The sequence below is a fragment of the Streptomyces sp. NPDC017202 genome (assembly GCF_044331705.1).
In the GTDB taxonomy this organism is placed as follows: domain Bacteria; phylum Actinomycetota; class Actinomycetes; order Streptomycetales; family Streptomycetaceae; genus Streptomyces.
Genome location: NZ_JBIRNP010000002.1, coordinates 517,118 through 630,230, shown reverse-complemented (window position 1 = coordinate 630,230; position 113,113 = coordinate 517,118). Strand labels below are relative to the sequence as shown.

Sequence of the window (113,113 nt, the reverse complement as noted above, 5' to 3'; positions counted from 1 at the left end):
CCGTCCGGCGAGGTGAGGGAGGTCAGCGGACCGAGGAGGACGGCGCCGAACAGCACGGTGGCGAGCACCCGGACCGCGAAGACGATCGCGACCGCGAACGCCACGCCCCGGTAGCCGCCGCCGAACGCGCCCTCGGCGATGGCCGCTTGGAGGGCGAGGAGGACGAGCACGAGGAGGGCGAGGGCGTCACCGACGCCGCTCACCAACTGCGCGCTCCACAGCCGCCTGAGCTGCGGCTCACGCAACAGTGCGCGTACGGCGCGCTCTCGGGAGTCCGCCACCAGGGCGTCGTCCGGGGCCGGCGGGTGGGCCGTTGGCTGCTCGGCTCGCGTCATGCTTTCAGCCTATCGGCAGTGACTGACGGCCCGGAGAGCCCGTCCGCACGCGCGTCCGCCCCGACACCAAAGTGATGCCGGGGCGTGCGTTTTGTGAACGGCTTCCGGGGAACCGTGGCGCGGCTCAGTCCTCCGAAGCCGCCGTCGAGGCCGTCTTGGAGACGGTCGCCTTCTTCGTCGCGGCCTTGGTCGCGGTCTTCTTCGCGGCCGTGGTCGTCTTCGCGGCGGTCTTCTTGGCCGGCGCGGCCTTCTTCGCCGTCGCCTTCTTCGCGGGCGCCTTCTTCACCGTCTTCTTGGCGGGCCCCTTCGCCCGCTTCTCGGCGAGCAGCTCGTAGCCGCGCTCCGGGGTGATCTCCTCGACGCTGTCGCCGGAGCGCAGGGTCGCGTTGGTCTCCCCGTCGGTGACGTACGGCCCGAAGCGGCCGTCCTTGACGACGACCGGCCTCTGGCTGACCGGGTCCTGGCCCAGCTCCTTCAGCGGCGGCTTGGCCGCGGCCCGGCCGCGCTGCTTGGGCTGGGAGTAGATCTCCAGCGCCTCTTCGAGCGTGATCGTGAAGAGCTGGTCCTCGCTCTGGAGCGACCGCGAGTCCGTGCCCTTCTTGAGGTACGGGCCGTAGCGGCCGTTCTGCGCGGTGATCTCCACGCCCTCGGCGTCCGTGCCGACCACGCGCGGCAGCGACATCAGCCTGAGGGCGTCCTCCAGCGTGACGGTGTCCAGCGACATCGTCTTGAACAGCGAGGCCGTGCGCGGCTTGACGGCGTTCTTGCCGGTCTTCGGGGTGCCCTCGGGGAGCACCTCCGTGACGTACGGGCCGTAGCGGCCCGCCCGGGCGATGATCTGACGGCCCGTCTCCGGATCGGCGCCCAGTTCGAAGTCACCGCTCGGCTTGGCGAGCAGTTCCTCCGCGTACTCGACGCTCAGCTCGTCCGGGGCGAGGTCCTCGGGGACGTCGGCCCGCTGGTGGTTCTCGGAGTCCTTCTCGCCGCGCTCGATGTAGGGGCCGTAGCGGCCGACGCGCAGCACGATGCCGCTGCCCACGGGGAACGACGACACCTCGCGCGCGTCGATCGCGCCCAGGTCGGTCACCAGTTCCTTGAGGCCGCCGAGGTGGTCCCCGTCGCCGTTGCCCGCCTCGGCCGCTCCGCCGGTGCCCGCGCCCTCGCCGAAGTAGAACCGCTTCAGCCACGGCACGGCCCGCGCCTCACCGCGGGCGATGCGGTCGAGGTCGTCCTCCATCCTGGCGGTGAAGTCGTAGTCGACGAGCCGCCCGAAGTGCTTCTCCAGGAGGTTGACCACGGCGAAGGAGAGGAACGACGGGACGAGCGCCGTGCCCTTCTTGAAGACGTAACCGCGGTCGAGGATAGTGCCGATGATCGACGCGTACGTCGACGGGCGGCCGATCTCGCGCTCTTCCAGCTCCTTGACCAGCGAGGCCTCGGTGTAGCGGGCCGGGGGCTTGGTGGCGTGCCCGTCGACCGTGATCTCCTCGGCGGTGAGCGCGTCGCCCTCGCCGACCTGGGGGAGGCGGCGCTCGCGGTCGTCCAGCTCGGCGTTCGGGTCGTCGGCGCCTTCGACGTAGGCCTTCAGGAAGCCGTGGAAGGTGATCGTCTTGCCGGAGGCGCCGAACTCGACGTCCCGGCCGTCGGCGGCGGTGCCACCGATCTTCACCGAGACGCTGTTGCCCGTCGCGTCCTTCATCTGGGAGGCGACGGTCCGCTTCCAGATCAGCTCGTACAGCTTGAACTGGTCGCCGGTCAGGCCGGTCTCGGCAGGCGTACGGAAACGATCACCCGAAGGGCGGATCGCCTCGTGCGCCTCCTGCGCGTTCTTGACCTTCCCGGCGTACGTCCGCGGCTGCGCCGGCAGGTAGTCGGCGCCGTACAGCTGCGTGACCTGGGCGCGGGCGGCGTTGACCGCCGTGTCCGACAGGGTCGTGGAGTCGGTACGCATGTAGGTGATGAAGCCGTTCTCGTACAGCTTCTGGGCCACCTGCATGGTCGCCTTCGCTCCGAAGCCCAGCTTTCGCGAGGCCTCCTGCTGGAGCGTCGTCGTACGGAACGGCGCGTACGGCGAGCGCCGGTACGGCTTCGACTCGACGGACCGCACCGAGAACCGGGTGCTCTCCAGGGCGGCGGCCAGCGCGCGGGCACCCGCCTCGTCGAGGTGGAGGGTGTTCGCGCTCTTGATCTGTCCCAGGGAGTCGAAGTCGCGGCCCTGCGCGACCCGCCTGCCGTCGACGGTCTGGAGGCGGGCGACCAGCGACGACGGGTCCGACGAGTCTCCCGCGCGGCCGGTCAGGAAGGTGCCCGTCAGGTCCCAGTACTCAGCGGAACGGAAGGCGATGCGCTCGCGTTCCCGCTCCACGACGAGTCGGGTGGCGACGGACTGCACCCGGCCCGCCGACAGCTTCGGCATGACCTTCTTCCACAGCACCGGCGAGACCTCGTAGCCGTAGAGACGGTCGAGGATGCGGCGGGTCTCCTGGGCGTCGACCAGCTTCTGGTTCAGCTCGCGCGGGTTGGCGACGGCGGCCTGGATCGCGGCCTTGGTGATCTCGTGGAAGACCATCCGCTTGACCGGGACCTTGGGCTTCAGCACCTCCTGGAGGTGCCAGGCGATCGCCTCGCCCTCGCGGTCCTCATCGGTGGCGAGGAACAGCTCGTCGGAGTCCTTCAGCAGGTCCTTGAGCTTCTTGACCTGGGCCCTCTTGTCGGCATTGACCACGTAGACGGGCTGGAAGTCGTGATCGACGTCCACGCCGAGGCGGCGGACCTCGCCGGTGTACTTCTCCGGCACCTCCGCGGCGCCGTTGGGGAGGTCGCGGATGTGCCCGACGCTCGCCTCGACAACGTATCCGGGGCCGAGATAGCCCTTGATCGTCTTCGCCTTGGCAGGCGACTCGACGATGACGAGTCGGCGGCCGCCCTTCGCGGTCTCGCTGGTCGGGGACAACTTCGCTCTTCTCTCCGGTCGACGCTGGGGCCTCCCCAGGCCTTGCTCCCGGGGTCGGGTCATGGTGACGCTGCGGAGTGTGACGGTACATCCCGCCCCCGTGTCAAACGGGAAAAGCCCGCAACGGCCACTCGAACGGTAACCCGACTACCGCCATTCCTGCCGCCCGGAGTGTCCACCGGCTCTTTTTCCGCGCACCGGAGCGACGTCCGCCGGTTGTCCGCCGCCGATCCCTTGCGCGGATCCCACCAGGGCATCTCACCAGGGCACGGACACGCTCCGCGGAAGCCGTTCAGACGCGGGCGAGGCACCATGCGCCGACGGCGAGCGCGACGATCGCGGCGAGCGTCGCGACGGTCGCCGATGCGACGGGGCTCACACCCTGGGCGACGGGCTGCCGCTGTCGCACGCGCACCGCGGTCCACACGAGCAGACCGCCTCCGAACAGCGCGAACACCATCCCGGTGAAGATCGCCGGTCCACTCTCCATGATCGCCCGCGCTCCTTCTCTCCCACCCGCGCGTGTCCCGTCGCCCGGAGACTGGCACGCACGGGCGGCGCCCGGACGAACCCGAGGTGAACGCCGGGCCCACGGACGGGGGCGACGGGCCACCGGCGGGTGGTACGGCGGCAGGGGCGGCCGGCGGGGACGAGCCGTGGGTGCGAGATGCGCGGATGCGAGGAGCAGGCCGAGGGCGCGAGCGACACATGCGACGGTCCTCACATCCGTCCAGGACGCGGGGCCCTCGCCGACCGGACGTCCGGGCAGCGAGGCGGCCGGACGTCCCGGCGGCGAGGCGGCCGGACGACGAGGGCCCCGTGATCGGGCGACCCTCGTCGCCCTCCGTGCCGGGTGAGCACGCGTGACACTTCGAATACGGTGCCGCGGGTCCCGGTCTTCCCGGCGCCGCCGTTCTCCCCTGCCGTTCTCGTCACACCGTTTTTCCGCAATCCGTGGGCGCGGTTCGGTCGCCTGTGATCGCGAAGTGCCGGTGAGGGAAAGATGTTGGCCTGTTTCGCTCCCGGGCGGCTCAGGCCGGCTCGAGGAACCCCTGTTCCACCAGCAATCTGATCTGCGCGGGCGTACGGTCGCGCAGCAGGACGGGGTCCTCGCCGACCAGCTGCGCGATGGCGTCCAGGATCCGGCCCGCGCTCAGCGAGCCGTCGCACACGCCGGCGAACCCGGCGCCCACCGTGTCCACCTTGGTGGCGCGGCGCATGCCGCGGTGCTGGCGCAGCACCACGTGCTCCGGGTCCTCGGCGCCGGGCAGCCCGACCTGCTCCTGCACGACCTCCGCGGCGAGCCGGAAGTTCCCCGCCAGCAGGGCCGCGTCGTCGTGCCCGCGCAGATAGTCGACCCGTTCGAAGTGGGCCCTGACCGTGTCGCCGAGCGGCTGCTCGATGGAGTGCGGCCACTCCTCCACGGTGACGGTGGGCTCGTCGGACGCCGTCCTGCGCAGGGTGATCCAGCCGAAGCCGACAGCCTTCACCTTGCGCGCCTCGAACTCCTCGAGCCACGCGTCGTACCGCGCGCGGTACTCCGCCGGGTCGCCCTGGTGGTCCCCGGCGTCCCTGAGCCACAGCTCGGCGTACTGCGTGACGTCCTGCACCTCGCGCTGCACGATCCACGCGTCGCATCCGCGCGGCACCCACGACCTGAGTCTGTCCTGCCAGTCCTCCCCTTCGACGTGCTGCCAGTTGGCGAGGAACTGCGCGAACCCGCCCACGTTCAGCCGTTCCCCCGCTCCCTGAACGAGCGAGCGGCACAGATCGTCCCCGCCCATCCCGCCGTCGCGGTACGTCAGCCGGGCCCCCGGAGAGATGACGAACGGCGGGTTGGACACGATCAGGTCAAACGTCTCGTCGTCCCGGACCGGTTCGAACAGCGAGCCCTCGCGCAGATCGGCGGCGGGTGCGCCGGACAGGGCCAGGGTGAGCGCGGTGATGTGCAACGCGCGCGGGTTGAGGTCCGTCGCCGTCACGCGCGTGGCGTGCCGGGCGGCGTGCAGGGCCTGGATCCCGGAGCCGGTGCCCAGGTCCAGCGCGGCGGAGACCGGGGTGCGGACGGTGATCCCGGCGAGCGTCGTGGACGCCCCGCCGACGCCCAGGACGACGCCCTCGGCACGGCTGCCGACGCCGCCGGCCCCGCCGACGGCGCAGCCAAGGTCGGACACGATGAACCAGTCCTCGCCGTCCGGTCCGCCGTAGGGGCGTACGTCCACGGTCGCGGCGACGTCGTCCGCGCCCGCGCGCGTCAGCCAGCCGGTCTCCACGCACGCGTGCACGGGCAGCACGTCCTCCACGCGCGCGTACGGCACCGGCTGCTGGAGCAGGAAGAGACGGACGAGCGTCTCCAGTGGCGTGTCCCCGCGGGTCGCGCGCAGCGCGGGCACGGTCTCGCTGCGGGCGAGGGCCGCGTACGCGGGAGCGCCGAGCAGGTCGAGGAGGCCGTCGGCGGTGAAGGAGGCCGCGAGCAGGGCCTCGCGCAGCCGGGCGGCGACGTCGGGGTGGCCGGCGGAGGGCAGGGGGGACAGGGTGGCGTTACTCACGCCCCCATTGTGTCCCGCGGGCGGGCCGCACGCCCCGCCCCGGTCGGCCGACCGGCCCCCGCCGTCAGCTGGTCGTGGCCCGGGCCGACGACGAGGCCGCCACCTTCTTGCAGCTGTCCTGCTGGGCCATGGCGGACTTGACGTCGCCCTCCTCGAGGTTCTTCAGCGCGGTGTTGCCGCTCTTGCTGAGCTTGCCGAGTTCGGTGGCGATGTCCTGGAGTCCGTCGGCGAACTTCCCCTGGTCCTTCGTGTCGAGCGCGTCGACCTGCTTCTTCAGGCCGGCGTAGGAGGTGGACAGGCCGTTCAGGGCGGTCACGGCGTCCTGCTTCTTCTTCTCGCCGCCCTCGACACCGGGCGGCGTCCCCGCCTTCTGGATGGCCTGCGCGAGCGCCTTGTAGGCATCGGACATGTCCTGGAAGGCCTGGGAGTCGGTCTTCTGGACATTCACCGGGGCGTTGTTGTCGGTGGCGGCGCTCTTGATCGCGGCGTTGGCCGCGTCGACCTTCGCGTCCTGGGCGGGCAGCGCGTCGCAGACCTGCTTGGCCCAGGCGTCGAGTTCCTTGTTGCCGTCGTCGCTGCTGCTGCATCCCGACAACGCCAGTACGAGTACCGCACTGCCGGACAGTGCGGCCGCGAGCTTCTTGTTCACCGGATCGGTCCCTTCCATGGCTCTCGGCCCCGGAACATACACGCCGACCGGGCGACAACCCCAGGACGAATGTCCGATATGAAAATAAATGAAGCCATTTACACCAAGAGAGAGAAGGCTCACGACCCGGGTCCGCGCACGGCGGGGCGGGCGGACGACGCGTCAGCACGTGCCGTCCGCCCGCCCTTTGGGCTGCGGGCCGTTCCCGGACCCTACGAAACCACCGCCGGATCGGTGGACTTGGCCGGCTCGTCGGCGTTGTCTTCGTCACCCATGGCGATGCCGCGCCGCTTGGAGACGTAGACCGCGCCGACGATCACCACGAGCGCGAGGACCGCGATCGCGACCCGTACACCGAGGTTCTCGTCGCCGCCGTAGCTGAACTTGATCACCGCGGGCGCGATGAGCAGCGCCACCAGGTTCATGACCTTCAGCAGCGGGTTGATCGCGGGTCCCGCGGTGTCCTTGAAGGGGTCGCCGACGGTGTCGCCGATGACGGTCGCCGCGTGGGCCTCGCTGCCCTTGCCGCCGTAGTGACCGTCCTCGACGAGCTTCTTGGCGTTGTCCCAGGCACCGCCGGAGTTGGCGAGGAACACCGCCATCAGCGTGCCCGCGCCGATCGCGCCCGCGAGGAACGCGCCGAGGGCGCCGACGCCGAGCGTGAACCCGACGAAGATCGGCGCCAGCACCGCGAGCAGTCCGGGCGTGGCGAGTTCCCGCAGGGCGTCCCTGGTGCAGATGTCGACGACCTTGCCGTACTCGGGCTTCTCGCTGTAGTCCATGATCCCGGGCTTCTCCCGGAACTGCCGCCGCACCTCGTAGACCACGGAACCCGCCGAACGCGACACCGCGTTGATCGCCAGCCCCGAGAAGAGGAAGACGACCGCCGCGCCCGCGATCAGGCCGACCAGGTTGTTGGGCTGCGAGATGTCCATCATGAGGGTCATCGGCGCGCCGTCCCCGGAGAGCTTCTCGCCGACGTCCCGCGCGCCGGTGGTGATGGCGTCGCGGTACGACCCGAAGAGCGCCGACGCGGCCAGCACGGCCGTGGCGATGGCGATGCCCTTGGTGATGGCCTTGGTGGTGTTGCCGACGGCGTCGAGGTTGGTGAGCACCTGCGCTCCCGCCCCCTCCACGTCGCCGGACATCTCGGCGATGCCCTGCGCGTTGTCGGAGACCGGTCCGAAGGTGTCCATCGCGACGATCACACCGACCGTGGTGAGCAGGCCGGTGCCGGCCAGCGCCACCGCGAACAGCGCCAGCATGATCGACGTGCCGCCGAGCAGGAACGCCCCGTACACGCCCAGGCCGATCAGCAGGGCGGTGTACACGGCCGATTCGAGGCCCACGGAGATCCCGGCGAGGACGACGGTGGCCGGACCGGTCAGCGAGCTCTTGCCGATGTCGCGCACCGGGCGGCGCGTGGTCTCGGTGAAGTAACCGGTCAGCTGCTGGATGACGGCGGCCAGGAGGATGCCGATCGCCACGGCGACGACGGCCAGGACGCGCGGGTCGCCGTCCTTGCCCAGGATCGCCGCGTCGGTGACGCCGTCCAGGTCGGCGTACGTGCCGGGGAGGTAGACGAACACGGCCACGGCGACCAGCACGAGCGAGATCACCGCGGAGACGAAGAAGCCCCGGTTGATCGCGGACATGCCACTGCGGTCGGAGCGGCGCGGCGCGACCGCGAAGATGCCGATCATGGCCGTGATCACCCCGATCGCGGGCACGAGCAGCGGAAAGGCGAGGCCGGCGTCGCCGAAGGCCACCTTGCCGAGGATCAGCGCGGCGACCAGCGTCACGGCGTACGACTCGAACAGGTCGGCCGCCATGCCCGCGCAGTCGCCGACGTTGTCGCCCACGTTGTCGGCGATGGTCGCGGCGTTGCGCGGATCGTCCTCCGGGATGCCCTTCTCGACCTTGCCGACCAGGTCGGCACCGACGTCGGCGGCCTTGGTGAAGATGCCGCCGCCGACCCTCATGAACATCGCGATGAGCGCCGCGCCGAGACCGAAGCCCTCCAGTACCTTCGGCGCGTCGGCCGCGTACACCAGCACCACGCACGAGGCGCCGAGCAGACCGAGCCCGACCGTGAACATGCCGACCACGCCGCCCGTGCGAAATGCGATCTTCATCGCTTTGTGCGAAACGGCGGTGAGATCCTTTTCCGGTTCCCCTTCCGCCGGAGTCGCTTCCCGGGCCGCGGCGGCTACACGCACGTTGCTGCGCACGGCGAGCCACATGCCGATATAGCCGGTGCCCGCCGAGAACACCGCGCCGACCAGGAAGAAGATCGATCGTCCGGCGCGTTGATTCCAGTCGTCCGCGGGCAGCAGCATGAGCAGGAAGAACACCACGACGGCGAATACGCCGAGTGTGCGCAGTTGCCGGGTCAGGTAGGCGTTGGCGCCCTCCTGGATCGCCGCCGCGATCTTCTTCATGCTCTCGGTGCCCTCGCCCGCCGCGAGCACCTGGCGCAGCAGCACGCCCGCGACCACGAGCGCGGCCAGCGCGACGACCGCGATGACCACCACGAGGAGTCGGTTGCCGTCGGTCAGCACGGCGGCCGCGAAGGTTGTGGAGTGGTCCAACCGATGAGGGAGAGAAAGCCCCGCCATTCGTCCTCCTTGACGCTTGGGCTGAGCTCAAGATGTGGACGGATTCTAGGTACCGGAACCAGATCAAAACAGTGTGCGGCAAACGGAATTCACCTTCGCTCGAAAATCCGTCACGGTAATGCCCTCAAGGCATTGTCCTTCGTGAATGGATTCACGAAACTCCGGCAAGATTCACTTGTCCGTCCGGCAAGATTCACTTTTTCAAGATTCACTTGCTGGCACCACTGTAAGCGCGCCGTCGCACCTGCGCACATGCCGAAGGGCCCCACCTCGTGGGGCCCTTCGGGTACGTGTGCGTCCGGCTGGGCCGAACGGGAAGCGCCGGGGTCAGCCGAGCGTCGCGGCCGACGGTGTGGTCGGCCACGTCATACGGATCAGCCCGCCGTGTTCGCCGGCGGTGACCTCCACGTCGTCGACGAGGCCGCTGATGACCGCGAGGCCCATCTCGTCCTCCTCGGCGTCCGCGTCGATGTCACCGGAACCCGGCGCCCGGTCGCCGGGCGCGACCCGCGGAGCCTCGTCGCCCACCTCGATGGAGAACTGCTTCTCCTCCTCGATGAGCGACACCTTCACCGGGGCGGTGATGCCACCGCTCTGATGGAGTCCGACGGCACGGGAGCAGGCTTCGCCGACGGCGAGCCTGACCTCGTCGAGAACGGCCTCGTCCACTCCGGACCTGCGCGCCACCGCTGCCGCCACCAGTCGGGCGGTCCTGACGTGCTCGGGCAGCGCGCTGAAGCGGAGTTCAACGGTGGCCATGCATCCCCCTCGGAACTACGGGCGTGCTGTCGGGGGGCCGGGCTGCCGAAAGCCCGGTACCCCGGTGTGTTCAACTGGGCCGTCCGGGCCACACGGACCCGGACGGGGTGGTCAGTCGGTGGCCGCGACCGCTTCGTCGACCGAGGTGTGAATCGGGAACACCTTGGTCAGACCGGTGATGCGGAAGATCTTCAGAATGCGCTCCTGGTTGCAGACCAGGCGCAGCGAGCCCTCATGGGCACGCACGCGCTTCAAGCCACCGACCAGCACGCCGAGCCCGGTGGAGTCGAGGAAGTCCACGCCCTCCATGTCGACGACAAGGTGGAAATTGCCGTCGTTCACCAGCTCGACCAGCTGCTCGCGCAACTTGGGCGCGGTATATACGTCGATTTCGCCACCGACCTCGACGACCGTACGATCGCCGACGGTACGGGTCGACAGGGACAGGTCCACGGATCCTCCAGCACCTTGCTATCGAGCGGTCGTCCCTCGGAACACCTGAGCAGGAGCCCCCGGGACGGTACGCCAGCCGCGATGGCATTCAATCACTTACCGGCAGGCGTGCACGACGCCTTGGCTCCATTGTCCGTCACGCCAGTGACACACTCGGTGCCGATGGCCAAGAATCACCGATCCGATCGACCCCCGGCACAGCCCGCGCCCCGCCTGTCGCCGGGCCGGATCCTGGACCGGCTCGCCCCGGGACCGAACCGGGCGTCGCGCATCACTCATACGGAGCATGTGCCCCCGCGCGCGGGCCGCCATGCCGTCTGGCCTGACCGGATTCGTCCGGAGGTCATCGCGGCCCTGCAGGCCTGCGGCATCGAGCACCCCTGGGCACACCAGGCCGCCGCCGCGGAGCACGCCCTGGACGGCGAGTCGGTGGTCGTCGCGACCGGAACCGCCTCCGGCAAGTCTTTGGCGTATCTCGTACCGGTCCTGTCCAGCCTCCTGGACGGCTCGCAGGCGCCGAACGGACGTGGCGCCACGGCGCTGTACCTGGCACCGACCAAGGCGCTGGCGGCCGACCAGTGCCGATCCGTGAAGGAACTTTCACAACCGCTGGGCACCGCGGTACGCCCTGCGGTGTACGACGGCGACACGCCGGTCGAGGAACGCGAGTGGATCCGCCAGTACGCCAACTACGTCCTCACCAACCCGGACATGCTGCACCGCGGCATCCTGCCGTCCCACCCCCGCTGGTCCTCCTTCCTGAAATCGCTGAAGTACGTCGTCATCGACGAGTGCCACACCTACCGCGGCGTGTTCGGCTCCCACGTGGCCCAGGTGCTGCGCCGCCTGCGCCGTCTGTGCGCCCGCTACGGCGCCTCCCCCGTCTTCCTGCTGGCCTCCGCCACGGCAGCCGAGCCCTCGGTGGCCGCCGGCCGCCTGACCGGCCTCCCGGTGGTCGAGGTGGCCGACGACGCCTCACCACGCGGCGAACTGGTGTTCGCGCTCTGGGAGCCGCCGCTCACCGAGATGCAGGGCGAGAAGGGCGCCCCCGTCCGTCGCACCGCCATCGCCGAGACCGCCGACCTCCTCACCGACCTGGCCGTCCAGGGCATCCGCACCGTGGCTTTCGTCCGCTCCCGGCGCGGCGCCGAGCTGATCTCCCTCATCGCCCAGGAACGCCTCGCCGAGGTGGACCGTTCGCTGTCCGGGCGTGTCGCGGCCTACCGCGGCGGCTACCTCCCCGAGGAACGCCGCGCCCTGGAGCAGGCCCTGCACTCGGGTGAACTCCTCGGCCTGGCCGCCACGACCGCCCTCGAACTCGGGATCGACGTCTCGGGTCTGGACGCCGTCCTCATCGCCGGGTATCCCGGTACCCGGGCCTCGCTGTGGCAGCAGGCAGGACGGGCGGGGCGATCGGGTCAGGGGGCGCTGGCCGTGCTGGTCGCCCGGGACGACCCGCTGGACACCTTCCTCGTCCACCACCCGGAAGCCCTGTTCGACCGACCGGTGGAATCGACCGTCCTGGACCCCGACAACCCCTACGTCCTCGCCCCGCACCTGTGCGCGGCCGCCGCCGAACTCCCCCTCACCGAGGAGGATCTGGCGCTGTTCGGTCCCGAGACCGAGGCTCTGCTGCCCCAGTTGGAGGCCGCGAGGCTGCTGCGCCGCCGGACGAAGGCCTGGCACTGGACCCGCCGCGAGCGGGCCGCCGACCTCACGGACATCCGGGGCGGAGGCGGCCGGCCGGTCCAGATCGTCGAGTCCGGCACGGGCCGTCTGCTCGGCACGGTCGACGAGGGCGCCGCCCACTCTGCCGTCCACGAGGGAGCGGTCCATCTGCACCAGGGCCGCACCTACCTGGTGCGCTCCCTGGATCTGGAGGACTCGGTGGCCCTGGTCGAAGAGGCGAATCCGCCGTACACGACGGTCGCCCGCGACACGACGGCGATCTCCGTGCTGGAGACGGACGTCGAGATCCCCTGGGGTGAGGGCCGGTTGTGCTACGGCTCCGTCGAAGTCACCAACCAGGTGGTCTCCTTCCTGCGCCGGCGCGTCATCACCGGTGAAGTGCTGGGCGAGTCGAAGCTCGACCTCCCTCCTCGTACGCTGCGCACGAGAGCCGTGTGGTGGACGGTCACCGAGGACCAACTGGACGCCGCCCGCATCGACCCCGAGATCCTCGGTGGAGCCCTGCACGCCGCCGAGCACGCGTCCATCGGCATGCTGCCCCTCTTCGCGACCTGCGACCGCTGGGACATCGGCGGCGTCTCGATCCCCCTGCACCCCGACACCCTCCTCCCCACGGTCTTCGTCTACGACGGCCATCCCGGCGGCGCGGGCTTCGCCGAGCGTGCCTTCCACACGGCCCGCTCCTGGCTCACAGCCACCCGCCAGGCCATCGCCTCCTGCGAGTGCGAGGCAGGCTGCCCGTCCTGCATCCAGTCCCCCAAGTGCGGCAACGGCAACGACCCCCTGCACAAGAGAGGCGCGGTCAGGCTCCTGACGGAACTGCTGCGGGGCGCGCCGGCGGAGGACGGCGGGCCGGCCGACGACGGCAGGACGGCGGAGGGCTCCAAAACGGTGCAGGACGACAGGACGATGGAGAACGGCGGGACGCTGGAGGAGAGGGGGCCGGGAGAGCGGATGGAGTAGGAGGTGCGGCGCGGGGCCGCTCAGGGGCGGGACAGGGAGGCCACCGTCGCCTCCTCCGGCAGCGGCGGCCCCGCGGGCCCCGCCCGGGCCCGCACCTCCACCGTGAACGGCCCCCGTCCCGCCGCCGCTGTCACGTCCGACACCTCCCCCACCACCACGCATCGCACCAACCGTGCGCCCTGGGTCCGAGCCAACCGGTCCGCGCGGGCGCAGGCCGCCCCGGTGCCGTCCGTCCAGCGCTCCGCGGCCGCGAGTGCCGCGAGGTCGGCACCCCCGGCGGCGCGGTGCCGGGCCAGGACAGCCTGCCCGAGCGCGAGTACGACGCCGAAGACCACACACAGCACGGCGAGCACAGCGAGAGTCCATACGGTCGCGGACCCACGATCGGTCCGGCCTCGACTCCGTGCCACGAGAGCGTCCCTCCAGCCGCGGGGCCCTTCCACTCCCCAGGGCGTCCCACGGGCAGGAGCGCCGACACCGCCTCCCCTCCGGCGCCGATGTCCGGCAGCACTCCAGCCCGCCCGGAAACGCGCCCCGCCTCTCCCCCGCTCCCTCACGGTCCCGCCTCCGATCCGGCCCCGGCCCCGCCGCCGTCCACTGTGATCCCCCCGTCCTCCGCCGCCGCCACGGCTTCCTCCCGTACCTCGAACGGCAACCCGCGCAGCACCGGCGGCTTCGCCACGACCACCACCCGGACCTGGTCGCCCTCCCGGGTGACCGACACCCGCGCCCCACGCGGTGCCGTCGCCCGCGTCACTTCCACGACCGCGTCGGCCGGGTCCTGCCGGGCGGCGGCCCGGGCGCCGGTCCTGGCCGCGTCCACGCACTGGATCTGGGCGGCCATGACCAGCAACCCCCAGACCAGCGCCATGGCGAACGCCACCAGCACCGGCAGCACCACGGCCGCCTCCGCCGTCACGAACCCCCGGTCCCCGCCTCGCGGCCGGTTCCGCTCACGTGCCCGCACTGAGTGCCCGCTTCACGATGTCCTGCAACTCCGCCGCGACCGCCCCGCTCGTCACGACCTGGTAGAGGGCCACGGCGAACGCCACCGCCGCAACGATTCCCATCGCGTACTCGGACGTCACCATCCCCGCGTCCCTCCGCGCCGCACGCGCCCGGCACACCATGCGCACCAGGAAACGCAGCCTCGCTCGTACCGTCTTGCTCATTTCGACCCCCGTGAGTCTCGATCCCACTCATCGATGACCGGTCCTCGTGGACCAGCCGACCTGCTCGACCTGCTCGACCTGCTTCAGCCGCCTCCCTTGCCGTGCTTCTCCAACCGCTCGAACTCACAGGACGGACCCGCCGACCGCCTTGCCCGGCCCGGACCGACCGGCACGGCCGCCCCTCAGATCCCCCTCACGGCCCACCCCCTCCCAGCACCCCGCCCGCCAGGCCGATCACCACGGGCACGATGCCCACGACGATGAAGGCGGGCAGGAAGCACAGCCCTACCGGTGCGGTGACCATGACGGCGGCTCGTCGGGCCCGGGCTGTGCCGGCGCGGGCCCAGTCGGCTCGGGCGTCGGCCGCGATCCGGGCAACCGGCATCGCCGCCGGGAGACCGGACACGGCGGCCCGCTCCAACAGCCGGGCCAACGCCTCCGCTCCGGGCGCCGCCGCCAACCTCTTCCAGGCGCCGGCGGGTTCGCCTCCCAGACGCACCTCGGCGGCACCACGTGCCAACGCCCCTCCGACAGGTCCGTCGAGTGCTTCCCCCACGGCTTGCGCCGCGATCACCGGCCCCGCCCCCGCCGCGATGCACGCGGCCAGCAGGTCGGCCGCGAGCGGCAGCTGCCGGGCCGCGGCCCGCGCGTCGGCCTCACTCATCGACTCCGTCGCCTGCCGCCTGCGGCGCCACCACCACAGCACCGCCGCCCCGGTCAGCCCCAGGCCGAGACCGATGCCCCCGCCGCCCACCATCCACCCGGCGCCCACCACCGCCGCCTCCGGCAGCCACCGGCGTACGGCCTCCCGCATCCCGGGCCGCGGGATCTCCGGCTTCGCCGAGCGGGCCAGCACCTCGGCGAGCCGCTGCCTCGCCCGCCGCCGACGCCGCAGGGTGTCCGCGCACCGCACGGCCCATCCGAGGGCCATGAGGATCCCCACGGCCACCCCCAGCCTGTGGACGACTTCCGCACTCATCCCGCCTCCCTCCCACTCGCTCGTTCTCCGGTCGCCTCACCCGGCCGACCTGCGCAAACCCGCCTCGCACTACCTCTTCCGCCCGCCTCACGCCCCCTCCGCACCCCGCATGATCCGCAGCGCCCACCACATCCCCAGCCCCTCCAGCACCCCGCCGACGAACAGGCACCCGAGGCCGGCCCCGGTGTGCAGCAGGACCTGCAACGGGTCCGCGCCGAGTGCCGTGCCCAGGAGGAGGCCCAGGACCGGCAGGCCGGCGAGCATCACCGCGGTGGAGCGAGCCCCCGCCAACTGAGCTTTCAGGTCGGCGCGTTGGTCGCGTTCGGCGCGCAACGCCCCTTCGAGGCGGTCGAGTCCGGCTGCGAGCCCCGCTCCCTGGTCCACGGCGACCCGCCAGCACGCAGCGAGCCCCAACAGACCGTCGGCTCCGGGCTGCCGTGCCGCACCGGTCAGTGCGCCGGGCACATCCCCGCCGAACCGGGCGGCCGCCAGCACGGCCGCCTGGGCCTCGCCGAGCCCTCCCGAGTCGCGGGCGGCGCGCTGCAAGGCCTCACCGGGTTGCCTCCCGGAGCGCACCTCCCCGGCGAGCGCCGCGCACAGCGCGATCACCGCGTCAGCCCGGCGTTCGCCCGCCCGCCGCGCCGACCGGGCCCGCCGCGCACGGCGCAGCAGGGGCACTCCTGCCGCCCCCGCGGCGACCGGCAGTACCGAGCCGCCGAGCACGGCCACGAGCAGTCCGACGACCGGTGACCACCACTCGGGCCGCCAGCGTCCGCGCACACGCCGCAGGCGGTGCGCCAGGTCCTGCCATGACGGTGGCCCGCTGCCGGCCGCCTCGTCCCCGGCCAGCAGCAACTGTGCCCGCCGAAGCGCCGAGTACGGTCCGCCCCACAGCAGAACCGCCACCCCGGCACAGGCAACGGCCGCGCTCATCGGCACCTCACCCATCCCGCCTGTCACGCTCATGGCTCCCCTCGCTCCTCTCGCTTCGCAGCAGTTCCCTCAGCCGCTCCCAGCCGCGCTCGTACGCGAACGCATCCGACTGCCACCGCAGCGCCGGCACGGTCCGCACCAGCCCCGAGGGGTCCCGCTCCAGCACATGCACCTCGGCGATCCGTCGTCGCCCGGCCGGGTCGCGCACAAGGTGCAGCACCACGGACAGCGCGGCCGCCAACTGACTGTGCAGAGCCGCCCGGTCGAGCCCGGCCGCCGTGCCCAGCGCCTCGAGCCGGGCGGGGACATCGGCGGCGGCATTGGCGTGGACCGTCCCGCACCCGCCCTCGTGGCCGGTGTTGAGCGCGGCCAGCAGGTGGACGACCTCCGCTCCGCGCACCTCGCCCACGACCAGCCGATCCGGCCGCATCCGCAGCGCCTGCCGCACCAGGTCCTCGAGCGTGACCAGCCCGGCGCCCTCCTGGTTGGCCGGCCTGGTCTCCAGCCGGACGACGTGCGGGTGGTCCGGTCGCAGCTCCGCCGAGTCCTCCGCCAGCACGATCCGCTCTCCCGGCCCGACCAGCCCCAACAACGCGCTGAGCAGAGTCGTCTTCCCGGTGCCGGTGCCTCCGCTGACCAGAAAGGACAGCCGGGCCCGCAGCAGTGCCCGCAGCACCTCGTCCCCACCCGGCGGCACCGTGCCCGCGGCCACGAGTTCGTCCAGGGTGAACGCCCGCGGCCGTACCACTCGCAGCGCCAGGCAGGTACAGCCGACGGCCACCGGGGGCAGTACGGCGTGCAGCCTGGTTCCGTCGGGCAGCCGCGCGTCGGCCCAGGGCCGGGCGTCGTCCAGGCGGCGTCCGGCCACCGCGGCCAGACGCTGCGCGAGGCGCCGTACGGCGGCCGCATCCGGGAAGGAGACGGTGGTCAGCTCCAGGCCGCCGCCCCGGTCGACCCAGACCCGGTCGGGGGCCGACACCAGGACGTCGGTCACCGACGGGTCGGCGAGCAGTGGCTCCAGCGGGCCGCTGCCGACCAGCTCGGACCGCAGTTGTTCGGCCGCCCCGAGCACTTCCGCGTCCCCGAGGACACGCCCCTGTTCACGCAGCGCCTGCGCGACGCGTGCGGGGGTCGGTTCGGCTCCGCTCTCGGCGAGCCATTGCCGTACGCCGTCGAGGAGGGCGCCGGATCCTCGCGGGCGGTCGAGCCGGGGCGCAGTGCTCATACGGCGCCCGCCTCGGTCAGTGCCCGCTCCCAGAACTCCTTGCAGAAACGGGCGAGCGGTCCGCGCGCGGACCCGCCGGGCGGTGCCTTGCCGCCGTCCGGGCGCAGCAGGCCGGATTCGACGGGCACCTCGCCGGCCAACGGCAGTCCGAGGAGGCGGGACACTTCACGGTCGTCGAGTCCGGGGGCGTACGGACCGCGTACCGCCACCCTCAGGTCGCGCAGGACCATGCCGACGGCGGACGCGACTCGTCCGGCCGCCGCGACGGCGCGCAGTTCGGCGGGGACCACGAGGAGGCCGACGTCGAGCTGGGCGAGGACCTCGGCGACCCCGTCATCGATGCGCCGCGGCAGGTCGACGACGACCGTGCCGCCGCGGCGGCGGGCGGCGGCGAGCACTGCCCGCACGGCCTGTGGCGGGATGGCGACACAGTCGCCGCGGTCCCAGCTGAGCACGCGCAGCTGATGCAGCGCGGGCAGCGACTCCTCCAGGGCTCCGCCGCCGACGCGCCCGCGCGAGGCGGCGAATGCCGGCCAGCGCAGGCCTTCGACGGTCTCGCCGCCGAGCAGTACGTCGAGTCCGCCGCCCAGTGGATCCGCGTCCACCAGGAGGGTGCGCAGTCCCTCACGCGCGGAGGTGACGGCGAGAGCGCAGGCGAGCGTGGACGCACCGGCCCCGCCGCGCCCGCCGACGACTCCCACGGTGAGGGCGGGCCGCCCGACGCCCTCGGCGACGTCGGCGATCCGGTCGACGAGCCACTGCTCGCCGTCGGGCAGCACCAGGACGTGGTCGGCGCCGATCTCGACGGCCCTGCGCCACACCCCTGAGTCGTCCTGATCGTGCCCCACGAGGACCACTCCGCGGCGGCGGGCGGCGCCGCGCACGCGGCGCACTGCGTCGTCGCCGACCAGGACGAGCGGTGCGGACTCCCAGCCGCCCCGCTGTGCGGGCACCGAATGGTGCACCTCAGGGGTGGCGCCGGCCGCGGCGCACAGCCGCAGCAGGTCGTCGAGGAGTGCCGCGTCCTCGGTGACGATCAGTGGCCTGCCCTGCCGCCCTCCGGCGGCGGGCGGCGGGTCGTGTGTGACGGCTCCGGTCACGGTTTTCCTCCCCCTTCGCCGCGTGGCGCGCAGTCCTCTGCGGCCCCGCGAATCCCGTACGTGTGGAGAACCGGCACCCGGTCTCCCTATGAAGGTCCGCCGGAAACCGGCTCGGGCGACCGGCAAACGGAACCGGCCCGGAACTCGGTGCGAGCGAACGTGTGGGATTCACGGTGCAACGAAGCCGGAAATCGTGTGGATCTTGGTGGATAACTGTGGACCGGTGGGGAGTTGTGAATATCACCGTCACCCGTACCGGTGAGCGCCGTCCGCCCTGTGCACGACGCCCGCAGAGCAGCCCGTACGCTACGGAGAGTGACAGGTCGCGGGCGCGCCGAAGAGGCGACCTCTGTCGCGTCGGTACGGGAGCAGGTCCGCGCAAGGAGGGGAAAACCCGTCCGGACATGCGACGACCCCCGCCGGGGGGGAGAGCGGGGGTCGTCTCCACGGCCGACTCGGGGGGGGGAGGAGTCGGACCGGGTTAGCACGGTCGCGAACGATCCGTGACTTCCATGGTGTACCCGAGAGCCTTCTCAGGCAAACCCACACGCCGACCTTACGCCGAATGAGCTGCCCCTATGCTCAAGGGTGTGGAAAACCACTCCTTGCCCCGCACAGCGGCCTTCTTTGACCTGGACAAGACGGTCATTGCGAAGTCGAGCACACTCACCTTCAGCAAGTCCTTCTACCAAGGCGGGCTGATCAACCGCAGGGCGGCCTTGCGTACCGCATATGCGCAGTTCGTCTTCCTCGTCGGCGGTATGGACCACGACCAGATGGAGCGGACTCGCGAGTACCTCTCCGCGATGGTCCGCGGCTGGAACGTCCGACAGGTGAAGGAGATCGTCGCCGAGACCCTTCACGATCTGATCGACCCACTCATCTATGACGAGGCGGCCTCCCTGATCGAGCAGCACCACACCGCCGGCCGCGACGTCGTGATCGTGTCCACATCGGGCGCCGAAGTGGTCGAGCCGATCGGCGAGCTGCTCGGCGCGGACCGCGTGGTGGCCACCCGGATGGTCGTGGGCGAGGACGGCTGCTTCACCGGGGAGGTGGAGTACTACGCGTACGGTCCGACCAAGGCCGAGGCCGTCAGGGAACTGGCGGAGTCCGAGGGCTACGACCTCGCGCGTTGTTATGCCTACAGCGACTCGGCGACCGACCTGCCGATGCTGGAGGCGGTCGGCCACCCGCACGCCGTGAATCCGGACCGCGCGCTGCGCCGTGAGGCCGTCGCGCGCGAGTGGCCGATCCTGGACTTCCACCGGCCGGTGCGGCTCAAGCAGCGGATTCCGGGGTTCTCCGTCCCGCCCCGTCCGGCGCTCGTCGCGGTGGCGGCGATAGGAGCCGCGGCGGCCACGGCGGGGCTGGTCTGGTACGTCAGCCGGCGGCGGGCGGCGGCGACCGCCTGAGCTGCGCTCACGCCCCCCGCCCGATTACTACCTATTTGAGAGTAAAAGTAAAGAACGGACGCCAGCACTTCCGCTTGCCGGGGTCCTGGAGTACAAAGGAGTCAACGGCCCGCGAGACCAAGGACATCCGAGAGGATCACCTTAATACCGCATTTGGCCCCACGGACCGAAGCATGAACACCGAGCACCCACGCGACGTCGACCCGTCGATTACGGGCCAGCCGCACCAGGTGACGGGCGAAGTTCCCGACCTGATGGGCATATATCGAGGACGCTTGGTAACCCGGTGAACATGCCAGCGGCGGTACGAGACCTCGTACCGCCGCAACTCTTTTCCGGCTTCTTCCGGGTTTCCCGGCCCCCTCGGGGACGCCTTTTCCGTCACGCCGCCCCGCGCTGAAGCGCCTCGCACACCGCTGTCGACTCGCGGGCCCCCAGTTCCACCGCCCTGCCGCAGTGGGTGATCCAGGCCGCCATGCCTTCCGGGGTGCCGGAGACATAGCCGTCGAGGGCCGCGAGGTAGGCCGCCCGGCCCAGTTCCGCATGGCCCACCTCGGCGGGGCAGACCGACTTGGGGTCGAGGCCGCTGCCGATCAGCACGATGCGCTCGGCGGCGCGCGCCACCAGGCCGTTGTGCGAGGCGAAGGGCCGGAGGGCGAGGAGCTCGCCGTGGACGACGGCGGCGGTGACCAGAGCAGGCGCGGAACTCCCCGCGAGGATCAGCTCGGACAGCCCCTCCAGCCGGCCGGAGACCTCGTCCGCACCCGGCAGGGGCAGCTCGATCAGCGGCTCGTCGATCGCCTCGCCCGACCGCCTCGGCCGTCCCACCTCGTCAGCGCCGGTCGCCGCGGCGACCAGGTGCAGCCGCGCCAGCACCCGCAAGGGGGATTGCCGCCAGATGGACAGCAACTGGCCCGCCTCGGCGGTCAGCCGCAGCGCCGCGCCGACGACCCGTGCCTCGTCGTCGGCTCCGAAGTCGCTGCGCCGACGCACCTCCTCCAGGGCCCAGTCCGCCCCGGACAGCGCCGCCGAGCCGCGGGAGCCGCGCAGGGCGGCCTCGGAGGTGATCGCCGTGCTGCGTCGTCGCATGACGCGGTGCCCGTAGACGCGGTCCACGGCTTTGCGCACGGTCTCGACGGAGTCGGCCACCCCGGGCAGCGACCCCAGGGCTGCGAGCGGATCGGCGGTAGCGCCTGTCGTACTCATGAGTACGACACTACGCAACGGAGGCGCGGACCCCACGAAGGAGTGGTCTTCTTCACGTGGAAGCGCGACGCAGTGCATACACGGCACTACTCTTGGTGAACATGAAAATTGCTTTCGTCGGGAAGGGCGGTAGCGGCAAGACCACGCTGTCCTCCCTCTTCGTCCGCCATCTCGCGGCCGGTGGCGCGCCGGTGATCGCGGTCGACGCGGACATCAACCAGCACCTGGGCACCGCACTCGGGCTCGACGAGGCAGCGGCCGCGGCGCTGCCCGCGATGGGGGACCTGCTGCCGCTGATCAAGGACTATCTGCGCGGCTCCAACCCCCGCATCGCCTCCAGCGAGACGATGATCAAGACGACCCCGCCGGGCGAGGGTTCGCGGCTGCTGCGGGTGTCGGAGGACAACCCGGTGTACGACGCGTGCGCCCGGCCGGTGGAACTCGACGGCGGTGCCGTCCGTCTGATGGTCACGGGCCCCTTCACGGACGCCGACCTGGGGGTCGCCTGCTACCACTCCAAGACGGGAGCGGTGGAGCTGTGCCTGAACCACCTGGTGGACGGCCGCGACGAGTACGTGGTCGTCGACATGACGGCGGGTTCGGACTCCTTCGCCTCCGGCATGTTCACCCGTTTCGACATCACGTTCCTCGTCGCCGAGCCGACCCGGAAGGGGGTCTCCGTCTATCGCCAGTACAAGGAGTACGCCCGTGACTTCGGCGTCGAACTGAGAGTGGTGGGCAACAAGGTCCAGGGCCAGGACGACCTCGACTTCCTCCGCGCCGAGGTCGGGGACGACCTGCTCGTGACGGTCGGCCACTCGGACTGGGTGCGCGCCATGGAGAAGGGCCGCCCGCCTCGGTTCGACACCCTGGAGGACGCCAACCGCCGCGCGCTGGATCTGCTGCGGACGACCGCCGACTCGGCGTACGAGCGGCGCGACTGGGGGCGCTACACGCGGCAGATGGTGCACTTCCACCTGAAGAACGCCCAGTCGTGGGGGAACGAACGGACGGGGGCCGACCTGGCTGCGCAGATCGACCCCGGTTTCGTCCTCGGCGAGAGCCTGACCGCCTCGGTGTGACGGTCGCGCGCGACCCCCGCCGCCCACGGCCGACCGCTACCGCTTGACCGTCGGCGCCCCGGGCACGCCCTTCGGGGCCGGGGCGGAACTGCCGGAGAGGAAAGACGCCCAGCCCTGCTTCGGGGCCTCGCCGACCCCGAGGCCGCGCAGCTTGGCCAGGGTCTGCGGGTCCTGGGCGTCCAGCCAGTCCGCGAGCTGCCGGAAGGAGACGCAGCGCACCTCCTCCTTGGTGCACACGTTCTCCACGACCTCCTCGACGGCGCGCATGTACGTGCCGCCGTTCCAGGACTCGAAGTGGTTGCCGATGATCAGCGGCGCACGGTTGCCGTCGTAGGCCCTCTGGAAACCCCTGAGCAGACCGTCACGCATCTGGTCGCCCCAGTACTCGTGCTGGGCGGGGTCGCCCTGGGTGACGGTGCCGGACTGGTTGACCATGAAGTTGTAGTCCATGGTGAGCTGCTCGAAGGAGTGACCGGGGAAGGGCACGAGCTGCATGGACAGATCCCACAGACCCTCCTTCTTACCGGGCCAGACCTGGTTGTTGACGCCGCTGGTGTCGTAGCGGAAGCCCAGTTCCCGGCCGGCCCTGCGGAAGTTCTCCTGCCCTTCGAGGCAGGGGGTGCGGGCGCCGATGAGTTCCTTGTCGTAGTCGAAGGGCAGCGGGGCCTCCTTCGCCATGCCGGTGTTGGTCTTCCAGGTCTTCACGAACTGCTTGGCCTGGGCGATCTCCTCCTTCCACTCCTCGACCGACCATTCGCCGACGCCGCCGCCCTTGCCGCAGAAGTGGCCGTTGAAGTGGGTGCCGATCTCGTTGCCCTCCAGCCACGCCAGGCGGAGCTGCTTCACGGTGTCGGCGATGCCCTGCTCGTCGTTGAAGCCGATGTCGGAGCGGCCCGGCGAGTGCTGGGGCGGCCTGTAGAGGTCGCGCTTGTGCTCCGGCAGCAGGTACACGCCACTGAGGAAATAGGTCATGGTGGCGTTGTTCTCCTTGGCCACCTTGCGGAAGTGGGAGAACAGCCGCTGACTGTCCTCGCCCGCGCCGTCCCACGAGAAGACGACGAACTGCGGTGGCTTCTGCCCCGGCTTGAGGCGCTCCGGTCTGGGCAGATGGGGCTGGGCCCCGGTGAACGCGGTGGAGCCGTCGCCGATGAGGCGAACGGCGTTCCCGGGTGCGGGGGCCGCCGGCTTCGCCTTCTGGGGCCCCGACATCCCTCCTTCAGAACCGTGGGAACCGCTGGTTCCCGTAGCGCAGCCAGCGAGCGACGCGACCGCCGCGGCGATCACGGCGCCCGCGGCGATCCTCTGGGTGGCGGCCATCTTCCGCCCACCTTCTTCCTTCTCCAGGGCCAACAACGGCGCCGTCAACGTCGCACGAGGCCCGAAAAGGAATTAATACGACAAGCCGACCAAATGCTTAGTTCGCTCACCCGAGTGATTGATTGACCCATTTGCACGAAAAATCCATGCTTGGCCTTTACTCTGCATTACGATTCGTTTACCGATAGTTGATCCATCCCGCCGCTGTATGCCGTGACCCACGGCCGCAAATGCGACCGCGCAGCCCCGGAGGAGACGGGAAACATGTCAGCCTGCGTCCCCACTCGTACGCCGGACTCGCCACAGACCGAGCGCGTCCACCCACCCCACAGCCCCCCGCCCGCACCGCACCGCCGCTTCCACGTGGCGGGCGCCGACGTGTCCGCCGCGATCGCGGTCTTCCTCATCGCCCTGCCCCTGTCCCTGGGCATCGCCCTGGCCACCGGCGCCCCCCTCCAGGCGGGCCTGGTCGCCGCAGCCGTCGGCGGGCTCGTCGCCGGACGGTTCGGCGGCTCGCCTCTCCAGGTCAGCGGGCCCGCCGCCGGCCTGACCGTCGTCACCGCCGACCTCATCCACCGCTACGGCTGGCGGACCACCTGCGCCATCACCGTCCTGGCCGGACTCGCCCAACTCGGCCTCGGCTGCCTGCGCGTGGCCCGCAGCGCGCTCGCCGTCAGCCCCGCCATCGTGCACGGCATGCTCGCGGGCATCGGTGTCACCATCGCCGTCGCCCAGCTGCACATCGTCCTCGGCGGCAGGCCGCAGAGCTCCGTACTCGACAATCTGCGTTCTCTGCCCGCCCAGTTGCTCGACCTGCACCCGGCCGCGGTGGCGGTCAGCGTTCTCACGCTGACCCTGCTGCTGCTCTGGCCGCGCCTGCCCGGCCGCCTGGGCGGTCTGCTGCGCAAGGTGCCCGCCGCGCTGGTCGCCGTCACCGGGGCCACCGCGACCGCCGTGTCCGCCGGGCTCACCCAGCCCCGGGTCGAGCTGCCGTCCTGGAGCAGCCATGCCCTGGCGGGGCTGCCGGAAGGGCCGGTGCTCGGACTCGTCGCCGCCGTCCTCACCATCACGCTGGTGTGCAGCGTGCAGTCGCTGCTCGGCGCGGTCGCCGTGGACAAGCTGATCGCCGCCCGCCCCGGTCTGCCCGCCCGGGTCGGCCGCTCCGATCTCGACCGCGAACTGCTCGGCCAGGGTGCCGCCAACCTGGTCTCCGGCGCACTGGGCGGGCTGCCCGTCGCGGGCGTGGCGGTACGCAGTTCCGCGAATGTGCACGCCGGTGCCGTCAGCCGGAACTCCACCATGCTGCACGGCGTTCTCGTAGTAGTCGCCGCGCTGCTGATGGTCCCGGTCCTGGAGCTGATCCCGCTCGCCTCGCTCGCAGCCCTGGTCATGGCCGTCGGCATCCAGATGGTGTCCCTGCACCACATCCGCACGGTGACCCGCCACCGAGAGGTGCCGGTGTACGCCATCACCACCCTGAGCGTGGTGTTCCTCGGCGTCCTGCAGGGCGTCACTCTGGGGATCGCCGTAGCCGTCGCCGTCTCCATGCACCGCCTCGCCCGCACCCGCATCACCCACGACGAGGAGGAAGGAACCCATCACGTACACGTAAGAGGACAGCTGACGTTCCTGGCAGTGCCACGCCTCAGCCGCGCTCTGCACCACGTGCCCCAAAGCGCCCGTGTGATCGTCGAGTTGGACGGTTCCTTCATGGATCACGCGGCGTACGAGACACTGCAGGACTGGCAGAGAACGCACACCGCGCAGGGCGGCTTCGTCGAACTGACCGGCCGCCGCTCCGGCGGGGGGACCGTCCACTCCGGTTCCGGCAGCGAGGACGACGAACCTGCCGTCCCGCCCGTCGGAGTCGCCGTCTCCGCCGGCACGGCGGACAGTCCGCTCACCGGCTGTCGCTGCCGTCCCTGGACACCCTGGCGCAACCACCAGTGCGACGGGCCGATGTCGGCTCCGCCGCCCGGTGCCCGCGCCACGGAGCACCAGGAGGGCCTGCCGGAGGAGCCGTCCGGCGAAGAACCGGACGGACGGACCGGCGCACTCCCCGCGGAGTTCGCGGAGTCCGGCCGGTCGGCCGCCGCGAACGGGTCCGCCACGCCACCGGCACTCACCGAGCCGACCGGACAGGCCGAACAGAACCCCCACACCCAGCGGGTCGAACAGGCCGGCCCCACCGAGCAGACCGAGCGTGCCGAAGCCCCCGGTGCCGCCGGCTCCCGGCCCAGTGCGCGTCAGCTGCTCCGCGGGATCAGCGCGTTCCAGCGGAACACCGCACCGCTGGTGCGGGGTGAGCTGGCGCGGCTGGCTCGGGAAGGGCAGCAGCCGTCCCAGCTGTTCCTCACCTGCGCCGATTCACGGCTGGTCACGTCGATGATCACCTCCAGTGGTCCCGGCGACCTGTTCGTGGTGCGCAATGTGGGCAACCTCGTGCCACCACCCGGCCAGGAGAGCGGCGACGACTCGGTGGCGGCCGCGATCGAGTACGCGGTGGACGTGCTGAAGGTGCGGTCCATCACGGTCTGCGGGCACTCCGGTTGCGGGGCCATGCAAGCGCTGCTCAACGCCGAACCGGGTGATGCGCAGACGCCGTTGCAGCGGTGGCTGCGGCACGGGCTGCCCAGCCTGGAGCGGATGGCCGACGCCGGCCGGCCCCGGGCACGGCTGGCCGGGCGGGCGGCCGCCGACGCGGTCGAGCAGCTGTGCCTGACCAACGTGGTCGAGCAGCTGGACCATCTGCGGGGTCACGAGTCGGTGGCGCGGTCGCTGCGGGCCGGTGAGCTCGAGCTGCACGGCATGTACTTCCACGTGGGCGAAGCACAGGCGTACCTGCTCGGTGAGGACAGCACGGGCGAGGGCGAGCCCGAGGTGTTCGACCATGTGGGGGTGGTGGACCTGAGCGCGTGAACGACCGGGGCGGGGCGACTGCGCCGCACGCCGGCCGGCCCGCCCCGCCCGCTCCTCGCAAGCCCGCCCCGCACCGCCCGGCTCACGCTCCCCCGGCTCACGCTCCCCCGGTGCCCGCGCATCGGCGGGCACCGCCTTGTCGCCTCACCCCGCCGCCCGTCTCCCTTCTCGGCCCGCCCCCGCCCCCGCCTCCCGCCTCCCGCCTCCCGCGAGTGTGAAAGCAGTTACACCCCATGAACTCCGTCCGGCCGGGGTCCGTGGGTAGGGATGACGCGGAGCGACGGAAGAGGCGCCGCACCACACGGCCCCGACAGGTCTAAACCAATTTTCTGTCGACCCTTGTCACCGGCCCCCGGGTCTGATGAGCTGTGGCCTGGGACACAACGGACACCCTTGGAAAGGGAGATGTCGTGAGCAACGAAAGCCTGGCCAACCTGCTCAAGGAAGAGCGCAGGTTCGAGCCGCCCGCCGACCTGGCCGCCGGCGCCAATGTCACGGCGGAGGCGTACGAGCAGGCCAGGGCTGACCGGCTCGGTTTCTGGGCCGAGCAGGCGCGTCGGCTGGCCTGGGCCAAGGAGCCGACCGAGACGCTGGACTGGTCGAACCCGCCGTTCGCCAAGTGGTTCAAGGACGGCGAGCTGAACGTGGCGTACAACTGCGTCGACCGGCACGTGGAGGCCGGGCACGGCGACCGGGTGGCGATCCACTTCGAGGGCGAGCCGGGCGACAGCCGCGCCCTCACCTACGCCCAGCTCAAGGACGAGGTCTCCAAGGCCGCCAACGCCCTGCTGGAACTCGGGGTGCGTACGGGCGATCGGGTCGCGGTCTACATGCCGATGATCCCCGAGACCGCGATCGCGATGCTGGCGTGCGCCCGGATCGGTGCCGCGCACTCGGTGGTCTTCGGCGGCTTCTCCGCCGACGCGCTCGCCACCCGCATCCAGGACGCCGACGCCCGGGTCGTCATCACCGCCGACGGCGGCTACCGGCGCGGCAAGCCCTCCGCGCTGAAGCCGGCCGTCGACGAGGCCGTCGCCAAGGCCGGCACCGTCGAGCACGTCCTGGTGGTGCGGCGCACCGGCCAGGAGGTCGCCTTCGACGAGGGCCGCGACGTGTGGTGGCACGACCTGGTGGAGCGGCAGTCGGCCGAGCACACCCCGCAGGCGTTCGGGGCCGAGCATCCGCTGTTCATCCTGTACACCTCCGGCACGACGGGGAAGCCGAAGGGCATCCTGCACACCTCCGGCGGCTACCTCACCCAGACCGCCTACACCCACCACGCCGTCTTCGACCTCAAGCCGGAGACGGACGTGTACTGGTGCACCGCCGACGTCGGCTGGGTCACCGGCCACTCCTACATCGTGTACGGGCCGCTCGCCAACGGCGCCACCCAGGTGATGTACGAGGGCACCCCGGACACCCCGCACCAGGGCCGGTTCTGGGAGATCGTGCAGAAGTACGGCGTGACCATCCTCTACACCGCGCCGACCGCGATCCGCACGTTCATGAAGTGGGGCGACGACATCCCCGCGAAGTTCGACCTCTCCTCCCTGCGGGTCCTGGGGTCGGTGGGCGAGCCGATCAACCCCGAGGCCTGGATCTGGTACCGCAAGCACATCGGCGCCGACCGCACCCCGATCGTGGACACCTGGTGGCAGACCGAGACCGGCGCCATGATGATCTCCCCGCTGCCCGGCGTCACCGCCACCAAGCCCGGCTCCGCCCAGACGCCGCTGCCCGGCATCTCGGCGACCGTCGTCGACGACGAGGCCAACGAGGTGCCCGACGGCGGCGGCGGCTACCTCGTCCTCACCGAGCCCTGGCCGTCGATGCTGCGCACCATCTGGGGCGACGACCAGCGCTTCCTCGACACCTACTGGTCGCGCTTCGAAGGCAAGTACTTCGCGGGCGACGGCGCCAAGAAGGACGACGACGGCGACATCTGGCTGCTCGGCCGGGTCGACGACGTCATGCTCGTCTCCGGCCACAACATCTCCACCACCGAGGTCGAGTCCGCCCTCGTCTCCCACCCCGCCGTCGCCGAGGCCGCCGTGGTCGGCGCCGCCGACGAGACCACCGGCCAGGCCATCGTCGCCTTCGTCATCCTGCGCGGCACCGCGAACGCCGAGGACGAGAACCTCGTCGCCGAACTGCGAGGCCACGTCGGCGCCGCCCTCGGCCCGATCGCCAAACCGAAGCGCATCCTGCCGGTCGCCGAACTGCCCAAGACCCGCTCCGGCAAGATCATGCGCCGCCTGCTGCGCGACGTGGCGGAGAACCGGCAGCTCGGCGATGTCACCACCCTCACCGACTCCACCGTCATGGACCTCATCCAGACCAACCTGCCGACCGCGAGCAGCGAGGACTGAGCACGGCTGTCCAGGGCACCCGACGCCGGGTGCCCTGAACGCGCCTACCGTGGGAGACACCGGAACACTCCGGACTCACCTTAGGTAAACTAAACAAAGGTGAGCCGGGAAGTCTGGTCGGCACGAGTTCCGTGCTGTCCACCCACCGGAGGCCCACCGTGACCGCGCCCCGCGCCGACACCCCCCGCACCACACCTCCCCGCAAGGTCTTCGGACGCCTGTCCCTGCCCGAGCGGAACTACGTCGCGGACGCGCTGCGCACCGAGACCGTCGGCGGCGTGCTGTTGCTGGTGGCCGCCGTCGCGGCGCTGGTCTGGGCGAACATACCCGCGCTGCACGACAGCTACGAGAGCGTCAGTCACTTCCACCTCGGCCCCGGGGCGCTCGGGCTGAACCTGTCGATCGAGCACTGGGCGGCCGACGGGCTGCTCGCCGTCTTCTTCTTCGTCGCCGGCATCGAGCTCAAGCGCGAACTCGTCGCCGGTGACCTCAAGGACCCGAAGGCCGCGGCGCTGCCCGTCGTCGCCGCCCTGTGCGGGATGGCCGTACCGGCGCTGGTCTACGTACTGACCAACCTCACCGGCGGTGGTGGCCTGAACGGCTGGGCCGTACCCACCGCCACCGACATCGCCTTCGCGCTCGCCGTGCTGGCCGTCATCGGCACCTCCCTGCCCAGTGCCCTGCGGGCCTTCCTGCTCACGCTCGCCGTCGTCGACGACCTGTTCGCGATCCTGATCATCGCCGTCTTCTTCACCGACGGCATCGACTTCGCCGCGCTCGGCGGCGCGGTCGTCGGCCTGGGCCTGTTCTGGCTGCTGCTGCGCAAGGGCGTACGCGGCTGGTACGTGTACGTGCCGCTCGCGCTGGTGATCTGGGCGCTGATGTACAACAGCGGCGTCCACGCCACCATCGCGGGCGTCGCGATGGGCCTGATGCTGCGCTGCACCACCCGTGAGGGCGAGGAGCACTCCCCCGGCGAGCACATCGAACACCTCGTACGCCCGCTGTCGGCCGGCCTGGCGGTCCCGCTGTTCGCCCTGTTCAGCGCGGGGGTGTCGATCTCGGGCGGCGCGCTCGGAGACGTGTTCACCAAGCCGGAGACGCTGGGCGTCGTCCTGGGGCTCGTCGTGGGCAAGACGGTCGGCATCTTCGGCGGTACCTGGCTGACCGTCCGCTTCACGCGGGCCTCGCTCAGCGAGGACCTCGCCTGGGCGGACGTCTTCGCCGTGGCCTCGCTCGCCGGCATCGGCTTCACCGTCTCGCTGCTGATCGGGGAGCTGGCCTTCGAGGGCGACGCCGTCCTGACGGACGAGGTCAAGGCGGCCGTCCTGACGGGTTCGCTGATCGCGGCGGTCCTGGCGACCGTGCTGCTGAAGGTGCGCAACGCCAAGTACCGCCGGATGTGCCAGGACGAGGAGCGCGACGACGACCTCGACGGCATCCCGGACATCTACGAGGAGGACGAACCGGCGTACCACGCGCGCATGGCGGAGATCTACGACCGCAAGGCCGCCGAGCACCGCCGGCTCGCCGCGGAGAAGGCCGCGGAGAAGGCCGCCGCGCGCCACGGGCTTGCCGAAGTGGCGGGCGGGGCGGGCGAGGAGGACGACCGTCCGGCATGATCTGACGGGACGGTACAAAAGACGGGGCCGCACGCAGTCAGGCAGAAGACGGCGGAACCGTACAAGACGAGGGAGACCGCGATGAGCGCACCCGACGGCAGCCCGGTCGGCGCCGAACGCAGCATCGGTCAGCTGTTCGCCTCCGCGACGACCGAGATGTCGGCGCTGGTGCACGACGAGATCGCGCTGGCGAAAGCCCAGCTCAAGCAGGACGTGAAGCGGGGCGCGACGAGCGGCGGCGCGTTCACGGTGGCAGGCGCGATCCTGCTGTTCTCGCTGCCCATGCTGAACTTCGCCCTCGCGTACGGCATCCGTACCTGGAGCGACTGGAATCTCGCGATCTGCTTCCTGCTGTCCTTCGCGGCGAACGTCCTCGTCGCCGTGGTCCTGGCGCTGATCGGCGTCGCCTTCGCCAAGAAGGCCAAGAAGGGCAAGGGCGCGCAGAAGGTCGCCGCCTCGGTGAAGGAGTCGGCGGGCGTCCTGCAGAACGCCAAGCCGCACCCGCGGCCCGAGCTGGCGCAGGACGCCGGCCGGAAAGCCCTCGAGCCTGTGGCACGCTCGTCGTCATGACGGACCCCGCCACCCCTTCGGCTCAGCCCGCCTCGGTCGTACGGCCCGAGTTCGTCGGCGAGACCAAGGTGACCCACCGGGAGGTCGCCGCCAACGGCGCGCGCTTCCACATCGCCGAGCTGGGCGACGGCCCGCTCGTGATGCTCGTGCACGGCTTCCCCCAGTTCTGGTGGACGTGGCGGCACCAGTTGACCGCGCTGGCCGACGCCGGCTTCCGGGCCGTCGCCATGGACCTGCGGGGCGTGGGCGGCAGCGACCGTACGCCCCGCGGCTACGACCCGGCCAACCTCGCCCTCGACATCACCGGCGTGATCCGCTCCCTCGGCGAGCCGGACGCCGCGCTGGTCGGCCACGACCTGGGCGGCTATCTGGCGTGGACCGCGGCGGTCATGCGCCCCAAGCTCGTACGACGGCTCGCGGTCGCCTCGATGCCGCACCCGAGGCGCTGGCGCTCCGCGATGCTCGCCGACGTCCGGCAGACCACGGCCGGCTCCCACATCTGGGGGTTCCAGCGGCCCTGGATCCCGGAGCGGCAGCTCACCGCCGACGACGGCGAGCTGGTCGGCCGGCTGATCCGGGAGTGGTCCGGGCCCCGGCAGCCGGAGGACGAGGCGATCGAGACGTACCGGCGGGCGATGTGCATCCCCTCCACCGCGCACTGCTCGGTGGAGCCCTACCGGTGGCTGGTGCGGTCGCTGGCCCGGCCGGACGGGATCCAGTTCTACCGGCGCATGAAGCGGCCGGTGCGCGTACCGACGCTGCATCTGCACGGTTCCCTGGACCCGGTGATGCGTACCCGCAGCGCGGCCGGTTCGGGCGAGTACGTCGAAGCGCCGTACCGCTGGCGGCTGTTCGACGGGCTCGGGCACTTCCCGCACGAAGAGGATCCGGTCGCCTTCTCCACCGAACTGGTCAACTGGCTGAAGGATCCCGAACCCGATCGGTGACCGGATTGCCGCGCCCGGTATCCGGAACTGAACGCATGTCCTACGAACGGCCAATTGCCCGGCGCATAGGCCAATTGGCGGGCCACCGGGCGGTTATCGACCTTGGGGTCCGGGCAGACGTCGGTGTATGGGCTGGACGCACGACTACAGTGACGCAGTACGCGACCGCCGCTCGGCCGGTGGTCTTGACTCCCACCGACGAGGCAGCGGTCCGCAGTCGCAGAGCAACGATCTCCGGGTGGGCATTCCCCGTATCCTCCGCCGCCGGGCCCGCTGGGTCTCGGTACGCCTGCGTCATCCGCGCGACTGACACTCTCGCGCGGTCCTCCCCGGGGGCTGGTCCCCCGGGGACGAATCCCTTTCCCGCAGTTCCGAACCACGGTTTCCGACAGGGCGTGGTGCCGGTCGCCCGCCAACCGGCACCGCGTCAGAGGGCGCAGTTGTCGCTGTCCACCTGCTGGTTGGCGGCGCGTCCACGGGTGATGTCCTGCCGGATCTCGTCCGCGGTGAGCGCGTAGCCGGTGTCGGCGTCGTCGAGGGACTTGGCGAAGACCACGCCGTAGACCTTGCCTTCGGGCGTGAGCAGCGGGCCGCCGGAGTTTCCCTGACGGACCGTCGCGTACAGCGAGTAGACGTCGCGGCGGACGGTGCCGCGGTGGTAGATGTCCGGGCCGTTGGCCGTGATACGGCCCCGCACGCGCGCCGCGCGGACGTCGTACGAGCCGTTCTCCGGGAAGCCGGCGACGATCGCGCCGTCCCCGCTCGCCGCGTCCCCGGTGGTGAACTGCAGTACGGGCGCGTCGAGATCGGGTACGTCGAGGACGGCGATGTCGCGCTTCCAGTCGTACAGCACGACCGTGGCGTCGTGCTTGCGGCCCTCGCCGCCTATCTGGACGGTCGGCTCGTCGACGCCGCCCACGACGTGCGCGTTGGTCATGACGCGACGCTCACCGAAGACGAAGCCGGTGCCCTCCAGGACCTTGCCGCAGCTCTCCGCGGTGCCCATGACCTTGACGATGGAGCGCTGCGCGCGGACCGCCACGGCACTGTTCGCCAGGGCGGGGTCGGGCGGCTGGACGTCGGTGATCGGCTCGTTGGCGAACGGGCTGAAGACCTGCGGGAAGCCGTTCTGGGCGAGGACGGAGGAGAAGTCGGCGAACCAGGTGTCGGCCTGGGCGGGCAGCGCCTCGGACACGCCGTGCAGCACCGTGGAGCTGCGGACCTCCTTGCCCAGCGTGGGCAGCGTCGTACCGGCGAGGGCGGACCCGATCAGCCAGGCCACCAGCAGCATTGCGACGACGTTGACCAGGGCGCCGCCGGTCGCGTCCAGCGCGCGGGCCGGGGACCAGGTGATGTAACGGCGCAGCTTGTTGCCCAGGTGGGTGGTCAGGGCCTGCCCCACGGAGGCGCAGACGATGACGACGATCACGGCGACGACGGCGGCCGTCGTGCTCACCTCGGAGTTGTCGGTCAGCCAGTCCCAGATGACCGGCAGCAGGTAGACGGCGACGAGACCGCCGCCCAGGAAACCGATCACCGACAGGATTCCGACGACGAAGCCCTGGCGGTAGCCGACGACCGCGAACCAGACGGCAGCGACCAGCAACAGGATGTCCAGCACGTTCACCGTTCAGGCCTCGCCTCTTTCTGCCCGGCCGCGGCAGGCCGGCGGGGGTCCGGAGGGTCCTCCCCCGGGTACACACAGCACGGACGACACCCTGTCATGACCGCCAGTCGAGTGGCACCAGCTTCTCGCGGTCCCAGGGGCGCTCCCAGCCCGCGTAGTGCAGGAGGCGGTCGATCACGCCGGCGGTGAAGCCCCACACAAGGGCGGATTCGACCAGGAATGCCGGGCCTCGGTGGCCGCTGGGGTGGTACGTCGTGGCGCGGTTGGCGGGATCCGTGAGATCCGCCACGGGGACCGTGAACACGCGGGCGGTCTCGTTCGGATCGACCGCTCCGACCGGGCTCGGCTCGCGCCACCAGCCCAGCACGGGAGTCACGACGAACTCGCTGACCGGGATGTACAGCTTGGGCAGCACACCGAACAGCTGGACGCCCGCCGGGTCGAGGCCGGTCTCCTCCTCGGCCTCGCGCAGGGCGGCCCGCAGCGGGCCGTCGCCGTGCGGATCGCCGTCCTGCGGGTCGAGGGCGCCGCCGGGGAAGGACGGCTGCCCGGCGTGCGCGCGCAGCGAGCTGGCCCGCTCCATGAGCAGCAGTTCGGGGCCGCGTTCGCCGTCACCGAAGAGGATGAGGACCGCCGACTGCCGCCCGCCTCCGTCCTCCGGGGGCAGGAAGCGGCTCAGCTGGAGCGGCTGCACCGTCTCCATGGCCTCCGCCACCGGCCCCAGCCAGGTCGGCAGTCCCTTCTTGCTGAGGGTCACCGACCCGCCCTGCGTGTCACTCGCGCGCGCCATCACCGCACCACCCCCCGGTTCTGCCCGGTCCAACGCCCGGGGGGACGCGGATCGTTCCGGTTCGGCGGGGTCGTACCCAGCCTCATCCGGCCCCCAGCGGGGGAGCGGGGCGGCCGCCCGCGTCCAGGTAGGCCTGGGGCGGGTTCAGCCGTTGGCCGGGGAAGCCGCCCTTCTCGTACTTCAGGAGCTTCTTCGCCCGCTCCGGGTCCGTCTCCCCCTCGCCGTACGCCGGGCAGAGCGGCGCGATGGGGCAGGCACCGCAGGCGGGCTTGCGGGCGTGGCAGATGCGGCGGCCGTGGAAGATCACGTGGTGCGAGAGCATCGTCCACTCGCTCTTGGGGAAGAGCGAGCCGACGGCGATCTCGATCTTGTCCGGCTCGGTCTCCTCGGTCCACCGCCAGCGCCGTACCAGCCGCTGGAAGTGTGTGTCCACGGTGATTCCCGGCCGGCCGAACGCGTTGCCCAACACCACGAAGGCGGTCTTGCGGCCGACGCCGGGCAGCTTCACCAGGTCCTCCAGACGGCCGGGGACCTCTCCGTCGAACTGCTCGACCAGGGCCTTGGAGAGCCCCATCACCGACCTGGTCTTGGCGCGGAAGAAGCCGGTCGGACGCAGGATCTCCTCGACGTCCTCCGGGTCGGCGGCGGCCAGGTCCTCGGGGGTGGGGTACTTCGCGAAGAGGCCGGGGGTGGTCTGGTTGACCCGGAGGTCGGTGGTCTGGGCCGACAGGACGGTGGCGACCACGAGTTGGAAGGGGTTCTCGAAGTCCAGCTCGGGGTGGGCGTAGGGGTAGACCTCGGCGAGCTCGCGGTTGATGCGGCGGGCGCGGCGGACCAGGGCGGTGCGGGACTCGCTCCGGGAAGGCTTCGACGACTTCGACGACTTGGGCGACTTCGACGATGCCGGGGCGGTCGCGGCGGTCCCCGCGGCCCCTGCCGTTCTGGCGGCGGTCGTCTTCTTCGCGATCGTCTTCTCCGCAGTCGTCTTCTTCTTCGCGGCTGTCTCCTTCGCCGCTGCGGACGTCGAGGCGGCAGTCCTCTTCGCAGCCGCCTTCTTCACGGTTTCCGCCCTCTTCTCGTCACCACCGGAGCCCTGTTCGCCCACAGCGGAATCGCGTCGGTCAACCACCCGCCCAGCCCCCTTGGCCTGTGTTCTCACCGGCTGTTCGGACACCCGGCCAGCCTAAAGCCCGACACCGACATCTGCCCCGGACCCTGAAGATCAGCCCCCAATTGGACCCCTGACGCTTACCCCAGGACACCTGTGCGGCATCCTTGTGACAGATCACACTGTTTGGACCGCCCGGCAAAATGGGGAACACGGACCCCTGGCACACGGGGGAGCAAGATCCCCTGAGCAGGTCGACAAGGAGAGAACTCGTGGACGACGTCCTCCGGCGCAACCCGCTCTTCGCGGCACTCGACGACGAGCAGGCCGCGGAGCTCCGCGCCTCCATGAGCGAGGTGACGCTCGCCCGTGGCGACTCCCTGTTCCACGAGGGAGACCCCGGCGACCGGCTCTACGTCGTCACCGAGGGCAAGGTCAAGCTCCACCGCACGTCGCCGGACGGCCGCGAGAACATGCTGGCCGTGGTCGGCCCCAGCGAGCTGATCGGCGAGCTGTCGCTCTTCGACCCGGGCCCGCGGACGGCGACCGCCACCGCACTGACCGAGGTCAAGCTGCTCGGCCTCGGCCACGGCGACCTCCAGCCCTGGCTGAACGCCCGCCCCGAGGTGGCCACCGCGCTTCTGCGCGCCGTCGCCCGGCGCCTGCGCAAGACCAACGACGCCATGTCCGACCTGGTCTTCTCCGATGTTCCCGGCCGCGTCGCGCGCGCCCTGCTGGACCTGTCCCGCCGCTTCGGCGTGCAGTCCGAGGAGGGCATCCACGTCGTCCACGACCTCACGCAGGAGGAGCTGGCCCAGCTGGTCGGCGCGTCCCGCGAGACCGTGAACAAGGCGCTGGCCGACTTCGCGCAGCGCGGGTGGCTCCGCCTGGAGGCGCGGGCGGTCATCCTGCTGGACGTGGAGCGACTGGCCAAGCGGTCCCGCTGACCGCCGGGTCCGGCCGGCGGCGGGTTCGCGCGGGCGACCGTCGGCGGGCCCGGGCTGTCGCTGGGGGCGTTGCCGGGAGGGCCGTCCCCCGGCCCCCTGCGCCTGACGGCCCCGGTTCCGTGCGCCGGGCGGGCCCGCCCTCGGCACGGGTGAAAAAGGTGAGGCCTGTCGTCGCCTCCCGCAGCACAGTGGCCCCATGAGCGACATCCGTCCAGGCCTGGACGCCCAGGGGTTCATCGCACGCGAAGGATCCCTCGCGCGCGTGCCGCACGTCTTCCGTCCCGTCGTCGCCGCGGCACGGGACCGGTTGCCGCACCTGTTCGGGGAGCGGCTGCACAGCGCGTATCTGTACGGGTCGGTTCCCCGTGGCACCGCGCGCGTGGGGCGCAGCGACCTCGACCTCCTGGTCGCGCTGCACGAGGAGCCCACCGCGGCGGACCGGGCGGGCGTCCGCTCCCTCGGCGAGGCCCTCGACCGGGAGTACCCACAGATCGACGGGGTCGGCACGCTGCTCCATGGCCGCGCCCGGCTGCTGGGCGACGCCGAGCGGTACGACCTGGGCTGGTTCGTGGCGTGCCTGTGCACGCCGCTGCTGGGCGAGGACCTGGCCGGGCACCTGCCCCGCTACCGGCCCACGTCCCTGCTCGCGCGGGAGACCAACGGCGACCTCGCGCTGCTCCTCCCGCGCTGGCGCGCGCGCATCGCCGAGGCGGACGACACCGACACGGCCCGGCTGCCGCTGGTCCGGTTCATGTCCCGGCACCTCGTGCGCACCGCCTTCACCCTGGTCATGCCCCGCTGGAACGGCTGGACCAGCGACCTGCACGAGATGGCGGAGGCCTTCGCCGCGTACCACCCCGCGCGCGCGGAACAGCTCCGCGCGGCGGCCGTACGCGGATACGAGCCGACCGGGGACGCCGACGTGCTGCAGGGGTACGTCGAGGATCTCGGGCCCTGGCTGGCGGACACGTACGCGCGCGTGCACGGCGTGAAGACACCGAGGCCGGACTGATCCAGAGGACGAAAGGCCCTAGATGAGGCCGTGCTCCCGGAGGTACTCCAGCTGGGCCCGTACCGACAGCTCCGCCGCCGGCCACAGGGAGCGGTCCACGTCCGCGTAGACGTGGCCCACGACCTCGGCGGGGCCGCGGAGGCCGTCCTCCACGGCCGTCTCCACCTGGGCGAGGCGGTGGGCACGGTGGGCGAGGTAGAACTCGACGGCGCCCTGGGCGTCCTCCAGGACGGGTCCGTGGCCCGGCAGGACGGTGCGGACGCCGTCGTCGACCGTGAGGGACCTGAGCCGGCGCAGGGAGTCCAGGTAGTCGCCCAGACGGCCGTCGGGGTGCGCCACGACCGTCGTGCCGCGGCCGAGGACCGTGTCGCCGGTCAGGACGGCGCGGTCGGCGGGCAGGTGGAAGCAGAGGGAGTCGGCGGTGTGACCCGGCGTCGGGACGACCCGCAGCTCCAGGCCGCCGGTCGTGACCACGTCACCGGCGGCCAGGCCCTCGTCGCCCAGCCGCAGCGCCGGGTCCAGGGCGCGCACCTTCGTGCCGGTCAGCTCGGCGAAGCGGCCGGCGCCCTCGGCGTGGTCGGGGTGGCCGTGGGTGAGCAGGGTCAGGGCGACGCGCTTGCCGGCCTTCCGGGCGGTGTCGACGACCGCGCGCAGGTGCCCCTCGTCCAGCGGGCCCGGGTCGATCACGACGGCCAGGTCCGAGTCGGGCTCGGAGACGAGCCAGGTGTTCGTGCCGTCCAGGGTCATCGCGGAGGCGTTCGGGGCGAGGACGTTGACCGCGCGCGGGGTGGCGGGGCCCGAGAGGACCTGGCCGCGGGGCCGGCCGGGCAGGGCGGCTGCGTCGGTCATGCGGGGCCTCCACCGGCCGGGACGTGCTGGGTGAACTCGTCGTGGCCCGGCCAGGACAGCACGACCTCGCCGTCCTCGAGGCGGGCCCGTGCCAGAACGGGGGTGAGGTCGCGTGCGGGCGCGGCGGCCAGCGCCTCGGCGGCCGTGCCGTACGGCAGCAGCTGGCGCAGGGTCGCGATCGTGGGCGGCATCATCAGCAGCTCGCCCTCGTCGTACGAGGCGGCGGCGTCGGCGGGGCGGATCCAGACCGTGCGGTCGGCCTCCGTGGAGGCGTTGCGGGTGCGCTGGCCCTCGGGGAGCGCGGCGACGAAGAACCAGGTGTCGTAGCGGCGGGGCTCGAACTCCGGGGTGATCCAGCGCGTCCAGGCGCCCAGCAGGTCGGAGCGCAGCACCAGCCCGCGCCGGTCGAGGAACTCCGCGAAGGACGTCTCGCGGGCGACGAGGGCGGCCCGGTCGGCCTCCCAGTCGTCGCCGGTGGTGTCGCCGACGACGGAGTCGGGGTCCGGGCCGGCGAGCAGTACACCGGCCTCCTCGTACGTCTCCCGTACGGCCGCGCACACGATGGCCTGGGCCGCCGTCCCGTCGACGCCGAGCCGCTCGGCCCACCACGCGCGCGGGGGGCCCGCCCAGCGCACGTGCCGGTCGTCGTCGCGCGGGTCGACTCCGCCGCCCGGATACGCGTACGCGCCTCCGGCGAAGGCCATGGAGGCGCGTCTGCGCAGCATGTGGACGACGGGGCCGCTGCCGGCGTCCTTCAGGAGCATCACCGTGGCCGCGCGTTTCGGGGCGACCGGGGTGAGTGTGCCGTCCGCGAGCGCACGGATGCGCTGCGGCCAGTCCGGGGGGAACCACTGCCCATTCGCCATGGCCGGAGGCTATCCCGTGCCACGCGAATGTTCGAGAGGTGCCCGAGGTCAGGCGGTACGCCGGTGGCACGGCCCCGGCCGGCCGGCGTCCACCGGACGGGCCGGCCGGCTACTGCGCCAGCTCGACCTGGATCTCCACCTCGACGGGCGCGTCCAGGGGCAGGACCGCGACGCCGACCGCGCTGCGCGCGTGCACGCCCTTGTCGCCGAGGACCTCGCCCAGCAGCTCGCTCGCGCCGTTGAGGACGGCGGGCTGGCCGGTGAAGTCGGCGGCCGACGCCACGAAGCCCACGACCTTCACCACGCGCGCGACGCGGTCCAGGTCACCGGCGACCGACTTGACGGCGGCCAGGGCGTTCAGGGCGCAGGTGCGGGCCAGGTCCTTGGCCTCCTCGGGGGTGACCTCCGCGCCGACCTTGCCGGTGACCGGGAGCTTGCCGTCCACCATCGGCAGCTGGCCCGACGTGTACACGTACGGGCCGGACTGCACGGCCGGCTGGTAGGCCGCGAGGGGCGGCACGACCGCGGGCAGGGTCAGGCCCAGCTCGGCGAGCCTCGCCTCGACGGCGCTCACGCCTTCTCCCGCTTCAGGTAGGCCACGAGCTGCTCGGGGTTGTTCGGGCCGGGCACGACCTGGACGAGCTCCCAGCCGTCCTCGCCCCAGGTGTCCAGAATCTGCTTCGTGGCATGGACGAGCAGCGGCACGGTTGCGTATTCCCACTTGGTCATGGGCCGACTTTATCCGCTGCGGCGGCGGGGCCCGCTCCCCGGCCATGTGGCCGATCGGACACCGGTTGTCCACAGCCTCCCGATTGACTCGCGCGCCGACTGGTTACGCTCGAAGACGTGAGCAGGCTCCAGGTCGTCAGCGGCAAGGGCGGGACCGGAAAGACCACGGTCGCCGCCGCTCTCGCGTTGGCTCTCGCGACCGAGGGGAAGCGGACGCTTCTCGTCGAGGTCGAGGGCCGCCAGGGCATCGCGCAGCTCTTCGAAACGGAGGCGCTGCCTTATGAGGAGCGGAAGATCGCCGTCGCTCCCGGGGGCGGGGAGGTGTACGCCCTGGCCATAGACCCCGAACTGGCCCTTCTGGACTACCTCCAGATGTTCTACAAACTGGGCGGCGCGGGCCGCGCCCTGAAGAAGCTGGGCGCGATCGACTTCGCCACCACCATCGCGCCGGGCCTGAGGGACGTGCTCCTGACCGGCAAGGCGTGCGAGGCCGTGCGCAGGAAGGACAGGAGCGGGCGGTTCGTGTACGACCACATCGTCATGGACGCCCCTCCCACGGGCCGCGTCACCCGCTTCCTGAACGTGAACGACGAGGTCGCGGGCCTCGCCAGGATCGGCCCGATACACAACCAGGCGCAGGCCGTGATGCGGGTGCTGAAGTCCCCGGAGACGGCCGTGCACCTGGTGACGCTGCTGGAGGAGATGCCGGTCCAGGAGACCGCCGACGGCATCGCCGAACTGCGGGCCGCGAAGCTTCCGGTGGGGCGGGTCATCGTCAACATGGTCCGGCCGGAGGTGTTGGACGCGGACGGGCTGGAACTCGTCAGGACGGTGGCGCGTTCCTCTGTCGCGCGGTCGCTGTCCGCCGCGGGACTGGGCGGAGCGCGCCGGGGCGGGCACGCCGAGCGGCTGGTGGACCCGCTCCTGACCCAGGCCGACGAGTACGCCGAGCGGTATGCGCTGGAGCACGAGCAGCGTGCCGTACTGGGCGAGCTGGGTCTGCCGATGCACGAACTGCCGATGCTCGCCGAGGGCGTGGACCTGGCGGGCCTGTACGAACTCGCCGGCGAGCTGCGGAAGCAGGGGATGTCATGAGTGCGGACCAGCCTCGGGCCCAGGAGGGCTCTCGCCGTCTCTCCCCCTCGCGCACCCTGGACGTCGACCCCCTGATCGACGATCCGGGGACCCGCATCGTGGTGTGCTGCGGTGCGGGCGGGGTCGGCAAGACGACGACCGCGGCGGCGCTGGGCCTGAGGGCGGCCGAGCGGGGCCGCAAGGTGGTCGTCCTCACCATCGACCCGGCGCGCCGGCTCGCGCAGTCCATGGGCATCGACTCGCTCGACAACACGCCCCGCCGTGTGAAGGGCGTCGAGGGGGACGGCGAGCTGCACGCGATGATGCTCGACATGAAGCGCACCTTCGACGAGGTCGTCGAGGCGCACGCGGACGCCGAGCGGGCGGCCTCGATCCTGTCGAACCCCTTCTACCAGTCGCTCTCCGCGGGCTTCGCCGGCACGCAGGAGTACATGGCGATGGAGAAGCTGGGGCAGCTGCGGGCGCGGGACGAGTGGGACCTGATCGTCGTCGACACGCCGCCGTCCCGCTCCGCGCTGGACTTCCTGGACGCGCCCAAGCGGCTCGGGTCGTTCCTGGACGGGCGGCTGATCCGGCTGCTGACGGCCCCGGCCAAGCTGGGCGGCCGCGCGGGGATGAAGTTCCTCAACGTCGGGATGTCGATGATGACCGGCACCCTCGGCAAGCTCCTCGGCGGCCAACTGCTCAAGGACGTCCAGACGTTCGTGTCCGCGATGGACACGACCTTCGGCGGTTTCCGTACGCGTGCCGACGCCACGTACAAGCTTCTCCAGGCGCCCGGGACGGCGTTCCTGGTGGTGGCGGCGCCCGAGCGGGACGCGCTGCGGGAGGCGGCGTACTTCGTGGAGCGGCTGGCCACCGAGGAGATGCCGCTGGCCGGACTGGTGCTCAACCGGGTCCATGGCAGCGGCGCCGCCCAGCTGTCCGCCGAGCGGGCGCTCGCCGCTGCGGAAAATCTTGAGGAACCCCGCATTGTGGATCAGGACGGCGGGAAAGCTGGACTTCGTAACTCTCCCGACACGTACGGCAGTTCAGAAGCAACCGCTCCAGGGACACCGGCCGCCGACAGTGACACCGCCGGCGGCTCCCCCACCGGCCCCGACCCGGAGCGGTCCACCGACCAGCTCACCGCGGGCCTGCTGAGGCTGCACGCCGATCGTATGCACCTGCTCTCCCGGGAGCAGCACACGTGGGACCGCTTCGCCTCGCTGCACCCCGAGGTCGCGGTCGCCGAGGTGGCCGCGCTGGCCGGTGACGTACACGACCTGGCGGGGTTGCGGGACATCGGGGACCGGCTCGCGGCCAATCGGCCGGAGCTGCCCGAGACGGAGGTCTGAGGGGACCCACTGGGGGACGGACCCCCTCAGCGGGGACCTACCGGGGGACGGAACCCTCAGCCCACCGCCGCGTAGTTCTCGTACACCTGGTCGTCGTCGAGCGGCACGATGCCCGCTCCGCGCTCGTACTCCGAGCGCGCGGTCTCCAGGAGCCGGCGCCAGGAGGTCACGGTCGGCCGCCTGCGCAGCAGTGCGCGGCGCTCGCGCTCCGTCATGCCTCCCCACACGCCGAACTCGACGCGATTGTCGAGCGCGTCCGCCAGGCACTCGGTGCGCACCGGGCATCCGGTGCACACCGCCTTGGCCCTGTTCTGCGCTGCTCCCTGAACGAACAATTCATCCGGATCAGTAGTGCGGCAGGCGGCCTGCGCACTCCAGTCGGTTACCCAGCCCATACCGGCGCCGTCCTCTCCCGAATCGAGGCTCCCCCACGGCGGCAGCGGCATATTCACCGCCGCCAGTTGAGGACGTTACGGAAGGTGGGCACAGCGCAACACCCCCTTCGGGCCCAATCTTGAATGGTCCGAACGGACTATGCGTAAGCGGCAGATCACCCGGGGGAGTGAGCCTGCGACATATGCGGCCATCCCGGCGAATCGGGACGGTTTGCTTGAGTCACAACGGACGGCGATCGACACACAAGGCGGATTCGGACACGCCCCCATCAGAAACCGAGGAACCTCCGGAACGATTCGGGGTCGCCGGACGTATTGATACGTAGGCCCTGCTGCTGTGACAGTTGAGAGCAGCTTAGGCCAAGGCATTGACGCGTGTCCGGCGAATGAGAACGTAGGCTGCCCTCATGCCAAAGAAGAGCTCGGGCGGTGGTCTGACGGCGACCCAGCAGGCCGCCAAGTTCCTCGGTGTCAGTGTGCTCGCGGGAGCCGTGCTGGCCGGCATCGCGCTGCCCGCGGTCGGGGCGCTGGGACTGGCCGCGAAGGGGTCGGTGGAGTCCTTCGACGAACTCCCCGCGAACCTCAAGACGCCGCCGCTGAGCCAGCGCACCACGATCCTCGACGCCGAGGGCGACCAGATCGCCACGGTCTACTCCCGGGACCGCACGGTCGTCGACCTGAAGAACATCTCGCCGTATCTGCAGAAGGCGATCGTCGCGATCGAGGACTCCCGCTTCTACCAGCACGGCGCGGTGGACCTGAAGGGCGTCCTGCGCGCCCTCAACAAGAACGCGCAGAGCGGCGGTGTCTCCGAGGGAGCCTCGACGCTCACGCAGCAGTACGTGAAGAACGTCTTCGTCGAGGAGGCCGGCGACGACCCGACGAAGGTCGCGCAGGCCACCCAGCAGACCATCGGCCGGAAGATCCGCGAGCTGAAGTACGCGATCCAGGTCGAGGAGGAGCTGGGCAAGAAGAAGATCCTCGAGAACTACCTGAACATCACCTTCTTCGGCCAGCAGGCCTACGGCGTCGAGGCCGCCTCCCAGCGGTACTTCTCCAAGCACGCCAAGGACCTGACCCTCGCCGAGTCGGCCATGCTGGCCGGCATCGTCCAGTCGCCCAGCCGCTACGACCCCGTCAACGACGAGGCCGAGGCCGTCAAGCGACGCAACGTCGTGCTGGAGCGCATGGCCGAGGTCGGGGACGTCTCGCGGACCGAGGCCGACAAGGCGAAGCAGGCACCTCTGGGCCTGAAGGTCACCCAGCCGAAGAACGGCTGCATCACGGCGGTGCAGGGCGCCAGCTTCTTCTGCAAGTACGTCGAGCGGGTCTTCCTCAGCGACCCGGTCTTCGGCAAGACGAAGGAGGAGCGCGCCAAGGTCTGGAACCAGGGCGGCCTCACCATCCGGACGACGCTCGAACCACAGGCCCAGGCGTCCGTGCAGGACTCGCTGAAGGACCACGTCTACAAGTCGGACAAGGTGGCCGCGGCCGCCACGCTCGTCGAGCCCGGTACCGGCAAGATCCTCGCGATGGGCCAGTCGAAGCCGTACGGCTACGGCAAGAACGAGACCGAGTACAACTTCTCGGTCAACGCCGCGATGGGCGGGTCGAACTTCGGCTTCCCGACCGGCTCGACGTTCAAGCCGTTCGTGGCCGCGGCCGCCCTGGAGCAGGGCAAGCCGCCGACGCAGTCGTACCCGGCGCCGTACCAGATGCCGTACCCCCAGCAGGTCCAGACGTGCAGCGGGAAGCCCTGGGTCAACACCAACAACGAGACCCTGGAGAACGAGTCGGAGTCCGAGACCGGACCGTACGCGCTGAAGGAGGCCATGGAGCTGTCGGTCAACACCTACTTCGTGGAGATGCTCGGCGACATCGGCATGTGCCCCGTGGTGAAGATGACCGACGCCCTCGGCGTCGTCCAGGGCAACGGCGACAAGGTGCCCGAGGTGCCGTCCTCGATGACCCTCGGTTCGACCGGCCTCTCGCCGCTGACCATGGCGAGCGCGTACGCCGCCTTCGCCAGCCGCGGGATGTACTGCACGCCGGTCGCCATCGAGTCGATCACCCAGACCGTGGGCGGCGTGAAGAAGTCGCTGGAGGTCCCGAAGTCGACCTGCTCACGCGCGATGAGCGAGAAGACCGCGGACAGCGTCAACACGCTGCTGAGCGGTGTGACCGACTCCGGCACGGGCAAGCAGGCCGGTCTGTCCGGCCGCGCGAACGCCGGCAAGACGGGTACGACGGACGAGCGCAAGAACGCCTGGTTCGTCGGCTACACGCCGAACCTCTCGGGCGCCGTCTGGGTCGGCAGCGCCTCCCAGAAGGTCAAGATGACCAACATCTCCATCGGCGGCACCTACCACGCCCAGGTCTACGGCGGTGACACCCCCGGCCCGATCTGGCGGGACGCCATGACCGGCGCGCTGGAGGGCAAGGAGGCCCCCTCCTTCAACCTCATCAGCATCCCGAGCGGCGAGAAGGACCCCAAGGAGAACGACCGCGGCGACAACGGCCGCGGCAACGACGACGGGAACAACGGCGACTCGGGCTTCATCGGCGGTCTCATCGACGGCGGCACGACGGACGGCACCTCCGGCGGCATCAGCCTCCCGGACAACCTGTTCCAGGGACAGGGCAACGGGAGCGGCGGAGGCAGGGGGCGGGGCTGAGGCCCCGGGCACCTCTTCCACGGCTACGGCCCCTGCCCCCCTTCCGAGGGGGCAGGGGCCGTAGCCGTCACTGCTGGGCGCAGGGTCCAGGTGTCCTGCGACGGGTCAGGTCAGCCCGCGAGGGCCTTCTTGACCACGGCGGCGACGCGGCCGCCCTCCGCCAGACCGGCCACCTTGGGGTTCACGATCTTCATGACGGCGCCCATCGCCCGCGGCCCCTCGGCACCGGCCGCCCTGGCCTCCGCGACGGCCTGGGTGACGATGACCTCCAGCTCGTCGTCGCTGAGCTGCTTGGGCAGGTACGCGGCGAGGATCTCGCCCTCCGCCCGCTCCCGCTCGGCCGACTCCGCGCGACCACCCTGCGCGAAGGCGTCCGCGGCCTCGCGGCGCTTCTTCGCCTCGCGGCCGATCACCTTCTGCACCTCGTCGTCGGAGAGCTCGCGCTTGGTGGTGCCCGCGACCTCTTCCTTCGTGATGGCGGTGAGGGTCAGCCGGAGCGTCGAGGAGCGGAGCTCGTCGCGCTCCTTGATCGCAGCGTTGAGGTCTTCCTTGAGCTTCGACTTGAGCGTGGTCATGAGGGTGATTGTCGCAGGTGCGGACGGAACGCCGCCCCTTCATTTACACCCGCACGGGCGGCGTTCCCTCCAGGAGCGGCACGTGCGGGACATCAGGGACAACTGAGGGTCGTCTCAGGGAGGTTCCGGGGACGGTGGCGTCCTGGCCGCAGAACGGGTCTGACACGATGGTCGTATGCGCGCGCGATACGGAGTACCTCTGTCCATCGCGGCGGCTGGCGCCGCCGGTCTGGTGTACGCGGCGGGTTTCGAGGCCCGCTCCTTCCGCCTCCGGAGGGTGACGGTCCCCGTCCTGCCCGCCGGGATGCGCCCCCTGCGCGTGTTGCAGGTCTCCGACATCCACATGGTGAGCGGCCAGCGCAAGAAGCAGCGCTGGCTGCGCTCGCTGGCCGGCCTGCGCCCCGACTTCGTGATCAACACCGGCGACAACCTGTCCGACCCGGAGGGCGTCCCCGAGGTCCTCGACGCGCTCGGCCCGCTGATGGAGTTCCCGGGGGCGTACGTCTTCGGCTCCAACGACTACTACGGCCCCAAGCTGCGCAATCCCGCCCGCTACCTGTTCGAGAAGGCCCAGGGCCGGCACGGACTGAACGGCAACGCTCCCGCGGTCGACGTCGTCCACAATCCGTGGGAGGACCTGCGCGACGGATTCGACGGCGCGGGCTGGCTCAACCTCACCAACACCCGCGGCACCCTGAAGGTCGAGGGCGTGTCGGTCGAGCTGACGGGACTGGACGACCCGCACATCAAGCGGGACCGGTACGCGCAGGTGGCCGGCGGCCCCTCGGAGACGGCGGACTTCTCGATGGGCGTCGTGCACGCGCCGTACCTCCGCGTCCTGGACTCGTACACGGCGGACGGCTACCCCCTGGTCCTGGCCGGCCACACGCACGGCGGCCAGCTCTGCATCCCCTTCTACGGCGCCCTCGTCACCAACTGCGACCTGGACACGGACCGGGTGAAGGGCCTGTCCACCCACACGGCGGAGAGCCGGACGGCCTACCTGCACGTGTCGGCCGGCTGCGGCACCAACCGCTACACACCCGTGCGGTTCGCGTGCCCGCCGGAGGTGACGTTGTTGACGCTGGTGGGGAGGGAGTAGCGGGAGGGGTTCGAAGGCCTGGGGCGCCAGGGGCCGACGGGTGGGCAGGGAGAAGCGCTCTCCCCCGAACGGACCACCCGCATCGCCCCCTTTGCCCCTTCTTCCTAGCGTGAGGGCATGACCGCCCCGATACCCAGGGACATGCCGGACCTGCCGGCGATCCCGCGGACGCACGCGCTCCTGCCCTCCTTCGTCCCCGCCTCCGCGGTGGTGGCCCCGGCACGCCGCCCGTCGGCGGGCGTCCTCCGGCTGCTCATCGCGGGGACGGCGACCGGCGCCGTGACCCTCGCACTGCTGCTCGGCAGCCCACTGCGGGTGCTGAGCCACTTCTCGGTCCAGAGCACGATCCTGCTGGCCCTGGTCACCCTGGTGTCGGCCCGCCGCGCCTGGACGGCACGCCGCCCCCTCCCCTCCACCCTGACGGGTGCGGCACTGCTCTACGCCGTGGCCAACGGGCTGGTGTACCACCTGCTGCTGGCGGACGCGGCGAGTCCGTACTCGGTGACGGGCGCGACCGGCGCCCCGACGGGCTGGCACGCGGTCGCCCACCACCTCCTGCACACGGTGGTCCCGGCGGCGGCCGTCCTGGACTGGCTGCTGCTGACGGCCCCGGCCCACCTGCACCTGCGCCAGGCGGCGACCTGGCTGGTCTACCCGCTGGTCTACCTGGGCTTCTCCCTGGCCCGCGCCGCGCTGATCACCGTCGGCGCCCCTGACCGCTACCTCTACCCCTTCCTGGACGTCGCGGCCCACGGCTACAGGCACACCCTGGCCAACGCGCTCCTCCTCGGCCTCTCCCTCTACGCCCTGGCCGTCCTCCTGGTCGCCCTCGACCACGCCCGCCCTAACCCCGTCCGCCACCGCGGCAAAACCGGATTTCGTCTCCGGCCACCGGTGGGCTAAAGTAAACGACGTCGCCGCGACAAGCAGTAGAGCAGCGACATCGGGGTGTAGCGCAGCTTGGTAGCGCGCTTCGTTCGGGACGAAGAGGTCGTGGGTTCAAATCCCGCCACCCCGACAGTGAAGTACCAGGTCAGGGGCCTGATCCGCAACGCGGGTCGGGCCCCTGAGTGGTTCCGGGGCCCTTTGGGGAGTCAGGCGATGACGTCAGCCGGGACGCGTCGAGGTGAACTGCTCACCAGAGAGGGCGCCTCCCTCTTGCAGGGGTTCATCGAGGGGATGGAGCGTCGGTCTCGTCGCTTCTGCCGTGTCGCGCGGACGAAGGCGAAATCATCGGCTCCCCGGACCCGCCGACGAGCCGCTAATGGGAGGCTCCCGTCACGATGCCCAGAAGCGTGAGCACGAAGAAGGCCGTGCCCCAGGCCAGTGCGTGGCGTATGCAGCGGTATTTGGTCCAGACGATCTGGGACAGGATCACCAGCTGACTCAGGTCCCGGGACACGGGATCGGTACGACGCACCGTCCGCTCCAGGTGTGCGACGGACACCGCCAGCCGCGCGTCGCCGAAGTAGTGGGTACGGTAGTGGTGCGGGTTTCCGAGTCGTGGGGTCATGGCCAGGCCCAGCAGGACGAGTGCCGGCACACAGGCGGCGCAGCCGACCCAGAGAAGGAGTTGTGGGACGAGCGGGTAGTGCCGCGGGGCGACGACACCGCTGCCGATCGCACCGAGCAGGGCGGTCAGGGTCGCTCCCAAGGATGCCAGGACGAGACCGGCCTTGTTGTCGGCCCTCGCGAGCTCCTCACGTGCCTCGGACAGCAGGACCCTGGCGAGTGCTGCGCCCCGGTCGGGTGTGGTGCCGGTGTCGTTGTCGGGATCTGTGCCGGCGCCGCCTCCGGGTGTGGTCATGCCTCTCCCTCCTTTCCATCCGTGTCAGACGGCCGCCCCGGCGTGTGGGGCGGCCGTGGTGCCGTGTTCTCGGTGCGGGCAGGTGTCAGACCGTCGAGGAGCGGCGGATCTCGTCCTCCAGCGTGTTCACCGCTTGACGAACCCGGATGTTCATCGTTGCCGTGTGCTCCCGGAGCGCCGCCTCCGACTCGACGCGATGGCGTCGGACCTTCTGTTCGAGGGCGTCCTGAGCGATCTCGAGGTTCGCCATGGCTCGGCGCTCGGCAAGCCGGACTTCCTCGCCGTGGATCTTCACCGCGCTGTTGCTCTCGCCGGTGAGCATCCGGTCGTACGCGGTTTCACCGCTCAGGTACTTCACCAGCACGGGGAGCACGTCGAGCAGGACGAACAGCAGCCGGACCAGCCAGATACCCACGAACAGCACCGGGTTCCCGCTCGCAAGTTCGTCGAGTGCCCGGATCCGTTCCAGGACGCCGATCTCCTTCTGCTTGGCGCGCTCACCGTCCAGCCGCCGCTCGATGCCTTCGGCCCGAGCCTTGAGGAACGCGCCGCGTGACGAGGTCAGCTCGGCCTCGATCTCCGAGATGCGGCTGTTCATGCCGACGAGTCGCTTCTCGTTCGCACGGGTGTGATGGGTGGTCCGGTAGTCGCGTGCCTTGCCGCGCAGACGCAGGCATTCGGACGTCCGCTGATACAGACCGGTGGCGGCTGTGCGGATCAGCCTGCGGCACTCGTCACGCACCTCGGAGTCAATGGCCTCCAGTCTGGTGGTGTCCTGGTCCACGCGCTTCTGCAGGGCGGCAGCGTCCGAGCGCAGGGCGACCAGTTCCTCGGCACGCTCGCCGGGCGTCGCGCCGAAGGAGAGGACGTACGACCTGTCGCACCCATTCGGAATGGCGGTCTGCGTCGTGGACGGTACGGGGTTGCAGCGAACCAGGTTCGTGCGCAACCGGTCGACGACGTCCGTACGTTCGTCTGCGACATGCTGTTCAATGGCTGTCTGGAAGATGCGCAGCACCAACGGCTCCGCAATCACCGTGCCGAGCATCAGAGCGATCAGCAGCCGCGTGAGAAGAGGCCCGATCCGCCGTCGCGTGTTCGGCTGAGGAGTGACCAGCCAGCGGTCGAGGTTGAGCACGAACAGCATCCAGATGACCGTGGGGATCAGAGCCGTGAGGGAGACCCTGCCGAGCGCCTCGGTCGCGAAGTTCCACATGGAGAAAGCTGCGATGACGGAGGTACCGAGCACCACCCCGCCGAGGGCTGTGTACTTGCTCCGCTCGTACCTGACCCTGGCCAGCAACTCCTCGTCGACGCCGGTCAGGGTACGCAGACGTCGTGCGGCGTCGAAGCCGAGGCGGTCGGTGGTGTGGTCAAGGGTCTCTTCACCGATGGTGCGGGCAGAGGGTTCCATGTCCCTGGTGGGTGCAGAGGTCCCACTGCCCATGGTGCGGGCAGTGGCCCGGCCGTTCGTGGTACGGAAGGCAGCCTCATCGCCGGTGCTCCGGCCGTCCACCGTGCCGGAGGGCGTCACATGGCTCGTCAGGAAGTCAGTCAACGAGATCGTCCTCGTCCTTGACGAAACCGCCCTCAGGGTCGCGCGAACCACCCCGACCAGCCGCTGTGCGGCCGGGGTGCGCCCGGCCCGACTCGACCATGCGGGCGGTGTCCGTGGCGGCTCCGATGCCGTGCGCGGTCCGGCCGCCCATCTCCCGCAGGACCTGGTCCAGCATCTGGTGGTAGTCGACGTATTCGCTGCCGGCGGCCTGCCGCAGCAGTGTCAGCAGCATCTCGCGGCGTATCTGCGCCTCCGCCGTCTCCATCGACTGTGCGTGGGCCCGGTCCGTCGTTTCGGCCTTGTGACGGCGGGCCGACTCCTCCTCGGTGATCCGGTGGATGCGGGCCGCCGCCTCGGTGACGTCGATCTCCTTCCGCGCGATGCCGAAGGCGTCCACGTGATCGGATCCCTGGGAGAGCAGTTCCGCGATCCGGAGCGCGTCCTGAGTCTCGAAATCGCGCTGTCCACGCTGGAGTTCCCAGGAGCGCCGCTCATCGCGCAGCTTCTGCTCCCAGTCCCGCAGCGCCTCCGACGCGTGGACCTCGGCGCTGACGAACTCGACGCTCATACCCGCGACACGGGGCGGCACGATCGCGCTGTAGGCGGTCATACGGTGGCCGGCCTCGGTACGGACCGCGTTGATCTCTTCCACGCGGTGTCCGGCGCTCACCCTCGGCAGGTCGCTGTCGCCCATCAGGTAGGCCCGCAGAGGAACGGTGACGTCGATGATGCCCTGCCGTGCGACGACGGCCGGGTCTGTCACCTGACAGGTGAAGGAGGCCCTCACGGTGAAATTGTCCGCCTCGCTCATCGACGGCAGCGGGCGCTCCACATCGACCAGACGCGCCCGGGTGTCGACCAGGCTGACCGAGGAGGCGTCGAGCACGTCGGGGTGGGACGGGTCGAACACCATGCCCTCGGGGAAAGTGCGGTAGTTCCCGCCGACTCTGAAGACATGGACCGCGCCGGCGGGCAGCGGCGGCACGTCCTCGCGGCGGCGGCGCCGAGACCACCAAGTGCCCTGGACCGTGGCCAGGATGTGCTCGGCTATGACCGGGTAGTTCACTTGCTTCGGCCTCCTTGAGCGGAAGGGAAGGGAACGGTGGAAAGAAGGGAGGCGGTGGAGCGCCGGGAGTCCGCCGAGGTCTGGACGCGCAGTGATCCGAGGAGCACCTGTGCCAGTTGGACGGCACCGGGGATCGCGTGATCGGGGTGCCTGAGCGCGATGGACAGGTGGTGACGCAGCGCGGTCCACTGCCTCGGGCTCATGGCGTTCCGCATGCCTTCGCCGAGTTCGCGCACGGCACCGGTGACGGACGGATCGTCGCGCAACTGCACCAGCGTCCGGCACAGCGCGCTCACCGCCCGGCTCCGGTTGCTGCTGTGCAGGACGTCCACCCACAGCGACGCGAGATGGCGGGCGCTGTCCGGGACACCGCGCAGGAGGGCGGCGGTCATGGGCTCGGCGGTCTCCAGCCGGTTGGCTTCCAGGAGTTGGACGGCGATCCTCAGCGCGATCGACCGTTCGCGGGAGCCCGGCGCCACCTTGGCGATCACGGTCCGTACGTACCGGAGAATCAACAGGACGCGTTCGGGTTCCCGTTCCGCGGTCTGCAACAGCAGCACCAGGGAGCGACGGGCCGAGAACGCGACCCGCTCGCCCCGGCACGCCAGGAACCACAGCCATGTGAGCGCATCCATTCGGTAGAGCGAGCCCAGGCGGCCCGTCAGCGCCATGGCCGCCGTCATCGCACGCTCCGCGCCGCGGTTGTCGACCCAGCTCACGACGGTGCTCAGAGCCTGCGGGGCGAGGTGTTCGACGTCGCACATGAACTGGAGCGTCAGCGCGGCGGTCACCCGCTGGTTGGTGACACCGTCGGACCAGACCGTCAGCAGGCTCTCGTCGACCTCGACCAGGGCGTACCGGGCGAGCAGCGCGACACCTCGGGCCACCTCCGTCCGGGTGTCCAGGTCGCCCAGCAGTGCCAGCTCGCCCAGCCACCGGCGCAGCGGGTACCAGAGTTCGTAGCCGTACAGGTCGTACAGCTCCGCGATGACGAGTTCGCGGATGCGTGGCGAGGTGAAGACCAGGCACCTCTCGGTGCGCCCGGCCTTCCGGCTCGGGCCGAGCCGGTGCTCGGTCGTCACGAGCCCCACCGCTCGTTCACGCCACCGGGCCCGGGACTGGCCGGCCACCGCACCGCTCGAGGGCACCGCGGTCGGTCCGTTCGGCTCCGCGACCGGCGTCTCGCCGCTCTGCTCCCAGTTGCGCACATGTGTGGCGAGCGCGGCGCACTCCTTCTCGAACGTCCGCTCCGGGATGCCCTCAAGGAAGGCCAGGGCCGCAAGCGGAAGGAGATCGTCCGCGGCCGGCCGCTCGCCGAACCATCCCTGCACCCGCTCCCGGTGGCGGTCCCGGAGGGTGTCCAGCGCTTTCTCCGCACCCTCCCGGGACAGGGCCAAGGCCGCTGCGACGACGTCCGCAGGCCGCCGCTGTTCGCTGACGCGCTCCAGCAGCTCCTTCTCGATGCCCGGCTCGAGGCCGGTTTCCGGCAGCTGCCTCCTGCAGTGCTCGAACAGTTCCTCGGGATCCGGCGCCTGCCACGGTACGCAGTGGTCCCGCAGCGCCAGCCGCCGACGGGCCGTGTCGCCCGCCGTGATCACCAGGTACGACCCCTTGCGGCCCAGTTCCTCACTCAGCCGCCCGATGTCGTACGCCTGTACGGCCTCGGGTCGCAGTTCACCGACGTAGTCGAGGATGACGTACCCCTGCCCCGGCTTGAGGTCCTGCGAAGCCGCCAGGTCGGCGAGGGCGTTGGCGGGTGACAGGCTGCGCAGCCTGGCCTCCTTGCCCAGGATCCTCCTGAGCAGGGCAAGGGAGCCAGCGCCCCGGCCGCAGTTGTCCTGGCCGGTCAGTACGACGAGAGCGTCCTCGCGCAGTTTGCCGAACGCCTCGTCGAAGCGGGGTTGCGGGGGAAGGTAGAACCGCAGGGCACGGTCCACCTCCACGGGCTCGACGGTGCCGGGGGCAAGTCCGGGAGACGAGGCCGCGCCGAAGCCGAATGCGGCGCCGGAGGCGTCGACGACACCGTAGAAGTTGTTGTTGACGAGCTGGTGGACGCGGCGCAGATCGTCGAAGCCCCGGTCGTCCTCCTTCCGCTCGTCCGGTTCCTCGCGCCGCTCGGCGGTCACGTCTCCGCCGGTGACCGGGCCCGGACCATCCCCTGTGGCCTCCGGCGCGTCGCCTTCCTCGCCAAAAAACGGTACGGCCGGCCCCTCGTCCGGGCCCGAAGCGTCAGCCACCGGCGCTCCCGAAGCCGAAGACGGCACCCCGGGCATCCACGGATCCGGCCACGTTGGTGACGTTGATGCTTTCGGCGCGGTACTCGTTGCTGATCCCCGTTCCGCCCTCGGTCACGGCCGCGGCCGCCGGTCCGAGCCGGTCCGCCGCGGGCATCCCCGACGCCGGAGCCACAAACCTCCCCGCCTCCGCGGTTCCGGGCTCACGTGAGGTACCGGCCGGCACGCCGAGCGCGGGCACGCTCAGCCAGGCAACTGCTTCGTACTCCTTCACCTGAACGGTGACGTGGGTGAAGTCATCGGTGGACAGAGTCGTGTGACCACCCGCCACCGTGGACCGGAAGACGTCGTCGGACAGCAGCAGCACCAAGTCGGCGTCGGGGTGCGCTGCCAGGGCGTCGTAGAGCTGACGCGCGCCCAGCAGTCGTGCCGTAGCCACCACGGCCGAACCGGCGAAGCCGTTCTCAGCCAGCTCCACCAGCCCTTGGTGCACCACCGCCCGCAGGCGCATCCGGGCCTCGGGCACTCGCTGGGCGTTGTACCGGCGCAGTTCGGCGACGAGGTGGCGGACGTAGTCGTCGACCAGCCGTGGCTCGGTGCCGTCCAGGGGACGCACCGCGAGCTGTTCGTCGCCCTTGCGCTGGATCTGCCACCGCGCGCGGTCCAGGCCAGCGCCCCTGGCAGCGCGGTCGAGCAGCCGCGGCAGGTCGTGCTGGATTTCGGACTGGCTACGGTCGTTCTTGCTGCCGTAGGCCTGCGCGTCCACGGCTATACAGGCGCAGTGACAGAACCCGGACCACTCAAGCACCGGATCATTCCTCTCTGGGCAGGGTGTGGGCGAACACGGCCCACGAAGTGCTGCCCGAGAGGCTAGGAGAGTCCGGGTGAGGTGATCCCGTATCAATACGGGTTGTCAGCCAGAACTTTGGCGAATTCAAGCAGTTTCGGAACGTCACAGATGGTTATGTTTCGGTAACTGCGTTCCACCAGCCCTTTGGCGGCGAGAGTGGCAAGGCTCTTTTCGGCCGTGTTGAGAGCGAGGCCGGCCAGCGACGCGAGTTCTTTCTGGGTGAGCGTCACGCCGAGGTCGCACCGCTTGCCGTCGCCGTCCGGCACGGGCTGGGCGTAAGCCTGACTCAACTCGGCCAGGACCCGGGCCAACCGGGTCAGCGAGTCGTACGCCTGGAAGTCGATCCGTCGCCGGTTGGCCCAGCGCAGCCGGGCGCACAGCATGTGGAGGATGGCCCGCACGGCGTCCGGGTGACGGGTGAGGAAGTCTTCCAGCGCCCGCACCTGGATGATCCGGGCGGTCACGTCACTGCACGCGACCACCGTGCCGGACCTGGGGCGCTCCTCGAAGGCCGCCATTTCTCCTACCAGGTCCCCCGCTATGCGTACGGCGAGCAGCATGTCGTAACCGCTCTCCGCGCTGGCGACCACCTTCACGACACCACTCGTGATCAACAGGACGTGCCGGCTCTCGTCGCCCTGCTGCAGCAGCGTCCGATGCGGCGGATAGGCGATCGGAGTTCCTTGCCTCAGCAGTTCGTCGCGTGTGGCATTTCGTAACCGGCCGAGAAAGGTGGACGGCGGCCACGCGTGATTCACCAGTACCCCCGACGATCTCGCTCTGCGGCGCAACGCGCAGTTCAGATGCCTGCCCATGCTGCCGTCGAATCGCGTTCCGGAAAACAGTCAGGGCAAGAGGTGGCCTGTTTTCCCTCCCGGCAGCCGGAATCGACCGAATGAATGTTCCCTGAAAGAACAAACGGTCCGGCCTTGGAGTGCCGTGATCTGTCCCTCACCGTGCAGTGGGCCTCGGGGCAGGTCCGCTGCCTGAGCGGCCCTGCGGACCGGCTGTCCGGCGAGGTGGCCGCGTCGACTCACCGAATGTTCTGTGAGGCGGAAGAGGCGGAGTGCCCACGCATGGAGAGGGTCTGCCGGCCGTGGCCGAGGCACGGGGGCGAGGTACGAGGGGGCGAGGTACGGGGGGCGCCAGTGTGCCGTGGAGCCGCCGCCGGGGCGGTCCGTGGGGGGGATCATGGGGGTGGGTGGATGGCATCGTGTGTGGTGTCAGGCGCTGCTTCCTCGCATGGTGGGAGGGGGGCGACGAACCGGGAAAGGACCGGCGACATGATCATCTTCGGGACCAAGGGATATCTGTACCAGCTCGCGATACTGACGCTGGTGTGCGGGCGTTGCGGCAATCCGTCCGCGCACACGCTGCGGAAGCGCGTCACGAAGTTCACGCTGTTCTTCGTGCCGCTGTTCCCGATCTCGACGAAGTACGCCACGCAGTGCACGTTCTGCGGGGCGGAGCAGAAGCTGGTGAAGGAGCAGGCCGAGCACCTGCAGGCCCAGGCCGCCGGCGGTCAGGGCGGGCAGGCGTACGGGCAGCCGCAGCAGCAGCCGTACCAGTCCTGACACCACCACTGGCGTCCGCTGCCGTCTCGGCTCAGGTGTTCCACGTCTCGTCGTAGGGATCCTTCGGCGCGGGTGTCGGCCTGGCCGCGGTGACCTCGATGAAGGGGATCGGGCCGTCGTTGACGGGATCCTTGACGCGGTGCGGGGTGTAGGTGCCGGTGATCTCCAGCCAGGTGTCCGGCTGCAGTACCGGGGGGATCCGGCCGGTCAGACCCACTTTGACCGGCTGGGCGTCCGCCGCGCAGCAGTTGAGGGCCATGCGGACCAGGTACGGGGTGCCGTCGCGGTCCAGTGCCAGGAAGCCGGTGAGCCGGATGCGGCGGCCGGTGAGCGTGCGGCCGTCGTCGTAGGCCGCGCGGCCCGCGTAGTCGACCAGGCTGAGGCGGAGGGGGTCCGCGGCGGGCAGCGCCGGGTAGGCCAGCGGCTCCTGGAGCGCCGTACCGGCGCGGGTGGCGCTGTACGAGCCGAGGGCCGGCGGGGCGACCAGGATCAGGGCGAGGAGGGGCAGGACGAGCAGCCAGGAGACGCGGGGTTCGGGGTGGGAGTGGCGGGCCCGGGGGGTGGTGGCGCTCTCCTTCGGCCGCGTCGCGCGCCACTCGTACCAGGCCGTCGCCAGTGCCGTCGCGATCAGGACCGCGCCCGCCGCCAGGAGCAGGGGGCGCAGGCCCGCCTTCACGTAGCGCAGGTAGAGGTCGGTGGTGCCCGCGTGCAGCAGGCTCGCGCCGAGGAGGAACAGGACGGCCGACTGGGCCTGGCGGTTCACAGCAGCACCGCCCCGGTCAGGACCGCTCCGGTGATCGCCAGCACGAAGGTGAGGGGCGCGAAGCGGAGGGCGAAGCCGCGGCCGAACGTACCGGCCTGCATCGCGAACAGTTTCAGGTCGATCATCGGGCCGACGACGAGGAAGGCCAGCCGGGCCGTCAGCGAGAACTGCGTCAGCGACGCCGCCACGAACGCGTCCGCCTCCGAGCAGATCGACAGGACCACCGCCAGCACCGCGAGCGACAGCACCGCCACCGCCGGGTTGCCGGCCGCCGTGCGCAGCCAGTGCTCCGGGGCCACCGCCTTCAGCGTCGCCGCCGCCATCGCGCCCACCACCAGGAAACCGCCCGCATGCATCACGTCGTGGCGTGTCGAGTCCCAGAACGCCTCGCCCCTGCTCCGGCCCTCGTGCCGGGCGTGCGCCGACGGCCGCATCCAGTCCGTGCGGCCCAGGCGGTGCCACAGCCAGCCCATGGCGCAGGCCACCAGCAGGCTCGCCACGAAGCGGGCCAGGACCATCTCCGGGTTCCGGGGGAACGCCACCGCCGTCGCCGTCAGCACGATCGGGTTGATCGCCGGGGCGGAGAGGAGGAAGGCGAGCGCCGCGGCGGGGGTCACCCCGCGGCGCACCAGCGCACCCGCGACCGGTACGGACGCGCACTCGCAGCCCGGCAGGACCGCGCCCGCCAGGCCGGCCACCGGGACCGCCAGCGCGGGCCGGTGGGGCAGGGCCCGGGCGAAGAAGGACGGCGGGACGTAGACCGCGATCGCCGCCGACAGCAGGACGCCCAGGACGAGGAACGGCAGCGCCTGGATCATCACCGCCACGAACACCGTCGTCCAGGTCTGCATCACCGGGGCGGAGAGCGCGCGGCGCAGGGGGGCCTGGAGCAGCACCATGAGGAGCAGGAGGAGGGTGAGGGCCAGGGGGGAGGTCGGACGGCGGGGGGCAGGGGGCGCGTTGCCGTCCTCGCTCGGGGTGCCCGGCGGGTTCGAGGTGCCCGCCGTGTCGAGGGTGCCCGGCTGCTTCGGGGCCTGTTCGGTCGTGGCCACGGGTGGGGCACCTCCGGGTCGCTTCGTTCTCCCTCCCCTCCCTTACGGGCTCGCGGCTCCGCCCGTTCAGGGCGGATCTGGAACCACCCGTCGCGGTGCGGCAGTCTTTCCCCTCGTGGCTGGTCTACCGAATCAGGGTCCGGCGCCGGGCGAGTCCGGCGCACACATGGTGGTGTGCGGCGATGACGGGCTCGCGCACCGGTTGGCCGCGGAGTTGCGCGGGGTGTACGAGGAGCAGGTCACGCTCGTCGTCCCGCCTTCCGAGCGGGCGGTACGGCCGCCTGTCGTGGGGCGCGCCCGCGCGGTGTCCGTGGCGCTGCTCGACCGGGTGGTGAGCGCTGCCGTCAATCGGGCTGCCGGGAACGGCGGGGGGACGGGAGCGGGAACGGGGACCGCGGCGGGGACGGGAGCCGGTTCGGGCGCGGTCGCCGGTACGGCGGGAAGCGGTGAAACCGGTTTCGCGGGGCGGGTGTTGGAGGCCGTCGAGCCGACCGAGGCCGTGCTCGCCGAGGCAGGGGTGGAACGGGCGGCCGCGCTCGCGCTCGTCTACGACGACGACGAGACGAACATCCGCGCCGCCCTCACCGCCCGTCGGCTCAACCCCCGGCTGCGGCTCGTCCTGCGGCTGTACAACCGGCGGTTGGGACAGCACATCGAGGAACTCCTCGACCAGGCCGCCGCCCTGGCGACGGTCGGCGGGGGCGGCGGGTCCGCGGTGGGGGACGCCTCCACCACCGTACTGTCCGATGCCGACACCGCCGCGCCCGCGCTGGCCGCGACCGCCGTCGCCGGCACCAGCAAGGTCGTCCAGACGGACGGGCTGTTGCTGCGGGCCGTCGAACGGCCCGCCCGGGGAGCCGGACGGGCCGCCGATCCCGGGCTGGCCACGCTCGCCCTGCTGTCCGCGACGAGCAACGACCCCGCCTTCGCGGACGGTTCCGAGACCAGCGGGGAGCAGGGGCCGCTGCTGTTGCCGGACGCGGCCACGGTCGCCGCCGCGAGCGGGCGGGGCAGCGTCGTGCTGGAACAGGTGTCGTACTCGGCCGGGCCCGCGTTGCCCTCCGGGCGGGGGGTCGGGGTCGTGGCGCCGTTCGCCTCCCTGTTCTCGCGGCGGCTGCGGTGGTCGCTGGCGGGGCTCGTGGGGTGTGTCGTCGCGCTCGCGGTGGCGTTGTGGCTGGTGACCGGGGTCCATCTGCTGGGGGCGGTGTATCTGACGCTGCTGGATCTGTTCTCGATCAACGATCCGGCGGTGGGGAAGTCGACCGAGCGGCAGGTTCTCCAACTGCTCTCCGGACTCGTGGGGTTGCTGCTGCTGCCGGTGTTGTTGGCGGCCGTGCTGGAGGGGCTGGGGACGTTCCGGGCGGCCGGGGCGCTGCGGCGGCCGCCGCGGGGGCTGGGCGGTCACGTGGTGCTGCTGGGGCTGGGGAAGATCGGGACGCGGGTGCTGACGCGGCTGCGGGAGCTGGACATTCCCGTGGTGTGCGTGGAGGCCGCCCCGGAGGCGCGGGGGGTCGCGGTGGCGCGGCGGCTGCGGGTGCCCGTGGTGCTGGGGGACGTCACGCAGGAGGGGGTGCTGGAGGCGGCGAAGATCCATCGGGCGCACGCGTTGCTGGCGGTGACCAGCTCCGACACGACGAATCTCGAGGCCGCTCTGTACGCGCGGTCCTTACGGCACGACCTGCGGGTGGTGCTGCGGTTGTACGACGACGGCTTCGCGACCGCGGTGTACCGCACGTTGCGGGCGGCGCATCCGCAGGCGTTGACGCGGAGCCGGAGCGTGACGCATCTGGCCGCGCCGTCGTTCGCGGGGGCGATGATGGGGCGGCAGATCCTGGGGGCGATCCCGGTGGAGCGGCGGGTGTTGCTGTTCGCTTCGCTGGAGGTCGGGGGGTACGGGCAGTTGACGGGGAAGACGGTGGGGGAGGCGTTTCGGGCCGGGTACTGGCGGGTGTTGGCGTTGGAGGGGGCCGGTCGGGAGTCGTCCGGGGCGGGGGACGAGGGGCGGGGGGCCGGAGTCGGGGTGGGCGCCGGGGTGGGGCTGGTGTGGGATCTGCCCGACTCGTATGTGCTGCGGGGGGAGGATCGGGTGGTGCTGGCCGCCACGCGGCGGGGGCTGGCGGAGCTGTTGGGGCGGCGGCGGAGGGGAGCGGCGGGGGTGTAGCCGCCTTCTTTTCCCGCCCCCGCCGCCCCTGCCCGTCCCGTCCCCAGGGGCTCCGCCCCTTCAACCCCGCCCAGGGGCTCCGCCCCCGACCCCGGCGGGGACTCCGTCCCCTGCGCCCCTGGCCGCGGGAACCCGCTCCGAAGGGGTGCGGGAGCCCGGGCGCCGGCGGGGACTCCGTCCCCCGTGCCCCTGGTCACCGGAGCCCGTTCCGGAGGGGACTGCGTCCCCTCACCCCGGCCGCGGAAACCCGCCGCGTAGGGCGTAGGGGCCGGGAGCCATGGACACCGGCCAGAGAACCACGCCTCCTGCTCCCCCCGACCACAGAAAACCGCCCCGAAGAAGCCGAGAACCCTGGACACCGGCCAGAGCCACGCCCCTGCACCCCCCGGCCGCAGAAACCCGTTCCGGAGGGGCGGGGCCCCCGGGACCGCGGCGACCGGGTGCGCACCTTGTGCGTCCCCGGCACCCCTGCGGCCCGGTGCGGCGACCCGGCGCGGGAGGACCGGTGGTTCCCGGACACCGGCGAGGATCGCGCGCCCGCCCCCGGTCGCCGCAGCCCTGTGTCAGGGGACCGGGAGCCGGGGACCGGGGACCGGGAGCCGGGGACCAGGGACCGGGAGCCGGGGACCAGGGACCGGGAGCCGGGGACCAGGGACCGGGAGCCGGGAGCCAAGGGCCGGGCGCCGGGCGCCGGGAGCCAAGGGCCGGGCACCGGGCGCCGGGGCGAGGTTTCCTCAGCGGCCCAGGTGTTTCTCCGCGAACTGCAGTTCCAGGCGGACCTGCTTGATGCGTTCGTCCACCACCAGGGAGCCGTGGCCCGCGTCGTAGCGGTAGACCTCGTGGAGGGCCTCCCGGGTCTCCAGGCGGGTCACGTAGTTGTCGATCTGACGGATGGGGCAGCGGGGGTCGTTGACGCCGGCCGAGATGTAGACGGGGGCCTCGACCTGGTCCACGTAGGTCAGGGGGGAGGAGGCCGCGAAGCGGTCGGGGACCTCCTCGGGGGTGCCGCCCAGGAGCGTGCGGTCCATCGCCTTGAGGGCTTCCATCTCGTCGTGGTAGGCCGTGACGTAGTCGGCCACCGGGACCGCCGCGATGCCCAGCGCCCACGCCTCGGGCTGGGTGCCCAGGCCCAGGAGGGTCAGGTAGCCGCCCCAGGAGCCGCCGGTGAGGATCAGGCGGTCGGGGTCGGCCAGACCCGAGGCCACCGCCCACTCGCGGACCGCTGCGATGTCCTCCAGCTCGATCAGCCCGACCCGGTGCTTCAGGGCGTCCGTCCAGGCGCGGCCGTAGCCGGTGGAGCCGCGGTAGTTGACGCGGACGACCGCGTAGCCGTGGTCGACCCAGGCGGCGGGGCCGGCCGCGAAGGAGTCGCTGTCGTGCCAGGTGGGGCCGCCGTGGATGTCGAACACGGTGGGCAGGGGGCCGCTCGTGCCGGCCGGCTTCTGGACCAGGGCGTGGATGCGTCCGCCGGGCCCCTCCACCCACACGTCCTCCACCGGCACCGAACCCGGGGACTTCATGCCGGGCGGGTCCAGGACCGGCTCGCCCGTCGTCGAGCGGACGGTGGGCGGCTCGGCCGCCGACGACCACAGGTACTCCACGCTGCCGTCGGGGCGGGCTGTCGCGCTCGAGACCGTGCCCGGCGGGGTCGGCACCCGCACGAGTTCCCGGCTCGTCAGGTCGTAGCGGAACAGTTCGCTGCGGGCCTCGAAACTGTGCGAGACCAGGAGTCCGGAACCGTCCGGATACCACTCCGCGCCCACGTCGCCCGGCAGATCGAGGGCCAGGTCGGTCTGCTCGCCGGTCGCCACGTCCCAGACGAGCGGTTCCCAGCGGCCCCGGCGCTGGTGGCCGATCAGCAGGCGGGGGTCGGCGTCGACGGGCGCGAAGCCCAGCACCTCGAGGCCCAGTTCCCGGGTGCCGCCCTCGGTGTCGTCCAGTTCGGCGACCGTGGAGCCGTCGGGGCGCAGGACGCGCAGCGCGGAGTGCATCGCGTCGCCGTGTTCGGTGTGCTCGATCGCGATCAGGGTGCCGTCGTGGGACAGGTCTCCGACGCCCGCCGACTCGCGGTGGCGGTACAGCTCGACCGGCGCCTCGCCGAGCCGCGCCACGTGGATCGTCGTGCCGTCCTCGTCCGTGGAGCGGCCCACCACCGCCGTACGGCCGTCCCTGCCCAGGGCCAGGCCCGCCGGGTACGACGGGTCGAGGCCCGGTGTCGCCAGTTCGTCCTCGCCGCCCTCGAAGGGCTGGCGGCGCCAGACCCCGAACTCGTCGCCGTCCTTGTCGTCGAACCACCAGATCCAGGTGCCGTCCGGGGAGAGCACACCGTCCGTCGTGCCGTTGGCCCGGTTCGTCACCTGGCGCTGTTCGCCGGTGGACCGGTTCCAGGCGTACAGCTCGTACGTCCCTGTCGCGTTCGACACGAACAGGGAGCGGTCCGGCGCGTCCTCCGCCCAGTCGGGCAGCGACACCCGGGGCGCCCGGAAACGCTTCTCCCAGTCCGGCATCTCCTCGTACCGCTGCGGCGCGGCGGACCCGTTGCTCTCAGTCATGGCCCCATACTGCCCGCCTCCGCGGACAAAGGAGCACCACGGCCCCCAGCCTGTGGACAAACACGAGGCCGCCCATGACCGCACCTGTGGAAAAACCCGGGCCGTCGCAGCCGCGCATGTGGACAAACCCGGACCGCTCCGGCATCCCCTGTGGACAGACCGAGCCGCCCCAGGTCGCGCGCTCGCCCCGTCGGCCCCTCCCGCCGGCCCACCCCGCGGCCACCCGCGCGCCCGCCCCGCCGATCCACCCGCCCCCCGGCCGGATCACTCCCGCGCTCCCCCGCATCCACCCCGCGGACCGCTCCCCCGCCGCCGCCCCGTACCGTTGTCGGTGTGTACCGGTTTCTGCTGACGCCCCGTTGGTGGGGGATCAACGTCTTCGTGCTGCTGGCCATCCCCTTCTGCGTGTTCATGGGGTCCTGGCAGCTGAGCCGGTTCGAGGCGCGCGTGGACGACCACCGCAGCGCCGAGGCGCAGGCCGACTCGGCCCGCACACAGGCACCGCGCCCGCTGGCCGAGATGCTGCCCGTGGACAAGGCCACGTCCGGCAAGCGGGTCACCGCGAGCGGGCGGTACGGCGATCAGCTGCTGGTTCCCGACCGCGAGCTGGACGGCCGGGCGGGCTTCTACGTGCTGACGCTGCTGCGCACCGACGGCGGCAGGACCCTGCCCGTCGTGCGCGGCTGGCTGCCCGGTACGGCCGACGCCGCCAGGGCGCCCGCCCCGCCGGCCGGCGAGGTCAGCGTCACCGGCGCGCTCCAGGCGCCCGAGACGCCCGGCGACAACGGCGTGAGCGCGCGGGGCGGGCTGCCGCCCGGCCAGACCGGCGCGATCAGCACGGCCTCGCTGGTCAACCTCGTCTCCGACGACCTCTACGACGCCTGGGTCACCCTCGACACCGCCGACTCGGGGATGACGGCGGTGCCCGCGCGCGCGCCGAGCGGCACGGGGCTGGACCTGAAGGCGTTCCAGAACCTCGGTTACACCGGTGAGTGGTTCGTGTTCGCCGGGTTCGTGGTGTTCATGTGGTTCCGGTTGCTGCGGCGCGAGATCGAGTTCGCGAGGGACGCGGAGCTGGGGATCACCGGGCCCGACGCCTCCGCGTCGCCCGGCTCCCCCGCGCCCACCGGGTCCCCGGCCTCACCCGGTTCCCCCGCGGCTGGCTCCCCCGCGTCCTCCGGGTCGTCCTCGGCGGCTCAGGACACCGACGTCGACGCCAGCACGCCCGTCCGGTAGACGGTTCCCGCGCACGCGTCCGGCACCGTCGCACTCACCGTCGGCGAGCCGCCCTCGGCCGTGTACGTCACCAGGACGCTGCCGTCGGCCGTGCCGTCCTCGGTGAACAGCTGGGCAGCCGTGCCGGACGTGCCGCCGGTCGTGCCGTCCGCGGTGCCGCTCTGCCCGCTCGGGGAGGGGTCCGGGGAGGACGAGGGACCGCCGGTGGTGCTGCCGCCGGTGGTACCGCCGGTGGTGGGGCAGGTCTCGGACGGCACCCAGGCGAACCGCACGTCGTACGCCGAGCCCGGGGCGAGGACCAGCTGGGAGACGTAGAGGGAGGGGTCGGGCAGGTTGGCCGCCGCGTCACCCGAGGTGTGTTCGGCGAGGGTGATCTTCGCGGGGTCGGCGGCGCCCTGCGCGGTGGGCGTCACGGACACGCTCCCGCCGACGGTGCAGCCGCGGTCGGAGACGTTGACGACGCGGAAGGTGCCGTAGACGACGCCGGCCGAGTCGGGGACCTCGACGACGGCGCTGGAGTCGCCCAGCTGGGACGTGGTGCAGGCGGGGGCGTCGGCCGGGGAGGAGGCGGCGGGGCCGGTGCCGTCGGGTGAGCCGGTCGCGCTGCCGGAGGCCTTGGCGCCGGCGGTGTTCTCGGTGCTGTCCTGGCCGGGCCGGCCGGTGGTGCCGGCGGGGGCGCCGACCTTGCCGGAGGTGCCGCCGTCGGGGCCCTTGTCCTCACCGGCGCCGCCCTGGGTCTGGGAGGCCTGGCCTGCGATGGAGGGGTTGGCGTCGGAGCCGCCGGAGTGGGAGACGTGCAGCAGGGCGGGGACGGCGGTGCCGACGAAGAGGGCCGCGGCGGCCATTCCGACGGCGGCCTGGCGCTTGCGGGCCCGACGGGCGGGGACGGCCCGCCTGAGGTGCTCCAGCGTCCCGTCGCTCGGCGCCATCTCCTGGACCGCCTGGTGCAGCATGCGGCGCAGTGCCAGCTCGTCCGAGTCGAACCCGTCGGGGCTCTGGTCGTCGAGGTGGTGGTTCACGGTTCCGTTCCCAGCGTGCGATTGCTTCGGCTCTTGCTTGTGCGGCGGTGTCATCGGCTCGTGCCACGCGTACGGCTCGTGCCGCTCGCGTGCGTCCCCGCCGTCGGGTTCCTCGCCCCGCGCGCTCACGCCGCCGCCCCCATGGCGACGCGCAGGGCGGCGATGCCGCGCGAACCGTAGGCCTTGACCGAGCCGAGCGAGATGCCGAGGGTCTCGGCGACCTGGGCCTCGGTCATGTCGGCGAAGTAGCGCAGGACGAGGACCTCGCGCTGGCGGCGCTGCAGGCCCTTCATCGCCTTGATGAGGGAGTCGCGCTCCAGCTGGTCGTAGGCGCCCTCCTCCGCGCTGGCCATGTCCGGCATCGGCTTGGAGAGCAGCTTCAGGCCGAGGATGCGGCGGCGCAGGGCGGAGCGGGAGAGGTTGACGACGGTCTGGCGCAGGTAGGCGAGGGTCTTCTCCGGGTCGCGGACGCGTTTGCGCGCGGAGTGGACGCGGATGAAGGCCTCCTGGACGACGTCCTCGCAGGAGGCGGTGTCGTCGAGGAGGAGGGCGGCGAGACCGAGCAGCGAGCGGTAGTGGGCCCGGTAGGTCTCGGTGAGGTGGTCGACGGTGGTGCCGGCGGCGGCCACCTCGTCGGTGTCACGCTGGCTGGGTACGCGGGCGGGCCGCGCTGCGGGCATGGGGGCGATCACCGGCATGCCGCCGGGCGCGCCGGGCATGCGGGGTCGGAGGGCGCCGCGGGGCGGCCGTAGGGCCGTACCGCGGGTCGCCGGGAAGTCGAGAACCTCTGCCACGCCTGTTGGACACGTTTCCCCCCGCCGGGGTTGTACGGGCCGGCCGCGAGTTTTGCGCCGGACGTCGGCCCGTCCGCTCGCGCCCCCGCCCCGGATGCCCCGCTCGCACCCGCCGGCAGCCGCACGGACGGCGCCTCCCATGCCCTCATCTGTCCCGCTCTTCTCCTGTATGCCATGTGAACGGGCGCCCCCACGCCCCGATCGCGGCGTCCCCATACGCCGCGATCACACCTCCGCGCACCCCGAAGGGTGACCGCAAAGACGCTCCCCGCGCTCCGCGTGGTTGCGGAGGGCGGGGAGGAAAATCTTCGAACGCCATAGGTGTCCGATACAAGTGGTGCCGGCCGTCGACCGGCTCACATCGCCGTACGACAGATCCTATAAACGCCGGAGCCTGTGGCCAGGGAATTTCCGGCCACCGGCTCCTGTCCCACCAAGCGTTGCGCGCGCCGCGAACGTCACCCGTACTCCGCCGCCACCAGTTCGGCGATCTGCGCGGTGTTCAGGGCGGCCCCCTTGCGCAGGTTGTCCCCGCACACGAAGAGTTCGAGTGCCGTGGGGTCGTCGAGCGCCCGGCGCACCCGGCCGACCCAGGTGGGGTCGGTGCCGACGACGTCGGCGGGCGTGGGGAACTCCCCGGCGGCCGGGTTGTCGAAGAGGACGACGCCGGGGGCGGTGGCGAGGATCTCGCGGGCGCCGCCGACGGTGACCTCGTCCTGGAAGCGGGCGTGGACGGTGAGGGAGTGCACGGTGATCACCGGCACCCGCACACAGGTCACGGCGACGGGCAGCTTCGGCAGTCCGAGGATCTTGCGGGACTCGTCCCGCACCTTCATCTCCTCCGACGACCAGCCGTCCTCGCGCGGCGACCCGGCCCACGGCACGACGTTCAGCGCGACCGGCTCCGGGAAGGGGCCCGTCCGGTCGCCGACGGCCCGCCGCACGTCACCGGGGCTGGTGCCCAGCTCCGTACCGGCGACCATGGACAGTTGCCGGCGCAGTGTCTCCACGCCGGCCCGCCCCGCCCCGCTGACCGCCTGGTACGACGACACCACCAGCTCGCGCAGGCCGTACTCGGCGTGCAGCGCGCCCAGCGCGACGATCATCGACAGGGTGGTGCAGTTCGGGTTGGCGACGATGCCGCGCGGCCGGTTGCGCACGGCGTGGGCGTTGACCTCGGGGACGACCAGGGGCACGTCCGGGTCCATCCGGAAGGCGCCCGAGTTGTCCACGACCACCACGCCCCTGGCGGCGGCGAGCGGCGCCCACCGCTCGGCGACCTCGTCCGGCACGTCGAACATCGCGACGTCGACGCCGTCGAAGGCCTCCTCGGTGAGCGCCACCACCTCGACCTCCTCGCCGCGCACGGCCAGCTTGCGGCCGGCCGAGCGCGGCGAGGCGATCAGTCGGATCTCGCCCCAGACGTCGGCGCGCTGGGACAGGATCTTCAGCATGACCGTGCCGACCGCTCCGGTCGCCCCCACGACCGCGAGCGTCGGTCGTCGGATCATCGCCCGGTGCCCCCGTAGACGACGGCCTCGTCGCTGTCGGAGTCGAGCCCGAAGGCGGTGTGCACGGCGCGCACGGCCTCCGGCACGTCGTCGGCGCGGGTGACCACCGAGATGCGGATCTCGGAGGTCGAGATCAGCTCGATGTTGACGCCCGCGTCGGACAGCGCCTTGAAGAAGTCGGCGGTGACGCCCGGGTTGGTCTTCATGCCGGCGCCGACGAGGGAGATCTTGCCGATCTGGTCGTCGTAGCGCAGGGAGTCGAAGCCGATGCCGCTCTTGTTCTTCTCCAGGGCGTCGATCGCCTTGCGGCCCTCGGACTTCGGCAGCGTGAAGGAGATGTCCGTGAGGCCGGTGGAGGCCGCGGACACGTTCTGCACGATCATGTCGAGGTTGATCTGGGCGTCGGCGACCGTGCGGAAGATCGTGGCCGCCTCACCCGGCTTGTCCGGCACGCCGACGACCGTGATCTTGGCCTCGGAGGTGTCGTGCGCGACACCGGAGATGATGGCCTGCTCCACCTGCTTGTCCCCTTGCTCGATCGGCTCGCTGCTGACCCAGGTGCCCGGAAGTCCGCTGAAGGACGAACGGACGTGGATCGGGATGTTGTAACGGCGGGCGTACTCCACGCAGCGGTGGAGCAGCACCTTCGACCCGGACGAGGCCAGTTCGAGCATGTCCTCGAAGGAGATCCAGTCGATCTTCCGGGCCTTCTTCACCACGCGCGGGTCGGCGGTGAACACGCCGTCGACGTCGGTGTAGATCTCGCACACCTCGGCGTCGAGGGCGGCCGCGAGGGCCACGGCGGTGGTGTCGGACCCGCCGCGCCCCAGCGTGGTGATGTCCTTGGTGTCCTGGCTGACGCCCTGGAACCCGGCGACGATGGCGATGTTGCCCTCGTCGAGCGAGTCACGGATCCGGCCCGGCGTGACATCGATGATCCGGGCTTTGTTGTGGACCGAGTCGGTGATGACACCTGCCTGGCTGCCGGTGAAGCTCTGGGCGGAGTGGCCCAGGTTCTTGATGGCCATGGCCAGCAGGGCCATGGAGATCCGCTCTCCGGCGGTCAGCAGCATGTCGAGCTCGCGCCCGGCAGGGATCGGGGAAACCTGCTCCGCGAGATCGATCAGCTCGTCCGTCGTGTCGCCCATCGCGGAAACCACCGCCACCACCTGGTGGCCGTCCTTCTTGGCTTCCACGATCCGCTTGGCGACGCGCTTGATGCCCTCGGCATCGGCTACGGAGGAACCTCCGTACTTCTGCACGACAAGGCCCACGTGCGCTCCTCGCTCAGTTTGTCTTTTTCCGCACGTACGCCCTTGTACTGCGGGTCGGCTCAGTCTAACGAGCGCCCGAGAACCGCCCCCGGGATACCGCATGGTGAGACTCCCGGGGGCCGTCCGGGCGGGTCGTCCAGGACAGTCCCTGCCCACTGACGCCGAAGTGAAAGCCGCGAGTGAGGTTTCCCGCACTGTCGGCACGCGGAGCGGCCGGACGCTACCCGAGCGACCCCGGTCCCAGGTGGCCGCCGATCTCCTCGGCCATCACCCGGCCCGCCTCGAACTCCAGGGTGTCGTCGCCGTCGCCCTGGTCGGTGTCCAGGCCGTCCAGTTCCTGCAGGGGCTGGTTGAGGCGGACGTGGGCCAGGACCGAGTGGAGGGCGCGCAGGGTCGCCGAGGCCGTGGCGCCCCAGTTGGAGAAGTACGAGAACTGCCACCACCACAGGGCCTCCGAGGTGCGGCCGGCCCGGTAGTGGACCATGCCGTGCCGGAGGTCGGCGATGACGTCGGCGAGGTCGTCGGAGATGCGGGCGGGGACGGGCGCCTTGCGGGGCTCGTAGGGGTCGAAGACCTCGGAGTAGACGTCGATCGGCTCCAGGAGGCGGGCGAGGTCCTCGCGCAGTTCGTCCGCGTCGGGCTCGAATCCGGGGTCGGGCTCGTAGCGCTCGTCGGGGACGATGTCCTCGTGGGCGCCGAGGCGGCCGCCGGCCAGCAGGAGCTGGGAGACCTCCAGCAGGAGGAAGGGGACGGCCGAGTCCGGCTCGTCGCCCTTGGCGACCTCGGAGACCGCGACCAGGAAGCTCTCGATCTGGTCGGCGACCTGGACGACGAAGTCGTCCGGGTTCTGCTCGGTCGCGTGCAGCGTGGCGTCAGACATCTAGGAGTCGTCTCCCCTCGAAGGCGCGGCCGAGTGTGACCTCGTCCGCGTACTCCAGGTCGCCACCCACCGGGAGGCCGCTGGCCAGGCGGGTGACCTTCAGGCCCATGGGCTTGATCATGCGGGCGAGGTACGTGGCCGTCGCCTCGCCCTCGAGATTCGGGTCCGTGGCGAGGATCAGCTCGGTGACGGCGCCGTCGGCGAGGCGGGCCAGCAGTTCCCTGATGCGCAGGTCGTCGGGGCCGACGCCCTCGATCGGGCTGATCGCTCCGCCCAGGACGTGGTACTTGCCCCGGAACTCGCGGGTGCGCTCGACCGCCACCACGTCCTTCGGCTCCTCGACCACACAGATGACGGAGAGGTCGCGGCGGGGGTCGCGGCAGATGTTGCACAGCTCCTCCTGCGCCACGTTGCCGCAGGTCGCGCAGAACCGGACCTTCGCCTTGACCTCCATCAGGCACTGCGCGAGACGCCGTACGTCCGTCGGTTCCGCCTGGAGGATGTGGAAGGCGATCCGCTGCGCGCTCTTGGGACCGACGCCGGGGAGCCGCCCCAGTTCGTCGATGAGGTCCTGGACCACGCCTTCGTACAACGGACTGCCGTCCTTCCTGGGTTTCCTTGCAGTACGTACGGTAGTTGGCCGCCGCCCGTCCTAGGAAGGCGGTGTGGGCGTCGCGCGGGCGACGGACGCCGAAACGGCCGGGGGCCGGGGCGGTGTCAGAACGGCAGGCCGGGGATGCCGCCGCCGCCGAGGCCCTGGGCGAGCGGGCCGAGCTTCTGCTGCTGGAGGTTCTGCGCGTTCTCGTTGGCCGCCTGGACGGCTGCGACGACGAGGTCGGCAAGGGTGTCGGTGTCCTCGGGGTCCACCGCCTTCGGGTCGATCTTCAGGGCGCGCAGCTCGCCGGCGCCCGTCACGGTGGCCCGCACCAGGCCGCCGCCGGCCTGGCCGTCGACCTCCGTGTTCGCCAGCTCCTCCTGGGCACGCGCCAGATCCTGCTGCATCTTCTGGGCCTGCTGGAGCAACTGCTGCATGTTGGGCTGGCCACCACCGGGAATCACGATCAGCTCCTCTTCCGGGCCTTGTTCGGTACGGGGTTTTCCCGCTCGCCACGAGCCTACGTGGTCTGTGCGGGTGTCGCTCCAGCACTCTTTCGAGTGACTCTCGGGTGTGGCCTATACCTGATCAAGGCCCACTTCCGGGCGGAAAAGACGCGAACCGTTCCTCTTCGCCACCCATTGGGAGGTAGGAAAGGGTCCGGCGCATCGGCACCGGGAGTCACGGTGGCATCGGATGGCATCGGGCGGCATCAGGCGTCGCGCGACGGGATCGGTCGGACAGTAGGGAGTGCCGGGTGGGTCAGCAGCCGGAGAAACAGCCCGAGGGTCCGTCCCAGGACGGGCCGGGCGGGGGCGCGGCGCGGCTGCGGCCGGGCGATCTGACCGGGCGGGCCTTTCCGCTCGGGGACTGGGGCGAGCCGGCCGAGCGGCTCGACGAGCTGTACCGGTGGGTCGAGCGGGGCGCGCTGGACACGGCCGCCTGGTACCTGGCCGACCGGGTGTGGAAGCGGCGGGTGGCACGGGTCCTGCGGGGCGGGGCCGCGGCGGGGGCGGTGACGGGGGCGGCGCTGCCGCTGCTCGATGTCGCCGGGGCGACGGGCGGGGTGGCGCCCTGGGGGTACCTGGCGCTGCTGGCGGCGGCGGCGTGCCTGGCCGTCGACCGGTTCTTCGGGATGACGGCCGGGTGGATGAGGGACATGGCCACGGCGCAGGCGGTGCAGCGGAGGCTGCAGGTGCTGCAGTTCGAGTGGGCGGCGGAGAGCGTGCGGGAGGTGCTGGGGCCCGCGGAGGGGACGGCCGGCGAGGCCGCCGAGCGGTGCCTGGGGGTGCTGCGGCGGTTCTCGGAGGACGTGACCGAGCTGGTGCGGGTGGAGACGGTGGACTGGATGGTGTCGTTCCGTACGGGGGCGGCGCCGATGGGGTTGCAGGGGGTGGGTGTCTCCGAGGGCGGGGGGCGGGGTGGCGGTGTGGTTCACGGACGGATTCCGTTGCCGCCCGGGGGCGCGGGGCGGCCCCACATGCCCCGGCAGCGGCCGCCCGAGCCGCGGTGACCTGCCGGTGCCCGGGCCGACGGTGGCCTGCCGGTGCCCGGGCCGGCGGTGGCCGGGCCGGCGGTGGCCGGGCCGGCGGTTTCCTCGTCCCCGCCGCCCCTCCCCGACCCGATCCCGGGGGCCGCGCCCCCGGACCCCGCGTTCGGCCCGACCGGCCTCGTCCTCGATCGCCGGACGGGCCGGCGTGCCTTGAGCGTCCCGGCTGCGTCAGCTCCGGCTGTACGTCAGCTTTTCGCCGGTCGTGGGGTTGAGGCGTTCCAGCCGGCCGTTCGACAGGAGCGTCACCTCCGTGGCCGCGCCCGGGGAGCAGGAGGAGAGGGGCTCGCCCGCGGTGACCTTCGAGGGGCCCAGGGCCAGGGGCGCCCCCGCGGCCGGGGCCTGGCTCAGGGCGGCCGCGAACTCGCAGTGGTAGGCGTCGCCGTCGGCCACCAGGCGCAGGACCGTGTCGCCCGCCTCGCCCTGGGTGAGGGTCAGGCGGCGGGTGTCGGCGCCGTTGACGGTGGTGGTCCAGGTGCCCAGGTAGGCCTCGGGGATCCGGCCCTCCTCCGGCGAGGGGGACGGGGAGGAGGAGGGCGACGGGGACGGGGGCCGGGTCCCGGAGTCCGTCGGCGTCGCGGGGGCCGACGTCGTCGGGGCCGGGAGTGCGCCGGAGGTGCCGTCGTCGCCGTTCATGACCGCGTACACCGTGCCGCCGGCGGCCAGCGCGACCACCGCGGCGACCACCCCGAGCAGCACCGTGGAGCGGCCGCCGCGGCGGGGCGGGTCCTGGAGGTCGTCGGGGTGGTCGGGGTGGCCGCCGCGGGGGGTGCCGTACGCCGGCGCGTCGGCCGCGTAGGGGTTGTGCGGGACCGGCACCGGCATCGGCATCGGCGCCTGCGCTGGTGGCGGCATCGGTTGCCGGGGCGGGGCCGGGTACTGCTGGGGGTGGCCGTACGCCGGGTGGGGCGCGGCCAGGGTGGGGACGTGGTCGGGCGGGGCCGCGAGGGTGCCGCGGGGGCCGGGCTGGTGCGGGGCGGCCTCCGTGAAGGCTCCTTGGGGGTCCTCCGTCTCCAGGAGCCGTACGGCGTGCCGGCCCAGCTGGGCGACGAGGGCGCCCGGTAGCCACGGGTCGCGGGAGCGGCCGTCGGCGACGGTGTCCTCGGCGCCGGTGCGTTCCAGGATCCACTCCAGCGTGGGCCGGGTCGCCGGGTCCTTGCGCAGGCAGGCGCGGACCAGGTCGGCGATGCCCTCGGGCACGCGCGTGAGGTCGGGCTCCTCCTCGGCTATGCGGAACAGCAGCGCGTGGACGCCTTGCTGGTCGGCGGAGCCGAAGGGGAGCTCGCCGGTGGCGGCGTAGGCGAGGACGGAGCCCAGGCAGAAGACGTCGCACGCGGGCGTGATCCGGTCGCCGCGCACCTGCTCGGGGGCCATGAAGCCGGGCGAGCCGATCAGCGCGCCGGTCTGGGTGAGGCCGCCGCCGAACTGGGTCAGGGCGCCGTCGCCGGTCACGGTCTCCAGGGCCCGCGCGACACCGAAGTCGATGACGCGGGGGCCCTCGATGGTGACCATCACGTTGGACGGCTTGAGATCGCGGTGGACGATGCCGGCCGCGTGGATGTTGGTGAGGGCGTGCGCGAGGCCGGCTGCGAGGATGCGCACCGACCGCTCGGGCAGCGGGCCGTGGTCGTGGTCCACCACCTGCTGGAGGCTGGGCCCGGCGACGTAGCCGGTGGCGACCCAGGGCACGGCGGCCTCGGTGTCGGCGTCGAGGACGGGTGCGGTCCAGAACCCGCCGACGCGCTGGGCGTTGCGCACCTCCTGGCGGAACCGCGCCCGGAACTCCTCGCGCTCGGCCAGTTCCGGCCGGACCAGCTTCACCGCGACGGTCCGCCCGCGGTCCGAACGGGCCAGGAAGACCTGCCCCATACCGCCCGACCCCAGCCGCCCGAGCAGCCGGTAGCCGCCGATCCGCTGCGGATCCCCCGGTCCCAGCTTCTCCATGACAGCTCCGCCCTTCCCCCACAGATGTGATCCCGCCGAGAGTAGACCGGCCGTTCGGGGAGTCGAGCGGTGCGGTGTCTACGGTTCCATAACAGGCGCTTCGGACCGGGACTTCTCGGCAGGGGCCGCGGCCGGGCTCACGGCGGGCCCGTGGCCGGGCCGGCGGCCGGGCCCGTGGCCGGGCTCATGACGGGCCGGCGGCCGGCCTCATGACGTGGCTTCACCGCGGGCCCCCGACGGGGCTCACGACGAGGCTCACGACGGGCCGCCGGACGGGCTTGCGGGTGAGCCTCAGGACAGGGCCTCCGGGCCGGGCGGCTCCAGTTCCTCCAGCACCCGGGCCAGCCGTTCCAGCACACGGACGGCCTCGGCCAGCTCCGCCTCGCCGTACGCCTCGGCCAGCCGGTCGGCGAAGGCCGCGTGGCCGGGGTCGACGCGGGCGACCGCGGCGCGACCGCGCGCGGTGGGCGCCAGCAGTTTCGCGCGCCGGTGCGCCGGGTTGGGCCGGTACTCCGCGAGCCCCCGGCCGACCAGCAGGTCGGACACGCGCTGCACGCTCTGCCGCGTGATGCCCATGGCACGGGCGACGCCGGACACCGGGAGGGGTTCGGCGAGGACCGCGCCGAGCACCTGCCACCAGGCGGCGGTGAGGCCGGCGGGCCGGGCCAGCTCCTCCGCGACACCGAGGAACCGGCCGTTGAGCCTGAAGACGCCGAGCGCGCTCCGGCTGAGCAGGTCCTGCCGCTCCCGGCTCACCGCGCCCCGGCCTTCTGCAGGACGGCGTAGGCCTCCGGGTCGGAGTCGTGGAACAGCCGGTACCAGGCGTCCAGCACCTCGCCGTCGTACACGCCGAGGAGGCGGAGGACTTCGCGGGCGAAGGCGACGGGCTCGGTGGGCCCGGCGGTGACCAGGTTTCCGTCGGTGACGGCGTCGGCGTCGACGTAGTGGCCGCCGCCCGCGTACCCGGTGGCGGCGAGGTAGAAGGAGACGGCGCTGGTGTGGGCGCGGTCGTCGAGCAGGCCGGCGCGGGCGAGTCCGGCGGTGGCGCCGCAGATCGCGGCGACGGGGGTGCCCGCGGCCAGGAACTCCCCCGCCGCACGGGCGAAGGGCGCGAGGTCGTCGGAGGTGTCCCACAGGTCGGCGCCCGGCAGGATCAGCAGCGCGCCGTCCTCGGGGCGTACGTCCGCCAGCGCGAGGTCGGGCCCGATCCGGAGTCCGCCGAGGCTGGTCACGGGGCGCGTCGAGGGGCCGACCGTGCGGATCTCGTACCCGCCCCGGGCGAGGTGGGCGGTCGCGTGGCCGGTCTCCCAGTCGGCGAGGGTGTCGTAGACGGCGAGGTACACGGGCTTGCGGGTGGCGGGGCTGGCGCTCATGGCTTCTCCTCGGCCGGTGGAGCTCTGTGACAGCACACTGTCTCTCTGACAGCATGCTGTCAATACCGGTGCGTCGTGGTGGTCCGGTCCGGCCGTCCATGCCCGACAACCTGTCGCGGAATCCCCTCGTCCACGGAACAGGACGCCGATACCGCTTCCGCATCGCGGACATTTACGCTCACCCGCATGACCCCTCAGACCGACCCCCAGGCCGGCGCCGCCGTGAAGGCCGCGGACCGTGCGCACGTCTTCCACTCCTGGTCCGCGCAGGAACTCATCGACCCGCTCGCCGTGGCCGGCGCCGAGGGGTCGTACTTCTGGGACTACGACGGCAAGCGCTACCTCGACCTCACCAGCGGGCTCGTCTACACGAACATCGGCTACCAGCACCCCAAGGTCGTCGCCGCGATCCAGGAGCAGGCCGCGCACCTGACCACGTTCGCGCCCGCCTTCGCCGTCGAGGCCCGCTCGGAGGCGGCCCGGCTGATCGCCGAGCGCACCCCCGGCGACCTCGACAAGATCTTCTTCACCAACGGCGGCGCCGACGCCGTGGAGCACGCGGTGCGCATGGCGCGCCTGCACACCGGGCGGCCCAAGGTGCTGTCGGCGTACCGCTCCTACCACGGCGGCACCCAGCAGGCCGTGAACCTCACCGGCGACCCGCGCCGCTGGGCCTCCGACTCGGCCGCGGCCGGGGTCGTGCACTTCTGGGCGCCGTTCCTGTACCGCTCCCGCTTCTACGCGGAGACGGAGGAGCAGGAGTGCGCGCGGGCGCTGGAGCACCTGGAGACGACGATCGCCTTCGAGGGGCCCGCGACGATCGCCGCGATCGTCCTGGAAACCATCCCCGGCACCGCCGGGATCATGGTGCCGCCGCCCGGCTACCTGGCCGGTGTCCGCGAGCTGTGCGACACGTACGGGATCGTCTTCGTCCTGGACGAGGTCATGGCCGGGTTCGGGCGCACCGGTGAGTGGTTCGCGGCCGACCTGTCGGGGGTCGTGCCCGACCTGATGACCTTCGCCAAGGGCGTGAACAGCGGCTACGTGCCGCTGGGCGGGGTCGCCGTCTCGGGCGCGATCGCGGAGACCTTCGGGAAGCGGCCGTACCCCGGTGGCCTCACCTACTCCGGGCACCCGCTGGCCTGCGCCGCCGCCGTCGCCACGATCAACGTGATGGCGGAGGAGGGCGTCGTGGAGAACGCGAGGGACCTCGGCGCCTCCGTCGTCGGGCCGGGGCTGCGGGAGCTGGCCGAACGCCACCCGAGCGTCGGCGAGGTGCGCGGTGTCGGCATGTTCTGGGCGCTGGAGCTGGTGAAGGACCGCGAGACGCGCGAGCCGCTGGTGCCGTACAACGCCACCGGTGAGGCGAACGCGCCGATGGCCGCGTTCGGGGCCGCCGCGAAGAAGGCCGGGGTGTGGCCCTTCGTCAACATGAACCGCACCCACTTCGTGCCGCCGTGCAACGCCGGCGAGGCGGAGCTGAAGGAGGGGCTCGCGGCGCTGGACACGGCGCTGTCGGTGGCCGACGAGTACACCGCGTAGCCCTCGGGCGGAGCGGCCGGCCCCCGGTCGCACCGGGCGCCGGCCGGGCGCACGGACGGCTGCCGACTGCCGAATGCCGGGGCACCGGACGGCGGTCGAGCGCGTCGGACGGCCGTCGGACGCACCCGGCCGGGCGCGGGTGTGCGGGCAGGCCGCGGACAAGCTCCTGAATTCGTCGAACGCGTAAGGTGGCGTGCTCGTACATACCGACGAGCACGCCGTCGGCCGATGGCGCTCACGCCGTCGACCGGCGTACGCGACGAGGACGAGGGAGACGCCCCGACCATGCCCGGCAGCAGCGGCAAGGGCGCCGTGACCCGCAGCACCCTGCGGCAGCAGATCGCCGACGCCCTGCGCGACGAGGTGCTGGCGGGACGGCTCCAGCCGGGCCAGGAGTTCACGGTGAAGGAGATCGCCGACCAGTACGGCGTCTCCGCGACGCCCGTCCGCGAGGCACTGGTCGATCTCTCGGCGCAGGGGCTGCTGGACGCCGACCAGCACCGGGGCTTCCGGGTGCACGAGTACACCGTGGCCGACTTCCGGAGCATGATCGAGGCGCGCAGCCTGGTCGTCGAGGGCATGTTCCTCGCCCTGGACGAGGGCAGGCAGCCCTTCGAGGGCCCGGACGACCCGCGGATCGCGGCGGCCGTCGCGGGGGTGCGCCGGCGCGGCGAGGAGGCGCAGCGGGCCGCGGCGGCCGGCGACCTCACCGTGCTCATCGGCTACGACCTGCGGTTCTGGCGCGAGCTGAGCGCCCTGTTCGGCAACCCCTACCTCGCCGACTTCCTGAACCGGCTGCGCCTGCAGACCTGGGTGTGCCTGGTGCAGCACCTGCGCCGGCTGACCGAACTGCGGGGCAACCTGTGGTCCGGCCACACCGAACTGGTCGACGCCCTCCACCGCCGCGACACCGCCACGGCCCGCACGATCATCGACGCGTACCACACGCACTCCCTCGCGCTGATCGAGCGGCTGGCGGCCGGATGAGCGGGACGGACACCGCCGAGGAGTCCCACGGCGTCCCCGAGTCCCGAGAAGCACCCGAGTCCCGCGGTGTCCCCGAGCCCGGCCGGGCCCCCGAGCCCCACGAGGTCCCCGAGCCCCACGAGCCCCACGAGGTCCCCGCGTCCCGCCGGCCGCCCGCCCTCTCCGTCGTGATCCCCGCCTACAACGAGGAACACCGGCTGGGCCCCACCCTCGACGCGCTCACCCGGCAGCTCACCGCCGCCGGGGACCGGTGGGGCGGCTGGGAGATCGTGGTCGTCGACGACGGCTCCACCGACGCCACCCGCGAGATCGTCACCCGGCGCCGCGACCCCCGGCTGCGGCTGGTCAGCAGCCCCCGCAACCGCGGCAAGGGCCACGCCCTGCGGCTCGGCGTGGGCGCCAGCCGGGGGCGCCGGGTGCTGATCACCGACGCCGATCTCGCCGTTCCCGTGGGCGAGCTGGAGCGGCTCGACGAGGCGCTCGCCGAGGGCGGCGCGGCGGCGGTCGGCTCCCGTGCCGTGCCCGGGGCGACGCTCGGCGAGCGCCGGCACCCGGTGCGCGAACTGCTCGGCGGCGCGGGCAACCTGATCGTCCGCGGGACGGCCGTGCGCGGGATACGCGACACCCAGTGCGGGTTCAAGCTGTTCGACGGCGAGAAGGTCCGCGCCGCGTTCGCGGCGTCCCGGCTGGACGGCTGGGCCATCGACGTGGAGGTGCTGCGCCACTTCCAGCGGGCGGGCTGGCCGGTCGCCGAGGTCCCCGTGCACTGGTCGCACCGGCCCGGCTCCAAGATCCGCCCGCTGGACTACCCGCGCTTCCTGCGCGACCTGGCCCGCCTGCGCCTGCCGGCCGCGCGGGCCGCCGACGCCGTCGCCGCCGCCCTGTTCCTCGCCCTGGCCGTCGCGCTCTACGCCGGCCGCTTCTTCGACCCGGCGCACCGCTACCTCACCGACTCCCTCCAGGACCAGAACCAGTGGGAGTGGTTCTTCGCGGTGACCGCCGACAACGTCGCGCACCTGCGGAACCCGCTGTTCAGCGACCTCCAGGGGGTCCCCGACGGCGTGAACCTGATGGCGAACACCGCCATGCCCGGCCTGTCGGTCCCGCTCACCCCGGTCACGCTGCTGTGGGGTCCGGCCGTCGCCCTCAGCCTGGCCATGACGCTGGGTCTCGCGGCCACCGCGGCGGCCTGGTACCGGCTGATCCTGCGCCGGCTCGTGGCGCGGCGCGGGGCGGCCTTCACCGGGGCCGCGCTGGCCGCCTTCGCGCCGCCGATGGTCAGCCACGCCAACGCCCACCCCAACTTCGTCGTCCTGTTCATGATCCCGGCGATCATCGAGCGGACCCTGCGGCTGTGCGCGGGCACCCGGGTCACCCGCGACGCGGTGATCCTCGGCCTGATGGCGGCCTACCAGGTGTTCCTCGGCGAGGAGGCCCTGCTGCTGGCCGCGCTCGGCATGCTCCTGTTCGCCGCCGCCCACGCGGCCGTGCGCCCCCGCGCGGCCCGCGCCGCCGTACGTCCCCTGCTGCGCGGCCTGGCGATCGGCGCGGCGGTCTGCCTGACCCTGGTCGTCTACCCGCTGGCCTGGCAGTTCTCCGGACCGCAGAGCTACACCCACCTCGACCACGGGCCCGGCGCCGCCAACCCGGTGCGCGCCCTGTTCGCCTTCGCCGAGCGGTCCCTCCTCGCCGGCGACGCCGAACGGGCGGACGCCCTCTCCCTCAACCGGACCGAACAGAACGCCTTCTACGGCTGGCCCCTGCTCCTCCTCGCCCTCGCGGTCACCGTCGGCCTGTGGCGGCGGCCCGCCGTCAGGGCGCTGGCGTTCACCGCGGCCGCCGCGGCCCTCCTCTCCCTGGGCCCGCGCGTCCGCGTCCCGGCGACCGGTGTCGAGATCCCCGGCCCCTGGGCGCCGCTGGCGCACCTGCCGCTGCTGGAGTCGGTCATCGTCGGCCGCGTCGCGCTGATCTGCGCGCCCGTCCTCGGCATGCTGCTCGCCCTCGCCGTCGACCGGTCGGCGAGCGTCCGCTCCCCGGTCCCGCGGTACGCCGTCCCGCTGGTCGTCTGTCTGGCCCTGCTCCCCCTGGTCCCGGCGCCGCTGCGGTCCGAGCCGCGCGCCGGGGCGCCCGCCTTCTTCACCGACGGCGTCTGGAAGGGGTACGTCGGCCCCGGCGAGTCCCTCGTGCCGGTACCGCTGCCCGACCCCACCGCCGCCGAGGCCCTGCACTGGCAGACCGCCGCCGGCCTCGGCTTCCGGATGCCGGGCGGCTACTTCAACCGGCCCTACGGCGACGGCGACCGCAGCGGTGTCTACGGCGTGCCGCTGAACTGGACGGCGGGCCTGCTGAAGGACGTGCGGGAGACGGGCGTCGCCCAGGTGATCGACGACCGGGCGCGGGAGCAGGCCCGGCGGGACCTCGCGTACTGGCGGGCGGGCGCGCTGGTGCTCGCGCCGCAGCCGCACGACGGGCCGCTGCGGGCCACCGTGGACAAGCTCGTGGGCCGGCCCGGTAGGTGGGTGGCCGGAGTGTGGGTATGGGACCTGCACGGAGGGGGCTGACGCAGGACGCACCGACTACCCTTCCCAGTCCGGGCAGCAATGACCGCGCGACACCCTGAGTGAGGAGCTCTCTTTGGCCTGTGACCTGTGGCTGGTGCCGCTCGTCGACGTGTTGTGCCACACCCCCGACAACCCCTTCGCCGAGGAACTCGCGCAGTACAACAAGGTGCTCGCCGAGTCGGGACTCCCCCCGGTGCCGGTGTACCAGTACATGCCGGGCCTGTCCGGCGACGTCGCGCCCGTGGCCGGCTTCGACTACGACGCCCTGCACTTCCTGCGGCGCGCCTACCTGCTCCAGGTGTGCGGACTGCCGGTGACCCCGGTCGACGCCCTGGGCGGCGACTACGAGCAGCTCCTGGAGATGTTCGAGTCGACGGCCCAGCAGTCCCACCTGGTGTGGCACTACGACCACGCCGGCGCCTACGTCCCGGTGGACTTCCCGCAGCCCCTGTCCAACGAGGAGCTGCTCGCCGGCGGGGGCCCGCTCGGCTCCTCGCAGTCACTGCTGCGGGAACTCGAGTACGTCGCCCCCTCGATCGGCATCGACCCCGCCAACCCGCCGGCCGCGCCGCAGCCCCCGGCCTCCCCGACGGAGCTGGAGGAACCGGCCGTCGCGCCGCCGTACGACCCGAGCCCGTTCGCCCGCGAACGGCACGTGTGGCTCGGGCTGCACGCGGCGGCCACCAGGAGCCTGGCGCAGGGGTCGATGATCGTGTTCAGCTGAACCGGACCCGGCGTGTTCGGCCGGGCCGGCCGCGGCGCGCCGTCAGCGCCCGCACCCCCGTCCGCCCCGTCTCCCCCCCCCCGGCGGGATCGACACCGCCGGGGGCGCACAAGCGTCGGCGGGCGCGGCACCGCCGGACGCGCCGACGGCCGCCCCCGCGCGAGCGGAAGGCGGCCGTCGGTGCGGTCCCCGGCGGTTCCCGGGTGCCTCAGGCGGTTTCCCGGGTGCCTCAGATGAACGAGTTGATCTCGATCGTCTCGTCCCGGCCCGGGCCCACGCCGATCGCGGAGATCGGGGCGCCGGACATCTCCTCCAGCGCCTTGACGTAGTTCTGGGCGTTCTTCGGCAGGTCCTCGAAGGTCTTGGCCTTCGTGATGTCCTCGGACCAGCCCGGCAGGGTCTCGTAGATCGGCTTCGCGTGGTGGAAGTCGCTCTGCGAGTACGGGAGTTCCTCGACGCGCTTGCCGTCGATCTCGTACGCCACGCAGACCGGGATCTGCTCCCAGCCGGTCAGGACGTCGAGCTTGGTGAGGAAGAAGTCGGTCAGGCCGTTCACGCGGGTCGCGTAGCGGGCGATGACCGCGTCGAACCAGCCGCAGCGACGGTCGCGGCCGGTGGTGACGCCCCGCTCGCCGCCGATGCGGCGCAGCGCCGCGCCGTCCTCGTCGAACAGCTCCGTCGGGAACGGACCGGCGCCGACCCGGGTCGTGTACGCCTTGAGGATGCCGATGACCCGGCTGATCTTCGTCGGGCCCACGCCGGCACCGGTGCAGGCGCCGCCCGCGGTCGGGTTCGACGAGGTGACGAAGGGGTACGTGCCGTGGTCGATGTCCAGGAGCGTGCCCTGGCCGCCCTCGAACAGGACCACCTTGTCGTCCTCGAGGGCCTGGTTGAGCACCAGGACCGTGTCGGCGACGTACGGGCGCAGCTTCTCCGCGTAGCCCAGCAGCTCCTCGACGACCTGCTCGACCGCGATGGCGCGGCGGTTGTAGAGCTTGGTCAGCAGCTGGTTCTTGACGTCGAGCGCCGCCTCGACCTTCTGCTCCAGGATCGACTCGTCGTACAGGTCCTGTACGCGGATGCCGACCCGGTTGATCTTGTCGGCGTAGGTCGGGCCGATGCCCCGTCCCGTGGTGCCGATCTTCCGCTTTCCGAGGAAGCGTTCCGTCACCTTGTCGACAGTCACGTTGTAGGGCGTGATGATGTGCGCGTTGCCGCTGATGAGCAGCTTCGACGTGTCGACGCCTCGCTCGTTCAGACCGCTCAGCTCGGAGAGCAGGACCGACGGATCGACGACGACTCCGTTTCCGATGACGGGCGTACATCCGGGCGACAGGATTCCGGAAGGGAGGAGGTGCAATGCGTACTTCTGGTCGCCCACGACGACCGTGTGGCCGGCGTTGTTGCCGCCCTGGTAACGCACTACATAGTCCACCGAGCCGCCGAGCAGGTCGGTGGCCTTTCCCTTGCCCTCGTCACCCCACTGAGCACCGAGCAGCACAAGTGCGGGCACGCGCGTACACCCCTTCCGGGTGGGGCATGTCCAGGGTCAGGGGCGTACGCGGAGGCTCTCACCACCGCGTGCACCACGACCGTCGTCGGTCGCGGCACCGCGACCGTCATCGGCCGCCACGCGACCGTCTTCGGTCGCACACCGTCGGACCCGGATGCCCCGGAATAGACGAAGCCCCTGGCGCAATAGCGCAAGGGGCTCTTGCACAAAGATGCTACCCGAGGAAGCGAGGCAGGACCGAGGTGGCGACTTTCGCGACGCCGGAGCAGCTGCTGGTGATCATCGATCCGGTCGCCCGGAGGACGGACGGAGAGTCCGTGCGGATCGCGAAAGACGTGCTCAGCGCGGGTGCGGCGACGAAAGTGTGCCTCCCGGAGGACGCGGAGGAATTTGCCCGCGTCCTCGCGCGCCGCGGCTCGCGGCGGCCGGTGGTGATCGGGGACGACCGCGCGCTGATGCGGGTGGTGGCCCTGCTGCACCGGCGGCGGGAACTGGCCGGATGCGCGTTGTCGATGGTGCCCGTGGGCGGCTCCCTGAGCGTCGCGCACGCCCTGGGGGTGCCCCTGGGCACGGTCGCGGCGGCGCGGGCCGTCCTGGACGGGGCCGAGCGGCGTCTGGACCTGCTCGTCGACGACAGCGACGGGGTCGTCCTGGGCACGCTGCGGATACCGCCGCTGTCCGGCCGGGACGCGCAGCCGGACGCGGCCGGCGTACGGCCGTGGCTGCGGACGACCTGCCGGTCCCTGGTGCGCACGCTGGTGCCGTCCCGGCCGGACCCGGCCCCGCCGGTGCCCGGACCCGCCCGGCTGCGGGTCGAGGTCGACGGGGTGACGCTGGTCGACCTGGACCAGCCGGTCGAGGCGGTGTCGGTGACCCCGGACGCCTCCGGCACGGCGGCGGTGGAGGTCCGGCCGGTGTCGGTGGGCGCGGAGGCGTCCCCGCTGGAGGCCCGCGGCCGCACCGTCACGGTGTCCGGGGCCGACTTCCGCTACCGGGCCGACGCGACGGTGGCGGGACCCGTACGGCGGCGGACGTGGGTGGTCCGCGAGGGCGCGCTGGGGCTGGTGCTGCCGGGGCGGTGAGCGGGACCGGGCGGGGATGGTCCCGGGCGGGGCGCCGGACGAGGGAGTGCCGAACTAGGGAGTGCCGGACAAGGGAGTGCCGGACAAGGGAGTGCCGGACAAGGGAGTGCCGGGCGGGGGCGCCGGGCGGGGGCGCCGGAGGAGGGCTTCGGCTAGTGCTTGCCGAAGACCTGTTCGCGGTGGGTCCGCCAGCGCTCCATCATGGCCGCGATCTCGCCCTCGACGAACTCGAAGAAGGCGAGCGTCTCGGCCATCCGGCGGCCTGCGGGGGTGTCGGCGCCGAGGCCGGCGACGCCGTCGCGCAGGGCGCCCTCCCAGCGTTTGAGGACGGCCTCGCGGTTGGTGAGGGCCTCGTACCACTGGTCGCTGTGCACCCGGTAGCGCTCCCGGCGCGAACCGGGCTCGCGCTCGCGCGCCACCATGTGCTGCTGCGACAGGTACCGGACGGCGCCGGACACCGCCGCGGGGCTGACCCGCAACTGTTCGCCCAGTTCGGCCGAGGTGAGGGCGCCGGAGTCGGAGGCCAGGAGGGCGGCGAAGACCCGCGCGGCCATGCGCTGCATGCCCGCCTCGACGAGCTGCGCGGCGAAGGACTCGACGAACCTCGACACGGCCTCCGCGTCCCGCCCGCCCTCGGCGCCGGCCCCCGCACCCGCTGCTTCGCTCATGGCCATATCCTATCGACCGTTTTCACACTTCCTTATCTTCAAAAATTTATGAAGCAAGCGTACGTTCTGACGCATGACGAAGGCCATCACGGTGTCCGGACTGCACAAGTCCTTCGGCCGCACCCACGCGCTCGACGGTCTCGACCTGGAGGTCGGGACGGGCGAGGTGCACGGCTTCCTCGGCCCCAACGGCTCCGGCAAGTCCACCGCCATCCGCGTCCTGCTCGGTCTGCTGCGCGCCGACTCCGGCACCGCGCGGGTCCTCGGCCGCGACCCCTGGCGGGACGCGGTGGAGGTGCACCGTCGCATCGCGTACGTCCCCGGCGACGTGGCCCTGTGGCGGAACCTGTCCGGCGGCGAGGTCATCGACCTCCTCGGCCGGCTGCGTGACGGGGGCCGCGCGAAGCGCGTCGGGCAGGGTGGCGGTGGGCGACGGGCGGGCGGCCTGGACGCGCGGCGCCGCGCGGAACTGGTGGAACGCTTCGAGCTGGACCCCACCAAGAAGGGCCGCACCTACTCCAAGGGCAACCGGCAGAAGGTCGCCCTGGTCGCCGCGTTCGCCTCGGACGTCGACCTGCTCGTCCTCGACGAGCCGACCTCGGGCCTCGACCCGCTGATGGAGGAGGTCTTCCGGCGGTGCGTGGCCGAGGAGCGCGAGCGGGGCCGTACGGTCCTGCTGTCCTCGCACCTCCTCGGCGAGGTCGAGGAACTCTGCGACCGGGTCAGCATCATCCGTCAGGGCCGCACGGTCGAGACCGGCTCGCTGGCCGACCTGCGCCACCTCACCCGCACCAGCGTCACCGCCGAACTCGCCGGTGAGCCCGACGGGCTGGCACGGCTGCCCGGCGTCCACGACCTCGACGTCCGGGGCCGCCGGGTGCGGCTCCAGGTCGACGCCGACGGGCTGGACGCCGTACTGCGGTCGCTGAGCGCGACGGGCGTGCGGTCGCTGACGTCGACGCCGCCGACGCTGGAGGAGCTGTTCCTGCGCCACTACCAGGCCGGCACCGCCGAGACGGCGAACCGATGAGAGCCCTCGCGCACCGGCTGTCGGGCACCGGAACGCTGCTGCGGTTCGCGCTGCGCCGCGACCGGGTGATGATCCCCCTCTGGGTGGGCGTCAACGCCCTGATGGTCCTCTCCATGCCGAACACCCTGGGGAGCCTGTACGGCACCGCCGCCGAACGCGCCTCCCTCAGGGACCAGATGGCGGCCAACGCCTCGCTGCGCGCCCTCGTCGGCCCGGTCTTCGGCGACTCGCTGGGCGCCCTCACCGCCTGGCGGGTCGGCGTCTACGCCGGTGCCCTCGCGGCCGTGACCAGCATCCTGATCGTCGTACGGCACACCCGGGACGAGGAGGAGAGCGGCCGCCAGGAGCTGATCGCCTCCGGCGCGGTGGGGCGGCGCGCCTCGCTGACGTCGGCGCTGCTGGCGGCGGGGGTCGCCGACGCGGTCCTGGCCCTGCTGGTGACCGTCGGGCTGGCGGGGCACGGGGTGGCCGGGGCGGTGGCCCTCGGGCTGGGGCTCGCGGCCGTGGGGATGCTCTTCGCGACCATGGCCGCGATCGCCGCGCAGCTCACCGAGAGCGCGCGGCTGGCCCGGGGGCTGGCCTCGGGGGTGCTGGGCGCCGCGTTCGTGCTGCGCGCGGCGGGCGACTCGGCGACGGACGACGGCTCCTCCGTGCTGACCTGGCTCTCCCCGCTCGGCTGGCTGGAGAACCTGCGGCCCTTCGCCGGCGAACGCTGGTGGGTGCCGGCGCTGTTCGCGGCGGCGATCGCCGCGCAGGGCGTGACGGCGTACGTGCTGGCGGGCCGCCGGGACCTCGGCATGAGCTTCCTGCCCACCCGGCCGGGACGGGCCGACGGCCGGCTGCGCACGGCGGGGGCGCTGGCCTGGCGGCTGCAGCGCGGCAGCGTCCTCGGCTGGAGCACCGGCTTCCTCCTCGCCGGGGTCGTCTACGGCGGGCTGGCGGAGAGCGCGGCCGACCTCGTCGGCGACAACGAGCGGGCCCGCGAGATCTTCGAGCGGATGGGCGGCCGGGTGGCGCTCACGGACGCCTTCCTCGCCGCGATGACCGGCATGCTGGGCCTCGTCGCGGCCCTGTACGTCGTCGCCTCGGTCCTGCGGCTGCACGGCGAGGAGACCTCCGGCCGGGCGGAACCGGTCCTCGCGAACGCGGTCGGCCGGCTGCGCTGGGCCGCCGGCCATCTGGCGGTCGCCTTCGGCGGCGCCGCCCTGATCATGCTGCTGGCGGGCCTCGGCCTCGCCGTCGGCCACGGCAGGGACGCGGGCCCGATCCTGGCCGGCTGCCTGGTCCAGCTCCCGGCGGTGTGGACCGTCGGCGGCGTCGCCGTCCTCCTGTACGGCCTCGCCCCACGGCTGGCCCCGGCCGCGTGGGGGGTGGCCGGCGCGGTCCTGGTCGTCGGCTGGATCGGCCCCGCGCTGGACGTCCCGCAGGCGGTGCTGGACCTCTCCCCCTTCGGCCACCTGCCCAAGCTGCCGGGAGGCGGCATGGAGTGGGGCCCGGTACTGACGCTCACCGCACTGGCGGCAGCCCTGGTCGCGGCCGGCGCCGCGGGACTGCGCCGACGGGACCTGACCATGTGACGGGGGGCGGGGCGGGGGCCGGACTCGGAGCCGGGGTTCTGACTCCGGGGCTGGGCCGGACTCGGGCTCCGGGACAGGGCCGGGCTCGGACCGGTCCGGGCCGGACCTCAGAGCGGGGACCGGGCTCGGCCGGGGCTCGGGCCGGGCTCGGCTCGGGCTCCGGAGCGAGGGCCGGGACCGGCTCGGGCTCCGGGACAGGGCCGCGCTCGGACCGGGCTCGGACCGGGCTCCAGAGCGGGGACCGGGACCGGCTCGGCTCGGGCCCCAGGACGGGGACCTGGGCCGGGACCGGGGGTCCGGTGGTTCAGGCGATCTCCACGTCGAGTCCTTCCAGGCCCCTGATCACGAAGTTCGGTGTGCGGGCGGGCTCCGCCGCGAGGCGCAGGGTGGGGGCCTTCGCCAGGAGGGCCCGCATCGAGGCGGCCAGCTCCATGCGGGCGAGGGGGGCGCCGATGCAGTAGTGGATGCCCGCGCTGAAGGAGATGTGCGGGTTCTCCGCGCGGGTCAGGTCCAGGCGGTCCGGGTCGGTGAAGACCGCGGGGTCGTGGTTGGCGGAGCCGAACAGCATGGCGATCTCCGCGCCCCGCGGGATCACCGTGCCGTCGATCTCGATCTCGTCGAGGACCCAGCGCTCGAAGAGCTGGAGCGGGGTGTCGTAGCGCATCAGCTCCTCCACGGCGGAGGGGACCAGCGCGTGGTCGGCGCGCAGGGCCGCCAGCTGGCCGGGGTTGCGGAACAGCGCCCACCAGCCGTTGACGGTGGCGTTGACCGTCGCCTCGTGGCCCGCGTTCAGCAGGAGCACGGCCGTCGAGATCATCTCCTGCTCGGTGAGCCGGTCGCCCTCGTCGTGGGCGGCGACCATCCCGGAGATCAGGTCGTCGCCGGGCTCCTCGCGGCGGGCCGCGATCAGCTCCCGCAGGTAGGCGGAGAACTCCTCCGACGCCCGCACCGCCCGGCGGGCCGTCTCCGGCGACGGGCTCAGCTCGTACATCCCGCAGATGTCCGCCGACCACGGCCGGAGCGGGGCCCGCTCCGACGCCGGGATCCCCAGCATCTCGGCGATCACCGCCACCGGCAGCGGTTCCGCGACGTCCGTCAGCAGGTCGCCGCCGCCGGCCGCCACCAGCTTGTCGACCAGCTCACCGGCCAGCCGCTCGACGTACGGCTTGAGCCGCTCGACCGTGCGCGGCGTGAACGCCTTCGACACCAGCCGCCGGATCCGGGTGTGGTCCGGCGGTTCCAGATCCAGCATCCCGTGGTCGTTGAGCGTGTGGAACGGCTCGTGCTCCGCCGGGGGCGCCGTCCGCCCGAAGTCCTCGTGCGTGAAACGGTGCCGGTAGGTCCGCCCGAGCCGCCGGTCCCGCAGCAGCGCCGAGACGTCCGCGTGGTGCGGCACCAGCCACTGGTCGGTGCGCTCGTACCGGATCACCCGGCCCCGCGCCCGCAACTCGGCGTACGCCGGGTACGGGTCGGCCACGAACGCCGGGTCCCAGGGATCGAAGCGAAGGTCGTCGACTGCTGCCATGACCGGACGCTAGCCCGTCGACCCCGCCGCTGACCAGGGGTGTCTCATCCCGGTCTGACCAGCCGCGCCTCGTAGGCGAACACCGCCGCCTGGGTACGGTCCCGCAGGCCCAGCTTCACCAGGATCCTGCTGACGTGCGTCTTGATCGTGGACTCCGCCACCACCAGCCGCCCGGCCATCTCCGCGTTGGACAGGCCCTGCGCGATGAGGACCAGGACCTCCGTCTCCCGCTCGGTCAGGTCGCCGTAGGACGCCTGGGCGGCGCGGGGCAGCCGGGGGCCGTCGGACAGCCGGGAGAACTCGGTGATCAGACGCCGGGTGACGGACGGGGCGAGGAGCGCCTCCCCGGCGGCCACGATCCGCACCCCGTCGGCGAGTTGGCGGGCCGAGGCGTCCTTCAGCAGGAAGCCGGAGGCTCCGGCGCGCAACGCCTGGTAGACGTACTCGTCGAGGTCGAAGGTGGTGAGGACCAGCACCTTCGCCGTGCCGTCCGCGGCCACGATCTCCCGCGTCGCCTCGATGCCGTTCAGCTCGGGCATCCGGATGTCCATCAGGACGACGTCGGGCGCCAGTTCACGGACGCGGTCCACCGCCTCGCGGCCGTTCACCGCCTCGCCGACGACCTCGATGTCCGGCATCGCGTTCAGCAGGACGGAGAAGCCCTCGCGGACCATCATCTGGTCGTCCGCGATCAGTACCCGGATGGTCATGCCGCACCGTCGTCCGCCGTGGCCATCGGCACCGGGAGGAACACCGTCACCTCGTAACCGCCGTCCTGCGTCGGGTCCGCCGTCATCTCGCCGTTCAGCATGGTCACCCGCTCCCGCATGCCCGTGATGCCGTGCCCGGCTCCCGGCGAGGGCTTCACCAGGGCGGGGTCGGTCGGCGGGCCGTTGACGACGCGCAGACCCAGCCCGCCGAGCACGTAGCCGATCTCCACGCGGGCGCTCGCGCCGGGCGCGTGCCGCAGGGTGTTGCTCAGCGCCTCCTGCACGATCCGGTACGCCGACAGCTCCACGCCCTGCGGCAGTTCCCGCACCGCGCCGGTCACCGCCTTCTCGACCGGCAGGCCGGCCTCCCGCACGTTGGCCAGCAGCCCGTCCAGCTCCGCGAGCGTGGGCTGCGGGGCGTCCGGCGCCTCGTAGTCCTCGGCGCGCACCACGCCCAGGACCCGGCGCAGCTCGGTCAGGGCCGCGACCGCGTTCTCCCGGATCGTCGCGAACGCCTTCTCCAGCTCCGGCGGCGGGTTCTCCACCCGGTAGGGGGCGGCCTCCGCCTGGATGGCGACGACCGACATGTGGTGGGCGACCACGTCGTGCAGCTCGCGGGCGATGGTGGTGCGCTCCTCCAGCAGTGTGCGCCGCGAACGCTCGTGCGCGGTCACCGTCTGCTGGGCCGTGACCTCCTCCTCGGCCTGCCGGCGGATGTGCCAGACGGTGACGGCGAGCAGGACGAGCGCCGAGACGACCAGCATCGGCCCGACGTTGGTGTAGTAGTGGCTCCCGCCGAACACCGCCTCGGCGACGAGGCCGTAGACGACGGTCAGCAGCCACATCCAGGCCGCCGTGCGCGGCCGGGTGCGTATCGCCACGACCGTCAGCACGAGGAGGTGGGAGATGAACGTGCCCGGCAGCCACGGCCAGTCGCTCCACGCCGAGCCGAAGGCGGCGACGAGCGTGGTGGACACCAGCGACAGCCAGAACGCCCCCACCGGGCGGACCAGGGTCAGCAGCACCGGTGCCAGCGCCAGCAGCCCGCACACCAGGCCCACCAGGCCGCTGTCCTCGGCGAAGGAGGCCAGGAAGGCGAACGCGCCGCCCGCTCCGACCAGCGCGTGCCGGGACCAGGTCGCGTACACCCGCTTGCGGCCGGTCAGCCGGCGGGTGAAGCGGCCGTCCGGCTCGCGGTGGGGCAGCGGACGGTAGGCGAAGGCATCCTCGAACAGGTCCTCCCGCAACCCCCGCACGGCGCCCAGGGCCACCCGGAGCTCCGGGCTGCGCGGCCGGCGGGCCGCGTGCGGGTCGTCCGGCGGCGTCGTCCACGGCCGGGTCGTCTGGGTCGTCTGGGTCATCTCGGTCACATCAGAACCGTAGGTGCGGGCGGGGGCGGCGGTCGTCACCAGTGAGAGGGGTTCCGCGGGGTCCCCCTCAAGTACTACGGGTCGGGGACCGGGCGCCGGTCTCGCCGGTCTCGCCGCGGTGGTCAGTACCCGGAGGGCCTCACCAGCCCCGACTCGTAGGCGAACACCGCCGCCTGGGTGCGGTCCCGCAGGCCCAGCTTCACCAGGATCCGGCCCACGTGCGTCTTCACGGTCTGCTCGGCGACCACGAGCCGACGGGCGATCTCCGCGTTGGACAGGCCCTGCGCGATGAGGGTCAGCACCTCCGTCTCGCGCTCGGTGAGGTCGCCGACGCGTTCCTTCAGCGGGGGGCGGGGCGTGCCGTCGAGACGGGAGAACTCGGCGATCAGCTTGCGGGTGATGCCGGGCGCGAGCAGGGCGTCACCGGCCGCCACGATCCGCACCGCCTCCGCGAGCTGGTCGGCGGAGGCGTCCTTGAGCAGGAACCCGGACGCCCCGGCGCGCAGCGCCTCGTACACGTACTCGTCGAGGTCGAAGGTGGTGAGCACCAGCACCTTGATGCCAGGAGTGGCGACGGTGATGCGGCGGGTGGCCTCGATGCCGCCCAGCTCGGGCATCCGGATGTCCATCAGGACGACGTCCGGGGACAGCTCGGCGACCTGAGCGACGGCGTCGAGCCCGTCGACCGCCTGTCCGATCACCTCGATGTCCGGCCGGGTGTTGAGCAGCACGGTGAAGCCCTGCCGGACCATCTGCTGGTCGTCGGCGATCAGTACGCGGATGGTGCCGCTCGTCATCTGTTCTCGTCTCCTGTCGGGTGTCCGGCCGAAGGTCCTGACGGGGGGTCCGGCGGCGGACCTGCGGGCAGTCCCGGCAGCGGTCCGGCCGTGGGTCCCGCCGCCAGGCCAGCCGCCGGTCCGGGCGCCGGCGGCTCCCGGCGGGGCTCGGGGAAGGTCATTTCGAGGTCGGCGGGCGGGTCGGTGTCCTCGGTGGGAGGGAGGGGGAGGCCGTCCTTCGGGAGGAACGCGGAGACCATGAACCCGCCGTGCAGCGTCGGGTGCGCGGCGACGTGACCGCCCAGCATCACCGCCCGCTCCCGCATGCCGAGCAGCCCGTGCCCCGCACCGGGCGAGGACCGTACCGGCCCTCTCGGGCGGGAGTTGACGACCTCCAGGGACAGGCCCCGCGGATCGTGGACGACGCCGACCCGGACCTGGGAACCGGGCGCGTGCCGCAGCGCGTTGCTCAGCGCCTCCTGCACGATCCGGTACGCCGACAGCTGCACGCCCGGCGGATACGCCGGTGCCTCGCCCCGTACCTCGGTCACGACCTCCAGCCCCGCCGCACGGGTGTTGTCGATGAGGGCGCCGAGCCGGTCGAGCGTGGGCTGCGGGGCGTCCGGGGTCCCTCCGCCGCCCGCCGCGCCGAGGCCGTAGGGGTCCTCGGGGTTCTCGGAGCGCAGCACGCCGAGGACCCTGCGCAGTTCGGTGAGCGCCTCCAGGGCGTTCTGTCTGATGCCTTCGAGGTTCTGGCGCAGTTCCTCGGACGGGTTGTCCACGAGGTGCGGGGCCACCTGCGCCTGGATCGAGATCACCGACATGTGATGGGCGACCACGTCGTGCAGCTCGCGCGCGATGCGGTTGCGCTCCTCCAGCACGGTGCGGCGGGCCCGCTCCTCGGCGGTGATGCCCGCCTGCTCGACGAGCTGGTGCCGGGCCTCGCGGCGACCGCGCAGGGCGCTGCCCAAAAGGACGACGACGGCGAACAGGGTCACCGCGAGCATGCCGGACGGCCCGTAGCCGGCGCCGCCGATCACCCCCTCGACGACATAGGTGGCCAGGGCGGTCAGCGCGAGCGCCTCAACCGCCACCCGGGTCGGCACCCGCAGCGACAACAGCAACAGGACCACGCAGTGCGCGATCAGGCCGGGTGGTCCCCACGGCCAGCTGGGGTCGCCCGAGTGCGGATCGTGGAACAGACGCCCCCGGGCGACCAGGGCGACCACCACCGTGACCGCCGTCGACAGCCACCAGGCCGGCATCGGGCGCCACAGCGCCAGCACCACCGCCATGCCCTGCAGTACCGCGCACAGCACGCCGAACTGCGCGCCGAGCTGGTAACGGTCGGCCAGGAAGTCGACGTTGGTGACCATGGTGCCGAACGCGACCAGCCAGACCAGACCGTGCGGCAGCCAGCGCAGCCACACCGAGGGCGGCAGCGGCGCGGCACGGGTCGTCCACAGGTCGTCGCGCACCACCCGCAGGACGCGGATCAGCCGCTCCTCCACCCCGTTCATCCGCCCCACCTTAAGCACGACCGGCCTTCCGCAGTTCCGGTGCTTCCGGCAGCCGTCCGACCCGCACCACCCTCGAGGGGGCCGGAGCCGTCCGCGGGCGCCGCACGCCGCGGTTCTCGAAGCCGTGGAAGGCCTCCCGGCACACGGCCAGCACCGCGACGAAGACCGGCAGCCACAGGAGCCGGGCCGCGACCCAGTCCAGGCCGTCCGGCACGGTGTGCAGGCCGGGCAGGCGGCCCACCAGGAGGCCGGTGGCCGTGGTCGCCATCAGAGCCGTCTGATGCCAGAGGAACACCGTCATCGCGGAGAGGTTCACCAGGGCCACCGCCGCCCAGGCCACCGGCCCGCGCATGGCCCGCCGCAGCCGGTCACGCAGCAGCAGGGCGGCACCGCACTGGGCGAGGCCGAAGGTGACGGCCGCGAGGGTCGGCGGGTTGAGGTTGGAGAGCGCGGCGCCGGGCACGCCGACCATCGACGCCGGATAGCCCGCCCAGACCACCAGGACCGCCGTCGCCACGGCCCCGCCGGCGCACAGGAGCCCGCCCGCGCGCCGGCGCTCCAACTCCCCACGCGTCCAGGCCGCGCCCAGGGTGTAGGGCACGAGCCAGCCCGCCGCCAGGTTGACCCAGCCGAGCCATGCCGGGCCGCCGAGGCCGAAGCGGACCAGATCCACGTGCAGGACGACGGCCAGCGGCCACAGCGGGTTGAGCCGGACCAGCAGCGGGGTCGCCGCCGTGAGCGCCGCGAACACCAGCAGGAACCACAGGGGTGACAGCGCCAGCTTCACCATCGTGTGCACGGTGGTGAAGGAGGCGCCGCCCAGCAGCAGGCAGACCGCGACCACCGCCCACACGCCCGTCATGGCTGCCACGGGCGTGAAAAGCCGGGTCAGCCGGGCCCGCAGCCAGCCGCCGTACGTCACGCCCCGCGCGCGGGCCGAGGTGTGACTTCTCGTCGCGACATGGCCGCCCACCATGAAGAACACGGCGAGTGTCTGGAACGCCCAGGACACCGGGGCCAGCCAGGACATGGGGTCCAGCGGGCTGGCGGCGCGCAGGGTGCCGCCGTCGGCGACGAGTGCGGTCACCAACCAGTGGCCGAGCACGACACCGAGGACCGCCAAGGCGCGCAGGGCGTCGACGGCCCGGTCCCGCTCGGGCGGGGTGCCCGCGTCGAGCCGGTCTGCCGCCCTCCGTATCCCGGCACGGATCGGGAGGGTGCGCCGCCCCCGGGGACGGACCGTGTTCGTCTCACGCACGGGTGACCTCCGAGGTCTCGCCGAGGACGATCCGGACGAGGTTGGCCAGGCAGGCCGAGCCCGGCCGGAAGTAGTCGCTGTGGCCGCCGTCCCCGGCGAAGAACACGCGGGCGCCGAAGTCCGGGGACACCGGGTCCGTGCCGAAACCGACCGTCGTGCCGAGCAGTGCGACGGCGGTGTGCGGGACCTCCGCCACCCAGTCGTCGCTGCCCCGGGCCGCCCACACCCGCGCGCGGGTACGCAGGTCCGCCGCCGAGTCCGCGCCCGTGCCCGTGCCCGGACTGCCGAGGAGGACCAGGTCGTCCGCGTCCAGGCCGTCGGCGGCCCGCCCGCACACCACCGAGCCGTACGAATGGCACAGGAGGGTGATCCGGGAGGCCGGGCCGGTGAGGCCGCGGAGCCCACGCACGAACTCCCGCAGGTCCGGGGCGGCTTCGTCGGCCCGGTCCGGGGTGATGGCGGTGGTGCTGACGGTCGCCGGAGTGGTGTAGCCGAGCCAGGCCACCACCGCGGTACCGCTGCCGGTGCCGCTGCCGGTGCCGGTGCCGCTGCCGCTGCCGGTGCCGGTGCCGGTGCCGGCCGGGGCCTGTCGGGTGAGCCCTCGGTGCAGTGCCGCCGCGGCCGTGTGGAAGCGCTCGTAGGTGTCCAGCGAGGTGTCCGAGCCGGGCACCAGGACGGCGACGCGGCCCGTGTGGGCCAGGTCGCCGAAGACCTCGGCCACCCGGCCGGACCCGCGGCCGTCGAAGAAGAGGAGTCTGCGGGAGGGAACCGCGAGCGCCCGGTCGGCGGCGGCGCGGTGCCGGTCCCCGTGCCCGGCCGCCGTACGGGCCGCCAGTTCGGCGTTGGCCCGGTTGGCCGCGTACGCCTCCTCCAGCGTCGACGCCGTCACCGGAGCGAGATCGGCGGGGTCCGGGGCGGGGATGCCCGGCCGGACCGCGGCCATGAGGGGGACCACGACGGCGGCGGTGACGAGGCCGGCGAGAAGGGCACGGACCCAGCGCGGGGAACGGGCCGGCGGACGCTCACGGCCGGGCGCACGTTCACGCCCCAGCCCGCCGCCTGCCGCACCATCCGATCCGCTCCCACCGAGCCGCCGTTCGGTGAACCGCCCCGCTTCGACCCCCATCGCCCCGTCCCTCCCCGACCGGTCCGCCCGGCCATCGGGCGTCCCTGGTGGGGAAGTTACGGATCAGCGGTCGTCGCTCGCGTCCCGCCGAAGGGCTGTCCTCGGAGGTAGCTCTCAGGTACTAGGGGTATGACAGGGACGCTTCACCGCAGACCCGCAGACCCCCAGACCCGCAGACCCGCAGACCCGCAGCCCGCAGCCCGCAGCCCGCAGACCCGCCGTCCCCCTCACCACAGACCCGCCGCCCCCTCACCACGCCAGCTGCGCGATCTCCTCCGCCACCACCGCGCACGCGTCCGCCACCGGGTCGATCAGCGGGAAGTGGCCGACGTCCTCCAGGAGCGTCAGGCCCACCACCTCGCCCGCCTTCGCCGCCGCGTCCGCGTACGACTCGGCGACGGCCTCCGGGACGATCAGGTCGGTGCGGCCCTGGACCAGGGTCGTCGCGATGCCGGTCGGCAGCAGCAGCGCGGGGTCGGCGTACGGCCGCCGCTCGCCGGCGTGCGCCTCGCCGCCGAGGAGCTGCCGCACCGCGCCACCGCACACGTCGAGCTTCTCCGCGACCCCGAAGTCGGCGATCGGTGCGAGGGCGACCACGCCGCGCAGCGGGGGCGGCCCGTCGACGCGCCAGGGCGCGCCGGCCGGCAGGACGTGCCGGGCCGCGGCCCACAGCGCCAGGTGGCCGCCCGCCGAGTGGCCGGTGAGCACCGTGCGGCGGGTGTCCGCCTGCGGCAGGGCCCCCCGGACGAGGGCGGGCAGCGCGTCCAGCGCGGCGGCGACGTCGTCGAAGGTGTCGGGCCAGCGGCCCGCCGCCGTCACCGTCACCCCGCCCGGCGTACCACCGGAGACCGCGCCGGCGGAGACCGTGCCACCGGCGGCCGCGCCCCCGGAGACAGCCGCGCCCCGCCGGTACTCCACGTTGGCCACGGCGAAGCCCCGCCGCGTCAGGAAGTCCGCGAACGGCGTGAGGTGCCGGCGGTCGTACGGCGCCCGCCACGCCCCTCCGTGCAGGACGACCACCAGCGGCGCGGGGCCGGTCGCGCCGCGCGGGGCGTAGAAGTCGATCAGCTGGTCGGGATGGTCGCCGTAGGCGGCGGTGGCGTCGGGCTCGACCGCCGGGTGCGAGAAGGCCGACTCCTCCTCGGCGGCGGCCCGGGCTGCGACGGCGTCGTCCGGCATGCTCCAACCTCTCAGCGGCAAAACGGAATTGGACGGAACGGTTCTGGCGGCCCCGGTGGGGATCCGGCCGTTGGCGGGGACGGTATCAGGCCGGTGACGTGCACGGACACGCGGATGTCACGCTCGGTGAGGGTCAAACGGTTCCGCTGTTTCGTTACGCTGGCGTCCTGCGCGGGACGTCGCCCGTACGTGCGCCAAGGAGGCCGTCATGTCCGCCGAACCCGGCACGGTGCGTCCCGGAGGGCGCACCGCACGTGTGCGTGCCGCCGTGCTGCGGGCGGCCGGGGACGTCCTGGTCGAGGAGGGTTTCGACCGGCTCGACCTCGCGGACGTCGCACGGCGCGCGGAGGTCGGGAAGACGACCGTGTACCGGCGGTGGGGGTCCGTGACGGGACTGGTCGCCGATCTCCTCGCCGAGATGGCGGAGACGTCGTCGCCCCGCGCGGAGACCGGGGCGGTGCTGACCGATCTGCTGGCCAACGCAGGTCTCGTGCAGCGGACGTTGGCCGACGTCCGGCAGGGGGCGCTGTTCCGGGCGGTGATCGCGGCGGCGGCCTGTGACGCGCGTACGGCGCAGGCGTTGCGGCGGTTCTACGCGGTGCGGGTCGCCGAGTGGGCGCCGTGCGTGGAACAGGCGGTCGCACGCGGGGAGTTGCCCGCGGGGACCGACGCGGGGGCGGTGGTGCGGGCGGTCTCGGCACCGCTGTACTACGAGTGGCTGACCGCGGGGGTGGTGCCGGACGCCCCTGCCGCGGAGCGGGCCGCGCGCGCCGCGCACGCCGCCGCCGCGGCAGGGGTGTACGTCCTTGCCGGGTGACCGGACCGGCGGGAGAGGAGGAGCTAGCTCCCCAGCACCTCCCCCAGGATCCGCGCCGCCCGCTCCACGTCCTCGAATCCCACGTACAGCGGGGTGAAACCGAAGCGCAGCACGTCCGGCCGGCGGAAGTCGCCGACCACCCCGCGGGCGATCAGGCGGCGCATCACCTCGTCCGCCCCGTCGCAGCGCAGCGCGATCTGGCTGCCCCGCTGCTCGTGCGGGCGGGGAGTGAGGCACTCCACCGTGCCGTCGGGGACGTACGCCGCGACGCACTCCAGGAAGAAGTCCGTCAGGGCGAGGGACTTGGCGCGGACCGTGTCGACGGACACGCCCTCCCAGACCTCCAGCGCCGCCTCCAGGGCGAGCATGGACAGGATGTCCGGGGTGCCGACGCGCCCGCGCAGGGCGCCCGGGGCGGGTTCGTAGGCGGGGCGCATGCCGAACGGTTCGGCGTGCGAGTTCCAGCCCGGCAGCGGGGAGTCGAAGCGGCCCTGGTGCGCACGCCGCACGTACAGGTACGCCGGTGCGCCGGGGCCGCCGTTCAGGTACTTGTAGGTGCAGCCGACCGCGAGGTCCACGCCGTGCTCGTCGAGGCCGACCGGCAGCGCGCCCGCGCTGTGGCACAGGTCCCAGACGGCGATCGCGCCCGCCGCGTGCACGGCGGCGGTGAGGGCGGGCAGGTCGTGCAGCCGGCCGGTGCGGTAGTCGACGTGGTTGAGCAGCACCGCGGCCGTACGGTCCGACAGGGCCGCCGGCACCTCCGCCGGGGTCACCGGCCGCAGCGTACGGCCGGTGAGCCGGGCCGCCGACTCCGCGAGGTAGCCGTCGGTGGGGAAGGTGGTCGCGTCGACGAGGATCTCGTCCCGCTCCTCCCCCGCCAGCCGCACCGCGCCCACCAGCGCCTTGAAGACGTTGACGCTGGTGGAGTCGCCCACGACGATCTGCCCGGCGTCCGCGCCCACCAGCGGGGCGATCCGGTCGCCGATCCGCTCGGGCGCGGTCCACCAGCCGCTCTCGTCCCAGGAGCGGATGCGCAGTTCGCCCCACTGGCGGCGGACGACGTCGTCCAGCCGCCCGGGGACGGACACGGGCAGCGCGCCCAGCGAGTTGCCGTCGAGGTAGACGACCTCGTCGAGGACGAACTCCTTGCGCTTGTTCGCCAGTTCGTCGGCGGAGTCCAGCTCACGGGCTCTGCGGGAGAGATCGGACCGGAGATCAGACATGGGAACGCGCCGTCCACAGCTCGGGGAAGACGTTGTTCCGCGCGCGCTTCTCCAGCCAGGCCACGCCGGCCGAACCGCCGGTGCCCGTCTTGGCGCCCATCGCGCGCCGGGTGGCGACGAGGTGGTCGTTGCGCCAGCGCCACACCAGCTCGGCGACGTCGGTCAACGCCTCGCCCAGGCGCGCGAGTTCGTCGGACTCGTCGCCCGCGTAGAGGGCGGTCCACACCGCCTCCACCTGCGGCGACGGTTCGTAGCGCCGGGAGACGTCACGCGTCAGCACGGCCTGGGGCACGGCGTGCCCGCGCCGGGCGAGGAGCCGCAGGACCTCGTCGTAGAGGCTCGGCTCGTGCAGCGCCTTCTCCAGCTCGGCGTGGACGCGCGGGGCGCCGCGGTGCGGGACGAGCATCGACGCGGACTTGTCGCCGAGCAGGAACTCCATGCGGCGGTACATCGCGGACTGGAAGCCGGAGCCCTCGCCCAGCGCGCCGCGGTAGGAGTTGAACTGGGCCGGCGTGAGCTGTCCGAGCGGCTTCCAGGAGGCGTTCAGCGCCTCCAGCTCGCGCACGGAGCGCTTCAGCGCGGCGACGGCCGTCGGCACGTCGTCCCGGCGCAGGGAGCCGGCCGCGGTCTCCCACTCGTGGACGATCACCGTGAACCACAGCTCCATCACCTGGGTCGTGACCAGGAAGACCATCTCTCCGGGGTCGTCGGAGAGGGTGTGCTGGAGGTGGGTGAGCACGTCCGCCTTGACGTAGTCCTCGTACGGCGTCGTGCCTGCGAAGTCGAGATGCGGGGTCTCGGGCTCGTGAGCCTCATGGGACATCGCTGTCTCCTGATATGTACTCCGGGTAGCGGTCCGCCCCTGCCGTTACCGACACGGGGGCCCCGGTCCCCAGGGGGCATCTTCCGCAATCGTCACCCGAAAGTGCAAGGCCCGCCCGATCACACCGGGCGGGCCCGTACCCCGAAGGGGCCGGCCGGGACTCGGCCCGGGACCGGCCCAGGGGCAGCCCGGGAGCGGCCGGGAACTAGCCCAGCGTCTGGGCCGCCACCGGCGAGGAGTCCTTCAGGAACTGCGTGCAGCGCTCGTGCTCCTCCTGCTCGCCGATCGCCCCGGCGGCGCGGGCGAGGGCGTGCAGGGCGCGCAGGAAGCCGCGGTTCGGCTCGTGTTCCCAGGGCACCGGCCCGTGGCCCTTCCAGCCGCTGCGGCGCAGGCTGTCCAGGCCGCGGTGGTAGCCGGTGCGGGCGTAGGCGTACGACTCCACCACGCTGCCGCGCTCGAACGCGTCGTCGGCGAGCCGGGCCCAGGCCAGGGAGGACGTGGGGTACTTCGCGGCGACGTCCGCGGGGGCCGTGCCGGCCGCGAGCAGTTCGCGGGGCGCGGGGTCGTCGGGCAGGTGGGTCGGGGGCGGTCCCCCGAGCAGGTTCTCGTGAATGGACATGGGTCCAGTCTGGAGGACCCGCCGGGGTTCGCGCCGACGGGGTCGCGCCCCTGCCCTCGCGCCCCCCTTCAGCTCTCCGGGTCCGCGGGCTCCGCCGGCAGCCGCGCCGACGCCCGCTTGCCCTCCAGCGGGGGTGCCAGGACGGCCCCGTGGGTCCTGCACTCCGGGCGGCGGCAGTCCGGGGGCGGGCGGCGCACGGTCGTGAAGGCGATCAGCGAGGCGACGACCAGTGCCCCCGCGCACCACAGCATGGCCTGCCCGAACGCGTCGTCGAAGGCGTCGGCCGAGCGGTACGCCTCCGCGCCCATCCCGGTCAGCAGGGGCAGCGCGGCCACCGCGAGGAGGCCCGCCGCGCGCGCCGCCGCGTTGTTGATGCCGCTGGCCAGGCCCGCGCGGGAGACGTCGACCGAGGCCAGGACGGTCGCGGTCAGGGGGGCGACCAGGGTGACCAGACCGAGGCCGAGCACCAGGACGGCGGGCAGGACGTCGGCGGCGTAGGAGGCGCCGGGGCCAACCCGGAGCATCAGCAGCATCCCGGCCGCGGCCAGCAGCGGGCCGGCGGTGAGCGGGACACGCGGGCCGATCCGTTCGGCCAGCTGACCGGAGCGGGCGGAGAGCAGCAGCATCAGGACGGTCGTCGGCAGCAGGGCCGTACCCGCGCCGAGGGCGGAGTAGCCGGCCACGACCTGGAGCTGGAGCGCGGACAGGAAGAAGAAGCCGCCGAGGGCCGCGTACACGCACAGGGTGACCAGGTTGACGGCCGTGAACTGGCGGGAGGCGAAGATGCCGGGCGGCATCATCGGGTCGGGTCGGTGCCGCTCGACCTGCACGAAGGCCACCGCGGCGGCGAGGCCGGCCACCGCCGCCACCGCCACGGTCACCGACCCCCCGCCCGCCTCGATCAGCGCGTACGTCACGAGCGCGAGGGCGACGGCGCCCAGGACCGCGCCGAGGACGTCGAAGCGGCCGTGCGCCCTCCCGTCGCCCGACTCGGGGACGTGCCGCAGGGCGACCGGTACGCACAGCACGGCGAGCGGCACGTTGAGCAGGAACACCCAGCGCCAGCCGGGGCCGTCCACCAGCCAGCCGCCCAGGAAGGGTCCCACGGCCGCGCCGATGCCCCCGAAGCCGGACCACAGGCCCACGGCCCGGCCGCGGTCGTCGCGGTGGAAGGAGGCCTGGATGAGGGCGAGGGAGCCGGGGGTGAGGAGGGCGCCGCCGACGCCCTGGAGGGCGCGGGCGGCGATCAGCACGCCGGCGTTCGGGGCGAGTCCGCACAGCAGGGAGGCCGCGGCGAACCAGACCACGCCCACCACGAAGACCTTGCGCCGGCCGTAGCGGTCGCCGAGGGAGCCGCCGAGCAGGATCAGCCCGGCCAGGGTGACCAGGTAGGCGTTGGAGGTCCACTGGAGGGCGGCGAGGTCGGCGTCCAGGTCGCGGCCGATGCGGGGCAGGGCGATGTTGACGACGGTCGAGTCCAGCATGGCCATGCTGGAGCCGAGAACCGTGGTGAGCAGGATCCACCTGCCCTGGGGCGAGGCCAGCCGGACGTCGGGCATGGTCCCAGGTATACCGCGAGCCCGGCGCGGAAGCACCGGGCTCGCGGGGTACGGCGTCGCGGACCGGGAAGGATCCGGCCGGCGGGCCGTTACTTGATCTTCGTGCCCGCCGAGCGCAGGTTCTGCGTGGCCTCGACGACGCGCGCGGCCATGCCGGCCTCGGCCAGCTTGCCCCAGGTCCGCGGGTCGTAGGTCTTCTTGGAGCCGACCTCGCCGTCGACCTTGAGGACGCCGTCGTAGTTGCGGAACACGTGGTCGACGACGGGACGCGTGAAGGCGTACTGCGTGTCCGTGTCGAGGTTCATCTTGACGACGCCGTTCTCCAGCGCGGTCGCGATCTCCTCCGCGGAGGAGCCGGAGCCGCCGTGGAAGACGAAGTCGAAGGGCTTGCTGCCGGCCGGCTGACCGTACTTGGCCGCGACGCCGTCGTTGAGCTCCTTCAGCAGGTCGGGGCGGAGCACGACGTTGCCCGGCTTGTACACGCCGTGCACGTTGCCGAAGGACGCGGCGAGCAGGTAGCGGCCCTTCTCGCCCAGGCCGAGGGCCTCGGCGGTGCGCAGCGCGTCGTCGACCGTCGTGTAGAGGGAGTCGTTGATCTCGTGCGAGACGCCGTCCTCCTCGCCGCCGGTCGGGGTGATCTCGACCTCGAGGACGATCCGCGCGGCGCGGGCCTTCGCCAGCAGTTCCTGCGCGATGGAGAGGTTGTCGGCGAGGGTCTCGGCGGAGCCGTCCCACATGTGGGACTGGAACAGCGGGCCGAGGCCGGCCTCGACGCGCTTGCGGGAGATCTCCAGCAGCGGACGCACGTACCCGTCGAGCTTGTCCTTCGGGCAGTGGTCGGTGTGCAGGGCGACCGTGACCGGGTACTTCTCGGCGACGATGTGCGCGAACTCCGCGAGGGCGACGGCGCCGGTCACCATGTCCTTGCTGTACTGGCCGCCCAGGAACTCGGCGCCGCCGGTGGAGATCTGGATGATGCCGTCGCTCTCCGCCTCGGCGAAGCCGCGCAGAGCCGCGTGCAGGGTCTGGGTCGAGGTGACGTTGATGGCCGGGTAGGCGAACTTGCCTGCCTTCGCCCGGTCGAGCATCTCGTTGTAGACCTCGGGGGTTGCGATGGGCATTCGTCCGCTCCTTGGGTGTGCGGGTTGGCGTTCTGAGTCTTACGGCCCTGACCTAGACCTTGGGGTTCGACGTCGTCGTCGCGCCCATCTTTCCAGACCTGCGCGGCCGGTCCGTGCGCCGGTCAAGTCCAGGTCATACCGGGTCGTCAGTCCAGCCCCAGTTCATCCTTCGAGAAGGCGAACAGGTAGGGCACGCCGGCGCCCGCCTCGATCTTCTCCGCTGCGCCGGTCGCCCGGTCCACGATGGTCGCCACGGCCACCACCTCGGCGCCCGCCTCCCGCACGGCCTCCACGGCGGTCAGCGGCGACCCGCCGGTGGTCGAGGTGTCCTCGACGACCAGGACCCGGCGGCCCTTGATCTCGGGGCCCTCGACGCGCCGCTGCATCCCGTGCGCCTTCGCCGCCTTGCGCACGACGAAGGCGTCCAGCCTGCGGCCCCGCGCGGCGGCGGCGTGCAGCATCGCGCCGGCGACGGGGTCGGCGCCCATGGTCAGCCCGCCCACCGCGTCGAAGTCCAGCTCGGCGGTCAGGTCGAGCAGCACCTGCCCGACCAGCGGGGCGGCCTCGCCGTCGAGGGTGACGCGGCGCAGGTCGACGTAGTAGTCGGCCTCCAGACCCGAGGAGAGGGTCACCTTGCCGTGCACCACGGCCTTGTCCTTGATCTGCTGCAGCAGCGCGCCGCGTACGTCGTCCGTCATGCCCCTCAGCTTAGAGGCGGGTCCAGGACCAGGTGGTCGTGGCCTCCAGCGGCTCCAGGGGTGTGACCAGGCGCGGGAGGGTGTTCAGGCCGTCGGGCGGGCCGGTCTGCGGTTCCACGCACACGGCGGCCTCCTGCTCGTCGTAGACGACGACCCACTTCTCCCGGCTCGTCACCTCCAGCCGGAGCCGGCCCGGCCAGGTGAGGGACACGGAGACGCCGCCGGGCATGCCGAAGCAGTCGTCCCAGGGGCCGGGTTTCGGCTCGATCCGGTTGCCGGTCGGCAGGTGGTCCGCGCCGCGCTCCTCCTGCCAGGCGGGGGCGAAGGCGACCTCCACGTCCTCACTGGTCCCGCCGGTCCCGCCGGTCCCGGCGCCGAGGTTCCGGTTGAACCAGGGGTGCCAGCCGATCTGCGCCGGGAACGACGAGCCGTACGTCTCCACCGCCATGGACAGCGTCAGCGCGTCCTCGGTCAGCGCGACGATCTGCGTGACCCGGCCGGGGTAGGGCCAGGGGTCGACCAGGTCGTACGTCAGGACCGCCTCGTCCGCCGACCTGCGGGCCACCTTCCAGGCGCCGTCGCGGACGGTGCCGTGGATGGCGTGCGGCGGGGCGTTGAGCGGCATCTGGTGCACGTCCGCGCCGTCCCGGAAGCGGCCGTCCCTGATCCGACCGCACCAGGGCACCATCGGGAAGCATCCGAAGCGTTCGCCCTGCCGCAGCAGCTCCGCCCCGCCGACCCGCAGCCCTCCGACCCGCCCGCCGTTGCCGGGCCGGACGGTCACCTCCGCGTCTCCCGCGGTCAGCGTGAAGTCTTCGTCGCTCACGGGACGACCCTATCGAGGTGATCAAGGGGACGTCGGGTGTCACCGCGGCGTTCCGGTCACCGGGGCCGCGTCGTTCGGGACAGCGGCGGCGCCGCTTTCAGGTCACCGGCACGGCTTTCGGCTTACCGGCGCGGCTTTCGGGTCACCGGCGTCGCCGCAGCGCCCGGCCGACCACGATCGCCGACGCGACCGCCAGCGCGGCCGCGGGGGCCGCCCAGCGCAGGGCGTTGTCCCGGACGACGGTCTGCGGCGCCGGGACCGGGGCGTACCGGCCGCGCGGCGGGGCGTGGTCCACCTCCTCCGCGCTGCGTCCGATCATCGTGCGGCGCGCGTGCGCGGCCTCGGCCGGGGGAACGCCGGGGTCCGGGAACCCGGCGACGGCGTCCACCCCGTCCGTGGGGCCCACTTCGAGCACGTCCTCGACGTCGTCGGCGTCGTCGAGGACGTCGACGTCGGCGTCGTCGAGGCCGTCGACGTCCTCCAGCTCGTCGAGGCCGTCGATGTCCTCCAGGTCTTCCGGGTCGTCCAGCTCGTCCAGCTCGTCCGCGTCGGCCGTCCCGTTCACGGAGTCCAGAGCGGCTGGTGCCGGCGGGGGGACCTCGGCCTCGGTGACGGTGGCCGCGGCGGGAGGTTCCCCGGTCGCCGACCCGGCCTCCGCGGCATCCGCTCCGAGGTTCTCCGCCCACCGGTCCAGCAGGCGTACGGCCGCCGAGTCCACGGCGTCCGCCGGGAGTTCCGCGATCCGGCCGCCCGCCGTCGCCGTACCCGCGAAGCGGAGCGTGGTGGCCCCGTCGGTCTCCCGCAGGACCAGGGTGAGCGCGAGTTCGACCGTCCCGGAGCCGCGGGCCTCGGTGGCGCCGCCCTCGACGGCGTACCCGCCGTCCTCGCGGGCGGTGACGCGCAGGGAGCCGCGGTAGGTGATGGTGTGGCCGCCGACGCGCAGCTTCAGCCGGCCGGCGACGGGCTCGGTGCCCGCGTCCTGCTGGAAGCCGGGCAGGGCCCGGGCCACCCGCGCGGGGTCGGCGAGGGCCGCCCGCAGCCGCCCTGCCGGAACCGGAACGAACACCTCATGCTCCATAAGGGCGGAGCCTACCCAGCGCTTCCGGGAATGCACCCGCCGAAACCTGGATCGGCGCCACCCGCGCACCGGCCGGGCGTACCCTGCGCGCGCCCGGTGGCGCGGGTGGACGAGGGGGGGAGGCGCGCTCAGTGGCGCGGGTGGACCAGGGTGGAGGACCGCAGGCCGGACGGGCCCGCCCGCAGCGCCCGTTCGCCGGGGCCGAGCCGCAGGTCGGGGCGGGTCCCGGCCGCGGCCAGGACGATGCCCCAGCCGCCCTCGGCCCGGTAGGGGGCGGTGCGCAGGCCCGCCGCGCGCATCGTCGTCTCGACCGTCCAGAAGGTGTACGGCCGGACGTCCACCGGGCCGGCGTGGACCGCGAGCCGGCCGCCCGGGCGCAGGGCGCGGCGGGCGAGGCCGTAGAACTCCTGGGAATACAGCTTCGTGCTGGCGGTCATGCCGGGGTCGGGCAGGTCGGCGATCACCACGTCGTAGGTGCCCGGCGGGGTCTCGCGCAGCCGGCGGAAGACGTCGCCGACGGTGACGTGGACGCGTGGGTCGTCGATGGCGTGGCCGTTGAGCCGGGAGAGCCCGGGGTCGGCGCGGGCCAGCCGGATCAGGGCGGGGTCGAGGTCGACGACGTCGACGCGGCGGGTGCCGGGACGGTCGAGGACCTCGCGGACGGCCAGTCCGTCGCCGCCGCCGAGGACGAGCACGCGCGCGTGCGGGCCGGCCGTCGCGGGGCGGACCAGGGCCCGGTGGTGGCGGAGCCGGTCGTGGCCGCCGCCGCGGAGCCGGCCGTCGAGGTAGAGGGCGAGGGAGCGGCCGCGGGTGCCGCCGGTGAGGACGATCTCCTGGACGCCGGTGTGCCGGGCGACCCGGACGTCGTCGCCGTAGACCGCGTGGCGGGCCGCCTGTTCGAAGTCGTCGACGAGCACGGCGGCGCAGGCGAGGACGGTGAGGACGGTGACGTTGGCGACGAGGAGGAGCCGGCGGGTGCGGCGGGTGAGGTCGCGGCGGAACAGGCCGAGGACGAGGGCGCTCCCGGCGATCACGTTGACCGCGCCGGTCAGCAGGGAGCTGGTGAGCTGGCCCAGGAAGGGCAGCAGCAGGAACGGGAAGGCCAGACCGCCGACCAGCGCGCCCACGTAGTCCGCGGCGAACAGGTCGGCGACCGCGCCGCCCGCGTCCTGGCGGCGGACGCGCTGGATCAGCTCCATCAGCAGCGGCACCTCGGCGCCGATGAGCAGTCCGATGGTGAGGCAGAAGGCGACGAGCAGGACGCGCGGGCCGTTCTCCCACGGGCCGCCCCAGCCGCCCGTCCAGGCGAACACGGCGTACAGGGCCATGGCGCTGCAGCCGCCGACCAGGGCGAGGACCACCTCGACGGCGGCGAAACCGGCGGCGGCGAGGCGGCGCAGCCGTTTGGCCGCGAGGGAGCCGATGCCCATCGCGAACACCACGACGGACAGGACGATGGAGGCCTGGGTGACCGAGTCGCCCATCAAGTACGAGGCGAGGGCGACCAGTTCGAGTTCGTACACCAGACCGCAGGCCGCGCAGACGAACACGCACGCGAGCACCAGGAACCGTCCGGTGTCCGGCCGGACGGGCAGCCGCGCGGGCCCGCGCCGGGACGGGGCGCGGGGTGGGACGCCGTGCGGAGCACCGGACGGAGCACGGGGCGGGGCGCCGTGCGGAGCACCGGGCGGGGCTCCGCCGGGCGCCGCGCCGGGCGCTCCGCCGGGCGGGGCCGGTGCGTGCGGTTCGATCACGACTGCGACGTTACGTGACGACTAGGACACCCTTTGTCACCCACACGTGTGGAATTCGCGGTCGATCAGGTGCCGCGTGTTTGAGGCTTCGAGGCGCGGTTCAGTGCGCCGGCACTCTCGCGCTCACCCGCGTCCTGGTCGCCACCAGTTGCCCGTCCTGCGGGTAGGCGTGCCAGGTCCGCCAGTGCACATGGCCCTCGTGGCGCTGCGCGAGCAGGGCCGTGAAGGCGTGCGGGCTGCCCGGGAAGACGCCCGCGAGGCCGTGCGGGTGGTCGGAGACCAGGGCCAGCAGTTCCTGGGCCCGGCTCGCGAACTGGTCCGGCGTCAGCGTCTCGACGCGGGCCGCGAACTCGTACTCCCAGTCACCCACCCGTTTGGCCACGCCGAGCGGGAGGGGGGTGCTGCTGCCGGGGATGCACGCGACCGTCTCGGAACAGAAGCCCCGCTCCTCCTCCAGCAGCACCTGGTGCGAGGCACCGAGCAGCCTCAACTGGATTATGGCTCCGGACAGTTCGAGGTCGAGGGTGGCCAGGGCGGGCAGTGGCTCACGCCCCAGGGCCCAGGCCAGGTCGGCCGCGCACGTGTCGGTGTAGGAGGTGGTCAGGGTCGTGAGCATGACTCGGCTCCGCTAGAACGCACAGAAGAGGAAAGGTCCGGCGCACCCCGGTGAATCCGGGGGAGGTCGGCCCCGGCCGGCCCGGCGTGGGGAGGACGTCCGCGCGAGACGTCCGAGGGGTCCGAGGGGCTGCGTTGGTGTTTTAGAGGGAATCATGAACTGTGGCGACACCACAGCGTTTTTACCCAACTTCATGGGGTTTCCATCCCTCAGAGGGCCCCACAGCTCAACTGTTCAACCCCGGCGTGCGCGGTACGGCCCGGATCGCCCCCGTGCGCCTCGCCCGCCGGGCATGGTGCGACCGCGGGGCGCCCTTCGGTCAGGGGACGGCCCCGCGGCCCGGATGCGGCTCCCCCCGGGAGCTCAGCTGCCCCGTGTCAGCTGCCTCCGCCGCATCCGCCGCCTCCTCCCCCGCAGGACGAGCCGCCCCCGCAGGACGACGAGGATCCGCCGCCGCAGGAGTGACCGCCGCCCGAGTGGGAGCCGCCGTCCCCGCCGCCCGAGTCGCCGCCCGAGGAGGAACTGCACGCCACGGCGGCCCCGCCGCCGGCGGCCCACCAGCTGCTGCCGCTGTCCCCGCCGCTGCCGCCTCCCCCGCGTGAACGGGAGCCGGGCCGGTACGGTCCCCGGTATCCGGCGGTGCTCCTGCGGACGGCCGTGACGATGACGACCACCAGCAGGACGACGACTGCGAGTACCGCCAGGATGATGCCGACTGCCATGGCTCCACCCTCCTTCCGAATCCCCCGAAGCGGCCCCCCGTGGGCGCCTCGCGCAACCGGTGCGACCGGCGCGTGCACGGGGGATGCCCGGCCGCCCCGGCCGCCAAAGCACACTTGAGGAAGTCCAGAGCTTCGGCGCAGGATGACCGGTATGACCGCCACCGCACGCCCCTTCCTCAACCGCCGTCTCACCGAGTTCGGGACGACGGTCTTCGCCGAGATGTCCGCGCTGGCCCTGCGGACCGGGTCCCTCAACCTCGGCCAGGGGTTCCCGGACACGGACGGGCCCGAGGAGATCCGCGAGGCGGCCGTACGGGCGCTGCGGGACGGACGCGGCAACCAGTACCCGCCGGGCCCCGGCGTCCCCGAGCTGCGCACGGCGGTCGCCGAGCACCAGCACCGCCGCTACGGCCTGACGTTCGACCCCGACACGGAGGTCCTGGTCACCGCGGGCGCGACCGAGGCGATCGCCGCCGCCCTGCTGGCCCTGCTGGAGCCGGGGGACGAGGTCGTCGCCCTGGAGCCGTACTACGACTCCTATGCGGCCTGCATCGCCATGGCGGGCGCCACGCGGGTGCCGGTGACGCTGCGGCCCGACCCCGCACAGGCCCGGTTCCGCCTCGACCTGGACGAACTGCGCGACGCGGTGACGGACCGCACGCGCCTCCTCCTGATCAACACCCCGCACAACCCGACCGGCACGGTCCTCACCCGCGAGGAGCTGACCGCGATCGCCGAACTGGCGTTGGAACGGGACCTGTTGGTGGTCACCGACGAGGTGTACGAGCACCTGGCCTTCGACGGGGCCGAGCACGTGCCCCTGGCCACGCTGCCGGGGATGCGGGACCGGACGGTGACGATCGGCAGCGCCGGCAAGACGTTCTCGTTCACGGGCTGGAAGGTCGGCTGGGTTACCGGCGCCCCCGGTCTCGTCGCCGCCGTCCGCTCGGCCAAACAGTTCCTGACGTACGTGGCCTCCGGACCCTTCCAGTACGCGGTCGCCGAGGCCCTGCGCCTGCCGGATGCGTACTTCGACGGCTTCCGCGAAGACATGCGGGCCAAGCGGGACCTGCTCAGCGACGGCCTGCGCGCAGCCGGGTTCCGCGTCCACCGGCCACAGGGCACGTACTTCATCACCGCCGACATCCGCCCCCTCGGCGAGACGGACGGCATCACCTTCTGCCGCGCCCTCCCGGAACGGGCGGGAGTCATCGCCATCCCCAACGCGGTCTTCTACGACCACCGCGAGGCGGGCGCGCCTTACATCCGCTTCGCGTTCTGCAAACGCGTCGAGGTGCTGGCGGACGCGGCGGAACGGCTCCGCAAGGCATTCGCGCGCTGATCCGCGTCAGGAGCGCTCAGGTGTCGTAGACGGTGGAGCGATGCCCGACGTGTACGGCCCACACCACCAGCTCGCCGTTGTCGATTGTGTAGATCACGCGGTAGTCGCCTACTCGTAGGCGCCGCCGGTCGGGCTGAGAGACGAGGGCCGTGGTGTTGAATCCCATCGGGTCGTTCTCCAGCTCAGCCAGCTTGGCCAAAATGCGGAGGGCCATGTCTCGCGGCACCTTGCGGAGTTCGGCCACGCCTTCCGCGCGGAACTTCCGCGCGGAAGGCGCACCCGATCGCGGCCGTCATTCCGGCGCTTGCCCACACCCCAAGGGTCAACGTACAATTTCTTGTACGTTGGAGGAGGTTCGACCGTGAAGACCATGTCGTATTCCGAGTCGCGCGCGCGGTACGCCGAGGTGCTCAACTCCGTCACCGACGACCGCGAAGAGGTCGTCATCACCCGGGCCGGGCGTGAGCCGGTCGTCATCGTCTCCCTTGAGGACTACGAGTCCCTGAAGGAGACGGCGTACCTGCTGCGGAACCCGGCGAACGCCCGGCGCCTGCTCGCGTCCATCGACGAACTGGAAAACGGCGGCGGCACCGTGCGCGAGCTGGCGACCGGAGAATAAAGGCCGGGAATGAAGATCACCTTCTCCTCCCGCGCCTGGGAGGACTACCTGTGGTGGCAGCTTCAGGACCGGAAGACCCTCAAGCGCATCAATACGCTCATCGCGGACATCGCCCGGAACGGCAACGAGGGGATCGGCAAACCGGAGCCGCTCAAGCACGGATTCCAGGGGTACTGGTCGCGCCGCATCAACGACGAGCACCGACTGGTCTACAAGGCCACCGAGGACGGCGTCCTGATCGCGCAGTGCCGTTACCACTACGAAAGCTGACGGAACTCGGAGGTCGGGCACAGCACCCTTCTCCCAGCCGACCCGCGCCGCGCACGAATAGGTGCGCGAACACGGAGTGGGCTGGGTGACGGCGGCGCCGGGCCTGGTGACGGCGGTGCGCTCGGCGAAGCAGTACCTGGCGTACGTCGCGTCCGGCCCCTTCCAGTAAGCCGTCGCCGAGGCCCTGGCCCTGCCCGACACCTACTTCGACGCCGTCCGCACGGACATGCAGGCCAAGCGGGACCTGCTCGCGGCCGGCCTCACGAAGGCGGGCTTCACGGTCCACCGCCCGGCGGGCACGTACTTCGTCACCGCCGACATCCGCCCCCTCGGCGAGACGGACGGCATCACCTTCTGCCGCGCCCTCCCGGAACGGGCGGGCGTCGTCGCCATCCCCGACGCGGTCTTCTACGACCACCGCGAGGCGGGCGCCCCGTTCGTACGGTTCGCGTTCTGCAAGAAGAAGGAGGTCCTCCAAGAGGCAGCCGAACGCTTGCTACGACTGGCGTCCTGAACCGGTCGGCGCCCTGGGGCGACCGTCCGCTACGGCCATGTGCGCTCGATGCGGTCGCTCCTCACCGCGTAGGCAGCCGGCCCGCCCTTCTCGACAGCCCGATGGATCGCGTCACGGTGTGCCACGAGACGTTCGATCATCTCGGCGGCGCGAAGCTGCTGGTTGTCGAGATAGAAGAGCACTGCCTCGCGCTCCAGGACGGGCCGGATCTCCAGGTCCCGGGTCTTGATCCGTCCGTCCTTCGAGAGTGGGACCCACGACCGGTCGAGGCCGTGCGCGATCCAGTCCTCGTCGGCGATGTCCTGCCCGTCGTCGGGGAAGACGTCTCCGATGCGGTGAACGGTCCACCCGTGATCCCTCAGTCCTTCAGCGACCCGGCGGCCGAGATTCCGGTCGAGGGAGAACTCAGGCGGCAAGGTGCACCACTGCCCGGCAGAGCGCGTCCACCTGCTCAGGCGTCATGTCGTAGTCGTACGCGATGTCCTCGACGGTTTCGCCGGCCTCCCACAGGTCTGTGATGGCCTGCACGGTGACGCGGTTGGCGGCCACCACGGGGAGGCCGTGGCCGAACCTCGGATCGATCACGACGGGCACGGAGTCCGGGTACTGCCTCAGGCGCAGGCTGGAGGGGAAGTCGTCGCCCGGCTCCCAGGTGAGGTAGCGGAGATAGTCGGAGACCACTGCCTGGATGGGGACCTGGCCGTCGCGGGCTCTGCGGAGATCCCCCCAGCCGTGCTCGATGAAGATGTCCACGCCGTCCGTGGCGATCCGCTTCGACACGAGGCCGTAGGGGGTGTCGAAAGCATCCCGTACGGCGGCGGCCGCCTCCCTGATCTCGCTCATGCGAAGCCCCAGGAAACGCAGGGAACGAAGGACGTGCGCCTCGGCGACCGCGATGAACGGCACCGAAGGCTGCCCCTTCCGCACCGGCTCGACCTGGTGGACCAGTGGCGCTCCGGCTGCCCGGCCCTTCAGCCACGAACCGAGAGTCGACTGCGGAATTTCGAGGTAGGACGCGGTCTCCACGGGGGTGAGCAGTCCGTCCCTGAACCTGTCGACCATGCCCCACCTCCTCCTGGCACCGGATTTCGCATCGTGCCACAACAAACCTGCCACCTGCGGGTGGACCGCACACCCGGTCATCGGCTCAGCCCGCCGCGCGGAGTTCGTCCTCGGCGCGGCAGTCCCGGCAGCGGTCGTGTTCGGCCGTGCGCATTCCCCGGTCGCAGCCGTCGCAGTTCACCATGGGGGCGACCGCCGGTCGTACGGAGGGTTCCGTGCTTCTGGCCGGTAGCGGCAGGGGTGTTTCCTTGAGCCGGTAGGCGAGGATGCCGGCCGGGCGGGTCAGGAACTCGCTCGGGAGCCGGGCGGTGAGGTGGTCCGTGATGTGCGTGGGCAGGAGGCCCGCCGCGAGCCACCGGGTGACCGCCGGGGCGAGGCGGGCGGCCTCCCGCTCGGACAGGACGAGGCGGGGGTCGATCCGGCGCAGGGCGGCGAGTACGGCGACGGCTCGGGGGTCGGCCTCGGCGAGCGGGGCCGGCGTCTCGGCCTCGGCCGGTACGGGCGGCTGCGCGGTTTCCCGTGCGGCTTCGTGCACGGTCGTCGCGGCGGGCCTCCTCCGGGGCCGGGTCGGCTTCGGAGGCTCGGGAGGCCCGTCGGGCCCCGGCGCGCCGCCGGGGACGTCGTAGAAGTACGTCCGGGTGCGGACCTGCCCGGAGGGTGTTCGTTCGCGGCGGCGCTCCAGGTGTCCGGCGGCTTCCAGTTCCCTGAGCGCCCGCGAGATGAGGATCTCGCCCTCGCTGAAGTGCTCGCACAGGGCGGCGATGCTCACGGGGGAACCGTCGGGGAGGGAGGAGATGTACGCCGCGACGCCGACCGTGACCGCGCTGCCGCGCCGCTGGGCGAGGGCGTTGGAGATCACCGTGAAGTCGGCGGTGAGGCGGGTGCGGACGTGGATCACGCCGGAGGTCGGTGTTCCGGCGTCGGCGCGCAGGCGCGCGTTAGACTGCGAGTCAGCCATCGGGAAGTCTGTCTCTTCCTGATCGGTCAGGCCCTCGTTCGGGATTGCCGTCCCGGCCGGGGGCCGTCGTCTGTGTGGGGTTGTGCGGCGAACGTAACTGCCCGTGTCCCTCCCCTGCAAGCCGGTCACCCGGACGGGTGACGCGGGCTTCGCGGCCGGGGAGGGTGGGTGGGTGGGTAGTTCTTTCCCCCGGTTCTTTCAGGAGGTCAGCGGCCGACCGGGCCCTCGCGGACGAGGGTCCGGTGAGCCCGGAACACGGACGGCGGCCGGGGCCCGGCCGCCTCAGCGACGGCGCTGCCCGGCCTTCAACTCGCCTATGAAGGCCGCCCAGGCGGCGGTCTCGAAGCACAGCGCCGGGCCCTGCGGGACCTTGCTGTCACGGACCGGGACGACGGCCCCCGGGAATCCGTCGGCCACCTCCACGCAGTCGCCCCCCTCCTGATTGCTGTAGCTGCTCCTGCGCCACACGGCGCCGTTCAGATCGGGACGGGAGATTCGAGCCACGGTAGTTGCCCTCTCCTCAGGGACGGCGCTGCCCGGCCTTCAACTCGCCTATGAAGGCCGCCCAGGCGGCGGTCTCGAAGCACAGCGCCGGGCCCTGCGGGACCTTGCTGTCACGGA

At 72.3% G+C, this 113,113-nt stretch carries 103 protein-coding genes, 1 tRNA gene and 1 pseudogene (1 of these 105 only partly in view); 33 read left to right on the top strand and 72 right to left on the bottom strand.

Features of this window, described 5'->3' with window-relative positions; genetic code table 11:
• The 8 genes from tmk to bldG form a co-directional block, all read right to left on the bottom strand.
• Positions 1–335: the start of a dTMP kinase gene (gene tmk, locus ACH4N1_RS07100; RefSeq protein WP_398095088.1), read on the bottom strand. The gene continues 2,869 nt to the left of window position 1, outside the view; the window shows 335 of its 3,204 coding nt (coding positions 1–335); the start codon lies at positions 333–335; its stop codon lies off the left edge, out of view.
• Between the two features lie 124 nt (positions 336–459).
• The gene (gene topA / locus ACH4N1_RS07095; protein WP_398095086.1) at positions 460–3,288 is read right to left on the bottom strand and encodes a type I DNA topoisomerase; all 2,829 of its coding nucleotides are present in this window, start codon (positions 3,286–3,288) and stop codon (positions 460–462) included.
• A gap of 292 nt (positions 3,289–3,580) precedes the next feature.
• Positions 3,581–3,778 carry a hypothetical protein gene (locus tag ACH4N1_RS07090; RefSeq protein WP_398095085.1) on the bottom strand — a complete coding sequence of 66 codons (198 nt, stop codon included), beginning with the start codon at positions 3,776–3,778 and terminating at the stop codon, positions 3,581–3,583.
• Between the two features lie 541 nt (positions 3,779–4,319).
• Positions 4,320–5,837: a methyltransferase gene (locus tag ACH4N1_RS07085; protein ID WP_398095083.1), complete on the bottom strand. Its 1,518-nt coding sequence runs from the start codon at positions 5,835–5,837 to the stop codon at positions 4,320–4,322.
• Positions 5,838–5,901: 64 nt separating this feature from the next.
• Complete coding sequence (locus ACH4N1_RS07080; protein WP_398095082.1) at positions 5,902–6,504, bottom strand: small secreted protein; 603 nt, start codon at positions 6,502–6,504, stop codon at positions 5,902–5,904.
• Positions 6,505–6,698: 194 nt separating this feature from the next.
• Positions 6,699–9,104 (bottom strand): sodium-translocating pyrophosphatase, encoded by a 2,406-nt coding sequence (locus tag ACH4N1_RS07075; protein WP_398095080.1) that lies wholly within the window; start codon positions 9,102–9,104, stop codon positions 6,699–6,701.
• Positions 9,105–9,431: 327 nt separating this feature from the next.
• Complete coding sequence (locus ACH4N1_RS07070; RefSeq protein WP_398095079.1) at positions 9,432–9,863, bottom strand: ATP-binding protein; 432 nt, start codon at positions 9,861–9,863, stop codon at positions 9,432–9,434.
• A gap of 111 nt (positions 9,864–9,974) precedes the next feature.
• A complete protein-coding gene (gene bldG, locus ACH4N1_RS07065) occupies positions 9,975–10,316 on the bottom strand; it encodes an anti-sigma factor antagonist BldG (protein ID WP_009189842.1) in 342 nt (113 codons plus the stop codon).
• 81 nt (positions 10,317–10,397) lie between these two features.
• Here bldG and ACH4N1_RS07060 point away from each other — a divergent pair, with 81 nt between their 5' ends.
• Complete coding sequence (locus ACH4N1_RS07060; RefSeq protein ID WP_398095077.1) at positions 10,398–12,968, top strand: DEAD/DEAH box helicase; 2,571 nt, start codon at positions 10,398–10,400, stop codon at positions 12,966–12,968.
• A gap of 20 nt (positions 12,969–12,988) precedes the next feature.
• Here the strand turns inward: ACH4N1_RS07060 and ACH4N1_RS07055 are convergent, their stop codons facing one another.
• The 7 genes from ACH4N1_RS07055 to ssd form a co-directional block, all read right to left on the bottom strand.
• Positions 12,989–13,321, bottom strand: a complete 333-nt coding sequence (locus tag ACH4N1_RS07055; RefSeq protein WP_398095076.1) for an Rv3654c family TadE-like protein — start codon at positions 13,319–13,321, stop codon at positions 12,989–12,991.
• Between the two features lie 200 nt (positions 13,322–13,521).
• Positions 13,522–13,887, bottom strand: coding sequence for a TadE family type IV pilus minor pilin (locus ACH4N1_RS07050; protein WP_398095074.1), 366 nt, complete (start codon positions 13,885–13,887; stop codon positions 13,522–13,524).
• A gap of 34 nt (positions 13,888–13,921) precedes the next feature.
• Entirely contained in the window at positions 13,922–14,140 is a 219-nt protein-coding gene (locus ACH4N1_RS07045) for a DUF4244 domain-containing protein (protein WP_398095072.1), read from the bottom strand.
• Positions 14,141–14,333: 193 nt separating this feature from the next.
• A complete protein-coding gene (locus ACH4N1_RS07040) occupies positions 14,334–15,119 on the bottom strand; it encodes a type II secretion system F family protein (RefSeq protein WP_398095070.1) in 786 nt (261 codons plus the stop codon).
• 87 nt (positions 15,120–15,206) lie between these two features.
• Positions 15,207–16,067: a type II secretion system F family protein gene (locus ACH4N1_RS07035; RefSeq protein WP_398095271.1), complete on the bottom strand. Its 861-nt coding sequence runs from the start codon at positions 16,065–16,067 to the stop codon at positions 15,207–15,209.
• Positions 16,060–17,277 (bottom strand): TadA family conjugal transfer-associated ATPase, encoded by a 1,218-nt coding sequence (locus ACH4N1_RS07030; RefSeq protein ID WP_398095068.1) that lies wholly within the window; start codon positions 17,275–17,277, stop codon positions 16,060–16,062. Before ACH4N1_RS07030 ends, ACH4N1_RS07035 begins: the two co-directional genes overlap by 8 nt.
• Complete coding sequence (ssd, locus tag ACH4N1_RS07025) at positions 17,274–18,377, bottom strand: septum site-determining protein Ssd (protein ID WP_398095067.1); 1,104 nt, start codon at positions 18,375–18,377, stop codon at positions 17,274–17,276. The genes ACH4N1_RS07030 and ssd overlap by 4 nt, the downstream gene beginning before the upstream one ends.
• Before the next feature lie 578 nt (positions 18,378–18,955).
• On the opposite strand from ssd, the gene ACH4N1_RS07020 reads away from it, so the two are divergent.
• Positions 18,956–19,792, top strand: coding sequence for an HAD family hydrolase (locus ACH4N1_RS07020; protein ID WP_398095065.1), 837 nt, complete (start codon positions 18,956–18,958; stop codon positions 19,790–19,792).
• A gap of 381 nt (positions 19,793–20,173) precedes the next feature.
• Here ACH4N1_RS07020 and ACH4N1_RS07015 read toward each other — a convergent pair whose 3' ends face one another.
• Complete coding sequence (locus tag ACH4N1_RS07015) at positions 20,174–20,998, bottom strand: oxidoreductase (RefSeq protein ID WP_398095064.1); 825 nt, start codon at positions 20,996–20,998, stop codon at positions 20,174–20,176.
• A gap of 101 nt (positions 20,999–21,099) precedes the next feature.
• On the opposite strand from ACH4N1_RS07015, the gene ACH4N1_RS07010 reads away from it, so the two are divergent.
• Complete coding sequence (locus ACH4N1_RS07010) at positions 21,100–22,080, top strand: ATP-binding protein (protein WP_398095063.1); 981 nt, start codon at positions 21,100–21,102, stop codon at positions 22,078–22,080.
• A 36-nt stretch (positions 22,081–22,116) separates the two neighbouring features.
• Here the strand turns inward: ACH4N1_RS07010 and ACH4N1_RS07005 are convergent, their stop codons facing one another.
• Positions 22,117–23,397, bottom strand: a complete 1,281-nt coding sequence (locus tag ACH4N1_RS07005) for a hypothetical protein (RefSeq protein ID WP_398095061.1) — start codon at positions 23,395–23,397, stop codon at positions 22,117–22,119.
• Positions 23,398–23,661: 264 nt separating this feature from the next.
• On the opposite strand from ACH4N1_RS07005, the gene ACH4N1_RS07000 reads away from it, so the two are divergent.
• The 6 genes from ACH4N1_RS07000 (at position 23,662) to ACH4N1_RS06975 (ending at position 32,134) form a co-directional block, all read left to right on the top strand.
• Positions 23,662–26,316: a SulP family inorganic anion transporter gene (locus ACH4N1_RS07000; RefSeq protein ID WP_398095059.1), complete on the top strand. Its 2,655-nt coding sequence runs from the start codon at positions 23,662–23,664 to the stop codon at positions 26,314–26,316.
• A 410-nt stretch (positions 26,317–26,726) separates the two neighbouring features.
• Positions 26,727–28,685, top strand: a complete 1,959-nt coding sequence (gene acs, locus ACH4N1_RS06995) for an acetate--CoA ligase (RefSeq protein WP_398095058.1) — start codon at positions 26,727–26,729, stop codon at positions 28,683–28,685.
• 158 nt (positions 28,686–28,843) lie between these two features.
• Positions 28,844–30,307, top strand: coding sequence for a Na+/H+ antiporter NhaA (gene nhaA, locus ACH4N1_RS06990; protein ID WP_398095056.1), 1,464 nt, complete (start codon positions 28,844–28,846; stop codon positions 30,305–30,307).
• Positions 30,308–30,388: 81 nt separating this feature from the next.
• A complete protein-coding gene (locus ACH4N1_RS06985; RefSeq protein WP_398095054.1) occupies positions 30,389–30,877 on the top strand; it encodes a phage holin family protein in 489 nt (162 codons plus the stop codon).
• Positions 30,874–31,824 carry an alpha/beta fold hydrolase gene (locus ACH4N1_RS06980; protein ID WP_398095052.1) on the top strand — a complete coding sequence of 317 codons (951 nt, stop codon included), beginning with the start codon at positions 30,874–30,876 and terminating at the stop codon, positions 31,822–31,824. Before ACH4N1_RS06985 ends, ACH4N1_RS06980 begins: the two co-directional genes overlap by 4 nt.
• Before the next feature lie 127 nt (positions 31,825–31,951).
• Positions 31,952–32,134 carry a hypothetical protein gene (locus ACH4N1_RS06975; protein ID WP_398095050.1) on the top strand — a complete coding sequence of 61 codons (183 nt, stop codon included), beginning with the start codon at positions 31,952–31,954 and terminating at the stop codon, positions 32,132–32,134.
• A gap of 117 nt (positions 32,135–32,251) precedes the next feature.
• Here ACH4N1_RS06975 and ACH4N1_RS06970 read toward each other — a convergent pair whose 3' ends face one another.
• From ACH4N1_RS06970 to nth, 3 genes are all read right to left on the bottom strand, one after another.
• Entirely contained in the window at positions 32,252–33,451 is a 1,200-nt protein-coding gene (locus ACH4N1_RS06970; protein WP_398095048.1) for a MarP family serine protease, read from the bottom strand.
• A gap of 94 nt (positions 33,452–33,545) precedes the next feature.
• On the bottom strand, positions 33,546–34,241 hold the full coding sequence (locus ACH4N1_RS06965) for an NUDIX hydrolase (RefSeq protein ID WP_398095046.1): 696 nt from the start codon (positions 34,239–34,241) through the stop codon (positions 33,546–33,548).
• An 82-nt stretch (positions 34,242–34,323) separates the two neighbouring features.
• A complete protein-coding gene (gene nth, locus ACH4N1_RS06960; protein WP_398095045.1) occupies positions 34,324–35,301 on the bottom strand; it encodes an endonuclease III in 978 nt (325 codons plus the stop codon).
• Between the two features lie 320 nt (positions 35,302–35,621).
• On the opposite strand from nth, the gene ACH4N1_RS06955 reads away from it, so the two are divergent.
• Together ACH4N1_RS06955 and ACH4N1_RS06950 are read left to right on the top strand one after the other, a co-directional pair.
• Positions 35,622–36,296 (top strand): Crp/Fnr family transcriptional regulator, encoded by a 675-nt coding sequence (locus tag ACH4N1_RS06955; RefSeq protein ID WP_020129286.1) that lies wholly within the window; start codon positions 35,622–35,624, stop codon positions 36,294–36,296.
• A gap of 196 nt (positions 36,297–36,492) precedes the next feature.
• The gene (locus ACH4N1_RS06950; RefSeq protein ID WP_398095041.1) at positions 36,493–37,308 is read left to right on the top strand and encodes a nucleotidyltransferase domain-containing protein; all 816 of its coding nucleotides are present in this window, start codon (positions 36,493–36,495) and stop codon (positions 37,306–37,308) included.
• Between the two features lie 18 nt (positions 37,309–37,326).
• Here the strand turns inward: ACH4N1_RS06950 and ACH4N1_RS06945 are convergent, their stop codons facing one another.
• The 4 genes from ACH4N1_RS06945 to ACH4N1_RS06930 form a co-directional block, all read right to left on the bottom strand.
• A complete protein-coding gene (locus tag ACH4N1_RS06945; protein WP_398095039.1) occupies positions 37,327–38,157 on the bottom strand; it encodes an MBL fold metallo-hydrolase in 831 nt (276 codons plus the stop codon).
• On the bottom strand, positions 38,154–39,023 hold the full coding sequence (locus ACH4N1_RS06940) for an NUDIX hydrolase (protein WP_398095037.1): 870 nt from the start codon (positions 39,021–39,023) through the stop codon (positions 38,154–38,156). The genes ACH4N1_RS06945 and ACH4N1_RS06940 overlap by 4 nt, the downstream gene beginning before the upstream one ends.
• 109 nt (positions 39,024–39,132) lie before the next feature.
• Entirely contained in the window at positions 39,133–39,597 is a 465-nt protein-coding gene (locus ACH4N1_RS06935; RefSeq protein ID WP_398095035.1) for a RidA family protein, read from the bottom strand.
• Entirely contained in the window at positions 39,594–39,752 is a 159-nt protein-coding gene (locus ACH4N1_RS06930; RefSeq protein ID WP_003967454.1) for a DUF4177 domain-containing protein, read from the bottom strand. The genes ACH4N1_RS06935 and ACH4N1_RS06930 overlap by 4 nt, the downstream gene beginning before the upstream one ends.
• Before the next feature lie 117 nt (positions 39,753–39,869).
• Here ACH4N1_RS06930 and ACH4N1_RS06925 point away from each other — a divergent pair, with 117 nt between their 5' ends.
• Together ACH4N1_RS06925 and ACH4N1_RS06920 are read left to right on the top strand one after the other, a co-directional pair.
• Positions 39,870–40,847, top strand: coding sequence for an ArsA family ATPase (locus tag ACH4N1_RS06925; protein ID WP_398095033.1), 978 nt, complete (start codon positions 39,870–39,872; stop codon positions 40,845–40,847).
• Positions 40,844–42,184, top strand: coding sequence for an ArsA family ATPase (locus ACH4N1_RS06920; protein WP_398095031.1), 1,341 nt, complete (start codon positions 40,844–40,846; stop codon positions 42,182–42,184). The genes ACH4N1_RS06925 and ACH4N1_RS06920 overlap by 4 nt, the downstream gene beginning before the upstream one ends.
• A gap of 56 nt (positions 42,185–42,240) precedes the next feature.
• Here ACH4N1_RS06920 and wblA read toward each other — a convergent pair whose 3' ends face one another.
• On the bottom strand, positions 42,241–42,579 hold the full coding sequence (wblA, locus tag ACH4N1_RS06915) for a transcriptional regulator WblA (protein WP_324787120.1): 339 nt from the start codon (positions 42,577–42,579) through the stop codon (positions 42,241–42,243).
• Between the two features lie 407 nt (positions 42,580–42,986).
• Here wblA and ACH4N1_RS06910 point away from each other — a divergent pair, with 407 nt between their 5' ends.
• Entirely contained in the window at positions 42,987–45,254 is a 2,268-nt protein-coding gene (locus ACH4N1_RS06910) for a transglycosylase domain-containing protein (RefSeq protein WP_398095029.1), read from the top strand.
• A 110-nt stretch (positions 45,255–45,364) separates the two neighbouring features.
• Here ACH4N1_RS06910 and ACH4N1_RS06905 read toward each other — a convergent pair whose 3' ends face one another.
• Positions 45,365–45,829, bottom strand: a complete 465-nt coding sequence (locus tag ACH4N1_RS06905) for a GatB/YqeY domain-containing protein (RefSeq protein ID WP_398095027.1) — start codon at positions 45,827–45,829, stop codon at positions 45,365–45,367.
• Positions 45,830–46,004: 175 nt separating this feature from the next.
• On the opposite strand from ACH4N1_RS06905, the gene ACH4N1_RS06900 reads away from it, so the two are divergent.
• The 3 genes from ACH4N1_RS06900 to ACH4N1_RS06890 all read left to right on the top strand — a co-directional run bounded on the left by ACH4N1_RS06900 (position 46,005) and on the right by ACH4N1_RS06890 (position 47,949).
• Positions 46,005–46,931, top strand: a complete 927-nt coding sequence (locus ACH4N1_RS06900; protein ID WP_366058477.1) for a metallophosphoesterase — start codon at positions 46,005–46,007, stop codon at positions 46,929–46,931.
• Positions 46,932–47,048: 117 nt separating this feature from the next.
• A complete protein-coding gene (locus ACH4N1_RS06895) occupies positions 47,049–47,834 on the top strand; it encodes a Pr6Pr family membrane protein (RefSeq protein WP_398095026.1) in 786 nt (261 codons plus the stop codon).
• A gap of 41 nt (positions 47,835–47,875) precedes the next feature.
• A tRNA-Pro gene (locus tag ACH4N1_RS06890) sits at positions 47,876–47,949 on the top strand.
• 243 nt (positions 47,950–48,192) lie between these two features.
• Here the strand turns inward: ACH4N1_RS06890 and ACH4N1_RS06885 are convergent.
• The 6 genes from ACH4N1_RS06885 to ACH4N1_RS06860 all read right to left on the bottom strand — a co-directional run bounded on the left by ACH4N1_RS06885 (position 48,193) and on the right by ACH4N1_RS06860 (position 55,261).
• The gene (locus tag ACH4N1_RS06885; protein ID WP_398095024.1) at positions 48,193–48,738 is read right to left on the bottom strand and encodes a Pycsar system effector family protein; all 546 of its coding nucleotides are present in this window, start codon (positions 48,736–48,738) and stop codon (positions 48,193–48,195) included.
• Positions 48,739–48,823: 85 nt separating this feature from the next.
• Positions 48,824–50,296 carry a DUF4407 domain-containing protein gene (locus ACH4N1_RS06880; protein ID WP_398095023.1) on the bottom strand — a complete coding sequence of 491 codons (1,473 nt, stop codon included), beginning with the start codon at positions 50,294–50,296 and terminating at the stop codon, positions 48,824–48,826.
• Entirely contained in the window at positions 50,289–51,362 is a 1,074-nt protein-coding gene (locus tag ACH4N1_RS06875) for a hypothetical protein (protein WP_398095022.1), read from the bottom strand. The genes ACH4N1_RS06880 and ACH4N1_RS06875 overlap by 8 nt, the downstream gene beginning before the upstream one ends.
• Positions 51,359–53,488, bottom strand: coding sequence for a hypothetical protein (locus ACH4N1_RS06870; protein ID WP_398095021.1), 2,130 nt, complete (start codon positions 53,486–53,488; stop codon positions 51,359–51,361). The genes ACH4N1_RS06875 and ACH4N1_RS06870 overlap by 4 nt, the downstream gene beginning before the upstream one ends.
• 103 nt (positions 53,489–53,591) lie before the next feature.
• Positions 53,592–54,404: a hypothetical protein gene (locus ACH4N1_RS06865; protein WP_398095019.1), complete on the bottom strand. Its 813-nt coding sequence runs from the start codon at positions 54,402–54,404 to the stop codon at positions 53,592–53,594.
• A gap of 92 nt (positions 54,405–54,496) precedes the next feature.
• A complete protein-coding gene (locus ACH4N1_RS06860) occupies positions 54,497–55,261 on the bottom strand; it encodes a Crp/Fnr family transcriptional regulator (RefSeq protein WP_398095018.1) in 765 nt (254 codons plus the stop codon).
• 468 nt (positions 55,262–55,729) lie between these two features.
• Between ACH4N1_RS06860 and ACH4N1_RS06855 the strand changes: the two genes are divergently transcribed.
• The gene (locus ACH4N1_RS06855) at positions 55,730–56,020 is read left to right on the top strand and encodes a zinc-ribbon domain-containing protein (RefSeq protein ID WP_398095017.1); all 291 of its coding nucleotides are present in this window, start codon (positions 55,730–55,732) and stop codon (positions 56,018–56,020) included.
• Positions 56,021–56,051: 31 nt separating this feature from the next.
• Here the strand turns inward: ACH4N1_RS06855 and ACH4N1_RS06850 are convergent, their stop codons facing one another.
• Together ACH4N1_RS06850 and ACH4N1_RS06845 are read right to left on the bottom strand one after the other, a co-directional pair.
• The gene (locus ACH4N1_RS06850; protein ID WP_398095016.1) at positions 56,052–56,783 is read right to left on the bottom strand and encodes a TIGR03943 family putative permease subunit; all 732 of its coding nucleotides are present in this window, start codon (positions 56,781–56,783) and stop codon (positions 56,052–56,054) included.
• Complete coding sequence (locus ACH4N1_RS06845; RefSeq protein WP_398095015.1) at positions 56,780–57,835, bottom strand: permease; 1,056 nt, start codon at positions 57,833–57,835, stop codon at positions 56,780–56,782. Before ACH4N1_RS06845 ends, ACH4N1_RS06850 begins: the two co-directional genes overlap by 4 nt.
• Before the next feature lie 166 nt (positions 57,836–58,001).
• Here ACH4N1_RS06845 and ACH4N1_RS06840 point away from each other — a divergent pair, with 166 nt between their 5' ends.
• A complete protein-coding gene (locus ACH4N1_RS06840) occupies positions 58,002–59,996 on the top strand; it encodes an NAD-binding protein (protein ID WP_398095269.1) in 1,995 nt (664 codons plus the stop codon).
• 734 nt (positions 59,997–60,730) lie between these two features.
• On the opposite strand, the gene ACH4N1_RS06835 is transcribed toward ACH4N1_RS06840, so the two are convergent.
• A complete protein-coding gene (locus tag ACH4N1_RS06835; protein WP_398095013.1) occupies positions 60,731–62,548 on the bottom strand; it encodes a prolyl oligopeptidase family serine peptidase in 1,818 nt (605 codons plus the stop codon).
• A 333-nt stretch (positions 62,549–62,881) separates the two neighbouring features.
• Here ACH4N1_RS06835 and ACH4N1_RS06830 point away from each other — a divergent pair, with 333 nt between their 5' ends.
• Positions 62,882–63,784, top strand: a complete 903-nt coding sequence (locus tag ACH4N1_RS06830) for an SURF1 family protein (protein ID WP_398095011.1) — start codon at positions 62,882–62,884, stop codon at positions 63,782–63,784.
• On the opposite strand, the gene ACH4N1_RS06825 is transcribed toward ACH4N1_RS06830, so the two are convergent.
• From ACH4N1_RS06825 to ACH4N1_RS06795, 7 genes are all read right to left on the bottom strand, one after another.
• Positions 63,745–64,803, bottom strand: coding sequence for a hypothetical protein (locus tag ACH4N1_RS06825; protein ID WP_398095009.1), 1,059 nt, complete (start codon positions 64,801–64,803; stop codon positions 63,745–63,747). The genes ACH4N1_RS06830 and ACH4N1_RS06825 overlap by 40 nt on opposite strands.
• A 125-nt stretch (positions 64,804–64,928) precedes the next feature.
• On the bottom strand, positions 64,929–65,522 hold the full coding sequence (locus ACH4N1_RS06820) for a SigE family RNA polymerase sigma factor (RefSeq protein WP_363087707.1): 594 nt from the start codon (positions 65,520–65,522) through the stop codon (positions 64,929–64,931).
• Between the two features lie 533 nt (positions 65,523–66,055).
• The gene (locus tag ACH4N1_RS06815) at positions 66,056–67,108 is read right to left on the bottom strand and encodes an aspartate-semialdehyde dehydrogenase (RefSeq protein ID WP_398095007.1); all 1,053 of its coding nucleotides are present in this window, start codon (positions 67,106–67,108) and stop codon (positions 66,056–66,058) included.
• A complete protein-coding gene (locus ACH4N1_RS06810; protein ID WP_366058468.1) occupies positions 67,105–68,382 on the bottom strand; it encodes an aspartate kinase in 1,278 nt (425 codons plus the stop codon). The genes ACH4N1_RS06815 and ACH4N1_RS06810 overlap by 4 nt, the downstream gene beginning before the upstream one ends.
• Positions 68,383–68,602: 220 nt before the next feature.
• Entirely contained in the window at positions 68,603–69,262 is a 660-nt protein-coding gene (locus ACH4N1_RS06805; protein ID WP_398095004.1) for a DUF5063 domain-containing protein, read from the bottom strand.
• Positions 69,255–69,854: a recombination mediator RecR gene (gene recR / locus ACH4N1_RS06800; RefSeq protein ID WP_107018120.1), complete on the bottom strand. Its 600-nt coding sequence runs from the start codon at positions 69,852–69,854 to the stop codon at positions 69,255–69,257. Before recR ends, ACH4N1_RS06805 begins: the two co-directional genes overlap by 8 nt.
• Before the next feature lie 125 nt (positions 69,855–69,979).
• Positions 69,980–70,321 (bottom strand): YbaB/EbfC family nucleoid-associated protein, encoded by a 342-nt coding sequence (locus ACH4N1_RS06795; protein WP_363087456.1) that lies wholly within the window; start codon positions 70,319–70,321, stop codon positions 69,980–69,982.
• A 293-nt stretch (positions 70,322–70,614) separates the two neighbouring features.
• Here ACH4N1_RS06795 and ACH4N1_RS06790 point away from each other — a divergent pair, with 293 nt between their 5' ends.
• Positions 70,615–71,370, top strand: coding sequence for an SLATT domain-containing protein (locus tag ACH4N1_RS06790; RefSeq protein WP_398095001.1), 756 nt, complete (start codon positions 70,615–70,617; stop codon positions 71,368–71,370).
• Positions 71,371–71,577: 207 nt separating this feature from the next.
• Here the strand turns inward: ACH4N1_RS06790 and ACH4N1_RS06785 are convergent, their stop codons facing one another.
• The 3 genes from ACH4N1_RS06785 to ACH4N1_RS06775 form a co-directional block, all read right to left on the bottom strand.
• Positions 71,578–73,350, bottom strand: a complete 1,773-nt coding sequence (locus ACH4N1_RS06785) for a serine/threonine-protein kinase (RefSeq protein WP_398094999.1) — start codon at positions 73,348–73,350, stop codon at positions 71,578–71,580.
• Between the two features lie 291 nt (positions 73,351–73,641).
• Entirely contained in the window at positions 73,642–74,106 is a 465-nt protein-coding gene (locus ACH4N1_RS06780; RefSeq protein ID WP_398094997.1) for a MarR family winged helix-turn-helix transcriptional regulator, read from the bottom strand.
• Positions 74,103–74,723: a type 1 glutamine amidotransferase family protein gene (locus ACH4N1_RS06775; protein ID WP_398094995.1), complete on the bottom strand. Its 621-nt coding sequence runs from the start codon at positions 74,721–74,723 to the stop codon at positions 74,103–74,105. The genes ACH4N1_RS06780 and ACH4N1_RS06775 overlap by 4 nt, the downstream gene beginning before the upstream one ends.
• Before the next feature lie 186 nt (positions 74,724–74,909).
• On the opposite strand from ACH4N1_RS06775, the gene ACH4N1_RS06770 reads away from it, so the two are divergent.
• The 4 genes from ACH4N1_RS06770 (at position 74,910) to ACH4N1_RS06755 (ending at position 80,537) form a co-directional block, all read left to right on the top strand.
• Positions 74,910–76,265 carry an aspartate aminotransferase family protein gene (locus ACH4N1_RS06770; RefSeq protein WP_398094993.1) on the top strand — a complete coding sequence of 452 codons (1,356 nt, stop codon included), beginning with the start codon at positions 74,910–74,912 and terminating at the stop codon, positions 76,263–76,265.
• Between the two features lie 285 nt (positions 76,266–76,550).
• The gene (locus tag ACH4N1_RS06765; protein ID WP_398095268.1) at positions 76,551–77,252 is read left to right on the top strand and encodes a GntR family transcriptional regulator; all 702 of its coding nucleotides are present in this window, start codon (positions 76,551–76,553) and stop codon (positions 77,250–77,252) included.
• On the top strand, positions 77,249–79,813 hold the full coding sequence (locus tag ACH4N1_RS06760) for a glycosyltransferase (RefSeq protein WP_398094991.1): 2,565 nt from the start codon (positions 77,249–77,251) through the stop codon (positions 79,811–79,813). The genes ACH4N1_RS06765 and ACH4N1_RS06760 overlap by 4 nt, the downstream gene beginning before the upstream one ends.
• Before the next feature lie 73 nt (positions 79,814–79,886).
• Positions 79,887–80,537, top strand: a complete 651-nt coding sequence (locus ACH4N1_RS06755) for a hypothetical protein (RefSeq protein WP_398094989.1) — start codon at positions 79,887–79,889, stop codon at positions 80,535–80,537.
• A gap of 229 nt (positions 80,538–80,766) precedes the next feature.
• Here the strand turns inward: ACH4N1_RS06755 and ACH4N1_RS06750 are convergent, their stop codons facing one another.
• Positions 80,767–82,050, bottom strand: a complete 1,284-nt coding sequence (locus tag ACH4N1_RS06750) for an adenylosuccinate synthase (protein WP_366059034.1) — start codon at positions 82,048–82,050, stop codon at positions 80,767–80,769.
• A gap of 242 nt (positions 82,051–82,292) precedes the next feature.
• Here ACH4N1_RS06750 and ACH4N1_RS06745 point away from each other — a divergent pair, with 242 nt between their 5' ends.
• Complete coding sequence (locus ACH4N1_RS06745; protein WP_398094986.1) at positions 82,293–83,132, top strand: diacylglycerol kinase family protein; 840 nt, start codon at positions 82,293–82,295, stop codon at positions 83,130–83,132.
• Positions 83,133–83,284: 152 nt separating this feature from the next.
• On the opposite strand, the gene ACH4N1_RS06740 is transcribed toward ACH4N1_RS06745, so the two are convergent.
• Positions 83,285–83,800 (bottom strand): GbsR/MarR family transcriptional regulator, encoded by a 516-nt coding sequence (locus tag ACH4N1_RS06740; RefSeq protein ID WP_398094984.1) that lies wholly within the window; start codon positions 83,798–83,800, stop codon positions 83,285–83,287.
• A gap of 73 nt (positions 83,801–83,873) precedes the next feature.
• Here ACH4N1_RS06740 and ACH4N1_RS06735 point away from each other — a divergent pair, with 73 nt between their 5' ends.
• Positions 83,874–84,830 carry an ATP-binding cassette domain-containing protein gene (locus ACH4N1_RS06735; RefSeq protein ID WP_398094983.1) on the top strand — a complete coding sequence of 319 codons (957 nt, stop codon included), beginning with the start codon at positions 83,874–83,876 and terminating at the stop codon, positions 84,828–84,830.
• Positions 84,827–86,407 carry an ABC transporter permease gene (locus tag ACH4N1_RS06730; RefSeq protein WP_398094981.1) on the top strand — a complete coding sequence of 527 codons (1,581 nt, stop codon included), beginning with the start codon at positions 84,827–84,829 and terminating at the stop codon, positions 86,405–86,407. The genes ACH4N1_RS06735 and ACH4N1_RS06730 overlap by 4 nt, the downstream gene beginning before the upstream one ends.
• A gap of 304 nt (positions 86,408–86,711) precedes the next feature.
• Here the strand turns inward: ACH4N1_RS06730 and ACH4N1_RS06725 are convergent, their stop codons facing one another.
• The 8 genes from ACH4N1_RS06725 to ACH4N1_RS06690 all read right to left on the bottom strand — a co-directional run bounded on the left by ACH4N1_RS06725 (position 86,712) and on the right by ACH4N1_RS06690 (position 95,871).
• On the bottom strand, positions 86,712–87,932 hold the full coding sequence (locus ACH4N1_RS06725) for a cytochrome P450 (protein WP_398094979.1): 1,221 nt from the start codon (positions 87,930–87,932) through the stop codon (positions 86,712–86,714).
• A gap of 44 nt (positions 87,933–87,976) precedes the next feature.
• Entirely contained in the window at positions 87,977–88,642 is a 666-nt protein-coding gene (locus ACH4N1_RS06720) for a response regulator transcription factor (protein WP_366059040.1), read from the bottom strand.
• Positions 88,639–90,003 (bottom strand): sensor histidine kinase, encoded by a 1,365-nt coding sequence (locus tag ACH4N1_RS06715; RefSeq protein WP_398095267.1) that lies wholly within the window; start codon positions 90,001–90,003, stop codon positions 88,639–88,641. The genes ACH4N1_RS06720 and ACH4N1_RS06715 overlap by 4 nt, the downstream gene beginning before the upstream one ends.
• A 131-nt stretch (positions 90,004–90,134) precedes the next feature.
• Positions 90,135–90,809, bottom strand: coding sequence for a response regulator transcription factor (locus ACH4N1_RS06710; protein ID WP_366059042.1), 675 nt, complete (start codon positions 90,807–90,809; stop codon positions 90,135–90,137).
• Complete coding sequence (locus ACH4N1_RS06705; protein WP_398094976.1) at positions 90,806–92,308, bottom strand: sensor histidine kinase; 1,503 nt, start codon at positions 92,306–92,308, stop codon at positions 90,806–90,808. Before ACH4N1_RS06705 ends, ACH4N1_RS06710 begins: the two co-directional genes overlap by 4 nt.
• 10 nt (positions 92,309–92,318) lie before the next feature.
• Positions 92,319–93,566 (bottom strand): acyltransferase, encoded by a 1,248-nt coding sequence (locus tag ACH4N1_RS06700; RefSeq protein ID WP_398094974.1) that lies wholly within the window; start codon positions 93,564–93,566, stop codon positions 92,319–92,321.
• Positions 93,559–94,692, bottom strand: a complete 1,134-nt coding sequence (locus ACH4N1_RS06695) for an alpha/beta hydrolase (RefSeq protein ID WP_398094972.1) — start codon at positions 94,690–94,692, stop codon at positions 93,559–93,561. Before ACH4N1_RS06695 ends, ACH4N1_RS06700 begins: the two co-directional genes overlap by 8 nt.
• Positions 94,693–94,941: 249 nt before the next feature.
• The gene (locus tag ACH4N1_RS06690; protein ID WP_398094970.1) at positions 94,942–95,871 is read right to left on the bottom strand and encodes an alpha/beta hydrolase; all 930 of its coding nucleotides are present in this window, start codon (positions 95,869–95,871) and stop codon (positions 94,942–94,944) included.
• A gap of 208 nt (positions 95,872–96,079) precedes the next feature.
• On the opposite strand from ACH4N1_RS06690, the gene ACH4N1_RS06685 reads away from it, so the two are divergent.
• The gene (locus ACH4N1_RS06685; RefSeq protein WP_398094968.1) at positions 96,080–96,688 is read left to right on the top strand and encodes a TetR/AcrR family transcriptional regulator; all 609 of its coding nucleotides are present in this window, start codon (positions 96,080–96,082) and stop codon (positions 96,686–96,688) included.
• Positions 96,689–96,711: 23 nt separating this feature from the next.
• Here the strand turns inward: ACH4N1_RS06685 and kynU are convergent, their stop codons facing one another.
• From kynU to ACH4N1_RS06630, 11 genes are all read right to left on the bottom strand, one after another.
• Positions 96,712–97,911: a kynureninase gene (kynU, locus tag ACH4N1_RS06680; RefSeq protein WP_398094966.1), complete on the bottom strand. Its 1,200-nt coding sequence runs from the start codon at positions 97,909–97,911 to the stop codon at positions 96,712–96,714.
• Positions 97,904–98,734 carry a tryptophan 2,3-dioxygenase family protein gene (locus ACH4N1_RS06675; protein WP_398094964.1) on the bottom strand — a complete coding sequence of 277 codons (831 nt, stop codon included), beginning with the start codon at positions 98,732–98,734 and terminating at the stop codon, positions 97,904–97,906. The genes kynU and ACH4N1_RS06675 overlap by 8 nt, the downstream gene beginning before the upstream one ends.
• Positions 98,735–98,939: 205 nt before the next feature.
• Positions 98,940–99,353 carry a DUF3151 domain-containing protein gene (locus ACH4N1_RS06670; protein WP_398094963.1) on the bottom strand — a complete coding sequence of 138 codons (414 nt, stop codon included), beginning with the start codon at positions 99,351–99,353 and terminating at the stop codon, positions 98,940–98,942.
• Positions 99,354–99,421: 68 nt separating this feature from the next.
• Entirely contained in the window at positions 99,422–100,912 is a 1,491-nt protein-coding gene (locus ACH4N1_RS06665) for an MFS transporter (RefSeq protein ID WP_398094961.1), read from the bottom strand.
• Positions 100,913–101,001: 89 nt separating this feature from the next.
• Positions 101,002–102,033 (bottom strand): class II fructose-bisphosphate aldolase, encoded by a 1,032-nt coding sequence (gene fbaA / locus ACH4N1_RS06660; RefSeq protein ID WP_366059051.1) that lies wholly within the window; start codon positions 102,031–102,033, stop codon positions 101,002–101,004.
• A gap of 146 nt (positions 102,034–102,179) precedes the next feature.
• On the bottom strand, positions 102,180–102,731 hold the full coding sequence (gene pyrE, locus ACH4N1_RS06655; protein WP_366059052.1) for an orotate phosphoribosyltransferase: 552 nt from the start codon (positions 102,729–102,731) through the stop codon (positions 102,180–102,182).
• 10 nt (positions 102,732–102,741) lie between these two features.
• A complete protein-coding gene (locus ACH4N1_RS06650; RefSeq protein ID WP_398094958.1) occupies positions 102,742–103,557 on the bottom strand; it encodes an aldose 1-epimerase in 816 nt (271 codons plus the stop codon).
• Positions 103,558–103,699: 142 nt separating this feature from the next.
• A complete protein-coding gene (locus ACH4N1_RS06645; RefSeq protein ID WP_398094957.1) occupies positions 103,700–104,635 on the bottom strand; it encodes an SRPBCC domain-containing protein in 936 nt (311 codons plus the stop codon).
• 128 nt (positions 104,636–104,763) lie between these two features.
• Positions 104,764–106,389 carry a polyamine aminopropyltransferase gene (locus ACH4N1_RS06640; protein ID WP_398094955.1) on the bottom strand — a complete coding sequence of 542 codons (1,626 nt, stop codon included), beginning with the start codon at positions 106,387–106,389 and terminating at the stop codon, positions 104,764–104,766.
• A gap of 100 nt (positions 106,390–106,489) precedes the next feature.
• Positions 106,490–107,005 (bottom strand): DUF2617 family protein, encoded by a 516-nt coding sequence (locus ACH4N1_RS06635; RefSeq protein WP_398094954.1) that lies wholly within the window; start codon positions 107,003–107,005, stop codon positions 106,490–106,492.
• Positions 107,006–107,382: 377 nt separating this feature from the next.
• Positions 107,383–107,727, bottom strand: a complete 345-nt coding sequence (locus tag ACH4N1_RS06630) for a hypothetical protein (RefSeq protein WP_398094953.1) — start codon at positions 107,725–107,727, stop codon at positions 107,383–107,385.
• 142 nt (positions 107,728–107,869) lie between these two features.
• Here ACH4N1_RS06630 and ACH4N1_RS06625 point away from each other — a divergent pair, with 142 nt between their 5' ends.
• A complete protein-coding gene (locus ACH4N1_RS06625; RefSeq protein ID WP_398094951.1) occupies positions 107,870–109,069 on the top strand; it encodes a pyridoxal phosphate-dependent aminotransferase in 1,200 nt (399 codons plus the stop codon).
• Between the two features lie 16 nt (positions 109,070–109,085).
• On the opposite strand, the gene ACH4N1_RS06620 is transcribed toward ACH4N1_RS06625, so the two are convergent.
• The gene (locus tag ACH4N1_RS06620) at positions 109,086–109,313 is read right to left on the bottom strand and encodes a type II toxin-antitoxin system RelE/ParE family toxin (protein ID WP_398094949.1); all 228 of its coding nucleotides are present in this window, start codon (positions 109,311–109,313) and stop codon (positions 109,086–109,088) included.
• A 117-nt stretch (positions 109,314–109,430) separates the two neighbouring features.
• Here ACH4N1_RS06620 and ACH4N1_RS06615 point away from each other — a divergent pair, with 117 nt between their 5' ends.
• From ACH4N1_RS06615 to ACH4N1_RS06605, 3 genes and pseudogenes are all read left to right on the top strand, one after another.
• The gene (locus tag ACH4N1_RS06615; RefSeq protein WP_392242423.1) at positions 109,431–109,688 is read left to right on the top strand and encodes a type II toxin-antitoxin system Phd/YefM family antitoxin; all 258 of its coding nucleotides are present in this window, start codon (positions 109,431–109,433) and stop codon (positions 109,686–109,688) included.
• Between the two features lie 9 nt (positions 109,689–109,697).
• Entirely contained in the window at positions 109,698–109,958 is a 261-nt protein-coding gene (locus ACH4N1_RS06610; RefSeq protein WP_398094946.1) for a Txe/YoeB family addiction module toxin, read from the top strand.
• Positions 109,959–110,034: 76 nt separating this feature from the next.
• A pseudogene (locus tag ACH4N1_RS06605) lies at positions 110,035–110,472 on the top strand (aminotransferase class I/II-fold pyridoxal phosphate-dependent enzyme); the annotation flags it as partial.
• 29 nt (positions 110,473–110,501) lie between these two features.
• Here the strand turns inward: ACH4N1_RS06605 and ACH4N1_RS06600 are convergent.
• The 5 genes from ACH4N1_RS06600 to ACH4N1_RS06580 form a co-directional block, all read right to left on the bottom strand.
• Complete coding sequence (locus tag ACH4N1_RS06600) at positions 110,502–110,888, bottom strand: toxin-antitoxin system, toxin component, PIN family protein (protein WP_398094945.1); 387 nt, start codon at positions 110,886–110,888, stop codon at positions 110,502–110,504.
• Entirely contained in the window at positions 110,878–111,534 is a 657-nt protein-coding gene (locus ACH4N1_RS06595) for a DUF433 domain-containing protein (protein ID WP_398094943.1), read from the bottom strand. The genes ACH4N1_RS06600 and ACH4N1_RS06595 overlap by 11 nt, the downstream gene beginning before the upstream one ends.
• Before the next feature lie 85 nt (positions 111,535–111,619).
• The gene (locus ACH4N1_RS06590) at positions 111,620–112,492 is read right to left on the bottom strand and encodes a hypothetical protein (RefSeq protein WP_398094941.1); all 873 of its coding nucleotides are present in this window, start codon (positions 112,490–112,492) and stop codon (positions 111,620–111,622) included.
• 282 nt (positions 112,493–112,774) lie between these two features.
• A complete protein-coding gene (locus ACH4N1_RS06585; protein WP_398094939.1) occupies positions 112,775–112,996 on the bottom strand; it encodes a DUF397 domain-containing protein in 222 nt (73 codons plus the stop codon).
• 16 nt (positions 112,997–113,012) lie between these two features.
• Positions 113,013–113,081 carry a hypothetical protein gene (locus ACH4N1_RS06580; RefSeq protein WP_398095266.1) on the bottom strand — a complete coding sequence of 23 codons (69 nt, stop codon included), beginning with the start codon at positions 113,079–113,081 and terminating at the stop codon, positions 113,013–113,015.
• Positions 113,082–113,113 lie beyond the last annotated feature (32 nt).

What these genes read in the sequence shown, in the direction of transcription:
- ACH4N1_RS07090 (WP_398095085.1), bottom strand. Translation starts at nt 3,778, where the DNA reads ATGGAGAGTGGACCGGCGATCTTCACCGGGATGGTGTTCGCGCTGTTC.
- ACH4N1_RS07080 (WP_398095082.1), bottom strand. Translation starts at nt 6,504, where the DNA reads ATGGAAGGGACCGATCCGGTGAACAAGAAGCTCGCGGCCGCACTGTCC.
- ACH4N1_RS07075 (WP_398095080.1), bottom strand. Translation starts at nt 9,104, where the DNA reads ATGGCGGGGCTTTCTCTCCCTCATCGGTTGGACCACTCCACAACCTTC.
- ACH4N1_RS07070 (WP_398095079.1), bottom strand. Translation starts at nt 9,863, where the DNA reads ATGGCCACCGTTGAACTCCGCTTCAGCGCGCTGCCCGAGCACGTCAGG.
- ACH4N1_RS07060 (WP_398095077.1), top strand. Translation starts at nt 10,398, where the DNA reads ATGGCATTCAATCACTTACCGGCAGGCGTGCACGACGCCTTGGCTCCA.
- ACH4N1_RS07045 (WP_398095072.1), bottom strand. Translation starts at nt 14,140, where the DNA reads ATGAGCAAGACGGTACGAGCGAGGCTGCGTTTCCTGGTGCGCATGGTG.
- ACH4N1_RS07040 (WP_398095070.1), bottom strand. Translation starts at nt 15,119, where the DNA reads ATGAGTGCGGAAGTCGTCCACAGGCTGGGGGTGGCCGTGGGGATCCTC.
- ACH4N1_RS07035 (WP_398095271.1), bottom strand. Translation starts at nt 16,067, where the DNA reads ATGGGTGAGGTGCCGATGAGCGCGGCCGTTGCCTGTGCCGGGGTGGCG.
- ACH4N1_RS07030 (WP_398095068.1), bottom strand. Translation starts at nt 17,277, where the DNA reads ATGAGCACTGCGCCCCGGCTCGACCGCCCGCGAGGATCCGGCGCCCTC.
- ACH4N1_RS07020 (WP_398095065.1), top strand. Translation starts at nt 18,956, where the DNA reads ATGCTCAAGGGTGTGGAAAACCACTCCTTGCCCCGCACAGCGGCCTTC.
- ACH4N1_RS07015 (WP_398095064.1), bottom strand. Translation starts at nt 20,998, where the DNA reads ATGAGTACGACAGGCGCTACCGCCGATCCGCTCGCAGCCCTGGGGTCG.
- ACH4N1_RS07010 (WP_398095063.1), top strand. Translation starts at nt 21,100, where the DNA reads ATGAAAATTGCTTTCGTCGGGAAGGGCGGTAGCGGCAAGACCACGCTG.
- ACH4N1_RS07005 (WP_398095061.1), bottom strand. Translation starts at nt 23,397, where the DNA reads ATGGCCGCCACCCAGAGGATCGCCGCGGGCGCCGTGATCGCCGCGGCG.
- ACH4N1_RS07000 (WP_398095059.1), top strand. Translation starts at nt 23,662, where the DNA reads ATGTCAGCCTGCGTCCCCACTCGTACGCCGGACTCGCCACAGACCGAG.
- ACH4N1_RS06985 (WP_398095054.1), top strand. Translation starts at nt 30,389, where the DNA reads ATGAGCGCACCCGACGGCAGCCCGGTCGGCGCCGAACGCAGCATCGGT.
- ACH4N1_RS06980 (WP_398095052.1), top strand. Translation starts at nt 30,874, where the DNA reads ATGACGGACCCCGCCACCCCTTCGGCTCAGCCCGCCTCGGTCGTACGG.
- ACH4N1_RS06975 (WP_398095050.1), top strand. Translation starts at nt 31,952, where the DNA reads ATGGGCTGGACGCACGACTACAGTGACGCAGTACGCGACCGCCGCTCG.
- ACH4N1_RS06965 (WP_398095046.1), bottom strand. Translation starts at nt 34,241, where the DNA reads ATGGCGCGCGCGAGTGACACGCAGGGCGGGTCGGTGACCCTCAGCAAG.
- ACH4N1_RS06950 (WP_398095041.1), top strand. Translation starts at nt 36,493, where the DNA reads ATGAGCGACATCCGTCCAGGCCTGGACGCCCAGGGGTTCATCGCACGC.
- ACH4N1_RS06945 (WP_398095039.1), bottom strand. Translation starts at nt 38,157, where the DNA reads ATGACCGACGCAGCCGCCCTGCCCGGCCGGCCCCGCGGCCAGGTCCTC.
- ACH4N1_RS06940 (WP_398095037.1), bottom strand. Translation starts at nt 39,023, where the DNA reads ATGGCGAATGGGCAGTGGTTCCCCCCGGACTGGCCGCAGCGCATCCGT.
- ACH4N1_RS06930 (WP_003967454.1), bottom strand. Translation starts at nt 39,752, where the DNA reads ATGACCAAGTGGGAATACGCAACCGTGCCGCTGCTCGTCCATGCCACG.
- ACH4N1_RS06920 (WP_398095031.1), top strand. Translation starts at nt 40,844, where the DNA reads ATGAGTGCGGACCAGCCTCGGGCCCAGGAGGGCTCTCGCCGTCTCTCC.
- wblA (WP_324787120.1), bottom strand. Translation starts at nt 42,579, where the DNA reads ATGGGCTGGGTAACCGACTGGAGTGCGCAGGCCGCCTGCCGCACTACT.
- ACH4N1_RS06910 (WP_398095029.1), top strand. Translation starts at nt 42,987, where the DNA reads ATGCCAAAGAAGAGCTCGGGCGGTGGTCTGACGGCGACCCAGCAGGCC.
- ACH4N1_RS06905 (WP_398095027.1), bottom strand. Translation starts at nt 45,829, where the DNA reads ATGACCACGCTCAAGTCGAAGCTCAAGGAAGACCTCAACGCTGCGATC.
- ACH4N1_RS06900 (WP_366058477.1), top strand. Translation starts at nt 46,005, where the DNA reads ATGCGCGCGCGATACGGAGTACCTCTGTCCATCGCGGCGGCTGGCGCC.
- ACH4N1_RS06895 (WP_398095026.1), top strand. Translation starts at nt 47,049, where the DNA reads ATGACCGCCCCGATACCCAGGGACATGCCGGACCTGCCGGCGATCCCG.
- ACH4N1_RS06885 (WP_398095024.1), bottom strand. Translation starts at nt 48,738, where the DNA reads ATGACCACACCCGGAGGCGGCGCCGGCACAGATCCCGACAACGACACC.
- ACH4N1_RS06860 (WP_398095018.1), bottom strand. Translation starts at nt 55,261, where the DNA reads ATGGGCAGGCATCTGAACTGCGCGTTGCGCCGCAGAGCGAGATCGTCG.
- ACH4N1_RS06855 (WP_398095017.1), top strand. Translation starts at nt 55,730, where the DNA reads ATGATCATCTTCGGGACCAAGGGATATCTGTACCAGCTCGCGATACTG.
- ACH4N1_RS06840 (WP_398095269.1), top strand. Translation starts at nt 58,002, where the DNA reads ATGGTGGTGTGCGGCGATGACGGGCTCGCGCACCGGTTGGCCGCGGAG.
- ACH4N1_RS06835 (WP_398095013.1), bottom strand. Translation starts at nt 62,548, where the DNA reads ATGACTGAGAGCAACGGGTCCGCCGCGCCGCAGCGGTACGAGGAGATG.
- ACH4N1_RS06820 (WP_363087707.1), bottom strand. Translation starts at nt 65,522, where the DNA reads ATGCCCGGCGCGCCCGGCGGCATGCCGGTGATCGCCCCCATGCCCGCA.
- ACH4N1_RS06815 (WP_398095007.1), bottom strand. Translation starts at nt 67,108, where the DNA reads ATGATCCGACGACCGACGCTCGCGGTCGTGGGGGCGACCGGAGCGGTC.
- ACH4N1_RS06805 (WP_398095004.1), bottom strand. Translation starts at nt 69,262, where the DNA reads ATGTCTGACGCCACGCTGCACGCGACCGAGCAGAACCCGGACGACTTC.
- ACH4N1_RS06785 (WP_398094999.1), bottom strand. Translation starts at nt 73,350, where the DNA reads ATGGAGAAGCTGGGACCGGGGGATCCGCAGCGGATCGGCGGCTACCGG.
- ACH4N1_RS06775 (WP_398094995.1), bottom strand. Translation starts at nt 74,723, where the DNA reads ATGAGCGCCAGCCCCGCCACCCGCAAGCCCGTGTACCTCGCCGTCTAC.
- ACH4N1_RS06770 (WP_398094993.1), top strand. Translation starts at nt 74,910, where the DNA reads ATGACCCCTCAGACCGACCCCCAGGCCGGCGCCGCCGTGAAGGCCGCG.
- ACH4N1_RS06765 (WP_398095268.1), top strand. Translation starts at nt 76,551, where the DNA reads ATGCCCGGCAGCAGCGGCAAGGGCGCCGTGACCCGCAGCACCCTGCGG.
- ACH4N1_RS06760 (WP_398094991.1), top strand. Translation starts at nt 77,249, where the DNA reads ATGAGCGGGACGGACACCGCCGAGGAGTCCCACGGCGTCCCCGAGTCC.
- ACH4N1_RS06740 (WP_398094984.1), bottom strand. Translation starts at nt 83,800, where the DNA reads ATGAGCGAAGCAGCGGGTGCGGGGGCCGGCGCCGAGGGCGGGCGGGAC.
- ACH4N1_RS06735 (WP_398094983.1), top strand. Translation starts at nt 83,874, where the DNA reads ATGACGAAGGCCATCACGGTGTCCGGACTGCACAAGTCCTTCGGCCGC.
- ACH4N1_RS06730 (WP_398094981.1), top strand. Translation starts at nt 84,827, where the DNA reads ATGAGAGCCCTCGCGCACCGGCTGTCGGGCACCGGAACGCTGCTGCGG.
- ACH4N1_RS06725 (WP_398094979.1), bottom strand. Translation starts at nt 87,932, where the DNA reads ATGGCAGCAGTCGACGACCTTCGCTTCGATCCCTGGGACCCGGCGTTC.
- ACH4N1_RS06720 (WP_366059040.1), bottom strand. Translation starts at nt 88,642, where the DNA reads ATGACCATCCGGGTACTGATCGCGGACGACCAGATGATGGTCCGCGAG.
- ACH4N1_RS06715 (WP_398095267.1), bottom strand. Translation starts at nt 90,003, where the DNA reads ATGACCCAGACGACCCAGACGACCCGGCCGTGGACGACGCCGCCGGAC.
- ACH4N1_RS06710 (WP_366059042.1), bottom strand. Translation starts at nt 90,809, where the DNA reads ATGACGAGCGGCACCATCCGCGTACTGATCGCCGACGACCAGCAGATG.
- ACH4N1_RS06705 (WP_398094976.1), bottom strand. Translation starts at nt 92,308, where the DNA reads ATGAACGGGGTGGAGGAGCGGCTGATCCGCGTCCTGCGGGTGGTGCGC.
- ACH4N1_RS06695 (WP_398094972.1), bottom strand. Translation starts at nt 94,692, where the DNA reads ATGGGGGTCGAAGCGGGGCGGTTCACCGAACGGCGGCTCGGTGGGAGC.
- ACH4N1_RS06690 (WP_398094970.1), bottom strand. Translation starts at nt 95,871, where the DNA reads ATGCCGGACGACGCCGTCGCAGCCCGGGCCGCCGCCGAGGAGGAGTCG.
- ACH4N1_RS06685 (WP_398094968.1), top strand. Translation starts at nt 96,080, where the DNA reads ATGTCCGCCGAACCCGGCACGGTGCGTCCCGGAGGGCGCACCGCACGT.
- kynU (WP_398094966.1), bottom strand. Translation starts at nt 97,911, where the DNA reads ATGTCTGATCTCCGGTCCGATCTCTCCCGCAGAGCCCGTGAGCTGGAC.
- ACH4N1_RS06675 (WP_398094964.1), bottom strand. Translation starts at nt 98,734, where the DNA reads ATGTCCCATGAGGCTCACGAGCCCGAGACCCCGCATCTCGACTTCGCA.
- ACH4N1_RS06670 (WP_398094963.1), bottom strand. Translation starts at nt 99,353, where the DNA reads ATGTCCATTCACGAGAACCTGCTCGGGGGACCGCCCCCGACCCACCTG.
- ACH4N1_RS06665 (WP_398094961.1), bottom strand. Translation starts at nt 100,912, where the DNA reads ATGCCCGACGTCCGGCTGGCCTCGCCCCAGGGCAGGTGGATCCTGCTC.
- fbaA (WP_366059051.1), bottom strand. Translation starts at nt 102,033, where the DNA reads ATGCCCATCGCAACCCCCGAGGTCTACAACGAGATGCTCGACCGGGCG.
- pyrE (WP_366059052.1), bottom strand. Translation starts at nt 102,731, where the DNA reads ATGACGGACGACGTACGCGGCGCGCTGCTGCAGCAGATCAAGGACAAG.
- ACH4N1_RS06645 (WP_398094957.1), bottom strand. Translation starts at nt 104,635, where the DNA reads ATGGAGCATGAGGTGTTCGTTCCGGTTCCGGCAGGGCGGCTGCGGGCG.
- ACH4N1_RS06635 (WP_398094954.1), bottom strand. Translation starts at nt 107,005, where the DNA reads ATGCTCACGACCCTGACCACCTCCTACACCGACACGTGCGCGGCCGAC.
- ACH4N1_RS06630 (WP_398094953.1), bottom strand. Translation starts at nt 107,727, where the DNA reads ATGGCAGTCGGCATCATCCTGGCGGTACTCGCAGTCGTCGTCCTGCTG.
- ACH4N1_RS06625 (WP_398094951.1), top strand. Translation starts at nt 107,870, where the DNA reads ATGACCGGTATGACCGCCACCGCACGCCCCTTCCTCAACCGCCGTCTC.
- ACH4N1_RS06610 (WP_398094946.1), top strand. Translation starts at nt 109,698, where the DNA reads ATGAAGATCACCTTCTCCTCCCGCGCCTGGGAGGACTACCTGTGGTGG.
- ACH4N1_RS06595 (WP_398094943.1), bottom strand. Translation starts at nt 111,534, where the DNA reads ATGGTCGACAGGTTCAGGGACGGACTGCTCACCCCCGTGGAGACCGCG.
- ACH4N1_RS06590 (WP_398094941.1), bottom strand. Translation starts at nt 112,492, where the DNA reads ATGGCTGACTCGCAGTCTAACGCGCGCCTGCGCGCCGACGCCGGAACA.